The sequence below is a fragment of the Thermoanaerobaculia bacterium genome, assembly GCA_035593605.1.
Lineage (GTDB): Bacteria > Acidobacteriota > Thermoanaerobaculia > UBA2201 > DAOSWS01 > DAOSWS01.
In genome coordinates, this window is record DAOSWS010000014.1 from 1 (window position 1) to 100192 (window position 100192).

A 100192-nucleotide genomic window follows, 5' to 3' on the forward strand; every position below is an offset into this window, starting at 1 on the left:
GGCGGTCAGATATCGTATCCGAATAGGCCCATGATTCGCCACCATTGGGAGTAAGGACATTGACAAAGGGAGATTGACCATCCAGAACTGTCAGATAGAGCGGGGAACAATCTTCACTCCCCTTTTCATCAATAATTTCATGCCATATCGTATAATTTCCCGGTGCATCGACGCCTACTTCCCTAAGATCACTCTCAGTTAGAATGAGATTTTGACCGGACCGATCCAGATTTACTCCGCATACGGTCGATAAACCATGCTGAAAACTCCAATCGTAGCCTGTAATACTATCAAGCTTGTCATGAAATGGTGTACGTGTGGTTGGATTGGATCCATCAGTCGAATCAAAACTGACAAGGGTAAGTTCCTGTGAGGGGGTAAGTCCCAGTGTATAGATTGAATAAAGGTCACCAGTCTCATTAAGGCTGAAAACCAGGTCATCCGTATCCGCGTAAGGATCACCGACGCACGGGTCAGGGGAAGATATGGCCCAACGAAGACTGGCTCGAACAACCTGCAGAGTTCCAGGAAGAAGGACAAACTGCGTTGAAAGCACATTCAAGCCAGGGGCATTGGGCGTTAATGTGTCAATTAAATCCCAATCGTCGGAAGTAACATCACTGTTGTAATAGAGATCCAGCCGGTCATCAGCATATGTTGTGTCTGCCCAGATTGTGATTTCGACCTTTATCGTCTTTCCAGGTGAAAACACTTTTCCATCCAGAGTACGGACTGATATTCTGTCAACTGATTTATCTTGATGGAAAGTACCCATGCTTCCGTCGGCACAGGCATCGATTGTATTCGGTTGATTGAGCTCCGATTGACCTGTAATATTGTCACGACTCTCGAGCAAATTTATCGAATCACACATACCCACCGGGGTCATGCATGCCGGAGCCAATATCGCAGGGTCATAAACAGCGGGATTCAGCAAAGGCAGGGCACTGGGAGTTGTATTCGGGTACAGGATAACACCGGTCTGCGAGAAATCTGATCCATCCCAGATGATCATTTCTTCACCCGTCCAGATCGCGCTGTGGCCTCTCCTACCTTTTGGGGCACCCTGATCAGGTGTAGGTCTCCAGACATCCTGGTTAGAGAAATAGATGCCACCCTCGTCATAAGCCCCGACAGCCAGACCTCCTCCCCAGATGATCATATCCAGGCCTGACCAGATCGCCGTATGGCTCGATCGTTCTGCAGGAGCACCGGTTAGAGAAGTACTGGTCCATAAATTCGCATCAGGATCGTATTTGCCCCCGTCTATTGGATACACTCCCGCACCTGCATTACCTCCCCATACGATCATTTCAGATCCTGTCCATATCGCAGTGTGATCATTCCGGGCTGTCGGTGCATCTACCAGCGCAGTCCCTCCCCAAATGTCCAAAGGAGGAGGGAAGTATTTTGCTCCTGACTGAAAATACCCTGTCGAGTCTCTACCGCCCCAGATGATCATTTCGCTTCCGGTCCAGATCGAAGTGTGAGAACTCCGTGCTGCGGGAACATTACAGAGCAAACTCGTATCATCGCATGTAGAAATCCATGTATCATTGTCAGGATCGTATAAACCTCCCGAATTAACCCGGTCGGAAAGACCGATCCCGCCCCAGACAATCATATGGTCGCCTGTCCAAACTGCTGTATGGTAGAAACGTTTTTCAGGCGCTGTCAGATCATTTGTAAGCTGCCAGCTGTCCATTAGAGGGTCATAGATACCACCCGTATTTGTCCGTGGCTCGTCTGGAAAATTTACTCTCAGGTAGCCGCCCCAGACAATCATACGGTCACCCGTCCAGACCGCTGTATGATGAGTACGTCCGTCTGGTGAACCATCTGTACTGGTGGGTGTCCATAGTCCCATGGCAGGGTTATATTTCCCGCCCGTATTGTAGGAAACGGTTGTGGTTGATCCTCCCCATACAATCATTTCACTACCTGTCCAGATGGCCGTGTGTCCGGTTCGTTTTTGAGGTACTTCTGCTGCGGCATAGGTAGATATCCAGTTATCCAATGCAGGGGAGTATTTTCCTCCGGTGTTGAGATAGGAACCGCTGTATAGTCCACCCCAGACGATCATTTCACTTCCTGTCCAGACAGCAGAATGATTGGATCTTATTTCCGGAGCTCCTGCAGTTGGCACGCTCTCCCATGTATCTTCGAATGGATTATAACGCGCTCCATCGGCAGAGATTACACTGCCCCAGATGATCATTTCCGCACCTGTCCATACCGCACTCTGTCCGCTGCGAGCGGATGGAGCATCCACCACATTGGTGGCACGCCAGCTATCTGAAATTGGGTTATAGCGCCCTCCAGCATTCGTGGAAGTCGTTCCTCCCCAGATCACCATTTCCTGCCCGGACCAGACGGCGGAATGTCCATATCGTTCTAAAGGAGCACCTGAGGTTTGAATTGCCGTCCACTCATCCAGAATTGGATCATAACGGCCACCCGTGCTTAGAGCATTTGATCCCTGCAACCCTCCCCAGACCAACATTTCACGCCCTGACCAGACTCCCGAGTGGTTTCTGCGTGCATCCGGTGCTCCTGTCAGTGTCGTGGGGGACCACTCGTCTGATAAGGGATTGTATTGAGCCCCCGAATCGAGTTGACTTCCGGGAACGCCCCCCCCCCAGATGATCATCCTATCGCCTGTCCAGACCGCAGAATGTTGTATTCTTGGCGATGGCGCGTCCAGGGCTGACAGGTCTCGCCATGTATCCACCTGCGGGTTGTATGCCCCACCAGGTTTTGGGCTTCCATTTCCCCAGACGATCATCTCTGTACCCGTCCAGACAGCGGTGTGGCTGTAGGTTGCGTCGGGCGCATTCGTAAGAGATGTCGGCTCCCATGAATCTGTGGCTGGAGTGTACCTGGCCCCAGTGTTGGTAAATGAATTACTTCCCTTGACACCTCCCCAGATGATCATTTCCGTTCCCGTCCAAACTGCCGTGTGGCTGGAACGAGCAAGCGGTATAAACCATAATTCCTGCCAGGAATCAGGGCTATCAGGCATGGATTGTAAAGAGCGCTGCCCATCAGTTCCCGAAAACTGCGGCAGGGTGTACGTGAAGAATTCATCCTTAATTGCAGGGAGTACGTTTTCTCGAACGTCTTCCTCGAACCAATGATCGAAAGACTGCTTTATAAAGGTTATTGTTGCTCCATGGATTTCCTTGTCACTCTTCTCATAAGTTATATAGCAGACAAAGGAGTCAGGATTTTCATCCAGATTCACAGACTCAGGGCTGTCTGGAAAGAGGGAAGATACGTATCGAAAGATCTCGACATTTACAAGCTGCCATCTGTCTCCTGGATCAGTATCGATGGCATCTTCGGAAGCAACCAGAAGTACTTCACAGTAAATACCTTCTTCGGGCACAACCTTTTCGGCCATATAAGTGTCAGCAATTTGCCGGGCCCGATCTCTTATTGAACCGTGGATCTCACCGTCATATGCGTACCAGTTCCGTATTAATCGGTCCGATAATGCGGGGCGGATCAGACATTCGGCAATTAAATGAGGGTCGTTATTCAGAGCCTGGAACAATTCCTGCAGCACATCTGAAGCTCTTGAGTTTCCAACAATTCTATTTAATTCTGCTTGCAGTTGTTCACCAGAGAGTGGCCGTCGCCAGTAATGGTCAAGCGCAGCCGATTTCAATAGGTAGTCTTCAACCTTGCTACGGAGAAGCTTATCTGATATTGCTACCTCAAAAGGTGGTTTTGGGCCGGGATTCTCCATGGGCCAGATACGGTGGTCATAATAGACCCGCTCGATAGCTCGCTGAGCCTCCACCCGTTCCTTAAACGTCAGCACATGTTGGGCCTGCAGGGGAATCACTACAAGACCACAAAGGGTAAACAGGATAACCAGCTGTCGCATAGGCACCTCAGGGTTCATAGCATAGTCACGCGAACCATCTCTAAGGATATTATCCCACAAGGATTGTCAGGATAGAGTGATCTCCATCACTTACTCCCGTCGATACACTCGCCTATTTTTTTTTAGAGATTCTCTCAGGTAATGAAAGGCGCTACTCCCAGGTTCCCCGGAATTCACATTTGGGATCTCCCCGGTGGACACAGGATATCTTTGAGATTGTCACATTTCTTGCCCCGGCCAGCTCGAGGGCCTTTTCGAAATACCCCTTCATCATGGCGCAGAGTGTAGGAGAAGAGTCTTCCCAGTCTTCAATCACGACACGCATATCTTTTGGTCCATGCTCAATGGCATAGGCCTTTCCATTGTCAAAATATTTCTGATAGAGATGCCCCACCTTCTTGATCACATACGCGGGAGAAACGATCGCCAGAAAGACACGGTAGATCCCTGTGAGTGCATATTGAGCGCTGAACTTTCCCATCTCTTCGATTACCGCAAGGTTCCTGTCTTCAAAATGGGCGGCTACCGCCTGACGGAACCGCTCCAGCGGACCCTGGGGATACCAGTTGGACACGAGGATAATCCCTGCCAGCGCCTTCCGGTCCTCCTCCGTCATTGTAGTCAGGATTTTCTGAAGCACTTCCTCCCCATAACGGTCCCGGACGAACTGCTGTTCAACTTTGTATCCGACGCCCTTGATTTTTCCCATACAGAGAGTGTATCACAACACTGTGCTCAGAAAATGAACAATCCACGATCATGGGCCTTCGAAGGGTCTACCATGCCTGCGGGAGGGAGTGTTGACGCGCCATAAGTGAATTACCGGGCGATAATCGTCTGCGAAGACCTCCATCACGTACAGAAGATTCCGTTCCGCGTCATAAGCGGGAGATCCTAACCGATTCTTCCTCTGGTCGTCAAATCCGTTGTACATTGTCACATCCGCCATGTCCGCGTTCAGGAAGAGCCGATCATCAATGTCCAGGACAGCATAGGGCTGAGGTTCCCATGGTTCCATCGTACCCGCCGCGACACGGGCCAGATCCGCCGGATCGTAAAAGAGGATCTTCGCGTCAAACCGGGAAGACCACCAGCCCCGGCTCTGGGTCTCAACGGCCGCTCCTTCACAGGGGGCAATATCTTCTGCCGTGCAGGTTGTTTGACCATCGGGCTGGGTACACATAAAATCCCCTACCATGTAGACGCAGGGAGCTCCCTCCGGATAGAGGGGCGGCGGGTCTGTACCTGCTGGTGTGTAAAAGCCATACCAGTTATACCCCGATCCTTTTGTCCCGGTAAAGAGAACAGCATCATTCCCCCCCGACTGGATCCAGGCTCCTCCCGTCCATGAATCCGCGTGGCTGTAATGGTTTAGTGTATGCCCCTCTTCATCCCCAACGACAGAATAGTGGAGAAGGGGTACATACGACATTTCGGTATTCGGGGCAGGCGGGCTCCCGACGGGTGCCCCTTCCAGCCACGGGGCAATCGCGTAAAGATTCGGTCCCATGCCCGACCAACCTCCATCGCGGAACCTTCCCGTCGCCAGACTTCTCCCGCCGGTGTTTGAGGAAGCCCAGCCATCGGGAATGGCCATGAGGTAGTCGTTGACTCGGTAAATAAACCCGGAATTATTCTCCGCCTGGGTGCCCACCCACCATGCCCCCTGCGTGTCCGGATGGGAAAGGTCCGTACCGCACCAGGCGTGGGTCGGCGCCACCGTTACGCCGGGTTCCTCGTGATAATGCTGACCCCAGGCCAGGTAGAGCAGACCCTCCGATTGACCCTGTTGGGCAGGGAGGTAAACCATGCCCACCCTGGGGAGTTCGACAAACATGGAGAAGAGACTTTCTCTCACATCGGAGAACGGCTGCAGCGTCACTGCCATGGGAAGGCTCTGCACATTTCGGGTGACGAGAGGAACCGGAATGGAGAATTCCGATACCAGATTTTCACTGTCCAGCCCCGTCGCGAAGAGAGAACCCGGAAACCCATCGGAAGCTCCTGCCGGATCTCCGTGCGGGAAGTACGCCATGGCTTCCCCGCTCCAGTCCCAGGTCTCCGGGTATTCGGTTGTAACCTCGGGAAGACGAAAAGCTCCCAGGTAAACCAGGTCGGAAGGCTGGAGCCTGCCTCCAAAGAGGATTGTCGGGATGGCCATAAAAAGAAAAAGGCTCTTATATAACAAGCCTGAACCGATTAACTTTTCCCCGTTTAACCGAACAGTGGTATTTGCTCTCATTTTTCCTCCCATAAGAAAAATTCATTTCCCTTACTCGAATTATAGGTCTCCCCCCGGATAGGGTCAATGCAAAGGAATGAGATAATCTGGGATAATGAGACCATGAACCACAATCCCAAGGTCGAGAAGATCCCTGGAAGAAAGAGGAGTTCGTACATTCTTATGATCTTTCCCCTCCTTTCTTTCCTGCTCCTTGCAGCCCATCTCCTCCGGAGAGGGTATGGGCTGGCCGGTCTGACCCTGGTGATTATCGGAACCACCCTCCTCTGTATTCCCCGGTGGTGGTCCGGCTGGATTCTCCAGGCTCTGCTCGCCGCGGCCTGCCTGGTCTGGATACGGACCTTTTTTCTCCTGTCGTCGATGCGGATGGCTGCCGGCGAATCGTGGTCTCGCCTTGCAATCATCCTGGGCAGTGTCATTCTCTGGACACTGATCTCTCTTGTTCTATTCTGGACCAGAGGATTCAGACAGAGATTTTCCTGAGTAATAGTGAAAACTGTTTCCCGTTGACGTAACAGATTCCATCTATTTTGATCTGCGGTATCGTCCCACCAGCCGGGTTTCTCCGATAATGTTTTCCTTCATGGCGGCTTCAACCTCTTTCTTATCCGCGCCAGGTTTCAGGTTCAACAGAATATCCAGAGCATACAGCCGAAACACATACCGGTGTGTGCCCCCGGGAGGACAGGGGCCTCCGTAGTCCTGACGACCCCAGGAGTTCTTCCCCCACGTAACGGAAGCCATGATTTCCTTTCCTTCTTTCGTGGCAGCATCGATCGCTCTGATATGATGTGGGATATTAAAGATGACCCAGTGATCCCAGGTACCCACGGGTGCATCGGGATCATCCATGATAAGGGTAAAGCTCCGTGTGCCTTCCGGAGCTCCTTCCCAGGAGAGAGGCGGGGCCAGGTCCTTTCCATCGCACGTATAGAGAACGGGAATCATCTCCCCTTCCCTGAACGCTGTGGAACGGAGGACAAATGGCCTTTCATTTTCCGGTGTTGCGACACTCAGGGCAGCGGGCAGGACAAGGATAAAAAAGATCAAACTTATGGATCCACCCATAGATACCTCCTGATCCTTACGTTACGCCTGCCACTCCAGGTAGTCAAGGAAAAGACTTATCCTTTACGTTAACGATATACTATCAACATATACCATGAATCCTGCAAATCTCTTCCTGGGTGGGTCGTACATCCTGATAAGCTTTGTCCTGATCGGTCTCTCCATCCCTCTCCTGCATAGAAAAATCCCAATGAACCAATGGTATGGCGTTCGGATCCCGCAAAGCTTGGAATCGGAAGAACGCTGGTATGCCATCAATGAGATGGGTGCGAGGGAGATGATCTATTGCGGGGTGGTACTTCTTTTGATGGCTGCCGTTATCTTCCTTCTTCCACTATCGAAAGAGCAGCCCTGGATAATCATCCTTGCGGCCTTTTTTCCCCTCCTTCCGCTTTTTGTCATGACGGTCCGGATTCTAATGAAGGCTCGATCCTTTTGATTGATAGTTTCAGCGGAAGCTGAACGGTCGGCTGTGGCTTCGGTCCCGGTAATCCCTGACCAACCGGACGTAGTTGTAGATCCGTATCACATCCCCCTGGGGTCCATGTCCAAACGGGTAGTCCCCGGGGTCCCCCACTTTGGGATCGCTTCGCTGGGCACCGGCACCGTGGACATCCATATAGGTGTAGATTCCCGACCCCGGCGGAACTTCCATCCACCCTGAGGCCCTTCCAAAGGCGACATAGGCTCCGTACATCCCCGGCATGATTGAACCATTGGCGTGGGTTGTGGAGGACCAGAAGTAAGGATAATCCTTCTCACCGATCTCATTGGTGATGGAGGTGATGGAAAAGATCGGATCCAGGGCTGCGGAATCGGTAACGGAGGGGGCACGGGTGTAATCAACAATGCTCTGCAGTTCCTTCGCATTGGGTAAGCGCCAGTCGGTATACCCCAGATACGCTTCCTGGTTTTTTTGGTCGACCCAGGCGAGAGCCTCTTCCCAGTTCATCCCGACACCGCTGTCCTCCCTGGACCACATGAGACCGCTGGACCGATCGCTGACGGTCCCGTCTCCGTTGTCAAAATAATCATTTGCACCATAATCGGTTCTCCCCCGGACATGAAGAACGTAAAACCGTTTCCCCTCGCTCTGACCGGGAGGCGGGTCGATTCCATAGCCCTTGATCCTGCCATCCGCAAAGTTAACCCCGAACATACCTCGCGATCCCATCATTACAGTTCCCATATAGAGCGTTGATGTCACAAATTGTGCATCGATGATCCGCTCCCCCTCTCCGGTATCCCCATAGGCGAAATCAAAATAGTCTGTATCAATGAAGGGTACCAGTTCCCGGGAGACTTCCTCTCCGCTGGGATCAAGCCCGCTGAAGAGAATCAGAGAGTAGAGCTCCTTGATCGTGGGAATCCGCCAGTCGTCATACCCGGCCAGATCAAAAGCTTCCGCAGCAGCTATAGCTTCGTCCCAGGTCAGCTTATCATCATAATTAATCGAACCGTCCCCATTTAAATCAGGACTTTTCTGCCACATCAGCCCGGTAACATTGTCCGAAATCGTGCCGTCCCCGTTATCGGTATAGGAGGGCGGATTTCCAGCGTACTGAGAATCCTGCCCGTAAAACCGTTCGCCTTGCTGGGGACAGGAGATGGTACTCGATGTATTAAAACAGAGAACCTGAGCCGTATCGACCACGGGATAGGTTCCTGCCGAGAGACATGAAGTGATCAGGAGGCAAAAGCATGCATGAAGCCACAGGATCCTTATTAGAGAGCGCCTGGTAAAGGTATTTTCAGGTGTCATTGGCATCTCCTTCTCATAACGTTCATTTCATAAGACGGGTCCGTGCAGGGTGTGGATGACACATTCCGGGAACTCCAGACTTTCTCCCTCGTATAAAGGAACATAATCACAGGTTCTTTTCCAGAGAGGATAGAGAGGAGGGCATATGGTACTCGGATGGCTGCTGGCAGTGACACTGACGATTACACCTACCGCGCAGGAAATCACCATTGATGGAAGAATCGATGAACCGGCCTGGGAACAGGCCCTTATCATTGAAGATTTTGTTGAAATGAATCCAGGGGACAATGTTCCCCCTCCGGTCCGCACCGTGGGATATGCGACTTACGACAGGGAGCATCTCTACATTGCCTTTCGCTGTTACGACCCTAATCCGAAAGACATCAAGAGCCGATATACCGATCGGGACGGAGCTTCAGGCGACGATTTTGTCGCCCTGCTGATCGATACCTTTAACGACGAACGGCGGGCGTACTTTTTCGAAACCAACGCCCTGGGCGTCCAGATGGACGCGACCTTTCTTGAGCCCGTCGGTTATGACTACTCATGGGATACCGTCTGGGCTTCCGCGGGCCGTTTAACCGATTTTGGATTCGAGGTCGAGATGGCCATTCCCTTTAAATCGATCCGATTCCCTAACGACAAGGAACAGGTCTGGGGATTCACCCTGGAACGTTACTATCCAAGAGAAACAACCCATCGCATTGTCTCCCACACCAATGATCGAAATCGAGTTTGCTGGCTCTGTCTTGATGATGAATTGGTCGGTCTGCGGGATATCCAACCCGGGAAAAACATTGAAGTAATTCCCGCAATCACCGGAATCCGTACGGATGAAAGACCCTCCCCCGTGCAGCCCATGGACTCAGGAGATACAGACATCGAGGGAAGCCTGACCGCGACCTGGGGAATCACTTCCAACCTGACGCTGAACGGAACTCTGAATCCGGACTTTTCTCAGGTGGAAGCCGACGCCTTTCAACTGAACATAAACCAGAGGTTCGCTCTCTATTATGATGAAAAGCGCCCCTTCTTCATGGAAGGTTCCAGCTACTTCAATACGCCGCTCAATGCTGTTTACACCCGCAGCATTGCAGAACCATCCTGGGGACTGAAACTCACGGGAAAGGAAGGGAAGAACGGATACGGCATCCTGGTAGCCCGGGATGACTATGCCACGCTCCTGATTCCTGGAGTGAACGGTTCCTACTCCATTCCCTGGAATGAAGAAGCCCTGACTGCCATTGGCAGGTATCAGAGAGATTTCGGCGAGGATTCCACGATCGGAGGGATCTGGACCTATCGGAGTGCCGGCAGCTACTCGAGCTGGTTGGCGGGAGCTGACGGAAGAATCCGCCTGTCACAACAGGACGAGATCAACTTCCAGGTTCTCCAGAGTGGAACGACCTATCCGGACACGGAAGACCTCGCAGGCTTTCACGGCGAATCGGTGGATGGCGGAGCTTACTATCTTCACTACCAGCATTTCACCCGTGAATGGACCTTCGATGCCGTGTATCAGAAAAAGGATGAAGAGTTCCGGGCTGATCTGGGATACATTCCACGCGTTGGGGATGAACAGCACGTGATCAACGTCGGCCGACGGTGGTATGGAGGGAATGAAAAGCCGTATACGATGATCTTTATTCAAGGCGCGGCCTACCAGACTCTCGATCCGGATCGCGATATGCTGGATCGCGGATTCGGGATTTTCAGCTACACCTCCTTCCCCTGGCTTCAATCTTCCCTCAACATCGGGTACGACCTTTACGACGAGTCTTTTGAAGGCATAGAGTATCCTGATCGTCATACACTTCGGATCATCGGTTATGCAAGACCGGCAAAGTGGCTCAACATTCAGCCATACTGGGTGGAACAGAAAACGATCGACTACGTCCGGAACCGGAGCGGAGACGGGAATACGCTGGGACTTGATGTTTCCCTCCGTCCGGGAAAGAGGCTTCAGCTCGGGATCAGTGCGGAAGAATCGACTCTGGATGTGCAGGGGGGAAGGCTCTATACCGCCCGTCTGCTCTACCTTTCCACTCACTATTTCTTTACCAGCCGTCTGTTTTTCCGAGGGATTCTCCAGAAAATGGAGCTCGAACAGAACCCCGGCCTGTATGCGTCTGAGGTATCGGGCCAAAGTGAACAGATTGGCACCCAGTTCCTTCTTTCCTACCGAGTCAACCCATTCACTCTGGTTTACCTGGGATACTCCGATTTTGGAATGGAGGACGACTGGACCGATCCGACGACCCTGACACGGACCTATTTTGTGAAACTCTCCTATGCGTGGCGTCCCTGATTTTTTCATCCGATCAATCATGAACACGCCTGTATGAAGAGCTTGGTCATCGTTTTTTTGTCGATCTGTATCCTCGCAGCTTTTCTATGGTTTCTGGATCGCTGTCTCCTCTGGATGGAAGCAAGGGGATGGATCTATTACCGAAAGAAAAAAACCAGCCCAGGAACAGCCCGAAACGCATTCCTCCATCTGCAGACGATGGTGGATCCAGGAAAGCAGATCATCATTGAGGAACAGGAGAAGATATGGGAGGACGGTGCAGAAATCGGGAATGGAGATCGTTCAGATCATTCCTGAAAGGGGCCGCACCGTTCAGTTTCTGGCGGTTTCCGGAAAAAGGATAAACGCTCCGTCACAGATTACAATATCCCTTCCCGGAGGCTGATATCCCCCGGCTCGGTTTGCCAGGTTCTGATACTCCTTCCAGGTATGGGCATCCATCTCATGATCTCCTGCTTTCGAGACCAGGAGATAGTGTTCCTGAAAGGCGTCGCTCCAGTACATGAGGTCCTGGTCCCATGCATCCTTCAACGAGAGATTCTCTTTCATACTGACAACGGCGGAAAGATCCTTCACAGGGACCCATACCGCCCCGGAATCAGGGTAGATACCTTCATTCACGGCATATTCATCGATGGAAAGGGCAACGACTTTCATGTCCGCCGTGGTTCGATGCTGTCTGGCCCGGTTCAGAGCCGCAATAAAATTGGGAATGGCAATGGCGGCCACAATGGGGAGGGTCACCATGCTGAAAGCTCCCAGACCCAGTCCAAAGCCGGCAAGGATCTTTCCGCTGTGGGTGTCAGGATGTTTGAACGCCTTCACCAGGGCGATAATGCCAAATAGAATCGCGAGGGGACCCAGGATCACGTTGAGAAGAACACAGCTTCCCAGTAGAGCCAGCACACCGAAAACAAGAGATGTAATTGCCAGACCAATCTTTTTCTTTCTCTCACTCACAGCACCACCTCCGGGGGGATAGGAATATCATACCCTATACCCGCAACCATCCATAGTACCTACCCAATAAAGCAACTGCACCCGGTGATTGTCACCGGGTGCAGAAAGGGTCTTGACAGGAAACTCAGGTTAGACGGTGGCTCCCATACACGTGGATGAGCACTTTCCCATGTGTTCCTGGATTGCCTTTACGGCTTCGTCAGTTTTTCCCTCCACGGTGATCTTTACACCGTTACGGGTTGATTTCACATTCGACTTCGCCTGAGCCAATACGGCAGCGCAGCAATCCTTTTTGCACAGTGTGGCGTCCTTCTCGAAACGGGCCTGTATGGTCTTCACGACTTCCGGATCCTTCGAGGTAATTTCCACCTTGACACCCTTCGTGGTATTGATTACCTCGAAGGCCATCTTCGCGTGGCAGCCTTCCTTTGAAGAAGATTCGGCCATGGCTTTACCGGCACATCCCGCTTTGGCTTCCGCATGGTGGGAGCACTTTTCCCCTTTTGCGGCGGCTTCCTTGCAGCATGGTTTCATGTCACCGCTGTGATCACATTTAGCCTTTGCTTCATGGTGCTTACAGTCAGCTTTAGCTTCCACGTGATGCGCGCACTTTTCACCCTTTGCCGCAGCTTCCTTACAGCAAGGTTTTTCTTCGCCGGTGCATTTATGGTCCTTCGAATCTGAACTCTTGTGTTTGCAGTCGGCTTTCCCATCGGCGTGGTGCGGGCATTTTTCACCTTTTTCCGCAGCTTCCTTACAGCAGGGTTTCGTTTCTCCCTTGTGGGAACATTTGGAATCGGCCTTGGGGGCTGCCGCAGCCTGATCATCGGACATCCCATTCATGGGACAGCCGGTTCCTGCTAATGCAGGACCTGACATCCATAGCATGGCAACACAAAGCACTGCAAAAAGCATGAAGATACGTTTCATGGTGCGTCTCCTTGGAATTAATTTAATACCATATTGAACCCAAATCATAAATGGACTCAAAAGCATAGTACGGATGATACCACGCATTTGTTGAGAACAAGTATCGAATTTGGGGTATTCCAGATTTCGCGCAGGCTCTGGAACGATATTGACACCGACACTGACTGGGATTAGAGTAATTCAGCGTGCCTGAATTCCGGAGAGATCGCTCCAATTCCTCCGTGTATCCCAATCAGGCCAGGAGCCCATTCATGGTGCGTGGCCGTTCATCCTTCGGTTTGCGCGATGTATTCACCTTCCCATTTAGAATCCTTCCCATCATCATTCTCCTCTCCACAGTTGCGTCTGCCCAGGATCGAATGGTGAACGTCAAAGCCGGAGTTCTGCCTGCAGGGTGGTCCAGGACCGATCGATTTGGAGATTCCAGCAGAACCAACAACTGGTTTTGCGGTTTCTACGAATCCTCTCAGCAATCTTCAGGACGATGGATTACCGTTTCGATCTTCGAGGAACGGAGACCCGGATTCAAACTTTCCGATTACATTCCCATGGGTTTTTCTCAGAAAATGACGATCGGAGACCACCCCGCTGTAAGAGGCGGAAGAGGCTGGGATTCGTCCGGTCTTTACATGAGTTATACCGCCATCGATGTCGGACTTGAACAGGAAGGGCGATTCATTATTGTAAATGCAAACAACTATTTTTCTTCAGAAGAGGATTTTTATAAACCTGACTATGCACTGCGGGACTATCAGCACAAACAATTCGAAGCCTTTCTGGAGGGATTGGTTTTTGAATTCGTCCGCCCGCCGGAACCCGCGTGCGAGATCAAAGTGGAGATCTCAGCAAAAAGGGTGGACTTTCAACGGTTCCAGGTTGAAGGAAAGGTATCTCCATCAGGCAGTGTAAAGAGTGGTGTCTTCACCCGGATGGGCGCAGGGACAGGCACTGAGGGGATGGTCACCATAACGGGAGGAACCTTCCGGGCAGAGGGTTCATTGTTGCGCGGAATGGAAAACCAGCTTCCGAAACAGACCTTTCTTCTGACCCTGGAGTGTACGGAAGGAGGAAAGTGGTCCCAGAAATTCGAGATCCCGGATTGCTGTCCCCTGTGTCCTGAAATCTTTTCTTTTGACGGATTTGGGAAAGACAGACTGGGCAGAGCAGGTTTTGAAACCGGGGACGACATCCGGTACAACACAAACATAAAGAAAGATTACAGCGGGATCATGTCAGACATGCAGGATGCCGTAGCCCGCTACAAGAAACTTCATCCCCGGGAGACCTTGTACCGTGATCGAAAGATCGACAACTCGGTCCCGGCACTTTCCTGGCTCTTTGCGGAAGGGGGTGTCGTGGAGACCTACTCCAAAAAAATGGTGTTCAACAAAACGCCCCCATGGGAGGCCGGGAAGATGGCGGAAGGGTCAATCCAGAAGGAGGGCACTGAACCCGGTTTGCTTGCATCAATGAAAACGCTCAGTAAAGAGAAAGGTAAATTGAATCCGGGAGACGTGCTGTTTCTTGCCCTGGAGCACAGGAAGGGCAACCTGAATGAAGCCCTCCTGCTGGCTCACAACACATTACGATCCCTTGCACGGGGAGGCGACTACGGTTTGACGGCGGTGCAGCGGGACGATTCCTTCTTTTCCACCCATCTGGAAACGATTCGGGATGGGGACAATGCCGGCCCCTGGTACCACCTCTATGGAACTGCTTTCTTTGAAGTTGAAAGCCGATCGGGGCTCAGCGGTGTTCGTATTATCACCCTGATGAGTGATATGGGAAGTTCCGGAATTGAATCCCTGAAGAGTATTCTGGGGTACGAAACTTCAGGAAAATCAACAACCGACATTATGTCTATCCTCGCCAACATTGGCGAGCAGTTGTATCGGGAAAAAGCTTCGGGGCGGGTTCCCGATCCAGAGAAATGGTGCTTCAACGTGTGGGGAGCTCAGATTGCCTCCCGCCTGCTGGCGGAAGCAGGAGAGAAACCTCATTCTTCAACACTATCCGTTCCCTACCGTCCACCTATCGCCTCTCCGGTGGCAAAGGAACTTCCCGATGGAACCCTTCAGGATTCCCACGGACACACGATCGTCATGTGCCCACTGAAGGTTCACTGGAAAGGACAGCAGGGAGAAATGTTCTTTAATCTCACCAATGGTTCGATTCAGGGTGACTTTCCCGTTCAACTGATTCCCTTCTTCGAGAGCGATGAGACAATGGGGCTCATCTGGCAGGACCTTGGGGATGAACCCTATGATGTTTCTTACGAAGCTGTCGAGGACGGAACGTTTCGCATGGCTTATGTGGAGAGACAATCTCAAACAATGAGCGTATTTGAAACATCCGTTACCAAAGGGGAAATGATCCAGGTCCATGTTTCCGACACGCAGGGTGCACGGCCTGTCTATCGACCCGATGGCCGTCTGCTGGAACCGAAAACCGTTCACGTTTCGTTGAAAGGACATACACCCAAACCACTTCCAAAGGTGCAGAGTGTAGATCCGTCTCCCGCGGCGGATAGCTCACCGTCTGAAACCTCCATGCTGATCCCGGGTCTTCTTCTGATTTTTCTGGGAGCTGGAGCCCTGATCGTTTTACTCGTTCTGATCGTGCGTTCACGTTCTGCGAAACGTCTGAACCATGCGGCGATATCGGCCCCATCCATTCTGGAAAAACTGACCCGGGAGGGCGGACATGAAGGCTGGTACTTCCTGTCGGGATCTACACAGTCCGGGCCCGTCCATGCCGGATATATCGCGGAACAGGTGAAAACCGGAAGATTCAATCCATCGACACCGGTGTGGACAGCCCGTTTGGAAGAGTGGGTTCCATTGCAGGATTTGCTCCAGAACAATTCTTCCCGGTCCGGCGAGCAAAGTTCACCGGATTGGTATGTGATGATCAACAACCGTCAAACGGGTCCGGTGGACACAGCCACTCTGAAGCACTGGCTGAAATCGGGGCAGATTCGAGCTGATTTCTGGGTATGGCGTGAAGGGCTGTCATCCTGGATCCAGGTTAAGGACCTGGATCGTTACCGGTGATTCTTCCCGGATGGCTGGCCTCCGGGCCAGACTTCATCTTCAGGGCTGTCAAACTGGAGAAACTCAACAGGCGCCCCGTTGTGAATGATAAAAGCTACGCGCACGCCACCCGAGGGACGATTCGGAGGAATCAGGATATCGTGGCCCGCAATGGAGGACTCCAGATCCTCCACCACAAAAGCCACATGGGGCACCTGCTGAACGAGGTCGGGAACCGGGCTCCCCTATTCAAATCGCATCCACTCGATACCGAAGGGACTCTCATCAAAGCCGGATACAAAAACCCTGAAGCTCTCAAGGTAAGTCTCTCCCTTTCGTTTAACTTGTGTGGGGATTCCCAGATGGTGGTATTTCATGGTGTGTCATACGGAATCAGGTAGGTGTTGTTTCTTACGAGAATATAGACAGCCATCATGATTCGATATAATGCCTACACTTGAACAGGGAGGTTTGTCATGACCCAGGATTCAGTCAACCCGATATGGTCACCCGTGGTGAAAGGTGTGCTGTTCTTCACCGGCTGTTATATAGCCCTCGCTCTCCTGGGTGCCTGGTACACACGAAACATCGAATTTCTTTTCTATATCGGAGTCATGTTTGTCATCGGACCCATGGTGGCCTGGCTGCACAGCCGCGTCCGCCTTTCGCCGGGAGCATTGTGGTGCCTGAGCGTCTGGGGTCTTCTGCACATGGCCGGAGGCCTTATGCCCGTTCCTGCCGGCTGGCCGATTAACGGAACGAAGGCAGTTCTATACAGTCTCTGGCTGATCCCGGATTTTCTGAAGTACGACCATGTGGTCCATGCCTTCGGGTTTGGAGTGACCACATGGGTCTGCTGGCAGGGCCTGAAGGCTGCGGTCAGACCCGGGCACACCCTGCGGCCCACTTTCGGGGTCCTCCTGATCTGTGTTGCCGCAGGGATGGGGTTCGGAGCCCTGAATGAAATCATCGAGTTCATTGCAACCCTGCTGGTTCCCAATACCAACGTGGGTGGGTACATCAACACCGGATGGGATCTCGTCTCCAATTTTGCAGGATCAGTGATTACAGCCATCCTGCTTCGTTTTCATGGAAGAACAGGTTCAATGTAGCTGTCCGAGCTATTGACAGAAATTTTCATTGGCCCCATAATAAAAACAGATCGATTGTGAGGAGAGGGTTATGTCAAAAGTAATCCTGACAATATGTGTCGTGGCTCTTTTCTGTGGATGGGCCATAGCCCAGACCAGTACCAGTTATACGCTGGAGGAGCATACACTGAACAACGGGGGGGATCCCCAGAACGGTGTAGTTCTTACATCCACTTCCTACACAATCACTCTGGATGCCATCGGCGATGCCATCGCCGGGTTACAGCTTGCCAGCGCATCCTACACGATTGGAGGCGGTATCGTAGGCGGGAACGTCCCCCCGGGAGAGGTACTCAACCTCATGGTCGCCAGCCCCGGCGGAGTCACCACCCTCACCTGGGATCCTGAGCCCTCCATCGGTGATTACAACGTGTACCGCGGGGAACTTTCCAGTTTACCCTCTTCCTATGGGATACAGATCGAAAGCGCCTGGGACGGAGAATCCTATCCCGACAGCGATCCCTATACCGGACAGTCCTATTTTTACCTTGTGACAGCCAATAACCGATTAACGGAAGAGGGAACAAAGGGTTCCGACTCGGCAGGCCAGACAAGACCGTAACATACTCGTCGTTATTTGCCCCATACAATAGAATCGTACCCTCCATTCCAGGAAAAGGTATATCTTAACCGTTGACAAAAAAACGAATGACAGACAAATATAAGACTTTTAAGATGGGAATCTGCAGAGGTTTTTCTCTGTTATGAAAATGGTGAATTTCCGATACCTTCGGTTGCGGTTTCTTCTTTCCGGATTCATGTTCCTGTCCATTCCGCTCTTGGGACACGAAACCGGCCTGCGCCTGATTCAGCACTACTCCCCGGATGATTTCGACGGAGGTTCCAAATGCTGGGCGGTCACACAGGATTATGCCGGTGTCCTGTACGTTGGAAACCTGGCCGGTGTCCTGGAGTTCGACGGCGAATGGTGGCATACATACCACCTGCCCAATCAATCCGCCGTCCGGGCCCTCACGGCCCTGCCTGACGGTTCTATTGCTGTGGGAGGTTCGAATGAGATCGGGCTTTTAATAGCCGACACCTACGGCCGAAGAATCTATTCCTCTCTCATGGACCACCTGAATCCGGAAGATCTCACCTTTGGAGATATTTATTCCATTCTTCCCTTTAAAGAGGGATTCTGGGCTCTCTCCACGACACGCCTCTTCTATTTTGACGGTTCCACGCTCCAGGTTATCATCACATTCCCATCAAAAGACTCTCCCTCCTCCCTCTTCGTATGGAAGGGTCGACCTCACCTCTTTCTTAAAGGTAAGGTTATGAAACTGGGTGAAGGAGTTGTGGAAACCATCCCGGACCTGAACCTGACTGTTGTGCCAGGAAGCCCGATTCTGGAGGCCTCCCCCGGAGTTCTCTGGTTTAACCACCCTGACAGGGGAATCCTCCGCCTGGAGCGGGGACAAATTTCTTCGATCCATCCGGACTCGGCTGACTATCTCAGGGGTGTCTATATGACGGGAGGCTGTGTTCTGCACGACGGAAGAATCGTAATTACAACCGGCGATCGAGGAGCAATGATTCTGAACGCAAACGGGGAAATCGATGAAGTCCTGTCGTACGAGACTGGCTTGATGAGTGAGAATGTCATGTCCGCTTTTCCTTCCAGGGATGGAGATTTATGGTTAAGCCTTCAGAATGGGCTGGCCCGAATCGACATCCATTCCCCCATGACGATCATCGACAACCGCCTCGGGTTGAATGGCCCTGTTTCCGCTCTCCTCCGCCATAGAGGGAAACTATTTATCGGGACATCCAGCGGCCTCTTTATTCTCCATGATGGCAAGGGAAGCACAATCCATGCTTCGGACTCCCACGTTGTGAAGGCATCCCGGATTGACGGAATTACCGATGAGGTCTGGGGTATCCAGGATGTCGAAGACCAACTGATCATCGCGACCTCCCGGGGTGTGTATCGGTATGATTCCGGAACCGTTCAACGGATACCGGGCACCGAAGCTCTGACGGTTTACGCCCTACACCAGCTGCAAGATCAGCCGGATTCCATCCTTCTCGGACTCAGAGACGGTGTTGCCCTCCTCCACCTTACAGGAACGCGGTGGAAACTTGTTTTTCGAACGCAGACCTTTTCCTCTATGGTCCATACGATTGCGGAAGCCCCGACGGGAATCCTCTGGCTCGGGACCATACTGGACGGAGCCTGCAGAATCTCCTATTCGGAGAATGATCCGATTCGGGAAGATAAATTCGAACCCGATACCCTGAACCATTTTGGAAAGGGAGAGATCGGGTGTTTTCGTTTTGGGAATGACATTCTGATGACGGCAGAAGATGGCATCCTGAAATTTGAGGGAGGCAAGCTTATTCTCCATCCGGGATTGAAAAAGCTGGGAAACTTGAGTGACGTTTTTTATCTTGCGGAAGATGCCAGCGGCACGCTCTGGATGAATACCCACCCTCCCTCCCGGGCCAGGCTCCTCCCGGATCACCAATGGAAATGGGAAAGTCCCTGGATGTCCGCTTTACCTGGGAAGGATATTCAGATCATCTATCCGGACCGGGATGATGTAATCTGGTTTTCCACTGACCGCGCCCTGACCCGATTTGACAGCACGATACAACCCTACCATCAGGAGGAGAATCAACCCCTGATCCGACGCGCGTCGGTGGGACCGACCGCCGTGGAGATCTTTCGAGCCGATGGTTCCGCACCCATCCTGTCCTTTCCGGTTCGCCGTCTTCGGATCGAATACACCTCTGCATGCTACTACCCGGGAGTTCGATATCAATGCAGAATAGACCCCGGAGATGATGACTGGTCCAGCTGGAGCTCCGAGCCGTTCCGTGAATACACCAACCTTTGGGAAGGTGAATATGCCTTTCGTGTAAGAAGTATGGGGTTGGACGGGAATCCCGGGCCCGAAGAGATTTACAGGTTCACCGTTCTGCCGCCATGGTACCGCACGCTTGGAGCTTATATTCTATGGTTTTTCGCAGCCGCTCTCTCTGTATTCGGCATCGTGCGCTGGAGAAATCACCGCCTGCGGAAACGGGCCGAGACACTGGAAAACCAGGTAATGGAACAGACTCGTTCCCTGGCTCAGGCCGTGGATGAATTACGTTCAGCCAAAGAGGAACTGGAAGAAAAAAATACCCAGCTGGAAGAAGCCAACACACGTCTCCACTCCTTATCCTTTCTGGACGGATTGACGGGAATCCCGAACCGGCGCCACCTTGAGGAGACCCTCCATCGTGAATGGAGCCTGGCGTGGCGCAGCCGCTCCAGCCTGGCATTTGTTCTCATGGATATTGACCACTTCAAACTACTTAACGATTCCCAGGGACATCAGAAAGGGGACGACTGTCTCCAGACAGGTAGCTCTTTTTCTCAAGAACAACCTCCGCCGTTCCACGGATGTAGCCGGACGATTCGGCGGGGAGGAATTCGCGCTGATCCTACCCGTCACAACCCTGGAAGGTGCTGAGAGACTTTCGGAGGAACTCAGGCAGGGCATTGAGTCCCTCGCCTGCCCCCACCCGGCTTGCCCATCAGGAATTCTTACAGCAAGTTTTGGCGTATCTGCCGTAATTCCCATGGAAGAAACATCCGTCGATCAATTGATTGAAGCTGCGGATCGCGCACTGTACCGGGCCAAGGTGGAGGGCCGGAATCGGGTCTGTACAGCCGATAAGTGACCCCGGCAAAAAACCTCCCCTACTCTCCCAGCATTCGAAGAAGAATATCAGGCCCCGGACCGACGGTGCCCCATACTTTATCTCCTTTCAGGAGAAGGCTGATCGGTCCAGCCGAGGCGTAGTAGGGATCGGTAAAGGTCACAATCTCACCCTTTGTCGTAATCTTTGATCCGCGTTCTTTCGCAAAGGCAAGGTAGGCTTCCACCATCGATTGTGAGGCCGCTGTGCTTCCCGGTGTCAGGAGAAAGAGCCTGAACTTGGATTCTCCATTTTTAATATCGACCGAAAAGGCCGAATGAAGAAAAGAATGGCCAAGGAAATCCTTTGCAATGTAGGTTTCGGAACGGGGAACTCTTCCTTCCCGGGGAAAGAGGGTCAGCTCCACGGGAGATCCGTTCGACTCTCCCAGCCGTTTCGCGACTTCTGTGGCGGTGGAAAGCAAGAAGTCTCTTTCATTGGTTTGTTCCAGAAAGGAAAAGATCTTCACATAATAAGGACCGGCATAGAAATTAAGAACGCCGGGTTCGTAGTACCCTTCGGCACCCGCCGTTACAAAGTCTCCCTCGCGCGGGGCCTCCTGACGGTACATCCCAAAACCCGCAGCAGGCGTGCTCATGCGATAGATATCGATCGTGAGAGCAAGGTCCTCACCTTTCATGTAGGAAGCGCTCGCAAGACGGTCGAATCCGTATGTCAGAAAAGATTCCGCTGCTCCGTCAATATATTGAAAGAGCGTATCCGGTAAGTAGATATCCACCGGGCTCTGCAGACTTAAACCAGACATTTCCGGGAAGGCCTGGTCCATCGGCGGGGAACCCGTGGAGGGAACCTCCGATCCGGAGGGAGCGAGAAAGAGCAGTGAAAATAGAATGGGCAACAGATTCATATGGTTCTCCTGAGGCTCGTTCAGGCCAGGAATTCGTCAGGGATTGCACCTACGGACTGCATGGCGAGGGCACGCTGGCGCACTTCAATTCCATGAGGGCAGCGTACGGAGCAGTTGGTGCAGGACTCGCATGGAAGTCCGCCATCCAGTACCTTTCTCACAGTGTCCTTTGCGGCCAGAAGGTTTCGGTAGCCCCGCGCATACATGTATCCCCGCATGAGGGTCGGGAGGCTGAGCCCCTTCACGCACTGGGTCTCACAGCGGCCGCACTGCTGGCAGTAGAGAGGTGCAGAGGCAAGCTTTTCCGCTGGAAAGAGTGCGGTTTTTTCTTCCGCTGACATGGAGAGATCGGTCAAAACGGTGATATCCTCTTCCAGCTGATCAAAGGTAGTAAAGCCGGGGATGGCCGTGTGGACATTGGGATTCTGGAGGGCCCATTTCAGTGCGGCCTTCATGGGGATCGGACGGGTTCTCTCCTCATCCCAGTAAACACCGGCTTGGGTTTTCATAGCCACGATTCCCAGCCCCTTCGACACCGCCTCCGCCATGGCCGCCTCGATTTCGGCCCGTTTATCGTGTTTAAAGTTAAAGGCGGTAAGCACCACATCATAGAAGCCCGATTTCACCGCCGCACGGATCACCTCCGGTTCGTTACGGTGCGTGGACACACCGACAAACCGCACCTTACCGCTTTTCTTCAAGGCTCTCATGGCTTCCATGGCGACGGAGTCCATGACATCGGATTCCGATCTCATGCTGTGCAGATAGAGAATATCCAGGTAATCGGTCTTCAGACGTTTCAGGCTGATTTCCACTTTCTCAATAAAGGATTCCTTTGTCTCCCGGGTTTCACCGGATCGGGACGTCTGGACCGAAGCCCGATCCACCGTCGTAGGCCTGGCCTTACTTGCGAGGATAAAGGAGTCACGGGGCCTGGATTTGATTACGGTTCCCACCATCTCCTCATTTTTCCCGCGCTGGTAGTAGTGGGCCGTATCCAGTAAACGGATCCCCCTCTCCAGAGCCGCCGCCACGAGGTGGGGGTTCTCGGCGTTCATGACTCCCATGCTTACGACGGGCACTTCAATCCCGGTCTTTCCCAGCTTCCGGGTGATGATGGAATCTTTGGGCGTTTCAGGTTTGACTGCTTCCGGGCTTTCGTCTGCCTGCAGGCCGGACGGCGTCAGGGCGGCGGCCGCCAGTCCCGTGAGCCCTCCCGCAATGAATTGACGTCGGTCCTGTCCGTCTTTCTTCGGCATCACGTTCACCTCTCGAATTTTTTCTTATTATACAGCCTTCCTTACAGCTCCTCTTCCGACTCCGGCTCTTCCGGCGGCATCAGATCCTCGTCTTCCTCATCGAGAGGTCTCTCTTCGGCTTCCCCCGCGGGCAGTTCCTGGACCTTCTTCAAACGAGATGTGATTCCGCGGGTTTTGCTGGAGAGGCGGTCCAGATGTCCTCCCGCAGCCTTGAGACTCTTCTGTGCCTTCTCCACCATCTCTCCAAACCTTCCAAATTCCGTTTTTACAGATGAAAGCAGATTCCAAACCTCTCCCGACCGCTTTTCAATGGCGAGGGTCTTAAACCCCATCTGGAGACTGTTGAGAAGGGCCACCAGTGTCGTGGGGCCAGAGGGAGACACCCGATACTCCCGCTGAATCGTCTCCACAAGGCCGGGAATCCGTAAAATATCGGCATACAGGCTTTCGATGGGGAGAAACATGATGGCAAAGTGAGTCGTATGGGGTGGGTCGATGTACTTTTCCGAAATATCCTTTGCCGCAATTTTTACAGCCTGGGTCAGTTCCCGCATAGCCGCATCGATGGAGCTCTTTTCCCCGGCTTCATAGGCTTCCAACAGCTGCTGGTAGCGCTCCATGGGGAATTTCGCGTCGATGGGCAGCCAGATCTGACTCTCAGGATCGTGGCCGGGAAGCCGAATGGCGAATTCCACCCGCTGGTTGGAACCGGGTTTCGTTTCGACGTTCGTCGCATACTGCTCCGGAGCCAGCATCTGCTCCAGGAGATGGCTCAGCTGAAACTCCCCCCAGGTTCCGCGGTTTTTTACGTTATCGAGCACCTTTTTCAGATCGCCCACAGAAGAGGCCAGGGCCTTCATCTCTCCGAGGCCCTGCTGAACACGGGTCAGGTTGTCACTGACCATCTTGAATGATTCACCGATCCGCTTTTCCAGCGTCTCCTGAAGGGTCTCATCCACGACCTTCTGCATCCGGTCCAGCCGTTTTTCGCTGGATTCCTGAAGTTCGCGAATTCTCGTCTCCACGGTTTGCCGCATCTCTCCCATCCGCCGTTCGTTGCTTTCCGTCAGCGTCGTGAGTTGGCGCGTGAAGGTGTCCAGCTGGGATTTCTGGGCCGTGGAGCTCTCGGTAAACCGGCCGAAAAGCGACTCCTGGAACCGCGTCAGGTTGCCGGCCTGCTCTTCCCGATTTTCCCGGGCCGTGCGTTCCACGTCCTCGCGGATCCTGGACACCTCGTCCCGGATCACATGGTCCGCAGATCCCGCAGAAGTCCCGCGGCGGAGCAGAACCGCGACCTGAAGAATCAGGACCAGAACCAGGAGGACAACCAGGATGAGTGTAACTGGATCCATGTACTCCCCTTTCCGAAGTCAGCCACCGGGTACGATACGGCGGCACTTCCCATTATGCCATGAGTTCACAATACTCCCGGTACCATCATGGCGTTTCCGGAGAGACAACGTATGTCCGTCTTGCGCAAAAAACCAATTTGATTATGTCTTTGGGGATCATTACGTCGTTATTTGCGATTCCTTTTCAGTCAAAACTTTCAGGTCACTTTTTCCTGTTCTATTGGCTAATTCTTTTCAAGCAGGAGCTGTAACCGATAGATCACCATAGTCCCCATACGCTGATTCTCTTCCTTATGGATAAGCTTCCATGGAGCATCCCTTGACTCCCTTTCAAAATACTCATATTTCCCATAGATCTCAAGGTTAATATCAACACCCTCGATGGGCGGCAGGTATCGTTTTTTTACTTCGTCATCGGGAAACCGGATCCTGGCGCCCAAATTTTTCTCAGATTCCTGCAGAGCCACGTGGACACTCTCACCCCAATTCATGGAAAACCAGGATTGATCGTGACGGTCGCGAGTTTGAAGTTTGTATCGTGTAACCGTCCACCGGCCATATTTATGCGTTCCCAGGTAGTGAGCGCCCGGCCCCTGGTCGGTTTCATCCGTCAGCTTGACGTCCACGTTATCTAACGATATCGAAAGAGAGGCTTCTCCATTAGGACGCACGGCCACCCAGCATCGATCTTCATAACACTGATTTGGATTTTTCGATCGATTTTCCGTGTTGTCTCCCGAGACTGCCAGGGTACCCTGGACCTCAACGGTTGCCATCTTTCTGTTATATATTGTTCTTAAATCCTCCGATAGGCTTGAACGACCCTTGATGGGGCTGTTGATCGTGCCCTGATTCTTGAAACGCCATGATAGAGTTTCGCTCTTAATTTTCTTGTCGGAGCCCTTGCCTGTAACCCTGATGCTGATGGCGTCCTCGGCCAGAAGGATACCCTCCTTGCTGAAAAGGGCCACTCTGGGAGAGAAGGTATCACCAGGTTTCAATCCCCTGTACGTATGCTGAACGACCGATTCTCTTCCCGGAGGTCTTTCTTCACTCTGCATTTCACCATCGTCGAAATCCCACTCAAATCGGTATTTTCCCATGGGAGTGACGGCAGCCGTGAAGGTTTCCGAGCTCTCAGAAACCCCGTCTGCAAGTTCCAGAACCAATATTCTTGGCGGCTGAATGGTGACCTCCGCCTTCCCAACCGTAATTTCAGATGACGCGCTTTGAACGATTTTGCCCCCGGTAACCATATCGACCGCAAGGACGTACTTGATCGGCTCATCCTTCTCCTTCACTCCCGGCGAAGGGTCCCACGAGTGCTTCAGCCGGGCCTCCGCCTCGCCCTGTTCGACCCTGGCTTTCACCTTTCCCTTCGATTCCTTCTTTCCGTCCCCAAAGTCATAGACAAAGGTGACCTCCTCAATGTCCGGCGCGATGCTGGAAGCCGTAATATCAAACTCATATTCCCGGTATCCCTCCGCATCCTCGATCTTCTCCGGTTCGATCTTCAGCGTCCCGCTTGAAATCCTGACGGCCCAGATCCCTGCCGTGGCTTCTTTTTCGATCTTCATGGTGTGATAGGCAACATTGTCCCACTTTTCTTCTTTCCGGGATTGGATCTGGATTCCGATCGTCTCTTCATATGTCGATCCATTGGCGGCGATGAAGTAGAGGGTGTCCCCGTCTTTCGCTTCGATCTCATAGGTTTCAGGGAACGGTTTGTCAATGGTAAGAAGGAGCCTGTCACCTGCATTCAAATTCTCCCGCCCCTCTTCATTCCGGTAGAGTCGCACCCTGTAGGGAGGATCGTGGCCCAGGTCGCTCTGGAAGATTCGAAGTATCTCCCTCTCTGCATCGATCACCAGGGTATCGCACTGGCTTGCGGCGACATCTCGGTTAGAAGGATTGGAGAAATCCGAAAGCCGCAGAGAACAATGTTTCAACAGCCAAACGGAAAAGTCGAGATAGAAGTCGTCGAAATTTTCCCCGGTCCTCCTTTTGAGAAGTTTCCTCAGTGGAACCAGGGGATCGGAACCCCGGTCTCCTGCAACGGTATCGATCAGCTCCTTGACCTTGAATCCCCGTTCGGTAACGAGATATCTGACAAAGACCGGTGCAAGGTATTCGTATTCCAGCCCTCCAGTGAGTGCAGTGGTACCGGGAATTTTCCCTGTAGAATTTATCGGGTAGTGTAAAAATTGATTGCCTATCCTTTTGCTGATGGAGGGAGTGTCCTTATCCCAGTCAGAGCGGTAGGGTATCTTTGCCAGGTCGTTCCCCGCCCACTCCGCTGTCGCCTCCATCCACCACTTGTGGGGTGTCCCTGTCCACGCTGTGAACATTCCGTAGTAGGGCCTCTGGATCACATGAAAGAGCTCGTGGGCAAAAAAGGATTTAAAGGTCTGAAAGTGGTCGCTGAAGGAACCACGGCTTCCCGTGACCGGGTCAAAGAACTCCAACCTGATGATCTCCGTGGGAACATGGATAGTATCCCAGAAGGCATCATGAGCCATTTCTCCCTGCTGGATGTAGTAGTTATAAAGGGAGTCGATCTTGACCTTGACGTACCTGGTGTAAATATGGGCTCCAAGGACGCCCTTTTTCGTCGGATCGGGAAATCCCGCTTCCGTGTATCGCTTTAATGACTCTTCAAAGATGAAGGCGATATCCTGAACGGCCGCGGAATATCTTGAATCGTAGGTATCCACCAGATGGAGATTTGCCGGAGCGATTGCCCTTTTCCACTCGTCGTCCGGAAAAACCGTTCTCAGTGCCTTATCGGAATAGAGAACTCGTATCTTCCAGTTTCTGGAGAGGTACTTATCATTGGCCCATCGTTCCGCGACTTCGGAAATCGTACCCCCGACCACGGCGACGATCGCCGCCGTCTTCCCCAGACCTACAAGAGAAAATCCGGTCCAGAAGGCGGAAAGATGGTCGGTGGCCATACAGAGGGTGTGGTTCGTTTCATCCACCCTGAAGTAAAGATCTTCCCATACCATCCTCTTCTCATCCCATCGGGCTGGAGAGAAGTTCGCCTCAACAGGGATCGATCTGTCTAACAGTTTCGGATCGTATGGGACAACAATCTCGATGTATCCGGGCAATTGTGTCATCCCCTCGATCGATACCTCGTACACCTCGATCTCCTCGAAGGGACTATCCCGATAGAGGGCGGGATCTTTCACTTTCGAAACGGCCAGTGTCCGCTCCCTGTCCAGGATACCTCCCGGGATGGTGACCGATATCCCCTCCTTTGTCTGAACTCTCTGTTCCCTTTCGGAGGGTCGCACCTTTCCGCTGTAGAGAGGAGTGACGGTTGGCGCTTTGACCTGGAAGGAAAGTGAGGCAAAGATCTTTTCATCCAACCGTAGTGCGATTTCATCGCATGATGGGGCCAGCGGGGTGTTTATCCCGATAAAGCGGTCTGCAATTGTAGAGAAGGACAGGTCTTTATTGCCACAGGAAACCCTCAGATCCTTACCCTCGACAGTTGACGAAAGTTCGATGATCACAAAAGAACCAGCAGGACCCTCCCTGGGGTAATAGTCGACCACCGTAAGCTTTCTCTGTTTCACGAAAAGAAGGAGACCTCCGGCAACAACGACAACAAAGAGCACGCCGATAATGGCAAGGAGCAGTCTCCCCCCGACGACCTTTTTCTTTCTGACGATAAGGTTCTTAAGCCCGGGAACCTTTCGGCAGGGAACCCATTTCCCAAGAGATTGCGACCAGATGAGATCGTCGGAAAAGAGATTTCCCTCCTGCCCAAAGAGGCAGATTTCTTCCCAGGAGTAGGGGCCGAACGTCTCCCCTCCTCTCCCGAGGTAACAGGTTTCTCCGCCATGCACGGGCACGGGCGTCATGGGGAAAATATATCATAAGGAGAAGCCTGGAAATTTCTTTGATCTAATAACGGGAATGACAACTCAGACAATCCCTCAGTCCAGACGGGTTTAGATCCGGCCAACACATGGCGTGAATGAATAATCGTTGCAGGAGAAAAAAATTAAAGGATAGATTGCTTCGATTGTCAATAACCTGACTCACAGGTAAAAAAGTACCATGTGCTCATTTCACATCATATATGAACCCGGGAAGTAATTTCCTGCAACCCTGAATCTGTTTCGTACGAAAATAAGCAATTGATAATTAACAGCGACGGTGTGCGTTCTTAATCGCGGCACTGACTTTTCGTTCGTCGCACTTTCATTGCATACGGGGGCCATAGGCTTTTACAGCCAATACTTTATCGCTACTCCCAGGGGATGGGGATTCCCAGGGTCTTCAGTTTTTCCTCAAACTCGCGGCCCTCAAGGGTCACCCGGGTTCCCTGTTTCCCCTCGGCCAGGAAACCTGACGCCAGGGAGAGCTTCTGGATTTCCTCTGCTGAAGATTTTCCGTGAATCGCCGCAAGGACTTCCTGTTCTCCCCTCGAAAGGGCGAGTCCACTCAGGACGTAATCCTCAAAGGCTTCCCAGACGATCGGGCACCAGGTCTTCACGATGTCATACCCGATGACCCGGGCATAGGACCGGATTTCCAATTGGGCTGTGGGGTCCAGGCGAAGCTTCAGAAACCGGAGGAGGTTGTGCAAATCGATCTTCCAGTAGGATTCCGTGTAGGTGGAGAGGGGAAGGTCCTTCCTGGCCTGTTCCCGGGCAATGCCGACTTCCAGCCTTTCCCTGTATACTTCGCGAGCCAGAAGCTGAACCTGGGTTTCGCGATCGGTCAGGCGATTTCCCTGATCCGGTTCGAGAAACCCCTCGCTGGCCTGCTTGTTGCTCTTTGATTGTAAGCGCCACTCCTCCGGAAGGGTTTTTGCCGTGGCATCGATTGCTTCGGAGTACCGGGTGGAATACTCGTTCACATTCGCGGTTCTATGGCGAATCCATTGCCGCCAGCAATCCATGGGAACGCGGAGATGGAGCTTGATTTCACACATTTCAAAGGGAGAGGTGTGCCAGTGACGGATCAGGTAGCGGATGAGCTCGCGATCCTGGCTGGTCTTCTTGGTTCCCTTTCCGTAGGAAACCCGGGCGGCCTGGACGATGGATTGATCGGTTCCCATGTAATCCACGACCCGAACAAAGCCGTCGTCAAGGACCTTGTAGGGAACGCCCAGGATTTCGTCCATGGCCGGGACTCGCGTACGTTCCAGTGCTTCCCACGTCTGTTCAGTCATTCAGGCTCCTAACATTTAGCTTGTTCCGGGCATAGAGCCCTGATGTTCCGTCATAGTAGCGCAAGCCGTGTTAAACGGCAACGATTCGATCTATTCATAGATCAGGAGCTGGAGTGTGACTTCCATGAAAGGGCTCCAGGAGTCGGGGTTGACATTGTTGTACTCTTCGCCGTTATACATCCGGATGTCGAAATCGAGTACGTTGTCCTGGCCCGGAACCAGCTGATCGGTCAGATCGACCCGGTGGTCCAGGACCGCCGCCCCCGGACACCATCCGTTGCGGTCGTACTGCCACGTTCCGTACTGGGGACTGATGGGGTTGATGTCACAATCATTCCGCCATGGGATCACCGAATTCATCGTGCCGTTGGCATAGAGATCCATCCGCATAATACAGAATTCCGCACAGTTATTGGTATTGTTGAAGGAGTGTCCGGTTCCGATGAGACGGGCTTCGACACGGGAAGTATCTTCGGGGATATATACCGTCATCGGGTCAATCTGGGAATCGACATTATTCTCTTCATCGATAAACCCGACGACGATATCCTTGCGGCTCCAGAGGTTTACGACCTGGTCTGGACCATGGGGCGTCCCCGGGTAGAAGACGAAGGTTGCGGATACCCGCCAGCCATCCCCATAAACACTTCCCGGCCCGATCCATGTATCGATCGAAGAAACCAGGGTCTGTTCCCCGGCAAAGTAGGAGGCGAGGGGTGTGATGTCGACAAAGTTGCACATCTCCAGCCGGTAGGGTGTGATGTAACGAAAAACTTCAAGATATTCCCACGAGGAGGGATCATCCTCAGGATTTACTACGAGGCGCAGGGAACCGATACGGTCCCAGTGGTCGCATAAACCGCTTTCCGGGCATTCCAGGTTCAGGATCAGACCCACCTGGTTCCAGTCCTGTGCGGGGGGGAATTCGACCGTGTTGACAATATCCCTCTGGTTGTCATCCCCGAGGAAATAATGAAAGACCTGATCGAAAGCGGTCACCTGCGTGGCCTCCTCCGGTACAGGATCGCCCGTGCACAGATACCAGGGATGCTCGTCCTCAAAGTCAACCCATTCCCCCGTCGGCTCCTCTTCGGGAGCCGGAACGATTGAAGGTGCCAGGTACGTGGGATCGTTGGAGATACGGTCCACGCGGGAAGCGTAGGCCGTGAACATGGGTTCCCATGATTCCCCGGGATTCAGGAAGAGATTGTCCGTCGATTCGAGGCTCACCCGGGCGGCGTAACCCGATCCGGCGATTCCGTGACGATCCAGGAATCCGTCGATCTGCAGATGGGCCCAGGGTTCAAGGGTAAGGGACTCCGTGGCAACAACCGAACCATCCGTGGAGAGCAATTCCACCAGTAGCGTTTCTCTGAGGTTGAGGGAGAAATTGATGAATCCAAGATTCGTTCTGAAATTCTCGCTCGATTCCAGGTCCATGAGAATGACCGGATTGCACTGCGCTTCCAGAGGGACAGGGGGAATACCCTGTCCGAAGGTGCCTTTCCCATCGGGGGAGGGTGTCCAGGTACGTGAACCGAGATCGACTTCCTTCAGGTTGAAAGAGGGATCGACGGCCTTGACCACGAGGGCTCCCAGAGTATAGCCGGGGAATTCCCTGTTCAGGATGTCATCGATCCTGGCAGAAGCCCCGGGAACGATCGGGTCGAGAAGAAAGGTATAGGGGACCGAATCGGCTGATCCTTCCGCTCCCGTGGGAATCAGATCGATTTCGACGTAGTAATCGTCGGTTTCCGAAGGGTTCCGCAATACGAGGTCCGTACTCCAGTAAGAGTTGTTGCCTCCTGCCTTGGAGGCCGCTGCGGGAATGAGCAGGGGGACAGCACCGTACGAACCCGACGATTCCAGGTAAACGGGATCGTTGGTGACTCGATCGACCCTTGACCCATAGACAACAAAATCGGGATCGGGGAGCTCGAAACCAGGGGCTCCCGGCGTCAGGTCGTTCGCCTGCTCCATGGAGATCCGGGCCGAGTAATCCTCACCCTGAATCCCATGATCATTCAGGATCGCATTCAGCTGGAAGTGGGCCTGGGGCCCCAGGTGGAAGGGAATCGATTCTACGACAAGCCCTGAAGGATCATAAAGTTCAATAGTGAACAGGATGGACTGCAATCCCGAAAGATTTACGATACCCAGGTTGGTACGGAAGAAATCGTTCTGAGCGAGACCCGTAACCACCCGGGTTGTTCGGTTGAGATCTCCCTCATCGTCCCAGGCCACGGCAGGAATTCCCTGTCCGAAGGTACCGGGACCTTCCTGGGAGGGTGTCCAGGTTCTCGAAGAAGCTGAGATCGGAACGGGCATGCCGTCCGTATCCTTTGCCTGGATGACGAGCGCTCCGGAAGAATAAGCGGAAAAATAGGCACCAAGGACGTTCGGAAGGGTAATGGAGGCACCGGGAAGGAGGGCAGCGGGAATTTCCACGATGTGAGAATTTCCCGGAAGGGAGTCCAGTCCCGTGGGAAGAAACTCGAGGGTCAGGGAAGCACTTCGATCGGAGGGATTGACGATCGTCAGATCGGTCTGCCAGAAAGATCCGTTCCCTCCCTCGGTCAGTGCCGCGACGGGCACGATCTGCCTCCACGATGCATGAGTATCCGCATAAAGGACCGCAGATGTAAGAATTACAAAACTCATAACAGCCATAAATCGTTTCATGATTTTCTCCTTCGGTGGCCTGAATCCTTAAGTGTACCCGACACAGCGTTCACGGACAAGGATGAATCCCGATCTTCAGACCTGGCGTACAATAGAACCCGGTGAACCTGATTCCTCCGGAGTCGTCCAGACGGTACCGTCCGCGAATTATCGGCCATCGTGGAGCGGCCGGGCTGTCCTATGAGAACAGTCTCTCCGCCGTAAAAACCGCCATTGAACATGGTGTCGATGTTGTCGAGGTCGACATTCAGGTATCCCGGGACGGCTGCCCTATGGTCTTTCATGACCGCTACCTCGATCGCCTGACGTACCGAAGTGGTTATATCCACGAGTGGTCCTTCCGGGGGCTTCGAAGAATCCGCCTCCGGAACGGAGAGGTGATTCCCACGGTCCAGGAAGTCCTGGACCTCTGCCGGTCCCGGATCCCCGTCATCCTGGAAATTAAAAGCGAACGGGCCTTTCCCCCACTGAAGGAACTGCTGCGGGACTACGAGAATGACGATCGTGTCCTGGCTGCATCCTTCGACCACGCCTCTCTTCTCTCTCTGAAGAACAGCCACCCGGGACTCCGGACAATTGCGCTCATGGAGGGGGATCCCGTCCTCAAGCTCGGTTTTCTTCGGGATGCCCGTGCAGACATGGCGGGAATGTCCTTCGATACGCTGGGGGAAGATACGATACGGACCTTTCACGGGGAGGGGATCGACTTCATGGTCTGGACCGTGGACCAGCCGATGGAAATGAAGCGGGCCGTAAGAGCCAGACCCTGGGGGATTGCCACTAATTACCCGGACCGGCTGGCCATGCTGCTTCATCGAAAACGATCTTTCTGAAACGTATGGTTCTCTGATTGCAAGTGCATCGGAGCCGTGTCACAATGGCGGGCATGACCATGATCCGACGACTTTTTCCAGCCCTGAGCCTCATCCTGGCATCCCTCTCCCTCTTTGCCCTGCACCCGCCCCGCCCCGGGGAGATCCAGGCACTGAAGGATAAGGGCACCTTCCAGGAGAGGCTGGCCTTTGCGCATAAGCTTGGAAACCACAGGCTTCGTACTGGAGAGGACCTTCTCCGGGCTGAACCGCTCCGCGGCCTTCCCGCCAAGGGAACGGTCCGCATGGTCATGCTGTGCGTTGACTTTCCCGATTTCAAGCACAAGGTATCCCAGGCTTCCATCGAAGCAACCCTGTTCGGGGAGGGATATGCGGAAAATTATCCGGTGGAGAGCCTTCGAATGTACTACCAGAGATCTTCCTACGGGATCCTGGATATTCAGGGCGATGTTCTGGGGTGGTACACGGCCCAGTTCCCGAGGGATACCTATACCGACAACGCCGAGATGCTGATTGAGGAGATCATGGATCATTACAACGGTCTGGGCCAGGACTTTTCCCCCTACGACAACGACGGGGACGGCCAGATCGATTACTTCGGCGTCTACTGGACCGGCCCCATCGGGGAGTGGGCCTCCTTCTGGTGGGGATGGAACAGCTTCTTCGGGGATCCTTCTTATAAGATCGACGGAAAAAGCCTGGGTAATTTTTCCTGGTTCTGGGAACCGGACCGGGAGAATGCCGACGCCTACGGCATGATTCACGAAACCGGTCATGCCCTGGGACTTCCCGATTATTACGACTATGACGATTCAATCGGTCCAAGGGGCGGTCTGGGAGGCCTGGATGTGATGGACGGGTGGGCCTGCGACCACAACGCGTTCAGCAAGTGGGTGTTAGGATGGCTGACACCTGAGGTATCAACGGAAGGTGCGGGGATCAGTCTTCAGGCAGGTGCCCTCGTTCCCCAGGCTGTCGCCATGGGAGACGACCTCTCCCCAACCGATCCCTTCCATGAATATTTCATCATCCAGAACCGGTCCCGGATCGGAAACGATACGACCTTCCCGGGGGATGGGATCATGATCCTCCATGTGGATGCGCGGCGCGCCTGCGGTGCAAGCACGATCTATGACAACTCCTATACCGAGCATAAGCTCCTGCGGCTGATGGAGGCTGACGGGCGGGAAGAGATTGAATCGGGCGGCTGGGCCGAGTTCGACGATCTTTACGCGGCCCATACCCATGCGTCGTTCACACCCGTTACACAGCCCAACTCCGACCTCTACGACGGAAGGGCCAGCGGCGTCCACGTGGATGGAATTTCCTCCGCCGGAATGATCATGACTGCAGACATACGCAGGGATGGATTACCGATTCTGGCGTCCGTCCGGGTGACCTGGCCCCAGGACGGGGAGACAAATGTCGACAGCTCCTCCACCATCACCTGGGACAGGGTCCCTACGAACTACGGTTATGCCGTTGAAATACATTCAGGGGTCGCAACCCTCTTCCGGGCTTCTCTCCGAAAAGATAGCTCCTCCATGATCTTTCCCGCCTACCTTGCCAACCCGGGAAGTTCACTGCAATTCTGGATCAAGGCAAAGGGGGATGGACTTTCCGCTGGAACGGGCCCCTACACCAAGGTCAACCTTGTAACCCAGTGTCCCGATCGAATGGCGTGGTTTGCCAAAACCTTTTTCGAGCCCCCCTGCAGTGTCTGGTTTCCCGGTATAGCCCACCATCCAACGCTGGGCCTGACAGTTATGGCGGGCGGGCTGGACACTCCCGTGACCCAGGTCTACGACGGATATTCATGGAGCCGGATCGATACCTTGAATCAACCGCCCGCCCGTTCCTTTCCGGCCATGGCCTACGACCCCGTTCAGGATGGCATCGTTCTCTACGGGGGATGGAATTACCAGAACTCTGAATCTCTTGGTGACACATGGGTTCTGGATCCCTTCCGAAAGACGTGGACCCGATATGATGGTGAACCCTCCCCCCCCGCTGACTGGGCCGGGCTCATGGTAACCGATCCGGAACGTAACGTCGTCGTGCTGATCCTTCCCGGTGAGACATGGGTGTGGAACGGGAGTTCATGGGCCCTTGAAGATGCCGGCACGACTCCCGTGATGTTCTACGCCTCCGCCGCGTGGGATCCTGTGGGAAAACGTGTTCTCCTTTTTGGAGGAATGGACGGATACACCGGGGCACTGTCGAAAACGCTCTACGCGTATTCCGAAGGCCAGTGGACACCTCTAACCACGACCCTGAGCCCTTCCGCCCGGTACCTGACCTTCATGGCCACCGATCCATGGTCGGAACGGGTTCTCCTCATGGGAGGAGATAATGGGTACGAAGTTCTCTCGGACCTGTGGGCCTGGAACGGCACGCAGTGGACTCAGCTCGATCCGTGTGCAGGGGAACCTCCAATGGCATGGCCTGCACTCGGAGTCTTCGACGTCGGCCGAAACATGTTATTCATGGCCGGGGATTCCACGGGGATATCCTGGGAACTGGCACCGCGCCACACCGTGTCCGCCGACTTTACCGTCAACCCAGATCCTTCCTCAGTCAATGAACCTGTAACGTTTTCCCCAACGGTCACAGGAACTGTATCCCGTTATTACTGGATCTTCGGGGACGGTGCCACATCGTCGGAGGCCTCTCCCACCCATACCTACCTGGAGCGGGGAACCTACATGGTGCGCCTGCTGGTCATGGACGGGGAGGGATCGCACACTACGACAAGGTGGATCACGGTCTCGGGTCCCGGTCACACCCGGCCCTTTGACAAACCCTGAGAGAATGGGCTACCGGTTCTGACTTAATCCAGGGAGCGGGCCTTTATTCCCAGCTTTCGGAGCCGGGCCGCGAACCGGCCCCGGTCCGCAAAGGTCCAGACTTCCTGTGGAGACACCCGTTCTATGAAGGTAATCAGGTCCCCGGTATCTGCGTGGTCACTCATCGGGATCCTGGCATCCCAGGATCCTCCACGATCCGCGGCCCAGCCTGAAACAAAGGCAAACCGTGCCCCTTCCCGGGACATGGACTGCCTCTGGTAGGTCAGGAGGGAGCGTGTGACCACCATGAAGTCTCCACGGAGAGGCGAGCCGGCCTTCCACGGGATTACGGAAGGCAGGGCGACGCCAGCTTTTCTCATCGATTCTGTCATTCGGAAGAGGCCGGCCGGGAGTGCTCCCACGTACCCACAGGAACCGAGGTGGAGAACCAGATCCTGAGCCTTCCCGACCCGGCTCATGACCACAAAGACAGGATAGGCACCTTCGGCTTTGCAGGATAGGAGAAAGGAGAGGGCTCGGGATTCCGCCTCCTCCAGGGTAAGATGGCGGTACGTTCCCTCACCGTAGGTTCCTTCCATGATCAGCAGATCGGCGCGAGGAGTGGAAGCCGCCGGGCAGGTACGAGATCCCGACAGTCGGACGTCGCCTGAAAAGAGAACGACGGATTCATCCGCTTCAAGCAGGAGCTGGGCCGATCCCGGGATGTGACCAGCCGGCAGAAATGTGAATGCGTATCCTTTCTTTTCAAAGCGCTGATGCATCCTGTAGGTCTGCAGCTTTTTCGGTGCGTCACGGAGATCTTCCAGGAGAACGGCCGTTTCCAGCGTGCAATGTCCGATCAAATGGGGCGCGAAATGGTCCCGATGCGCGTGGGAAATAAAAGCCTCTTCCCTTGGTGTCGGCACATCGAGATACCATCCAAGGCATGGAGCGTAGACATGGCCGTCCCGGACGGTGACAGGGTAGTTTTTCACAGCGGCGTTCACGGTCAGAAATAGGGAAAAACGGTATTCCTACACCTTTCCCGATTGGACAAGACGGGCAAAGTGTTCGAAGGAACGGTCGTAGGTCCTCTCCGCTTCACGGGAAAAGACGCACCCCGGCAGCTGGCGGCTCCGGAGGTGATACTGGATGCAATCACAGCATATCCCCTTGCGGGAGCAGGGATCGTACGTGCATGTGCACAGGCTCAGGCTCTTTTCCTTTTTGCATTCCATGGCAACTCCCGGCTGGCGTTGATTCCAATCAATTGTAACCCAATAATTACACCTGATGATTCATCTTTACCTCAGAAACCACACTGTCCTTTCCCGGGAAATAAGGCTGAGGACTTCGGACAGATCACAGTTCCCATTATCTTACATAGGAAAGTTTTTATAATCTATATCGATGTGCTTATCCCTTGATGATATAATAACGGATTCAATCGCGGAGGAAATATGGGATATAAACCTTCGGTCATCATTGCTGACGATAGTGAAGCTTTTTTAATGTACCTGTCACTTGTATTAAACCGCATGGGATTTGACATAATACCTGTAGAAAATGGATATGAAGCCATCAAACTCGGAAGGATCCTTTCACCTGACATAATCATGATGGACATCATGATGCCCGAAATGGATGGCATCACTGCGCTTCGAAATTTAAAAAGTGACTCACAGCTTCGACATATTCCCGTAATTATGATTACCGTTGTCTCCGATACAGAAAAAGTAGAGGAATGCATGAGAATCGGGGCTTCAGGTTATGTTACGAAACCCATAAAGCTATCCAGGCTTCATGAAACAGTCAATCAAACCATACCGTATACTCATTTTCAGAAACGCAAGTTTATCCGGGCGACTATAAATCAGAAAATTCTTGTCGAATCATCGCTTTTTGGAAGCAAAGAGTATTTTGCCGAAACATTATCGGAAATGGGTATTTACTTCAGAACAAATGAGGCATATAAAGTTGGGGAACCGGTTAAACTTACATTTACCTTGAAAAATCAAACAGAGATCTCATTATCCGGTTCCATCATTTATCGAAAGGGACTTTACGGCGATGTATTTAAACGTTCACCAGGAGTGGCAGTCAAGTTTAAGGAACCTTCTGTTTATGAAAGAATGCTCCTGAAAGAGTATATTGCTGAGAAGTTAATCGGAGATATCCTAGATGAGCAAAAGGAATCTCTTTTTGTAAAAGAAGATGAATCCTGAATGGTCAAAGATTACATGGGCTTTTCGACCCCGGTATTTTATTGACTGGCTCTTAAAGAGCACATAAGGGAAATAACGGTTTTATGGGAGTCTCTCTACATTCAATAAAATGATGTTGCCATCAAATTGGGTGGAGCCAATGTTAATTTCCCGCTCATCGATGACGGAGAAGCTCCCCTCCCGATCTACGGCAACTGTCTTTACGGTGTAAGAGTCCGGGGTGAGGCTTGCAGTATGCACGTTTATATCAAAGTGATGCGGCAGGTCAAAAGGTCGTCGATGACGGGATGGCGGCGGCCATGGCACTTCCGGCTCTTCAAATTCCTTTGCCGCGATGAACTGACTGCCGAATTGCACGTAAACACCCTGAAGCTCGTCATCATCCAAGACCTGTCCGTGGAAGTGAAGGATATTTCCCTCCACGGTCACTTCAATAGACCCGGTCGGGAAGTGGTCATCATGGCGAACGGCACCGAAGAGAAGAACTTCATCTCCTGAAGCGACATAGAGCCTGTTGTTGGATACAAGGGATCCCGTGACTCGAGAGGAGAGTTCGTTGACTCCCGCATTCCATGGATTGTGTATTAGATCAAAATTATACAAATGAAAAATCTCTTCGCCTCCTACTTTCGTCACCTTGGTCACGTATGCATAAGACTCGTGCGCTACTATTGTGTTGACGCTTCCCCCATCTTCAACGAGATCGGTGGCATCCCACCAATTGTAATCATAGATTCTGTCTTTAAGGTAAAAGACCACGATGTGATCCGGGTGGGGATACGCCCTGCTGTTGGTTAAGTAGTAGTTTTTGTACTGGTGTGAAGTACGCTGCAGGCAAGATTCTGAACAATTGGGATTTCCTGTAAGACATGGGGACCAGTAAGCATCGCCAGACCCGATAATGGAGTCCAGATCACTTTTAAGGAAATGGCTGGTACTCCACTCAGCAGGAAAAAAGAATTCACCCCGATAGTAGCGAATCTGGCCACCACTGTACACAATGTCATGTTTACAACCATCCAGATAGTCGTAATGCGGGTAGATCATGATGGATGCGAAATCGGGAAGATGGATGGCATAGGGGACAAAACAGCATGTTGGATACCAATCCATGGGTTCCCCTTCATCCCAGTAAGAGGGACAAAAAAGATAGTCCTTGGCAATCGAACATCCCACAAATTTATCGGATGGGAACCCACCGGATAATGCGTTCAAGTTCCAGACACCCGCCTGGGAAGGGATCAACTCCCAGACCTGCAGGGGGTTGGCCGGTTGCCGTAAATCGTAAAACCGTATCCCATGGTCCTCCAGGGATGCGTACCAGAAACGAATGAGAAGATGTTGCCATCGATAAAGTCGGGCAGAATACTCGCTGTAATTACGGGGACACTATACCCATTTCTCCCATTTCTTCCCGTGAGTATTCTTCCCATGAATCCAGTGTATCGCCAGGTATATTCAATGTCAATTTAATAAAAGTATGTTACGAAGCCAATGCCTCCCACACCGGGTTGACGAATCGGAACTTCAATGTAACGGCAGGGGATTCCATACATCGATTGAGGAATGAATGGGACTGGTTTCCGGTTACTCTATGAGGAATCCATGAATAAGACCCTTTTGAGGTAACCCGTGATGTGCGGCCGATTTGTTCAGATCTCGGTATCCGATTCGTTTATTCCGGGACTTCCGGATAGCTTGGCGTCCAACGGATTGGCCCCGAACTACAATGTCGCGCCCACGCAGGACATTTCCGTCTGGACCATGGAAGACGGCCGGTTAACTCATAGAAGGATGCGCTGGGGCCTCATTCCTTCCTGGGCCGAGGATGCGTCGATCGGAAACCGGATGATCAATGCCCGGGCGGAGACCGCAGCGGATAAACCCGGCTTTCGAAGCGCCATGCGCCATCGAAGGTGCATCATTCCCGCAGACGGATTCTATGAGTGGGTAGATAGACCCGGAGGCCGGGTTCCGATCTTCATTCATCGGATCGACGGGTCGCCGCTCCTCATGGCCGGGCTCTGGGAATCGTGGTCCTCCCCTGAAGGCGATCCAATTCTTTCGTGCACGATTCTCACGGTGGAGGCCAACGCCTTCATGAAACCGTTCCACCACCGCATGCCCGTTCTTCTGCACAGGAACGACGGAGCACGGTGGCTGGACCCCTCCATTACCGAGCCGGGCATGGTCCTGGACCTCCTGAGACCCTTAGCGGAAGAGGCTCTGACGGCCCATGAAGTGTCCCGACGCGTCAATAGCCCCAAAAATAACAGCCACCTCTGTATCCAGCCAGTTCCTGGAGGCCTTACCTTATAACAAAAAAGCCCCGGGAAGTTTCTCCACGGGGCTATCATTATCGATCTTGTAAGGCCTACTCTCAGGGCTTTTCCTCCGGATCAGGGCACCACCGCAGGATGGGATTCCGAGCCGCCGCCACTTCATCCAGACGGCGAACCGGCGTGGTGTAGGGAGCCTGGCGGACAAATTCCGGATCCATTTCGATCTCTTTCGCGATCTGCTTCATGGCCGCAATAAAGGCATCCAGCTCTTCCCTGTCCTCCGTCTCGGTCGGTTCGATCATCAGGGCCCCATGGACGATCAGGGGGAAGGACACCGTCGGAGGATGGATGCCGAAATCAAGCAGCCTCTTCGCGATGTCCATGTTCTTCACGTTCCTGGACGCGTAGCTCGTATCGTCAAAGACCACCTCGTGAAGCGTGGGGGAATCGTACTTCAGGTTAAAGACATCCTTCAGCCGGGCCCGAAGATAGTTGGCATTGAGAACAGCCCGCTCCGATACCCCTTTGATACCTTCTTTTCCCAGGGCGCAGATGTAGGTGTAGGCACGGATCAGCATCCCGACATTCCCAAAAAAGGAGCGGACCCTGCCCACCGACTTTGGAAAATCGCAGGATAGACGGTACTGCTGTTCGCCCGTGCGGACAACCCTGGGGACGGGAAGGTAGTCGACGAGAGGTGTCGATACGCCCACCGGTCCGGCGCCGGGACCTCCCCCCCCGTGGGGTGTGGAGAAGGTCTTGTGTAGATTCAGGTGCATGACGTCCACGCCCATGTCTCCCGGGCGGGCGATTCCCATGAAGGCGTTGAAATTGGCTCCGTCGCAGTAAAGGTACGCACCCTTTTCATGCAGGAGGGCGGCAATCGTCATGATTTCATCTTCGAAGACACCCAGGGTGTTGGGCACGGTGAGCATGAGGGCCGCCACATCCTCGTTGAGGTGCTGGCGAAGCTGATCCATGTCCACCGTTCCCCGCTCGTTGGACTTCAGCTCTTTCACTTCATACCCGGCAAAGACGGCGGACGCTGGATTAGTTCCGTGGGCGGAATCGGGGATCAGAATCGTCTTCCGGGGGTTCCCCCGGTCCTCGTGGGCCTTCCGGATCATCATGACCCCGGTGAGCTCTCCGTGGGCCCCGGCGGCCGGCTGGAGGGTCATGCCGGCGAATCCCGTGATCTCCTTCAGGAGGCTTTCCAGGTTTTCCATGAGTTTCAGGGTTCCCTGGACCGCAATGTCGGGCTGGTGGGGGTGGGCCAAGGCAAATCCGGGAAGACGGGCCGCCCACTCGTTGACCTTCGGGTTGTATTTCATCGTGCAGGAACCCAGGGGATAGAAACCGAGATCCACTGCGTGGTTCAATCGGGAAAGCCGGGTAAAATGGCGGACGACTTCCACCTCGCTTACCTCGGGAAGTTCCCGGATCGGTTTGCTGCGCAGCAGATCCGCGGGCAGGAGATTGGAAATGCCCGGGGATTCCACGCCGGATTCAACCACGTGGATTCCTTCTTTTCCCGACCGGGAACGCTCAAAAATCAGGGGTTCGGGAGTTTTAAAATCGGTCTTCATGAGAGACTCCTGGCGGCGTCCACAAGCTCAGACAGGGATTCAGGTTCGTTCATTTCCGTTACGGCCATCAGGTAGTGATCCTTGAATTCCGGGTAATCGTCTCCCAGTGCGGGACCGATCGTATAGCCTCTCTTTTGCAGTTCTTCATGCTTTCCGTCCGGAAGGCCGATTACACATTCATTGAAGATGGGGCCGGCCAGGGGGAAAGAGATCCCGTCGATCCCTTCCAGCCGGCTGCGCAGGTGGTGAGCCCGGATGGTATTGACTTCGGCAAGCTGACGCAGCCCCTTCCGGCCGTACAATTCCAGGTACACGGTTGCCGCCAGCGCGCAGAGAGCATGGTTCGTGCAGATATTGCTCGTCGCCTTCTCTCTCCGGATATGCTGTTCCCGGGTGGAGAGCGTCAGGACAAATCCCCGCTTCCCTTCTGAATCCCGGGTCTCTCCGCAGATCCTTCCCGGAAGCTGGCGAAGGTATTCCTGGCGGGTCGCGAAAAATCCCAGGTAGGGCCCGCCGTAGGAAAGGGGAATCCCGAAGGACTGGGCCTCTCCGCAGGCCACATCGAAGCCGAAATGGCCGGGCGGTTCAAGAAGTGCAAGAGACAGGGTTTCACTGGTTACCGCGATCTTGAAGATCTTTCGATCTCCCAGCAGGTTCTGAATCTCCTTCAGATTCTCGATCACGCCCAGGTAGTTCGGGGTCTGGACGGCAATGGCAAAGACGTCTTCGTCCACCATGCCTGCCAGGGCCGCCAGGTCGACACTCCCGCTTCCTTGGAAGGGAATTTCTTTGACGACCAGATCCATGTTCTGCAGGTAGGTCGTCAGAACCTGTCGATACTGGGGATGCATCGTCCGGGAGACAAGGACGGTTTTCTTCTTTTTAATCACACGCCCCGCCATCATCACGGCTTCCACGAGGGCTGTGGCTCCATCGTACAGGGAGGCATTGGCCACGTCCATTCCCGTAAGACCCGCGATCATGGTCTGAAACTCGAAGAGAGCCTGCAACCCTCCCTGGGAAATTTCAGGCTGATAGGGCGTGTACGAAGTATAGAATTCAGCGCGAAGAAGGACCGTATCGATGATGGAAGGTATGTAATGGCTGTACGCGCCGCCTCCCAGAAATCTCTTCGACGCTTCCCCCAGGCAGTTGCGCTGGCTGAGGTCATCCAGATGGGCGACAAGACGCTGTTCCGGGAGAGCCCGCGGGACGTTCAGGAGTGATTTCAGCCGGATGGATTCCGGGATCGTCCGGAAGAGATCCTCCAGGGACGAAACCCCGACGATCTCCATCATCTCCCGAAGGTCTTGATCCCCCTGGGGAAAATAGGGGTGGTTCATCTCAGTGCTCCTTTTCTTTTTCCTCCGCAACAAATGTGGCGTAGGATGCCTCGTCCATTAATCCTTCGAGCTCACCCGCATCGGAAGGATCGACAACCACGAGCCATCCCTTTCCATAGGGATCCTGGTTTACCAGCTCCGGGCTGGCCTCAAGTTCACCGTTCGATTCGACCACCGTCCCCGAAACGGGAGCATACAGATCCGACACAGCTTTTACCGATTCGATCGTGCCCATCGTTTCCCCGCGGGAGACCGTTTCCCCGTCGGAAGGAAGCTCGACGAAAACGACATCACCCAGCTGTTCCTGAGCATAGGTTGTGATTCCGAAACGGACCTTACCGTCCTCAAGTTCGACCCACTCGTGTGTTGTGGTGTACTTACGTTCGGCCATTACCATCCTCCTTATCAGGATTTTTGACGTTTATAGAACGGCATGGGGACAACACGGGCCTTCAGCCTGCGTCCCCGGATATCGATCAGGATTTCCGTACCGGGTTCGGTATGTGCGACGGGAACATAGGCCATTCCCATGGCCTTTCCGACAAACGGCAATTGCGTACCCGACGTAACCTCGCCGGTGACCTCATCTCCGATTACAACGGGGTATCCATGCCGGGCGATACCTTTGTCGATCATCTCAAACCCGACAAGTTTCCGTGTGATCCCCGTTTCCTTCTGTTCCTGCAGGGCCGGACGGCCGATAAAGTCTCCCTTATCTATTTTGACGATCCAGTCCAAACCGGCTTCCCACGGCGTGTGGGCATCGTCGATGTCGTTACCGTAGAGCGCCATGCAGGCTTCCAGACGGAGCGTATCCCTGGCGCCAAGGCCGCACGGTTTCAAACCCTGAGATTTCCCGTGGGTGAAGAGTTCCCGGTAAATGGGGGCCGCATCCTCCGGGGAGCAGTAAATCTCGAACCCATCCTCACCGGTGTATCCGGTCCGGGAAACAATCGCTTCCCGTCCGATTACCTTTGCTATGGTAAATCGGTAGTATTTGACGGCAGGAAGATCGGCCTCCACCATGGGCTGCAGAATGGCCTCCGTATTGGGTCCCTGGACGGCAATCTGTGCATACGCCGCGCAGCGGTCCTCAATGACCGCGCCCATCGGATTGTGATCCCGCATCCATTGAATGTCCTTCGGGGCGTTGGCGGCGTTGATCACGAGAAAAAAGTGGTCCTCCGCCAGCATGTAGACCAGAAGATCATCGACAAATGTTCCCCGTTCGGTCAGCATGGACGTGTAGTGCGCCCGTCCCACGGATAATTTGGACACATCGTTGGTGGTGATGGATTGGACAAATTCAAACGCTTCGGGTCCCTTCACTTCCACTTCCCCCATATGCGACACATCGAAGACCCCCGCAGCCGTCCGCACCGCCATGTGCTCATCGACTAGACCGGAAAATTGGACCGGCATCATAAAGCCCGCAAATTCCACCATCCGGCCGCCGAGTCGTACCTGTTCTTCAAACAACGGCGTATGGTTCACGCGTACCCCCCTTCGGTTCTCCTGGACATTCTTGTGAAAGTTACCACAACCTTTCATGACCCCTGTGACGGGTCTTCCATTTTACCACTTCAGAGCAAGTTCCTCCATCTGTTGTTGATCAGGAAAATTTGATTCAAAAAACGTTGCGAACGAAGTCGATATAGAGAACAACCACCATGAGCGTAATCAGCAGGTAAAAGCCGGTTGTCAGGACTCTTTCCTTCAGCTTGAGCGGCAGTTCCCTTCTTCGGACACCTTCAATCAGAAGGATCAGAAGATAGCCGCCGTCCAATACAGGGATGGGCAGAAGGTTAAAGATTCCCAGCTGGAGGGAGATCCGGCCGAGCAGATTTATAAAATCGTTGAATCCGCTGCGGAGGGCCTCTCCGGAGTAGCGGGCGATATCGATGGGACCACTCATCTGTCTAAGCGAACCGCGTCCACGCAGAAGACGCTGAACAATCTTTAGCGCCAAGGTCGCGTCACGAATGTTCTCCTTGATAGAGATCTTAAGAGCGGAGATGAGGGCGTAGCGCCGGATCGTGAAGGCTCCTTCGTCCAGCCGATACATGATCCCCATGAGTCCGCGGCCATCCTGCTCACCCAGGGTCACATCCAGAGTCTGCGTATTTGAACCTCTCTGGATTTCGAGAGAAATCGTTTCATTGGGGAGGGAGGACACCATATCGGAAAAGCGGCTGTAGGTAACCCGCTCACCGTTCAGGGCCAGAATCCGGTCTCCCGGCTTCACACCGGCCATGTCCGCGGGCCCGCCGGCCGTGACCTGATCGATCACGGGATAGATGGCCGGACTGACGCCTACCCATCCGAGATCATAGTTCCCTACCTTTTCAATCGTCAGGGGCAGGGTCAGAGGCTCTCCATTCCGCTCCACCGTAACCGGAATCGTGTCTCCTCCCAGAATAACCGACTGCATCTGAAATTCTTCCCAGGTTTGAATCCGTTTGTTTCCCAGGGCCTCGATCCGGTCTCCGATCTGAAACCCGGCCTGAACAGCAGGCGAATCGGGAAAGATGTACTCGATGACCGGCGGTTCATTGAGATAGGCGGGGGCTTCGACACCCACCATGTAGACCCCTGCGATGAGCAGGAGGGCCAGAAGAATATTCATTCCGGGGCCTGCCAGAAGAATCAGGGCCCGCTGCCATCGTTTTCCCCGGAGCTGGGGTTCGTCCCCCGAGACGATGGAGGATTCATCGTATCCCATTCCAAGGATCTTTACATAGCCTCCCAGGGGAATGGCAGAAAGACGAAATTCCACATCCCTCCACTGTTTGTAAAGCAATTTTTTTCCAAAACCGATGGAAAATACCGGCGTGGGGAACTTAAACAAACGGGCCATGAGAAAATGGCCCAGCTCGTGGATTGTGATCAGGATTCCAATGGCAACCAGAAAGGCAAGCAGGCTAGTGATGTAAGTCATTGTAATGATATCAACCTTTAGAATTTCTGTTCTATTTCCTCTCGTGCTGTCCGGCGGGCCCAGGCAGCAGCCCGGGTCACATCATCCAGAGTCGAGAGTCCGAAGGGCTCATGGCGCGAGAGAACGCCTTCCAGAACCCTGGAAATCGCGGGGAACGAGATTCGACGATGCAGGAAGGCGTCCACAGCCTCTTCGTTTGCTGCGGAAAGAACGGCGGGGGCGCTTTCTCCCATCTTGAGAGCGGCGTATCCCAATGCCAGTGCCGGATAGCGTCCCGGTTCGGGTGGGAGAAATTCCAGGCTGCCGAGCGTGGAGAGATCGAGGTAACCCGGCGGCGTGGGAAGGCGCTCCGGATAGGTCAGAGCATACTGGATGGGGTAGACCATATCGTTGGGGGAAAGCTGGGCGAGAAGGGTCCCGTCGCTGAATTCAACCATGGCGTGAACCAGGCTCCTGGGCTGAATGAGTACGTTGATATATTCAGGTTCGACACCAAAGAGAAAGTGGGCTTCAATCACTTCCAGGGCCTTGTTGACCATCGTTGCGCTATCAATGGTAATCTTCGGCCCCATCGCCCACGTGGGGTGGGCCAGCGCTTCGTCGACGGTAATGGAATCAAAGGTGTCCAGGGCACGGGTCCGGAATGGACCTCCGGATGCGGTCAGAACCAGCCGCCGCACCTCGCTGGATTTTCCACTCCGCAGGGCCTGATGAAGGGCCGCGTGTTCCGAATCGACGGGAAGGAGGGGAACACCCAGCCGGGTAAAGAGAGGGCCTGCCATCACGAGAGATTCCTTGTTGGCCAGAGCGATGGGTCGTCCAGCCTTTGCCGCGGCATAGGTGGATCGGAGCCCGGCCTCCCCTACGATGGCGGCCACGACAAGGTCAACGTCATTATGAAGGGCCGCGTTTTCCACGGCACGGGGGCCGGATTCGACCGTTACTTCCGGACAGGACGATTTCACCCGTTCCGCAGTTTCCGGATCCCCCATGGCGACATAGGAAGGATGAAACTCCTGAATGATAGAGATTGCCAGTTCGGCATTTCTTCCTGCGGCGATCGAGGTGATGGAGAAACGGTAGGGGTGGGCCCGGACCACCTTGAGTGTGCTTTGCCCGATACTTCCCGTGGCACCAAGCAGCGCAAGCCGTTTCATGAGAGCGTCAGAAGGTAAAAGAGAGGAATGGCAGACCAGAAGAGGCTGTCCGTTCGATCCCAGAAACCCCCATGTCCCGGAAAGAAGGTTCCGCTGTCCTTGACTTGAAAAACCCGCTTCCAGAGCGACTGAGAAAGATCACCAAAGAAAGCAGTCAATCCGACAGTGATCCCACCCAGGCCGGCCCAGTATGGGAAGAAACGGGGTTCGAACATCCTCGCCCAGGCCATGGTCACTATGAGACAGGTAAGGACGAGGGCCAGCGTTCCCGCAACTGTTTTATTGGGACTTACGCGGGGAGAAATCTTTCGTTTCCCGAAATGTTTCCCCACATAGTAGGCTGCGCTGTCCCCCACCCAGACCAGGACCAGCAGGAGGAGTATGGTCTTAATCCCCTCCGAGGATCCGAACTCCGATCGCAATCGCATCAAGTAAGATGCGGGAATCCCGATCAAAAGGGGCAGAACCGTCATCATCAAATGGCTCTGGTACCTGTGTTCGAGGTCTCCTGAAACCAGGAGAACTGCAATGGCTGGAAGTAATGTCTGAACGAGGAGCAGGGGAAGAAGGGGCCAGTTCAGCACCATGCCCCCCATCCACATCCACGCAAGGGGAAGGGCGAGCCACACCAGATAGCTTTTCTGGCGCAGCTGAAAGATCCTGCAGACTTCAGCCAGGGCGATGCTGGCGGCTGCCGCTGCCAACCCCATGAAGGCCCAGGGCGGGGCAAGGATAAGGATGGCGAGAATGACGGGGATTCCAACTAGAGCTGTCAGCTCACGCTTCATTGTCGATCCCGCCAAACCTTCGTTCCCGCGTGGAGAATGCTTCCAGTGCCTGCTGGAGGTGCCGGCGGCGAAAATCGGGCCACAGGACCTTGGTGACATAAATTTCCGTATAGGCAAGCTGCCAGAGAAGGAAGTTACTGATCCGAAGCTCGCCGGATGTCCGGATCATAAGATCGGGATCCGGTACATGAGGTGCGTAAAGAAACGATCTGAATTCATCTTCCGTCAGAGCGTGCGACTGGTTTGTGCTTATAGCAGCGTTGACTGCATCGATGATTTCGGCCCTGCCGGAATAGTTTAGCGCCAGAAAAAATTGCAATCCCGTATTCTTCGAAGTCTTTTCGACCACACTCTCCAGCCGGGCCTGGACTTCGGGGGATAGATCTCCAAGACGTCCGATGGCACCGAACCGAATATTGTTTTTCATAAGGGTTGGGAGTTCTTTGTCCAGATATTCCTGGAGGAGATTCATGAGTGTCTCCACCTCGGATTTGGGCCTCTTCCAGTTTTCTACGCTGAAGGCGAAGAGGGTTAGATAGCCGATGGAGAGCTCCGCGCAGGCTTCAACAGTGTCACGGACTGCTTTGATTCCGGCCCGATGCCCTACCACTCTGGGAAGTCCCCGCTTTTTGGCCCACCTGCCGTTTCCGTCCATGATAATGACAATATGACGGGGCAGGGTTCCATTGGAAAAATGATGCGCCATAGGCGTCCATCTTACACCAAAGGCCGGGGATTGCCTAGCAGTCCTCACTTCCTGTTCAAAGCGGGAATCACAGTCTCTACACCTCCCCTCCGACACATGGAAACAGCAAAATATGAAAGTTTCAGAGAGTCCGAGCCCTGTAAGGGATGGGCCGCTGGCGGACTCTTCATGGGAAGGGTACAATAGACCCATGATTCGCCTGGCCCTTGCCCAGATCAATCCGACCCTCGGAGATATTGAAGGCAACAAAATCAGGATTCTAGATTCGATATCCCGGGCCCGGGATGCCGGTTCTGATATCGTCGCTTTCCCCGAGCTCTGCATTACCGGGTACCCACCCGAAGATCTTCTCCTCCGCCGCGATTTTATTCGGCGGCAGGAGGAAGCGGTCGAGGAAATCGCCTTACGGATTGAATCTTTTGCCGTCATCCTTGGATTTGCGCACTTGAAAGATGGAAAGTTGTTCAACGGAGCCGCCATCTTAAACAGAGGAGCAGTAGCAGGCGTTTACCACAAAATATTTCTCCCCAATTACGGCGTCTTCGATGAAAAGCGATACTTTGAAGCCGGCGACAGAATCGTCGTCATGGACTGGCAGGGAATCACGATTGGCATCAATATCTGCGAGGATATCTGGATACCCGGAGGCGTGACGGAGGAACAGGGGTTCCTTGGAGATGCTGAAATCGTTGTCAACATCTCATCTTCGCCCTTCCATCACACCAAGTGGCTGGAGAGACTCTCCATGCTATCCAGCCGTGCTTCGACGATCCGGGGCGCCGTGGGATACGTGAACCTGGTCGGCGGACAGGATGAACTGGTCTTCGACGGAAACAGCCTGGTTGTAAACCATGAAGGCAACCCCCTGACAAAGGGCCTGCAATTCAGGGAGGATCTCCTGCTTGCCGATATCGACATCGAGGCCATCCGGTCTTCGAGGAGCGATCCGGCCTTTCGAAGGGACCGAGAGGCGTGGACCGGACGATGGCCTCTTCAGGTCGTCAAGATCGATCTCGAACATTCTTCCACTCTGCCGGAAATCCCCTCTCGCACGGAAGAAACACAATCACCGAATCCTGCCGAAGAAGTGTACGAGGCCCTGGTTCTGGGCACCCGGGATTACATTGAGAAGAACCGGTTCAAGGATGTCATCATTGGAATCTCAGGAGGCATTGATTCCGCTCTCACCGCGGCCATTGCCGTGGATGCCCTGGGCTGCCATCGCGTTCATGGTGTCTCGATGCCCTCACCGTTCACCTCGAGCCACAGCATCGAAGACGCGGAAGTTCTGGCCCGTAATCTCGACTTTGATCTGAGCACAATTCCCATTACCGAACCGTACCAGTCGATTCTCCAGACGATGAAGCCCGAATTTGGAGAAAAACCGGAGGACATCACCGAGGAAAACCTGCAGGCCCGTATTCGCGGCATGATTCTCATGGCCCTTTCCAACAAACACGGATATCTCGTCCTGACCACGGGTAACAAGAGTGAAGTCAGTGTCGGCTACAGCACGCTATATGGAGATACGGCAGGCGGATTTGCCGTCATCAAGGATCTTTACAAAACGATGGTCTATCGCGTGGCCCGCTGGAGGAACGAGGCTGCCGAGAGGGCCTTTATTCCACCCCGGATCCTGACAAAGGCTCCTTCGGCTGAATTAAAGCCCGACCAGACGGACCAGGACACGCTCCCCCCCTATGACGTTCTGGATGCCATTCTTATTGCTTACATTGAGCAGCAGCTTCCGATAGAGGAAATCGTCCAGAAAGGATTGGATCGGGAGCTTGTACAGCGGGTGATTCGTATGGTGGATCGGGCGGAATACAAGAGACGCCAGAGCCCGCCCGGAATCAAAATCACACCGCTGGCATTCGGGAAAGATCGTCGTATGCCGATCACGAACCGGTGGGATCCGACCAGGGGGTAATCAGGGAGTCGACGTAGGAGCCTCGAACCAGTCGGAAAAGGTTGTCGTCATGTGGAATTTCTTCTTAATGAAGAGCATTCCACCGACACCTTCGACAACCATTTCTCTCAATCCCCATCGATTATTCTGAACTTCGTATTTCAGAGTGGTTTTCATGGACTTTACATGTTTGGGCAATGGATCGGGAGTAGACTGGACTTCCATGGGAATCCCGGTTCCTTCTTCCAGCCAGGCAGTACCGCTAAGAACAGTTCCATCCTTCTCCTTGAAGGAAAAGGTATATCCAATGCAGGAATGTCCATCAACGAACGCTTTTTGCCCGGTAGACCGAGTAGTAAGACGGTCCTGGCTGGCGGGATCAAAAATCCCGGCAGTTTGAAATTCCATGGTCACTTCTCCGGAATTCTCATCCTTCTTTCCCTGATCCCTTTTTTCCATATCGGCCCGTGTTTTTTCCGTAATATCCTCTCCATTCGCTACGATTCTTACCAGTTCACTCTCTACCTCCCCCGTCTCCCCCAGAAAGAGCCTCGTCTTGATTTCCTGAAGATCCTCAACCTTCCCCTTCTTATCCATGACCTTCGATGTCATATCCAGGAGGCCGGGGACGCGGTCCCGATTCAGCGCAGCCAGATCCACGGCCTTTTGCCAGAGTGGATCGGACGCAACCATCGGTGAATGGATCAAGGCAAGAAAGATGAAAGAAAAAAAGAATCGGCCCATAAAAGTCTCCCCCTCAGGATGATCAGGACATGTATTTTATACGTCTTCCCATCCTGTGAAGTTTGGAATAGTCGAGCCTCCCTCCTCGTTACGATTACGATGACCCGCGCAACGCTTATTGCTATTCTTTTCCTGGAAACCCTGGCCTGCAGCCCCACCCTGGCCCGGCAATCCCCGACTGTGGATGACCCGGGAGGCACCTCCATGACGGAAACCATCAACCTTACTGAAGATGAATGGAAAGAACGGTTAACTCCGGAACAGTACCGGATTACACGTCAATGCGGTACCGAGCCTCCCTTCAGCGGCGCCCTTTACTATTTGAAGGACGAGGGGATTTACCACTGTATCGCCTGCGGAGCCCCTCTCTTTACCTCTGATGACAAGTACGAAAGTGGAAGCGGCTGGCCGAGCTACATGCGTCCGATCAGGCCCGACGCCGTCACTTCAAGGGTTGATCGAAGCCACGGCATGGTTCGTACCGAAGTCCGATGTGCAAGGTGCGGGGCTCACCTGGGCCATGTCTTCGAAGATGGGCCCGAGCCCACGGGTCTTCGGTACTGCATCAACTCCGTGGCGCTTTCCTTCTCTCCGGCCGAACAGGAGAAATCTTCTTTACAGAACCAATCTGCGGATTCATTAAAAGAGGACAAGTAGCCATCTTCGCAGGCCACATACCTGCAACTAATTGCGACATACGGCATGATTTGGTAGAGTGAGGATGTCGGAGATTTTTCTTCGGCATCATCCGCACAGGAGGGCTGGCTATCTTCTGCAGAAATAACCCCTTGAAACCGTTACGGCTGGGTCGAGGACATCCTCTCGGGCCAAAAGGGGGAAATGATAGCCGGAAAAGATCTTCAGACTCCACGAGAATGAAGCTCTCCCTTCGTATCCACCTTCCCTTTTCCAACTCCCTGCTCTTCCTGTGTATTCTCATCCTGTCCATTCCGGTACTCTCCCCGGGAAAGGATTTCGGCTATTACGCCGTTTACCGGGCCAGTGAACAGCGCTGTCTACTTATCGCAAACATATCCCACATGAAGTCCGGGGATCATGTCTATGGGGGCCCCTATTCCATCCAGGAAGGCCTCGAAATTCTCCGAAAATCCTGCCCCATTCCTCTCCAGGAAGCTGGAGACTGGTTTGCCGTGAAACGAAAAGAAGATTGCTGGCTTATCGAGGGCGTGGCAGGACTGAATCCCGGCGACACAATCCTTGAAGGAAACCTCTCCCGGGTCATGGCCGAAATCCTTCTCTATGAGGAGTGTGGATCTTTCCAGGTTCTGGAAGCAGGAGAGACCTTCTCTCCCCCCTCTCCCCCTCCTGAAAAGGAAAAACCTCCTCCACTCCTGCCTCCTGCTCCTGCCATGGAGTGGCAAAAAACCGAAGTTGATTGGGTGGATGTCTACGCAACGGGAGATGGAACGGTCACGGCGAAAATAGTCTCCGGCACGGATTTACCGGAGAGTCCCGTTCAACCCCTCTCCCCCTTCGTATCCATTCAGCCTGTGGATGAAGTGTCCGCTCCCGGGGCTGTCCGTGTCAGAATGCCGGAGAATGTAGTGATCCCCCCGGAAGACCGCGGACGTGTAGCCCTAGCTTTCTACGAAGAGAGCTACAGCCTCACTAAGGACAAAACCTACCAAACCTGGCATCTGCACGCCGCAGACTACGACCCGTCAACCGGTACCTTTGAAGCAACACTGAACCACAACTCCTTTATCGTCTGGGGACTCATCACCCTGGCAGGCGGCGTCACCATTCTTGTCTGGGACGACGCCACCCGGATGATGCTGTCCAAGAAGGAGAATGATCACTTTGTCCTCCACTACAAGAAGGGCCTGATTCCCGACGATACCGTCACCTACACCCTGGCCCAGCTTGAAAAGGCAAGGTCGTTTCTTATCGGGAGCTATTCCCTGCGCTACCCACCATCTCCGGCGAAGCTGGATGTTTACTACGTGGGGATCAAGTCCGATGAGGTGACCTACGGACTCTTCCAGGAGGGAAAGGGTGGAGGGAAGTGGATCGACCTGAACATCCCTTCCAGCATTGCAAACTACAGCCGTAACGAACTCACGGCCACGATCGTCCATGAGCTCTTTCACTTTATTCAGCCTCTTTACGAAGGTGAAAAGTCTTTCTGGACCCGGGTAACCGGCGGAGAGGTCCCCTATGGGTGGATCAACGAAGCCCTATCCTCGGCAACGGAGCACGCCTATGTGACAGCTCCCACCTTTGTTCCGGACCAGAACAGCCCCATCCTGAACAAGGAGGTCTACTCCATCGGGCTTCAAAACGTGGTCAAGGCGAAAGACGGTTACAGCGCGGGGGTTTTCTTCGATTTCCTCCGCCGCCGTTACGGAAACGAGCTATTCTACGAAATCCTCCAGGAATGCCTTCGCCAGGTGCAGAACAAGACGAAGTTCTCCGCCTACCTGGCCCTCCGCCGGGCCATCGAGCGGAGGGGACGGCAGATGCAGAGTGAAAGTGTCGATTATTCTTCTCTCACAGAGGCATGGAAGGCTTTTGTCGTTGCCTTTCTCGTGGACGGATCGAAGGAAATCGACCCGCGGCTGAACCGTAAGCTACCCTTTACAATTTCCAATCCCGGGATGGTGTCGGTGACGACGGACGGGATCATGCAAACGTGGAGCGTGGACGCCCCGTCCATGTCCTTTCCCCCTCGCCAGGCTCGATCTTTCAAGATTCAACCGGCGGAACGAAACAAGGAAGCAGAAGCAACGGTGGACTGCACGGTCTCCTTCACGAAGGAAAACGGCTCAACTCTTCCCTTCTACGCGCCGGTCTTTTCTTTCGAAAAGCAGGGATCCCACGGGTATATCAGCGCGGACAGCACCTTTCACGGTGCCCTCTCCGATACCACGGCTTCCGTGACTGCGACGCTCTCCTTCAAGAAGGAGACCCGGTTCCGTATCCTCACTGTCGTGCCGGTCGGCCTGGGGGATGAACCCTCCCTCGCCGACGCCCGGGCGAAAGGAACGATGGAGGTGAACTGCAAACTCAGAAAGGAGACGGAGGTTCCAGAGTATGAAACGTCAGCCGTCTCCACGGGTGCCATCGAAAGCTATTACCGCACGCTGGTCCAGAGCTTCCCGGTCTGGGTTCAGCGCAAGAGCACCCAGTATTGCCACTTCGTGGAGGTATGCACCGGTTGTGAGGATCAGTTCAAGGCTGCAGCGGCGGAGTACGCACCGAAGCGGGATGCCATGTATGAGCTGATGAAGCAGGTGGACAGAATTGAAGAGGATGCACAACCGCTCCAGCGGATTGTGAGCACCTATTCGAGAAACCGGTTTACTGAGGGGAACACAATCCAGGCCGCAGACAGACCGAAACTTTCCAGGATCATGGACGCCAACGAGCACTTCCATCCCCTCAACACCTACTGCATGTTCTCCCCCGGGGAATACATGAGCGCTATGGGTCCCCTCTTCATCAAGGGCGAGTTTCCCGCCAGTCCTTACAAGCTGGAGAGCCTGGGAAAACATTGCAGGCCGCCCAAATGTCCCATGCCGAAGGCCGAGAAGCTCACGAGTGAGATAAAATGGATGCAGGATCAGTTTGCGAATATTTCCCCGTGCCGGAAGGCGATCAAGGATGTCAACGCCTTCTGGAATTCCGAAAAGGGCGAACTGCTCAGGATCATCGAAGAACTGAAAGCAAAGTACCAGTGGCTTCAGTGACGGATTTGCGACGGTAGAACAGAGGGGGGACATGATGAAGAAATCGAAAGTCGACCTCTTTCGATTGATACTTTTCGCTCTTATCCTTCAGGCTGGAGCAGGAATCAGGGGAGAAGAAATCTACAAAGGCCCCATCCAACTTACACCTTCGTGCCCCTACAGCCTGAAGGACTGGTGTGAAGAGCAGGGGGCCACCTACATATCAGGGGCCTGTTATCCCAAGGGTGCAGAGGGCAGTATTCAGAATATCCTTCTGGCGACGATCCCGTCGGGCAGTCCCATCCCGAACGTCGGGGAAAGTGGTGGGAGGGAGGTAACGCACCTTTCCATAAAGGGAGTCCGCTGGTGGCAGGAAACGGCCAGAGAGTCGATCGCATGGTTTGCCATGGAGAGACTGAAAGCTCACAGCCTGGCACCCATCACTGAATATATCGACAAAAAGATCGATCTGGACAACAGTTCCGAATGCCGCATTCGGTTTGAGTATTCCCATTCCTGTGGGAACTCCACCTCCACCTGCTCACCGGCGATTGAATCAATGGTGTTTCCCTCCAACACCAAGCAGGAAGATCGGTTACGGATCCAGACTCTCCTGTGCGGAATTCTTTACTGGTCGGAAAAGAGTCCAGAGCTCGTTCGTGCCCTGGATCTGAATCGGGAAAACATAAAGATCCGGACTCTTTCCAACGGGCTGTCATATATGGAAATCAATCCTCCCCGGACCATGAATTATGAAGAGACGCTGCAACGATTCCGGAATGCAAGACTGTGCCCGGAGGAACCCGGGTTTTACGCCCCCGATCCCCGAGGGGAAGACTGGCGGGTCCATGGCAAATGTAGTATCGGTAACTTTGAGGGCTGCGTTCGCGATGTCCAGGTTCTCCACGGGCGAAAAGGTAAGAGCTGGTTCATTCAACAGGTCATTATCCGGGAGGGCCGATCTGTAGACGGAGGCGGACAGGACCTATGGAGTTCAGCCCGAAGTTTACGAATTTCCGCCGATTTCGTAATCGACGGTCTGGTTTCCGGGACCGTGACTATCAACCTTCACGGGGCGATCGACAGAGAGGCCATTGACAGTCTTGGTCACACCTTGCTCTATGACCTGGAGGAGGAACAGCGTGCTCTGGATCTGGTTCCCCTCCTCGCCCGGGGTCTTCACAACCTTCTCTATCCGGGAGACTGGAATCCGGACGGTATGCCTGCAGAGCATGGGCAGAGGACCCGCGTTACGATTCGCGTTACCGCAGATGGGTATGAGAGTACAGAAGTAAGTATGGATATCGAAAATACCGATCCGTTGACTCTGGCTGTTGCAGGCACGGTGACAGACTCCACGGGGGCTCCCATTTCCGGAGCTCACATCAGTCTTACCAATCTCGACCTTTCCACTGTGACCGATTTCAAAGGATCTTACCGGGTGGCCGCTTCTTCGGGTGCATCTTCCAGGACACAAACCTGGAATCCTGTCCTCAAACAGAAATCTAAGACTGGAACCCTTACGATCACATGCAGCGAAACCGGGTACATTCCCGTTCCAGGCAATGCGGTGATCACCATAAAAGCCACCGACTCCCAGGGACAGCCCCAGACAGGTGTTTCCGGCACTCTGTCCATCCGGGATCACCACCGGGCTTCCTTCATCTCGCTGGAAAATCCCTCGTTCCAACTGGATTCTTCCGGAACCTGCTCCACAACCCTTACGACGCGGAAGCCAGGGGAAACGGATGTTACTTTTCTGGACACCATCCCTCTTTCCATCATTGTGGAAGCCGCCCTGGATGGGGAAGAAGGGTCTTTAAAAACCGCCGAATCAGATCCTCTCCCTCTGGGACTGGTCCGAATCCATGGTGTGACCACAGGACCGGACATGGAGCCTCGTTACAATCCTTCTCCTCCCGTACTCATGCCCCGTTTCGCCCACCTGCTCTCTTCCACCCAGGTTCATAGTCAGCGACAGGAATATCCTGAGGGAGAATTTTTCATCCTCGCCCGAATCCCAACGACGGAGGAACTCGCGCGCGTCAAGGATATCTACCACATTTTCTGGAACGACGGGGCTCGAAGCAAGCTGGACATCCCCCTGAAGGGGAACCTGCAGGCCGGGGAAGTTCTTGAGATCGGAAAGGTGGATCTTCTGAGCCCCCTGGAACATGAAGCCCGGGTAAAAGGATATGTCCGTGAATTCATCGAGGCCATGCCCCTTACGTCAGGAGCACGGGGACACCTCCTTGGGGATCTGAGCACCCTCTCCTTCCGGGAAGGTAGCACGGGAATGGTTCCCAATTACACAATGCTGGAATTCGATCCTCCCGGTCAGATTCATATTCCAGGTTCTGCGGGAGAATACTGGGATGGAAACCCCTATCGGGTTGCCTCTCCCATCCACGACATCGACCCGGCCTACGCGATTGTCTTTCACGAGATGGGGCATTTTATCCACCAGCGCCTGGTGGAGACGGCAAAATTAAAACTCTTTTACAACCTCCTGAAGGGGATGGGGTCAAGACATACCACGTGGTCCGCCCCCGACACTTCCTCCGGCCTCTCCCAGAGGGTTACCTCTTTCAACGAAGCTACGGCCGATTTCTTTGCCTTTCTGATGTTTCATTTTCTGAAGGACCGCCATCCTGAATTCTCACAATCGGTCTATTTTAATCGCGGATATCTTGCCGAATTCGACACCGAAGAGAAAGCCAGGAATCTGGCCTTTTCCGGGGGATGCCGGATTGAAGGGATTCAAACCACCTTTTTAAAAACCCTTTACGGATCGACCCTGACAGGCAGTCCCCCTCTCGTTTTCGGAGATTACCTGCGGGTCATGCTCATGAAAAAGGACGATGCGTGGTTCACGAAATGGATCCCGGCACGAACGATGCGGGAGTGGGTTGTACTCAAGGAAAAATATGGAGGGATTCCCACAACGGATCTGCGACAGACTGCAACCCGTCTCAACATTCTCCCCTGCACCGACCAGCCGGAAATTACGATCATGCCCCGTACTTCCGCCGGGGGCATGTTCACTGTGAACGGGCACACACTCACAGCAAAAGACAGCACAACCCTCCACGGAATTCTGATCGGTGAAGAAATTCTCATTACTCGAAACCCATTCGCTGTCATGATGGCGGATACGACAAGGGGAGAGATGATCCAGCTTTCCGTACCCCAGGGAACCAGATTCCGATTCAATTCCGCAACCGAGGTACAGGTTCTGGACGGCATCATGGGGGTACGTGGTGCCATCACAGTCACAACTCCCAATGGGACCTACACCCCCGAAGGCACGGTCTGGACCGTAGAAGTCAAAGAAGGCGGCACGGTGAAGGTCCATGTTCTGGAAGGAGATGTCCGTGCCCGGACTCCCCGTGGGGAAACGGTCCTCCCTGCCGGAAAGGCCGCGACGGTTACGTCCTCCGGCGTCATCGAAACCTCGTTCGATCCCACGACTTCACCGAGACGTTCCCTCTTTGAAACACCGGAACCGGACATTCTCTTTGTCGACAACCCTTCCCCTCCCTCACCAGACCGGGTGCAGACATCCCTCGTTTCAGAGCCCGTCCCATCCTCCCAGGTCTCTCCTGCCCCTCCGTCTGTATCGGTTTCTGATACAGCCCCAGTTCCGAAACAGTTCCTCGCCCTGAAACGGAAGGAATCAGGACAGTGTGTCGTAGTAGTGGGAGTCGAGGGAATCCTTCCGGGGGATCGGGTCTATGGAACTTATTCCACCTATGAAGAGGCCCGAAAAGCGCTCGACAAACATTGCAACATTTCCGGGACTCCGGAGGAAGCCAGAATCGAGATCACACCACAATCAATAGAAACGTCACCGTCCGAAGAAGAGATCGACACATGGGAGGCAGAACCTCAAGCTCAAGATGGATCTCAATCCTCTGCCACCTTCACGATCCCCGGAAAGGCCATGGTCACAAAGGAGATGTGCCGGAAAGACGGTATACCTCCTGTCCGAACCGTATTCCTGAAATCCGGGCAGACGGTAACACTTTCCGCAACGGGAACCGTTAAGGCTGGCGGATCCTTTCCCGCTGTCAATTGCTCAGGTCTCGCGAGCACAATCATGAACAAACCCTGCCTTCCCATCCAGGGATTACCGCTGATGCGGCTCCTCGGAAACTTTGAAGGCAACATTTTCGACGCCGGTCGAAGTGGAACAACATTCACCGCACCTGGAGATGGCTGGCTTTCCTTCGGGTTTAATGACGATATATTTTCAGACAATCTTGGAGAAATCACTCTCACCCTTTCGGGTGAAATCTCTGAACAGGGAAAAGACTTCGACCTGCCGGCAGATTCGGTTTCGGACGATAAACAGGAGCTCGTCTCTCCCCTTCTGGCCGTACCCAAGTATGATAACGATGACTCCACCAAGGGAATTTTCTTTATCAACCTGGACACGGGAAACGCCTTCTTCATCGATCGGGTCAAACTGTCTCCTCTTTCGGTTCGAACGAGGAAGCTGAATCAGAACGTCTTCCGGGCCCTGGGACGGACACCGGGCACACCGGCAGGCCCGGGACAGATCCTGGTCGGCGAAATCCGGGAAGGCGGAGGAAATGTCACGGCTCTGCTCCTGGTTGACACCACAACGGGATCCATGGCTTATATCACCGATTTGGAAACCCAGTCTTTCTACGGAAAGATCCGGAAGATCCTGGATCGTCCAGCTTCAGTCCTGGCCAGTTCAGATGGAAATTACGCTCTCCTGATGCGTCGGGGATCTTCCGGAAAGACCAAGGGTGCCTACATCTATCACGCAACCACTGGCAGGGGCCTCTACTTTGCACGAATGGAGGAGATGAAATCGACGCCTCCATCCCGGCCCACAACGGAACTTCCTACAATGGAGGGATCGGTCTCAGCCCTGGAGCTTCAGGCGGGAAATGAAGCCACTGAGGCCTTCCTCCTGGCAGATAATGCGTCGGGTACCCTGTATTATGTGGGCGATGTGGAACGTGATTCGGATATACTCTCTGTCCGGAAATACAGGATCAGCCTCTTCGACTTCTTTCCCCGGGACACCGCTGTTGCAAGTCCCCGCCGTTTTGTCCTGATCCCGGTCTTCGGTAGTGGAGGGGCTACCGATCACGTCTTTGTCGTGGATGTGGGATCCGGAAAGATGGCGCTGATCAACGATGTACGAAAGCCGAACCGGACAAGGGTTCAGATCACCCCCCGCAACATCTATGACTGGTTTCCGGCACAGGTGGGGGGACCCAGGGTCATGACAGCCGTCCCCAAAGTGAAGGGAAATGGTGAAACCGAGGGAGCATGGCTCTTTGATTCGGCGACAGGCCAGATCCTCTACCTGGAGGAGATCCGCAATCTTTCCAGGCTGGTCCCCTATCGGGTGAATCAAAAAGCCCGCTGATCAAGAGCCTCATTCCATAAAAAAAACCGGGAGGCGCATGCCTCCCGGTATCTAGTTAGTAGCGTAGTGAATCTTAGAACCAGAATTTCAGGCCGGTCCAGACCCAGGAATAGGTTCCGCCTGTATCCTGCAGGTATGGATCGTCATCTTTATAGTCGCTGAGAAGGAATCCAAAGACAACCCCCACTTTTTTTGAAAGCTGAAGGGTCATGTCTCCATTCAGTTCAAGACGGGAGATGTCCAGATCGGAGTAGGTGTGGACGGCTGAAAAGTCGTAGTCCTCATGTCCCAGTGCATCGGCAGCTTCCTGGGAAATGGGAGTAAATTGAATCATATTCATTCCCGCTGTTGAGGTTACGTAAGAAAGACCGAGGGAAAGGGACATCTTCTCCGTGGGCATGACCCGCGTGGACAGGTAGAGGATATTGGATTCGGTGTCGTAGCTCACATCATCGGCAGTGTGGCCTAACTGGCCACTTGTGACACCGCCTGCTCACCCATCAAAGACGGGGATGCAGATGTGCGTATCCGTCGTCTCTTTCATATAGGTGTATCCCGTGAACCAGCTCCACTTCTGGGATGGTATCCAGTTGATGTAGGCACTGGCAAGGGTAATATCCCGATCCCATGTCGACATGTCGAGTTCATCGTTCTTATCGTCCGTGTAACTGGTACTCAACATGAGAAAGGTTTTCTGTCCCAGGGGACGGGAGGCTGTCGCGCGAAACTGCATCCTCTCCGAAGGCTGATTGGACAGGTCCGCCTGTCTGGCGTCCTGCCACTCCCAGTACTGGATAGAACCGGGGGCCATGGGACTGGACACAGGTTCGGTGTCCATATCGGGAGTGCAGCCGCCGTTGACGTTGGCGAAGGGGTGGGAAATATCGCTGTAGGCCAGAGAAGCCATCAGCTTCCAGGACTTTGGAATCACGTGGCGCCAGTCCATGTAGAGACGGCCCGTAATGGTCTCCGTTTCCCCTTCCTGGACTTCGTAGGTGTCCCGATCCTCCGAAAGGTATCGATATCCGAACCGGAACGATCCCATCCGCGCATACTGGTAACGGATTTCGGCAATCCCATCGGTGACCGAGCGATTCATCCCGCTCGTTCGCAGAAAATCAGGATTGTACCCGTAGTGTTCCTGGTAAGTCTGACCGGCATAGGGTCCGGCAACAGCCACGGGCTCGACAATATCGACAAAGTAGTCGTCATTATCGATCTCGTAGGTACGAACCCTCAGTTTCAGCCAGGTCTTCTCTCCCAGACGCTGGGCGCCGCTGGCCAGCCAGGCATTGTAATCAAAGCTCAGATCTGCGGTCTGGTTGGTCACTTCGGCCATCGTATACGCGGTGGTGAAGGTACCGCTATCCCAGCCGTAGTCCAGTCGGACCTGGTTCTGGCTTTTTTCCACGTCGGGTACACGCTCCACCATCTGAGGACCATCCGAAATGTCAAAAGAGATTCGATCATTAAACGCAGGCGTGTGTTGAACCGGGTGTTCGGCCAGATCATAAAGAACGGTCGGCGTGGCACCGTTTTCCCAGTATGATCGTGTCAGGTGGGAGGCCATCAGGCGAAGGCGCCCGATCGTCCAGGAAGCACCGGCTTCGATATCCTCCGTCGCTTCGTTGACCTCCCGGTCCATGGCATTCACGTGACAGCCGGCGCAGTGGGACATGGCTCGAACCTGCTTCATTCCTTCACGTTCCAGCTTGCTGTAGGACGCGAAGAATTTCAGATTTTCATAACCATGGACGGCATAATCCATTCGAGCCTTGAGATCCCTGACCGAATAGCCGTACTGACTCATCGGGTTCATATCCGTATGGAAATTGGCCTTGGGCGCAAACGCGGCGTCCATGTTGACGAGCGGATCATGGATCAGGTTGTGGACAAATTCATTGTAGGATACATCGATTTTTCCGTGACGTCCGGTCCAGAACCTGATGTTGTACTGCTGCTCGTCGGGAGATGTATGGTGTCCGGAAATCAAAAATAGACCCTGTTCTCCAAACTGACCGTACATGTCCAGGCTAAATCCAAACCCCGCATCGGTATCGCGGTATTCCGCGGCCTTGGTGGGGCTTTCGTCGTTCTCGAAGGAGGTAACCAGTACCGAGGCGGTTCCTCCTCCATCTTCCGCGAAAGCCGGGATCACAACCAAAGCCACCAACAGGAGAAATAGAAATGTTTGTTTCATGGCTTCCCTCCTATCTCAGGAGACCCTTGCCCTGGCCGGGCACGGTCTGTGAGGGCAGGTCGGATCCGTGAATCTGCTGGTGACACTGCGTGCATTTGGTTCCATACGCCATCTTGAATCCCGCTTCCGCGTTGGGATTGGAAAACTCGACTCCGCCAACAATTACATCCGTATCGTGATTGGCGGCCAGTCCAGCATGGAAGTGGAATTCATGGCACTGGAGACAGAGAAAGGGTTCGGTCTGAACCAGCAGGTTGTCCGCCACTGTACCATGGGCATCATGGCAGATCCTGCAGTCTTCGATTACGGGCTGATGCTCAAAGATAAAGGGGCCCTGGTATCTGGAATGGCACTTCCAGCAGAGGTTGTTCACATCGGCAGCCGTGGCTTCCGACGCTCGGGAATCCCGATGGGGAGAGTGACAGGAGATACAGGTCATCTTTCCTTCGGGAACGGGATGGTGGTTGGGCAGATCCATTCTGGCCGCGACATCCTTATGACACTTACTGCAAACCTTTGTCGCATCTCCCTTCAACATGGAGGGACCGCTTCCGTGGTGGACACAATGGCAGTTGTCGCACGTAAACGATTCCCGGTCACAATGTTCCCCGTCACACGTGAGATCGGTATGACAGGAAAAACACTGCTGTTGAGGATTATCAACGATAAGGCCTGCGGTATCTCCCGTTTCCACATGGGAGGGTGCCGCAGGATGGCAGGTCTGGCAGTCCAGCCCGGCAACCCGTGTATGGATGGTCGTGGCAATGGACGTTACAACGCCTTCGTGACAGTCAAGGCACGGGCCGGCGTCGCCAGCAAAACAGAGGCCAGTCAATATCAGGAGAGCCCATACCAGCTTGAAAGCTGCATGTCTCATTCGATCCTCCTGGTCTTTACACTACGCTTGGTAAGGTTTATAAGAGAATGGAAGGGGTATCAGAGAGGAGGGCTTGTACCGCAATAGAGCCAGCATCGGGATCCGGACCCCCCGGGCCCGGACTGATGCATTCACGTTCGCTGGCTTCTGAATACCATATGTATAAACCATAAATGAAAATCTTCACAAATGTCAAGTATGTATGGATAATTTTTAAATAGAGAAAGATTCTCATCCCCATTATAAGGAAAAACATACAATTCACAACAGCCTTTATTCCTGCAAATATTTTCACATAAGCAGGAAAGTCTGGTTTTCCACTCTGTCGTGCTATACTTCTACCATGGTCTGGACGCGGTTTCGATCCCTAACGGGGCTATTACATGAAATTATTCCTCTTCAAAACATCGACGATCTTCTCCGAAAGATTGTAGAGACATCAAAATCGGTGGCAGACGCAGATTATTGTGCCATCATCCACTCTCCCGATGGAAAGAGCTTTCAACTTCTCTGTGACACACTTCCTGATAACGGAGAAAGAAAGTATTCGCTCTCTGCTGTTAAACATGCGTTCAAGGGAAGGAAGACAGCCCAGTTTTCCCGCTCTCCAGCGGAGGAAACTACGGGAAACGACAGCTTCTCTGTATTAACGATTGAAAAATGCCTCGTGGTTCCCCTGACCCTTCCCCGCAACGGGGTTCACTACGGTGTGCTTTACCTGGATCGCCGAAAGCATACCGAAGATTTCAGCGAGGTGGATATTTCCACGATCGTTGCTTTTGCCAATCTCGCATCCATTGCCATCGAGAATTCCGAACTCTTTACCCGCGTCACCGTGGACGAATTGACCCGTGCTTCTTCACGAAACTTTTTTCTCACGAGACTGGGAGAAGAATTTGAGCGGGCCAGACGTCTGAATGGGGGGCTGGGCCTTCTCATGCTCGATATTGACAACTTCAAACAGATCAATGATATTCACGGACACCTGGTCGGGGATGACATCCTCAGGCAGTTCTGTATCGCCATCCGGTCCAACGTAAGAGCCTATGACGTAGTCGGAAGATTGGGCGGCGACGAATTCGCCGTTCTCCTTCCCTCCACATCTCTGGATCAGGTTTACAAAGTCGCAGAGAAGCTGCAGAGCTGTATGTCCCAGTCGGAATGGCCGGAAGACCTGAAAGTAACCACAAGTATTGGAGGAACCGCTTTCCCTTTCAACTCAGCGGAAAACGCAACCGATCTTCTCAATCAGGCAGATACGGCACTCTACCAGGCCAAGTACGGAGGGAGAAAACAGGCGGTAATTGCGGGACGCCAGACCCCAATTTTCAGCTCGCGCTATGATACTTCTCTTAAACCGGGAGAAGATCTCCTCCCTGTTCTCCAGGCATTTCGCAAGAAAGTTGAAAGTGCGTGCAACCGTATGGAGCTTTCGAAGAAAGAGAAGGAGACCCTCCTCAAGGAACTTGACTCCGTTTCTCACCTGATCCAGGGCGAGACACAATATTCAGACGTAACCTGACGTTTCACCGTTTGTAACACTTTCTACCCGCACTATGTATAGGCTTTATTAGGTTGAGAGGTTTTGGTGCGATTACCCTCTCGATCCTACCCCTGAGCACAAATCCTCTAAAATGCAAACTTCCAGCAACCTATGCCGAACTCCTGACAACATTCTAATTACGGGAGTAAGTCGGGGTGAGAGGATTTGGTGCGATTACCCTTTCGATCCTACCCGGGAGCACAAATCCTCCAAAATGCAAACTTCCAGCACACTATGCGGAACTTTTGCCAACATTCTAATTACGGGAGTAAGTCGGGTAACGGGGTGAGAGGTTTTGGTGCGATTACCCTTTCGATCCTACCCCTGAGCACAAATCCTCCAAAATGCAAACTTCCAGCAAACTATGCGGAACTCCTGATAACATTCTAATTACGGGAGTAAGTCGGGTGATGGGGTGAGAGGTTTTGGTGCGATTACCCTTTCGATCCTACCCGGGAGCACAAATCCTCCAAAATGCAAACTTCCAGCAAACTATGCGGAACTCCTGATAACATTCTAATTACGGGAGTAAGTCGGGGTGAGAGGATTTGAACCTCCGACATCCTGCTCCCAAAGCAGGTGCGCTACCGGGCTGCGCCACACCCCGTTGAGAAGGCTAAGTATATTCCGATGCGATGGGAAAAATCAATCTGCGATCCACGAAAGACCCGTTACTCCTCCGTCGTCTCCTCCCTCTCCTCGGCTCCGGAATGTTCTTCGTCCTTGTAGATATACTTGATTCCATCTTTAAATAGCATAAGATTCGGTCCCTCATGCCGGTTCAGCTTGATGACATCCCTGTCGTACCACTCAATCCAGCCCTTTAATTCCTCTCCATCCTTCATCACGATAACAACAGGGCTTTTTGAATGCATCTGTTTGAGATAGTAATAAACCTCTGCGAATGTCTGCTCTGGAGGTGTGGGTTTGCGGCTCATCTGCTGCTGCGAGGGCGGAGTTCGTCCCGGGCCAGATGGGCGTTTTCTTTTTGTACGCACCTCGGATAACTTGGGGCGAATCAATTTTCTCTGACTCATGATGTATATCCCCCGGGAAAGTATGATTACCCTTAGTTTACATCATCATATTCAATTATGCAACTGGCTTTCTTTTTTTCACCCGGGTGATATTCGTATGCAAGACAGCACTTCAGGCGTCCACAGACGCCTGAGACCTTGGAAGGATTGAGAACCAGATTCTGGTGCTTGGCCATCTTCATCGAAACAGGGGCAAAATCCTGCAGGAATGTCGAGCAGCAGAGGGTGATTCCGCATGTCCCGCATCCAGGGAGCATCTTCGCTTCATCACGAACCCCGATCTGTCGCATCTCCACGCGAATCCTGAGGGTTCTGGCCAGCTCCTTGACCAGAAGGCGAAAATCGATACGCCCTGTTGCGGTGTAGAAAAAGATCGCCTTTTTCAGATCATAGGAATAGACCACCCGGACCAGCTTCATCGGGATGCGGAGATCTTCGTTCTTCTTCAGGCAAAGATCGTAAGCCTGTCTCTCCAGAACGATCTTCTGTTCGAAAACCTGGAGATCTTTTTCTTCCGCAACACGGACAATTTTTCCCGCAGACGAGAAGCGTTCCGCCCACTCCTGGGGCAGCGCATCGACAATAACCTCTCCGAAATCGAGACCATGTTCCTGCTCGACCAGGCAGGCCGTACCTATTTCAATAGAAGGCCCCTCAAACTTATAGTATTCGAGGCGAGGCCAACCAAATCTTCGAACGCCAACTATTGTCAATCCGAGACCTCGGTGGTAAGAATTTTTTGTCTCATCTTTTCTCTGTAAGAAGAAAGCTTTTCTGTTAGAGACTCATCCTGAAGGGCCAGAATGGAAAGTGCAAAGAGTGCCGCATTCGTTGCACCCCAGGATCCGACAGCCATCGTGGCCACCGGGATTCCCGGAGGCATCTGGACGGTGGACATCAGTGCATCCAACCCCCCAATCGGAGACGAGTCCAGAGGAATTCCCAGCACAGGAAGCGTGGTATGGGCGGCGGCTACGCCGGCGAGGTGGGCGGCGCCTCCTGCGGCACAGATAATAACCTTAATTCCCCGTTTTCGGGCCGAAGAAAAGTAATCTCCTGCCTCATGGGGAGTTCGATGGGCGGACAGGACCCTGACCTCACAGGGTTCATCAAAGGACCGGAGGGTATCTACGGCTCCCTGGACCCGTGGAAGGTCATTGGCCGAACCCATGATGATCGCAACTCGTGGCTCAGGCATAGTGCATCTTCCTCAGGACCCGCTGACCGATATCTTTTCGGTAGTACTTATTTTCAAACCGGATACGGTCACAGGCAAGATAACATCGGGAAATTGCCTGGGCCAGGGTCTGGCCCCGGGCACAGACATTAAAGACCCGGCCTCCCGACGTTAGGTACCGGTCTCCATCCATCTTCGTCCCGGCATGGAATACAATCACACCCTCAAGCTGCTCCACGTCATCCAGATTCTCGACCGGAAAACCCTTTTCATAGGCACCGGGATAACCATCGCTTGCAAGAACGACACATGCCGCAGCTTCCTTGAGCCATTCTGCGCGCATTGTATTGAATTGTCCCCGGGCTCCAGCCAGACAGATCTGGAACAGATCACTGGCCAGACGGAGCATGATGGGCTGGGTTTCGGGATCGCCAAACCGACAATTGTATTCCAGAACCTTGGGTCCATCGGTTGTAATCATCAGGCCCGCGTAGAGCACGCCCCTGTATTCACGCCCCTCGTCCTTCATTCCGCGGATTGTGGGCAGAATAATATCCTTCAGAATTACCGAACTGGTTTCCTTGTCCAGGACTCCAGCCGGGGTATGGGCTCCCATGCCTCCCGTATTCGGACCGGTGTCATTGTCTCCAATCCGCTTGTAATCCTTAGCAGAGGCCATGGGAATGATCCGCTCTCCGTCAGAGAGTACAAGAAAAGATGCCTCTTCACCTTCCAGGCATTCTTCGATCAGGATTCGATTGGCAGCTCCGCCGAAACGCTTTTCTTCAAAGAAAGCATCAAGCGTTTCATCGATCTGTTTCTGCTCCGTGCAGACCACGACTCCCTTTCCCGCCGCAAGACCATCGGCCTTCAAAACTACTGGAATCTCGAATCCCTTGAGAACTTCCAGTGCTTCTTCCCTGCTTTCAGCAATCCCGGCCCGGGCGGTGGGAATGTTATGTCGCTGCATGAAAAGCTTTGAAAAGATTTTACTGCCTTCCAGTTCAGCCGCCCGCATGGTGGGGCCGAAAATGGTCAGGCCCCGTTTCTGGAATTCATCCACAATTCCGAGAACCAGGGAAAGTTCCGGTCCCACAACCGTCAGGTCAATCTTCAGTTTCTGGGCAAAATCGGCAAGTTCCTGGATGTCATCCGGGGGGATCGCTACGCAATGCGCATAGCGGTCGATTCCCGCATTTCCTGGAGCACAATAGACCTCTTCAACAAGTTCCGACTGGGCGAGCTTCCACACGATTGCGTGTTCACGCCCACCGGAACCGATTACCAGTAGTCGCACGGACAGATTGTACCATATTCTGCGTATTTTCCGGAAATCCCTCTGAAAATAAAAGGGTTACTGTAAGGTTTCCAGAACGCCGCACCGATGACGTGCCGGGGGTGGCTGTGGTAGGATAAATCCATGCTGGACATCCTTCAATCCCGGTATGCAAGCCCTGAAATGGCGGCCATCTTTGATGACCGTAATCGTTATGCCACCTGGCGAGCCCTCTGGATTGCCCTGGCCCGTGCCGAATCAGCGGTGGGGATCCCCATTCCCGAACAGGCCTTTACAGAAATGGAAGCTCACCGGTATTCGATCGATTTCGAGCGCGTTCGGGAAATCGAGCGCGAGACCCGTCATGACGTCATGGCTCACCTTCATCACTTTGGGGAACAATGCCCCTCTGCCAAACCCTTCCTCCATCTGGGCGCCACTTCCTGCTTCATTACCGACAATACGGACCTGATTCTCGTAAAACAGGCTCTCCAGCTTATCTCTGCGAGGCTGGCCCGCCTGATCCTTCTCATGAGGGACTTCTGTGCTGCTTACCGAGCCCTGCCGGTCCTTGGCTATACCCACTTTCAGCCGGCTCAGCCTACAACCCTGGGAAAACGTGCTTCCCTGTGGCTGCAGGACTACCTTAACGACTTCCAATCGATTCGCGACTTCACGGAAAAGATCCCGTTACGGGGAACAAAAGGTACCACAGGCACCCAGGCTTCCTTCCTTGAGCTGATGAACGGTGATCCCGTTCGTGTTGAGGAGATGGAATCCCATTTTCTTTCAGGTCTCGGATTTCGGAAGGCCTTTCCCGTCACCGGACAGACCTATCCCCGAAAATTCGACTGGTCGATCTCCACACTCCTGGAGGGAATTGCCATTTCTTCCGGAAAGATGAGCCGGGATCTAAGATTAATCCAGCATATGAAAGAACTTTCCGAACCCCGGGGAGATAAACAGGTCGGCTCTTCGGCGATGCCATATAAGAGAAATCCAATGCGCTCCGAGCGGTTGACATCTCTATCCCGTTACCTTTTGAACCTCACCCGAAATGCGGTGGACACAGCCGTGGATCAATGGCTGGAGCGGACCCTGGATGATTCCGCAGGCCGCCGTCTTTACCTCCCCCAGGCTTTTCTCACCACGGATGCAATTCTGATCCTGGGACAGGATATCTTTTCGGGCCTCACCGTTCATAATGAAATCATCGATGCCCGCCTCAGGGCAGAGCTCCCCTTCCTTCTCGTGGAAACGATCCTCATGGAAGGCGTCAAGCGCGGGGGAGATCGTCAGACTCTTCACGAACGCCTGAGGGAGCACGCTATGGCTGCTTCGGACGAACAGCGCCGGGGACTCTCCAACTCCTTTTTTCAGCGAGTCGCCAATGATCCGGACATCCCCTTCTCCGAAAAGGAACTCGAAAACGTTTCAGATCCGGCCAGGCTGGTGGGTCTCGCCCCCCGCCAGGTGGATACGTTCCTGGCAGAGCACGCGGACACCTTCGAGGAAGCCACCCGCGTGGCTTCCCCGATAACAAAGGTGGAGGTCTAGTCGAAGCCGCATGATCTCTTTAGCCCGCGTGGCCTCGATGGAGATATTCTCCCAGTAGAAAGAGGAGAGCAAGAAAACCGACAGATATCATCAGGCCCATGACAACTTTTTTCAGGGCGTTTATCCGGCTCTCTGCACGAACCAGGTAGACACACAGGGACCACAGGAGAAGAACGGCACCATAAAGAGCGATGACCGTCGGACTTCCCGGAAGATCAAAGAAATAGGAGAGAAGAAGCCCGGCCATCGTGACAAGCGTGCCTGCGGTCCAGCCGATGAGAAGCTGTATCGATAGCCTGTCTGTGACACTGATTGCCATCATGGCGGGAGTCACCAGAAAGACAAAGACGAGTAGGATTCCCGCGACCTGGACCGAGGTTGTAATCACGACAGCAAAGGTCGCATAGAAAAGAAGGTCCCAGAAAAACAGGTTGTATCCCTTACCCCTGGCACGTTCCGGATCGGAGGAAATCATCTGAAAGATCGGCTGGAACCGATAATGGATGATACCGATCACGGCATAGATGATCGAAGCCTTGATAATGTCAGGCCACCCGACCCAGAGCAGGGCGCCGGTGAGAAGCTCCTTGAGATGCTCACTCCCCAGAGGAGAACGGTCCATCACCAGGATTGAAAGGGCGGCCGCCAGGGCATAGACAAGGCCAATCACCGCTTCCTGGGGCACTCCATGCCTGCGAAACCGGGTCACGCTGAAAATGGTCCCTCCGGCGAGGGCAAAGAGGAGCGAAAAGATGTAGCTCCCTGGATCTCCCGGATGGATCCCGAATGTCATGGCAACAGCAATGCCCAGCGCCGCAATCTGGGCGATCGCAAGATCCACAAAAATCACCTGCCGTTTAATGACGTGGATACCGAGATAGGAGTGGATCCCGACGAGAACCAGGCATTCCAGAAAGGGCAGGGCCATTAAGGTGAGTACATCCATAGTCACTCCGAAAAGGCGGCAAGGAGGCGATCCAGCCAGCCGTCCATGAGGGCTTCAAAGGTCGGGTATGTTTCATCGGGCTGGGTGGGGACGATAACGGCCCGGCATCCCGTTGCCTGGGCGATCCGCTGGACCTTATCGAGATCATAGTAATCCGCGGTCAGGATGACTCGGATTCCTTCCTGTCGAATCCTCTTCGTCAGGTTGGAGATATGCTTAACGGAGGGAGGAATCCCCACCTTTTCCTCCACGTGTCCGACGACCTCAATGCCAAAGGGCTTGCAGAAATAGATCCATGCCTTGTGGTACGTGATGATCTTCTTCCCATGCAACGGGTATCCCTTTTTCGACCACCCCTCCATGAAATCGATCAGGTTGTGTTCCTTGAGGTAAGAATAGAGTTCACCCTGTTCTGTCAGAGTGATCAATTCCTTTTCAGGCACTTTCGAGAGCAGTGTCCTGCCAAACATCCGCTCCAGGATTCTGGTCCGGTAGTGCTGATAGCTGGTTTCATACTCCGCCGCGTGGTCCGGATCAATACGAGAGAGCCCGTGCATGATATTTTCCGCGGCGATAAGGATGTTGAAGGGTGATATATAGACGTGGGGGTTGCCATAGACATGGATGCAGCCTTCCGACCTGGAAAAGGAAGAGGGAATTTCCAGCAGGTTCATCCCGGCAGACGCGGAGACATACCCCTTCCCCCCTTCGAGGACTTCCGGATTGCCGGCGCGATCCAGGAGAGCAGGCACCCAGAGTTCCAGATCCAGTCCCGTAGTGACAAAGAGATCGGCTTTTCTGACCTTCAACGCATAACTTGGTTTCGGGCGGACAAAGTGAGGATCCTGACCGGGCAGCCCGATGGATTCCGCACGGACATGGTTTCCTCCCACCATAGCAGCCAGCTGAGCGTAAACGGGAAGAGTCGTCACGACCCTTACCTCAGCATAAAGACCCGGAAGAAGAGAAAAGGAGATAAGAAAAAGAAGGAATCGTTTCATGGTCTTTCCTCCCTCAATAGGTTTCGTGTTTGTGAGGCCCGGCTGCAAAGAGAACCTCAAACACGACCTGGTTGGTCTGCTCGTCGTTGGGAGCGTCGATCCAGTCATATTCGGCCCTGAGCTTGACAAAGGGACTCTGCCAGAACGTCAGAACCCCGGAAAGCATTGTCGTGGAAAGCGCGTTGTCCGTCGGCTCCTCCGCGTATTGCCCCGCAGCTCCAACAATCCACCTGCGGGAAAGCCTCGACTCAAGGATCAGCGATCCTCCAAGGCTGTCATTGCCATCCAGACCCTCACGTTCCATGATCTCAAACCGAACCGAGGCGTTCCGGTACTTTTCTCTTCCGGGTGGCTCCCACAGGCAGGTAAAATCCATCCCGTAATAATTCATCCACTGATCGTCCGGATTCGCACCGCGCAGGGCCGACAGACCCCACTCCAGATAGGCGGCATCGGACAGGTCCCAGTAATTTTTCAGATGAACCAGAAAGGACGGCTTATCAAAGCTTGCTCCGGTAAAGGCAATATCATTTTCACCATTGGTTACCTGCAGCGACAATTCATTGGCATGGGCCAGGGGAGTGGAAAACGATGAAGTCAGGGAAATCCCGGTTTGCGTCAGTCCGTGATGCCCGAAAAATTTCTGAAGAGGCAGGAGTTCATGGATCAAAGGCAGGGCATGAACATGCCAGCGGTTTAATGATCCGAACGGCTGCCGGAACTTTCCCGCATCGAGCGTGATGTGTCCCGGAAGACCCACATAGGTGATATAGGCTTCCCCGATATCGAAGCCGTATTCATTGGTGGGTTCACCATCTTCCTCTTCCTTGTGAATATGGCAGAAGAGCTTGAAGCGCGTCTGCGGATCGAGCGGAGCCTGAAAACCAAGCTCCATAACCCTCAGGTTAAACTCTTCCCGCCCATCATCCGTGGCCAGATAGAGCATATCCCCCAGAACGGAAATCTCAGGATTCAGCTGGGGTTGGAATCGTTCCCCACCGGATTCCTGCGCCGAAAGGGAAAATGGAATCAATAGATAAAGAAAGAAAAAATACAACAGATATCTGCGTTTCATGGTCACCTCCAGAAACGGTCAAACAGTGAAAAACAATTTTTTCAGAATGTGAAGAAAAGGATCAGAGGGGAGGTGACCGTCCACGGGAAGGAAGGATCTGTTCAAAAGACACCCTGAAAATTGAAGCCGGTTCGGCCCTTTGAATTCGGGGAATGATCCTGATCAGTGCTTTTGTAATAATGGCCGGGATCGTGTGTGCCGACAGACAGAGTAGACAGGTATCCTTAACATGGGCGACATGACCCGAAAAATGGGTTCCTGGAGATCTTTCCGCTGAGTGGTGGTGGTGGAAATAGGGCACCAGAAGGAGAGCGACAAGGGGAAATACCAGCCCGAAAACTGCAAGACGGCCCGGCTGCCTGCTGGTCCTTCCGGTGAAATTGATCATATTTTGTGGTAGTATACCATTTCTTCCCCGCTTTCCGGATGTGCCGCGGGCATTCCGGAGAGGTTTTGGTGTATAATGGGGGTTCATCTTCAGGAGGTTGCAGCATGAAGAAAGGTCTTCACCCAGAGTATCACGACGTCGTGGCCCGCTGTGCCTGCGGTGCCGAATTTAAGACGCGCTCGACAAAAAAGGAACTCAAGCTCGAAATCTGTTCCTCATGCCATCCCTTTTTCACAGGGAAACAGAAACTGCTTGACTCTGCCGGAATGGTAGAGCGGTTCCGCCGTCGGTACGGGACGAAAGAAACCAAAGGATGAGCGAACAGCCTACCCTCGGCGTCATCGTCGGAGGGCAGGCGGTCCTGGAGGGCGTCATGATGCGCGCCCCCTGGGCGTATTGTGTTTCCGTACGGCGAAGTGACGGGGAACTCGTCTGGAAAGAGGAACCCCTCAAAGAGTATTCCGTTAAGATCCCCATTATTCGTGGATTTATCGTCCTGCTCCAGGCCCTGATCCTCGGGATCCGGACCCTGAACTTCTCCGCTGAAGTCGTGGAGGAGAAGGAAAAACCGATCTCCCCGTGGGCTCTCGGGGCCACCATGGTTCTGGCCTTTCTCTTTGCCGCCGTTCTCTTTCTGCTTCTTCCCCTGGTTCTTACACAGATGCTCCACCTGGAAAACGGAGTTCTTTTCAACATTGTGGATGGCATTATTCGCGTCATTATCTTTTTTCTCTATCTCCTGGCCATCTCCATGATGAAGGATATCCGCCGGGTCTTTCAATATCACGGAGCGGAGCACAAAGTTGTTCACGTTTTCGAGGCGGGTGAGCCCCTTACCGTCGAAAATGCAAAAGTTAAAACGACTCTTCACCCCCGTTGCGGTACCTCTTTCCTTCTCTTCGTCGTCCTGGTGGCCATTGCCGTCTTTGCCCTCATTCCCCACAGCTCCCCTTTCTGGGTCAAGCTGACGGGCCGTGTCGTCCTCCTTCCCATAATTTCCGGAATCGCCTACGAGCTGATCCGCCTCTCCCACCGGTGCAGACAGACCTGGTGGGCCCGAGTCCTCATGGCTCCGGGGCTCATGCTGCAGAAAATCACGACAAAGGAGCCCGACGATTCCATGCTGGAAGTTGCGATCTTCAGCATGGAGAGAGTCCTCAAACTGAAGAATTCCCCTCCTGAAACCATTCTGTAGAAGGTATCCATGGAAGAGCGATTACACTCCCTTATAAAAGAGTATGAAGAGGTCCAGTCCCGGCTGGCCGACCCTGCCGTTCTCAGCCAGCGTGAAACAGCCAAGCCTCTCTTTCGGCGCTCCAAGGAACTCGAGCCCATCATTACTAAAGCCCGATTGTACCTCTCCCTCAGGGACCAGCTGGATCAGGCCCGGACCATGCTGCAGGATGCCGAAGAGGATCTGCGTGAGATGGCCGAAGAGGAAATTGCCAACCTGGAACCCCGGCTTGAAACCCTGGAGCAAGAAATCAGCTTTCTCCTTCTTCCAAAGGACCCCAATGACGAGCGGAACATCATCCTTGAAATCCGTGCGGGGACCGGCGGAGAAGAAGCTGCCCTCTTTGCCGCTGAAATTTTCCGGATGTATGCACGATATGCGGAAACCCGCGGATGGGCTGTTTCGATTACCGACGTGCACTATACGGATCTGGGAGGGGTCAAGGAACTGGTGGCGGTCATGGAAGGCGATGAGGTCTACGCAAGATTAAAGTACGAGAGCGGCGTTCACCGCGTGCAGCGGGTACCGGAGACCGAAGCCCAGGGCCGTATTCACACTTCAGCCATCACAGTGGCGATTCTTCCCGAAGCCGAGGAAGTGGAAGTTGAGATTGATCCCAAGGATTTACGAATCGACCGCTTTGCCGCTTCCGGTCCCGGGGGCCAGCACGTCAACCGCACATTGTCCGCCATCCGGATTACACACCAGCCTTCCGGACTTGTCGTGTCCTGCCAGGATGAAAAATCTCAGCACAAGAACCTGGCCAAGGCCATGCGCGTTCTCAAGAGTCGCCTCTATGACCTGGAACAGCGGAAAAAGGACGCGGAAGTCGCCTCCTCCCGGAGAAAGCAGGTGGGATCGGGAGATCGATCAGAAAAGATCCGAACCTATAATTTCCCCCAGAGTCGTGTGACAGATCACCGAATCGGCCTTACGCTCTATCGGCTCGAGTCGATCATGAATGGAGATCTCGACCCCCTGATTGATCCCCTCATCGAAGAGGACCGGGCGGAGCAGTTGAAATCTATTGATTCTGAATGAGCTGCTGGAGCGTTCCTCTCACCGTCTGAAAGACCGCACCCTGCTGGTCACCCTGGCTTCTGCCTGTTTTCAGCGATCGACAGCCTGGATCCTGGCCCATGGAGACCATGCGGTATCCGAAGACGATGTTCAAACCTATTCGACCTGGGTCGAGCGAATCGAACGGGAAGAGCCGCTGGCCTACGTCACCGGTACGATTCCCTTTCGTGATCTTGAAATCAAAGTGGATTCCCGGGTTCTGATTCCCAGGCCGGAAACCGAACTATTAGTGGAAACCGCACTGAGACTGAACCTTCCGGATCGTGCCACGGTCTTTGACCTGGGAACCGGGTCCGGATGTATCGCGGCATCGCTAACATCATCCAGACCGCATTGGAGAATCTTTGCGGGCGATCGTTCCCTGGAGGCACTGGCCCTGGCACGAAAAAACGCAGCCGGTGTATCCCTTGTGGCGATGGATGCTCTTACCGGCCTGAACCGGGGATCGACCTTTGATCTCGTCATCTCCAACCCTCCCTATGTGGTTTCGGCGGAACTGCCCACCCTCCCCCGCTCCGTCCGGGAGTATGAACCGATGATTGCGCTGGATGGAGGCAGGGACGGATTGGATTTTTACCGCCTGCTGTGCCATAGTATTCCTCCACACCTGAAACCGGGAGGATGGATCGTTATGGAAATCGGGTACAACCAGTCGGAACAGGTCGCGTCACTCTTTTGCAATGCGGGCTGGACGATTATCGAAATTCTGAAGGACGGCGCATCGATCCCCCGCGTCGTTACCGCGACATGGTTACCTTAGAAGCCTTTCAGATTAACGGCCCTGCAAGACCGCGGGGAAACGTGGCGATTTCGGGAGCGAAAAATGCCGCTCTCCCGGCCCTCGCCGCTTCACTCCTGACCGCTGAAACCATTTCCCTGGGCAACGTTCCCGATGTCTACGATATTCGAACCTTTGCCCGGCTTCTGCGGGGAATGGGTGCGGAAGTCCAGCTTGAAGCACCCCGATGTTCATTGACTGCCTCTAACCTCAACAACCCGGAGGCTCCTTACGATCTTGTCCGAACCATGCGGGCATCCATCCTTGTTCTCTGTCCCCTCGTGGCCCGATGCGGTCGGGCACGCGTTTCTCTGCCGGGGGGATGCGCCATCGGGGTCCGCCCGGTGGACATGCACCTTGAAGGACTCGAACTCATGGGAGCCAGAATCAAGGTGGAGCACGGCTATATCCTTGCCGAAACGGATGGGCTGAAACCCATTGACTATACCTTTCGCCTGAAAACGGTCACGGGAACCGAGAACCTCATGATGGCCGCGGCCCTCATTGACGGGGAAACCCGCCTGGCCAACTGTGCGGAAGAGCCCGAAGTCATCTTTATGGCGGAAATGCTGCGCACCATGGGGGCGGAGGTCCAAGGGGACGGAACGGACAACATCATGATTCACGGAAAATCCCGGCTGTCGGGAGGATCCTTTTCGATCATCCCTGACCGAATCGAAGCAGGGACCTACCTCTTCCTAGCTGCGGCCCTCCCCGACAGCGAGGTCACCCTCACGGGAATCGAAACCGACCACCTCGGAGCCGTAATCCAGAAGCTTTCCCGAATTGGCGCCGATATTGAAACAAAGGATGAAGGGGTCAGAATTAACGGCCATCGGAACCTGGCAGCACAACACATGGACACGGCTCCCTATCCCGGGTTTCCCACTGATCTGCAGGCCCAGTACATGGCCCTCATGACCCAGGCATCCGGCACCTCCGTCATCCATGAGAGTATCTTCGAGAACCGGTTCCAGCATGTTGCCGAGCTGAGCCGCATGGGGGCGGATATCAAGCTGTCCGGCGCCCAGGCCACAGTAATTGGACCCTCCCGTCTTTCCGGGGCCAACGTCACGGCATCGGACCTCCGCGCTTCTGCGAGCCTGGTCATTGCCGGCCTGGCCGCAGAAGGGACAACGGTCGTGCGCCGAATTTACCATCTCGACCGGGGCTACTCCTCCATGGAGCAGAAACTCCAGGCCCTGGGATGCGATGTGACCCGGATCAAAGTCGACCACGCGTAAGAGAAAGCTGCAGCTATTTGGTATTGGTAAAATAGTCCCTCTTTACCTGGAGAGGTGTCCGAGAGGTCATCCATGAACCATGGATATCCCGTCGCGTACCGGTGAAGCCGTGCGGGAGTGCCAGGAAGGTGAGCGAGGAAATCCGCAGGCGTATCCGGAGGATACATCGAGGAATTTCGAGCGAACCTGACGCAGCAATCACGGGCGGATCCGACGGTTAAGCAGGGATAGGAATGGGCTCAGGGATAGGGAGCCGGTCTTGAAAATCGGTGTGCCGAAAGGTACCGTGGGTTTCCTCGAACCCTCCCTCCACCCTCTCGGAGTGTTTTCGGCCAATCATCCTGGCCTCAAACGGGCGAATCCCACCTTTCTTTTCTCATCAATCATGACAGAGCAAACCCGACTTAACACAAAGCGTTATCGCAAAGGTTATCTCCCACTCAGTAATGGTAAAATAGTCCTTCCTTACCTGGAGAGGTGTCCGAGAGGTCATCCATGAACCATGGATATCCCGTCGCGTACCGGTGAAGCCGTGCGGGAGTGCCAGGAAGGTGAGCGAGGAAATCCGCAGGCGTATCCGGAGGATACATCGAGGAATTTCGAGCGAACCTGACGCAGCAATCACGGGCGGATCCGACGGTTAAGCAGGGATAGGAATGGGCTCAGGGATAGGGAGCCGGTCTTGAAAATCGGTGTGCCGAAAGGTACCGTGGGTTTCCTCGAACCCTCCCTCCACCCTCTCAGAGTGTTTTCAGCCCATCATCCTGGCCTTAAACGGGCAAATCCCACCCCTCTTTTCTTATCAAACTAATACAAAACAAACCCAATGGCACGCATAGCCTTATCGCAAAGGTTATCTCCCACTCAGTAATGGTAAAATAGTCCCTCTTTACCTGGAGAGGTGTCCGAGAGGTTGAAGGAGCCGGTCTTGAAAATCGGTGTGCCGAAAGGTACCGTGGGTTCGAATCCCACCCTCTCCGCCAGTCTCCTGTTTTGTTCCCTTTTACAAGGATGTCAAAAGGTTTTTTGTATGTAATATCGAGGTTTTCTTGATAGTAGGTGCAGTTCGAAACAACAGAATTCAGCAGCTTGCGTTTTTCTGAATAATCTGCATTAATGTACTGTATATGTGCGGTTTGCGTGAGTTCGAAAATATCACGCGTACTCCTCAATAGCTGTTCTGGTTTTTTGTTTTTTGACATGCTTAGGGTAAGGTTGACCAACTCAGCCTGCCATGTCTGGCTCATCTCGTTCCAGAACTCCTCAGTAATCTTTCCGTCGAGCTTATCGACATATGCCTTGTTCAAGTGCTCTTTCAGCACCTCAATACGTTTCAGTGTTGCTTGATGCTGAGATTGACGATGTTTATCCATCTCCTTCAGTTCACTCTCAAGCATTGTGTACATCCATTTTGCGATATCGTCCGGAATCTTGATGTCCTTAATTACTCCTCCAAGCAAGGTGTCCAGCTTTTCCTGGCGGATGTAATCGTTACCGCACTTCCCCTTGTAAAATGAACAGCGGTAATAGACGTACTTTCCCTTTTTTAGTTCTGCACTGATTGAACCACCGCAAGCCTGGCACTTCAACAACCCAACAAAAGGAAAATTCCTTTTTGATTCTGAGCCGTGATTTTTCTTGTTCAAGGTACGCTGTACTTCGTCGAAGAGTTGTTTGCTAATGATAGGTTGATGCGTCCCGTGAATGGTCTTGTCTGCCCATGTGAACATCCCGTAGTAGAACGTGGTGGACAAAATTCTGTGGATGCTGGATTTTGTGAAGGGCTGTTTGGTTTGGGGATGGGTGAATCCTGATTCCTTGGCTTTTCTTACGAGAGACTTAAGGGAATAGTCTCCAGTGGCGAACCACTCAAAAAGCTGCCTGACATAAGCGTTGTACGGTGGGTTCAGTTCAATGCCTTTCTTTACATTGACATAGCCTGGAGGGGCGAATGTTGGGAGCACCCCGGTCTCTGCTTTTTTTGACTGGCCTTTTTTGACTTCTTCTGAAAGGTTTTCGATGTAATTTTTTGCGATGACTAGTTTCAGGTCGTGCATTAGGTTTTGGTGGCTTCGGCTTTCCTTGTTTAATACCTCGCCTTCTTTCACCAGGTGGATGTTCAGCCAGTCCATTTCAGATACAGTCACTCGATCTTTCAAGTTGCGATAAAGCCTGTCAGTTTTCTCAACAAGCAAATGCTGAACATTATTGTTTCGTTTAAGAAATTTCACCATCTCCCTAAAGGATTTTCTGCCAGCCTGTTTGGCTGTCTCTGTGTCTTTGTATTCTTGCAGGATTTCGATCTCATGTTTAATTGCGTACTCTTGCAATGCGCTCAGTTGAGCTTCAAGAGAAAACCCTTCTGCCTGTTCTTTAGAAGAAACACGGATATAGAGGACACCTTTTTTCATGAGCGTTCTCCTTTCTCGATGAGACCAATCTCCATTTTGTCTAATTCATTCTCCAATATTTTCATGACCCATTGCTGGATAGAGAGATCATCATAAGCAGCCCGTAACCGTATTCTCTGGTGAAACTCCTGGGACATCTTGATATGGATTTGTTTTGCGTCATCAGTGCCCATAGCCCTCTCCACTAGCGGGATATCTACGGTAGTAATATACCAATACTATTATAAATTGTCAAGCAACTCACTTTACCAGCGCAAGTGTTTTTTCCTCCACATTCTCTTTTTCCTTACTCACTTCTTCTGGATGATTCTGTTGTATTTCCATTAGCGAAAAAACAAACTCCTTGACATTATGTATGATTTCCTCGCACTCTTCATCTGAAAGAGTACGTCCGTACTTGGGTTCCCAGACCCGACGGGTATACTCAATCAGTTCCAGATTCTCCATCTGAAAAGCCTCTTAATGCATCCAGCAGTATCAGTGCATCCATCACAGCGACCCTTGGCTTGATTTCCTCGGGAACTTTACACATGAGGTGTTGAACAGCTTTATCCACATGGGACGGCATGACTGCCTCGATGATGAAGCATGCGCCTGCATCATGGTCCTTTTCAACATTACAAAGGGCGTTGTTGGACGAGCTCACTTCAATTTCAATGCAACAGTACCCATCATCTTCAGGAAACTTCAGTGGGGTTTTTGTCAAGGGGTGGGAATTCAGGATAAGGTTTTTGAACAGGGTTCGATGAAGCGTGTCCTTGTAAAGAAAGAATAGATCCATGCTTTTGTCGCCGAGCTTGAAATCCACTTTCGCCCCCGGGATAAGAGCAGCGTATTCCTGGCAGAGATACTGGTGCTGAAGAGAATCCCCGCCACGGGTAAGCTTGGGTCTCTTGAGGCCAAAAGTCTGGATGGCTTTCTGGGTCGGTTGCAGTGCAGTGAACCACCCGCCTCTTCCTGCTCGTCCAATGATTCGCTGTTCCTTAAGCAATCCTTTTGCGACCATACTCTGCTTGAGCCTGTGCCCGACTTGGTTATGTTCAATCCCAGCATCGCGATAGGATGAAGTAGAAGGCTGGATTTTCATGACAACCGCTTCAAGCAGTTTCCTCTCTTTTTCGGTGATTGATGTTTTCGGTGATGGGTCTGCATGTTCCCCTCGGGCTGATTCTTGAGTTCTAGGGAGAATATTGGGTGCGGGTTTGTCCGCGGGTATGAGTTGGTTGATACGCTGTTCAAACGATTCCCTGTCAGAGAAGGAGACTCGTTTATCGAACTGTTTACGGTGCGGGAACTTGAAAAGTACTGCATCATTCCATCCACCATCCTTGACATTCAACAACCCCATGCCCAACTGTAAACGACTCACTGCAGGCAACTGGTGCTTCTCAAGGTTCAGAGTCTGCTGCACCATCCTGACCTCTTCCCCGCTGGTTGCACCGAGCACCACAAAAATGTTTGTCGTTGAGAGACTGATCGGGTCAAGGTGGGACAGATTCACGGAAGACAGGCAAACTCCGCAAGAGAATTCTCTCAAGAGACTCTGCAGTTCAGAAAAATGAGAAGTTTCATAGATGTTTTTCTTCTGGAGCTTTGACCAGAGTTGGTAGCCTTCGTCCGTGTAAATCAGGTAGCTTAGATTATCGCGGTCGGCATGTGCCCGCTGCCGGGTAAAGAGAAGATTAATGAATAGCAGGAACAGAAAGGAGATGGAGGATGTAAGCTGTTGCGCATTCATGACGAGAGAGTTCGAGAAAAGCGTCTCCCATGAAACACCTCTTCTGCAGTGGAAGGGTTCGGGGAACTGGGTTTCCAGTTGCCTGAGACGGTTCAGCAGCCCATAGATTCCGTCGGTGACTCCCATCGTTCTCCCCTTCCAGTTCAGGAAAGAGTCTAGCTGGGTTTTTACGTCATTCCAGCAAGGATACCGCTGCTCCTTAAACACCATGTCCAAGGCCCTGGTTAACAAACCTGCTTGAATTTCTCCTGAATACATTGTCTTTTTCCAGTTCTCTGCAAGGAGCGAGATAAAATCATTTATGGAGAGCCATTCAGGTTTCTGCAGCATCGGGAGCTTGGATTTTCCTGACAACAGTAGCATCTTGGGCCAGCGTTTCAGTTGGTATAACATGTCATCCTTGATATCCAGTGCCAGGATTTTCACGCCACTGGTCAGAAGCTGGTCCTGGACGTTATGCAGGATTGTGGTTTTGCCTGTTCCCACAGGTCCGGTGAAAGTCATGTTTCGGACGCACTGAAGCGGTTCAACAAACAACGGCATATTGTTCCCGACCTGGTTGCCGATATGGATGCGCCCCTTGAACGTGCCAGGCGGCGCGACAATAACCGGATATCCTGTAGGGCTTTCGAAATAATCATAGAAAGGCTTAAGCTGCTGGATGAGCCACTGCAGAGTCTTGAAATCTACTTCTTGAGGGTTTTCCTTGTCTATCGAGAGCAGCGTCCTGCATAACCGAGGATTTGAAAGATCAATCCTCCATTTTTGAAGAAATGATTCTGCCCAGGTATAGTATTGGTCAAACTGGAAACGTGTCATCTTTCCAGACTGAACAAATATCCAAGTCGTCGCATCCATGCTTGACGACGGGCATGATGAAGGCAAAAATACGTGACAGTTCCGTCAGGATTGGGCATCTCCTGGGCATGATGAAGACAAAAGTTAAGATGGCAGATCCTGCATGTACGGATGGTATGGTGCGTGCTCAAAGTACCTTCCGGACATGTTGCGCATTGGTAGAGCCTGGCTTTTTCAGGGTTCATCACCAATCTTCCGTCGCCGGTCATGATGACGGATTTCTGCTTAATGAATCTGCGGTTGCCCTGCTCGTCGAGGACAACCATGTTCTGAGTCAGGCCAATCAGTTCCTGGCTGCCGTCGGGACGGATGACAATAATGCGTTCTTCTTCCTGGTTCGAAACTGGAACAGGCAAATCTGGCATGGATTCCTCCTTGATTACAGTGGCTGTTGCGGGACTGACTCTTGAAACAGGAAAAGAAGCACAGCACCCAGACCCCAGCCAGAAAGCACAGAAAGAAAAATCTGCTGGATTTCTAACATGTCTCGGTGGATCACGCACAACAGCAGCGTGAGTGTGAAGATAAGAAGATGGTTCCATAACCTGTGCAGGACCAACGTGGCGGTCAGGGCAAGCCATATATTGTGGGAGTAAGAGAAAAATTCAATCAAATCTTTCACCACCGGGATGTCATGGTGCGAGAAGACGATGGTGATGATGGTCACGAAGATGAAAATCATGACAAAGTGCAGCACCAAGCGAAGATAAAAAAGTCTCATACATCCTCCTCATGCGGGATCATGCAAAAACTTCTTCTGACTAGATTCTCAGTTTCTGCCAGTGAAAACGGGACTCTGCACTGTTGGTTGAATTGCTGTCGTAACACGGGGTTCTGGGATAGCAGGCCGAACGGCAGGTTGGAAAGAGAAATATCAGCCCCGTTTGCGTGTAACGTTGCGATGAGCTTGCCCGGTTTGGGTTCGTGTTTCCATATCGCAGGAAGCCGGAAAAAGGACGGGCTGATTTTTTCGGTGCAGTACCGGATGGGTTCAGTCATGTCATGGTCGTTGATAATGGTGACAATGGACTGGCAGGCATATTTCCTGTGTCTGATTTTCTTTGCGGAACTACTCCACTCAATAAGTGCCCTTGAGGCAATGTAGGGATTGAGACGGGCATTGATGCCGATGGTGTTCTGTAATTTTCGGGAAAGTTCTTTTTGTTGACGGTGCGGATGCTGGGTCCACCACAACACCTGCTCATACAGTCCAGGATCGCGTGTGAGCAACATTCCCCCTTCACCCACATCCAAGGTCTTGCCAGAGGTAAAACTCACCACAAGGGCATCAGATTTGCCGCTGGCGGGTATCTCGTGAATCCTGGCCCGGAAACTCTGGGCAGCGTCTGCGAGATAGAGAACTTCATGCCTGTCCGCGATGTTTTTCAGTACATGGGTCTGGTGCGGGATTCCGAACATGTCCGCTGCCAGGATGGCCTTTGTTTTAGTAGTGATGGCTTTTTCGACAAGGCCAGACTCCATCTCAAATGTATATGGGTCAATGGGAAGCAGAACCATGGTGCATCCGGCAAAAAGAAAAGGGCTGACACTGTATCCGATATTGAGGCTGGAGGTGATAATCTCATCCCCTGGCCCTGCGTCCATTGCCATGACCAGGGATAAAAGGCCGAGGGTCGCTGAAGGCACTGCCACGGCATACGGGAATTTGTAATAGTTTTTGAACTTCTGCTCCAGTAGTTTTATTGAGCCTTCTCCTGACCAATGGGCGTTGCCGGTTGCTAACGATAACAGTTCAGATGCTGACATGGCTCAGCTCCGAAAGACGCTGGTTCAATAAGGAGTAGTTGATTTCCTTGGTTTTCTGGTCAATGACTGCACCCAGATGGGACGGAAGCGTTAATTGATGAGCGTGTGTCCAGGGGTAGTATTCAGGAGAAGTCGAAGCGTTCAATGCGAGAAGATCGCACTTTTCAATCGCTTCCCTGTGCGTGGGGTTCTGGAACATTTCTGCTGCCCTAAGAATCTGATTTTTATCGAGGCGGTTGTACAGGAACTGAATCCTGGTCATCGTCATGTTGATGTCCCTGGGTGTTGCACCTTTCAGAAAAAACGTCTCTGCTGCTTGGGTGACCCATCTCCCCCCTTGCTCTGAAAGTTCGGGATTGATTCTCCGGATTTGCTCCTTGAGAATTGCAGGGTAGTCTTCCTTGAACGGGAAAAAGTCAGGGATAACTTCAGCTCGTGAGCGCATGGCAGCAGCAATATTGTCAATGGTGTTGCTGGTGGCGATGAAGATCACCCGCCCTCGAAGAGAAGCATCTGATAAAAAGGTCAGAAGTGCGGCATGGATGGCATCGCTTGCTCCAGAGTCATGGTTGTCGTTCCTCGTCGTCGGAAAAGAATCCGCGAACTCATCCAGAAGCACCATGACCGGAGTCTGGCTGACAAGAAGATCCAGCAATTTTGTCATGGTCGCTTCAGATTCTCCGACCCATTTGCTTTTGGGACTGTCCATCCTGATGGCAGAGATGTTGGCTGTCACGGCAGCGGTAGTGATGGCATCGGTCTTTCCTGTGCCTGGGGCACCGGGGATAATGACAAAACCCGGTGTGGAGGGATTTCCCATGCTGAGACCTGTGGTGATACGGGTCAGAATCCTTGTCAGGGTTGTGATGGACGACCCCACGAGGTAGACATTCTTGACTCTGCTCGTGTCCATGAGGTAAAGTTTCCCGTCAGAGCATGCAAGAAGGTCAGCTTCTTTTTGCTTCCGTAAATCAGAAGCCGTGACGAAGGTCCCGGTTGAATGGGATGCCCTGAAAATAGTTTCAGAAGAGAGGTTCGGTGTTCCGGATGAAATGTGCGATGCCTGGTCAGGGGAAAGTCCCGACTCATATTCAGCGTTAGGGTATCTGGCCTGAAGCACGTCAAAGAATTCATGCTTTTTCTCTTTGTCAGGGTACGGCACATGGACCGCATAATAGACATTCGAGATTTCTTCATGAAGCTGTTCAGGGCTGGCTTGCAGGATGATGACATGTCCTTGCTTTCGCAGAGAGATTCCTGTGCCAAGATTTTTGTAGGTTTCCAGGACTTTCAGCGAATCTTCCATCAGGCACGAATTGTCTTGCGTCCTTGGAATCCAGTGTCCGGCATCCTTGATTAAGATGCAGAGTTTTATGGGTTGCTTTTCAGGTTGCCCGTTGTGAGAAGTGCGGAGGAGCTTATCGATTTTCGGTGTAAGGCTATGGATGACCGATGGTTCATTCTGGCTGGAGGGCAGGCCATACTGTCGGAAAGTGTACTGGACACTCTCTGCTGTTTGTCCATCATGGCCAGTAAGGTCGCACTGGAAACTAAGTTGCAAATCGCAGGTGCAGAGAATGAAACCCTGGTGAATGAGCTCTTCTCGCAAGACGGCCTCCAGGGTAAAGATCCGGTTGTTGTACGGGTGTAAATCATACAGCGGTCGCCCGCTGAGAATGATTGCATGGTGGCCCCGGGTGATCGCATGCAGGAGAGGTCCAAGGGGCATGTTCATCGGTTGCTCCGGATCTTTCCTCTTGCCCTGCGTCGGGATCTCTTATTTTTCTGTGCGATATACTCTTTTGATTCCTGGAGAACAGGAACGCTGCCCTTCGATTTTCTGTTGTCAGGACGATGGAGATTGACTCCCTGCCTGTTCAGTTCCTCATTGAACTGGTTGAGAATTTCCGTGCAGGAGTTGTCATGCACGCCAAGGACTTCGCTCTCAATTCTCGGCTGTTCGGTTTTTCCTGTGATGACATTATGAATCATGGTCTGGCCTGAAGCGTTCTCTGCAGCGATCACCACCCTCCCTTTGTTTTGCTGGATGATATGGACGGATGGGAAGCCAACAGCTTTACTTGCCTGCTCAATGGATTCCACCATTCTCTCTCTAACCAGCGACGTGTGAGACTCTGCCATGGTGGAGACTAAGGTTTCTCTGCTGTTAATCAAGTCATCCAACGTTCCTGACCGGAGAACTTGATGGATTTGATTGTTGACTTGTGAAAGGTCCCTTTCCTGGACACAGAAAGAAGAAAGATGATCCAAAATAGTTGCTTTGGATAAGGTTAAATCGTCTTCTTTTCTGATTTCTCCGAACGCGCTTTTTAGAAGTTCGTTCGTGGGTTTAAGTTGGGTGGATGCTGCGCAGTTCTTAAAAAAACATGAATTGAAGGCATCGATTTTTTTCCGCTGCCTATTCAGTGCCTTCATTGCCTTGAGGGTTCCTGTACCGATGCAGTACACAGCTTTCCCGGCAATATCAGCGCAACCGGAAATCACATCGATAGAGATGACTTTGTTATGACTTAATTCGCTCATGGTCTCTCCTTTCTACAGCTCGTAATCGTCCCGAGAATTGGGGACGGGTTGCATATCATCCGTGGAAGGCAAAGGGGTTTCATTGATAGGTGTATTTGCTTCTTGCGTGGGAGGCCAGGTATCGTTGAATTGCTTAAACGGACTGGGAGGAGGTGATCCTGCAGGGTGTGTCAACTCATGCGGGGCTTGAATTTCTTTAGGTGCTGGAAGGGGGTTGGTTGTGGGATTCACTGACGGTGAAGGCTGGGAGGTAGATAGTACATCCAGCTCTGCGCGAACAATCGAGTCGAATTCAAGGTCGTAGGGTTCATACGCTTTGTCGTATTCCGTTTTAACGGTCAAGAAACTGGAGTGGTGATGAGATAACAGGTGGGTTAACCGGTAGAGTAAGTCTTTGGCTCTTTGCTGTTTTCGACGCTGCCAAAAGGATTGGATGGTGTTGAAGAGCAGGGTCAAGTGGGAAGAGGCAAAGAGGATGAGGAAATGGGTTACGATCGTGAATAAAACTAAGAAAATCAGCAGGTACTGATTGATGGCATGCATTGAGGTATGCTCTGCCTCCATCGCAGCGAACAGGGTCAGCCCTGCAACCATATGGGAGCTCAAGGGAAGAATCGAGAAAAGCTTCCATCCGATTCTCCTGGGAAGAGCCATGCGAGAAAAACTGAATGGCCGTGGCTCGATATCGTCGAGGGGGTCAAGCTCTGTACCTTCCGAGATATTCTCATGAGAAATATCAGCATCAGAAACGGTTTTGTTGATTTTAAATCCGATAATCAGCTCGTTGATAAGAGGTATGAAAGGAATGATTATGGTGGCGTACAGAGCTAACTTTGGATTGCCGGATAGGCCCACGATCCAGGAGATGATCCCAGAGAAGAGAAACAGGTCCTGGGCATACGCGATAGGGATTACGCACAGAAAAAGGATACTGAGCATCACAAGAGTAAGAGGCGGGGTAGGAAGCGACGTTTCCGGATGATGCTGATTGTTTATTTTAATCTTGAGTGCCTGGAGCTTATAGGCTATGCTTTTTATGCGGTCATGGTGGAACCGTAACTTTCTACGGTACTTCCACTTGGTTTTCTGGCTCATGGTTTTCTCCTTTCCATTTTTGAGTAATCGCGGTGATGGCAGAATCGATTGATTCAAAGACAAGGATTCGGTCCCGGTATGGCTCAAGAATTCCAAGGGAGCCGTTGGCGCTTACGACGTAAATAATTACATTCCCTGGAAATTTCATTGTGTAAGTTTTCTTCGAATTATCCTGGAAATCAGAGATAAGAAGGAGGAAAATTTTTGCTTGAGGCTGTTCAGCAAAATAAATTTCTGCTCGTCGGAGGGTATCGGTGACATAGCTGTGCTTGGCTTGGATTTTTAGAAGGCCGTTCACTTCTTCTTTGAATTTTTGAATCCGAGGTTTCATTTGAGTTCCGTAGTTGGCGTATTCCTTGTTGTATTCGTCGAGCTGGTGTTTTCGTTGGGAAGTTTCTTCTAACCGTGCGAATACATTTCCAGTGATGGCTTGGTTCGGAACATTACTCACAGGCGGGGAACATACCAGGCGGAGAAATGTGGGCGGGACTTGTTCGGTGATGATGCCAAACCCGAGTTCTCCACCATTCGCAAGCATCATGTCAATCAAAGGCTGGATTTGGGTGAGTTGTACTCGGCTTATACCCTGTCCCTTGATGCTGCCAGAAACATCCTGCACCAGAAGCACCCTCACCTTATTCTTATGGCCCTGAAGTGATGAGGTTGGCTCAGAAGGTGGTATGTCTGGAGGATGACAAGAAATCGAAATGAATAAAAGAAGTAAGATGAGAATTGCTCGTTTCATAAGTGACTCCTTTATTGAGGTTTGTAAGTGAACCGACCAGCGTTGGGAATAACCGGATGCAATGGGTGTACAGAGCTCCTGAAATTGAATTTTTTTGGATTGGCATCTAGGGCTGCCGGGGAAAATGCTCGGCGATCCTGGGCGCGCAACGGAGGTTGCGCAGCGTTACCGTAAATTGCGACCAAGAGAATGAGCCAGATGAGCAACATTGTCTTCAAGATAGATACTGGTTGGAATGATTTGCACCAAATTCCCTGAATGATGTTCTTGGCTCCACTACGAAATTTCCTCGATAGAATAAGCATGTACGCTCCAAAATGATTATTTTCATTTTCAGCGTAACCTATGGAAACGTTCAGTAAAATAGAATTTTATTCTGAATAAAAAGGAAGATTGAGGAACTCAGATTCATCGGAACCTAAATGTCGCTTTTACGTCTTTGAATTCATTGAATGCACCATCCTGAATGAGAGATTCAACTAATTCAACAAGAGGCTTCTGGTATGTTTTACCTTTATCTAAGTGCAGAATCGTGGTAACAGTAATATCATAAATATTCTGACTCGGAATGTACTCCCATGGTCCCCATGGTTGAAAAGAAGGGAGATAATTTTCAGGTGCCAACCCCCAATACGTCCATGGCTCATTCTCTGGATTTTGAAGAATAGAATTTCCTATGTGAGCTGAAAGTCCACTCGCTAAATAGGGGGCGAGTTTATACTTAACAATTCCATAATAGAGATAAATTGGTTCCCGATTTGCTGGGCTTAACTTATTAAATAAATCCTCATCTATCATAGGCTTTATCTGAATTATAAAATCGATACTTTTCGGAGAATCTTGTACTTGGTATAAACAGTCAGCCTCGCCAAAGCGCCCATTATCTTCATTAGGAAGGACGCCAATAGTAAGTGAGTTGATTTGCACAGAACCATGTCTTTTGTGCCCCCTGATTTGGCATTCCTTCAGGGTGCGTTCCTTGTATTGCCTGGGAACTGTAAATTCATTTGTGACCGACTTGGCCCTCTTGATTTTTGTTTCATATATCGCTACCATGCCACTTAGGAGTTGTGACATGATTTACATGTGTTTCGGGTGTTTTTATAAATGGATGTAATGGAGCTTGATGATTTTTGGACGTATATTCTCAGATACTGGTTCGTCGCAATTTCTCCAGAGGTTAGGGCTGATATTAGCAAAGAATTAGGAAAACCATGCAAAAATAAGCCGTATGCAGCTACCGTGCATCTGCTGAACTATAAGTCTGATGCAGATATTCACATAGATGAATACCCGGGGGCGGGCAAACATGCAGGATATCTTTGCGATCATAGAGCCGTATGGTTCAATACACGCAATATGTTTGACGTATTCCCTCTCTTAAGCCCGCACAGCAGAGATATTCTGCGCGTCTTTTTTCATACTTCCAGACCATTTTACAAAATGACTGTTTCGTTTCCAGTCATTAAGAAATTTACAAGTTGGGTAAAGGGAAAACACGAATGGGATGTTTTAAGTGCAATTAGCGCATTTCTAAAAGCATACCGAAGTACGAAAAATTATGATCATAAAATTGACAGCAAGATACGAGACCTTAAATTGCACAATGGTGCTCCCTTCCAATACATGGGCTGTGTGATTATCGGCTACACACCGGGGGAGGGAGTTAGATGGATAGGAATACGACCGCTGGAAAAAATACAAAAATTACGAGATGGAGACACTACAAGCAGAAGAGAATTATTGCTGCAGGATAATTATTGTACATGTGAGCATGATTCTTTCGGACCCAATATCTCGAAAGTGAAGCAACCGACAACAACCGTAATTTTAGACCCTGATATAGGCATGAATGTATCTGACGAATATATAATCGAGCAGTTTCCTGAAACCCAATTGAATACATGGTGGAATCTTCTGAGCAATAAAGATAAAGCCCAGTTTAAGGCTATGTACCATAAGAAATCAATTCAAGACTTCTATCAGGAATTTATTTATTCAGCCTGTCGGGCAACAGGAATGGTGAAAATCGCTCCCACTCCTGGACCAAGCGCAGAAAAATGGCTTACAGATGAGAGTATTAAAGCAGCAGGGTACTTTGGAAGAATTGAATCATATGCTGGTCGCTTAGCATTCACTATTGTACCTGACTCTAACAGTGAAATTGAGGCAATCGATAACGTCAGCAAGTCCCTAACGGTTTTTATTGAGAAAGGGCAAATATTCAATCCTGAATGGCTAATTATTTGTTCGAATCTTGAATACAAAACAATGAATAGTTTATTAGTCGATGGTAGACAACATCTCCTTCCATTTTCCCAAAAGGGTATTCTCATATTGTGCAAGGACTCTATAGATATTCTGCTTTCCATCCAGTAAGTTGATATTTCTTCATTTTCGATCTCTATAAGTGCTCTCAACTCCCATTTTCGTTTGATGGTTCGAATATCCGTTTCAGAGCATCATCGCCTGTAACCAGGATTAATATTAGAGAGAATGCGAGAAGAACTTAACCACTTAATGCGGTATTCACTCATTTCGTTTACAATGGGGCTATGAAACATCAAAAAAGGTTAAGGCCAGAACCATCTCAACAAGAATGGAATAAGCTTTTTTCTGCAGCAAAACTCTTCTATGAACAGCGTCCTTGGGAAAGAATGAATGATGTTGACATGTTCGCAGTGTGTTGCCCTGAATCTGGCGAGATAGGATATTGCAGTGTATTGGGTAAAGCTGTTGGTGAAATCGGGTTTCATGTCTATCCAGGTGAAGATGGATTGCGCAGTTGTATAAAATTATTAGAAGCTCCTGAAGATTTTGACGGGTTTCAAATGTATCTTTCAATGAACACTATTTCTTTGTTTTATGATGATTTGGAAGAATGCCCATCTTCTTATCGAAAATTTATGAAAAGCATCCCTGTAAAGTTCGAGAACCATATCGTGCCCTTTTTTGTTAGGTATTTTCCAAAATATGCATCTTGGTCCTTATCTTCAGAAGAAGCACGGTTTATGACTGTCTGTTTAGAGCAAGCATTAGAAGTTGACAAGCTGGTGCAGGAAGCTGGAAGCAAAATATTGTTGGAGAAGGAAGATGCGTTTCTTATTCGATATTCAATTGAAGATAACAAAACCCAAATTTGGAAAACTGGATACGTGATTGGCCCTGAGCCAAAACCTGTTTTACCTCAATGGATTCTCCCAAGTGATGAAAGGATCAAGGAGGTCAAAAAGAGAGTTAAGTTAAACAGAAATGCCGCATGGGAATTGGATGTGATCTATTTGGATTATGTTGAAGCTCCGGCTAATGAAAGACCATACTTTCCAGTAGTAGTGTTGCTAGTAGATGCAAAGGGCAAGATAATTGAAGCTTGTTTGGTTCATCCTGATGATGTAAAGATTCTTTTCCTTGAGATTCTTCTTTCGGCGATGGAAAAAGAAAAAATTAGACCTGGGAAAATCCTCATTCGCAATGATGAACTTATGCTTGCCTTGGTGCAAGTATACAAAGGGCTTGGGATTAAGCTTGGTATCGAGGATGAGTTGAATCAAGTACCCCGTGCGATGCGAATGCTTAAGGAAAGGATAGCTGAACGAGAGGAAGATGGAGACTTGATTTTGCATTAGATCTTATACTTGACAGCCATTAATTTCTGTGGCAGATTATATTTACTGGCAGATTTGTGAATTTATGTAAGTACAACTTACATGGCCGAAGGCTTTGAAACATTTAAAAATATTCTGCCTTTGTTATTTAATATATCTATTGGGCCATTAAGCTATATGCAAAAATATTTTTATTGTTCCTCTTGACAAGAAACATATTTATATGTATTCTCAAACAAAGTAGCCCAAATTAGGGGGTAGATATGAATAAATTCTTTATTGCTTGCTTGTATATGATTTTTTCATTCACTGTATTTTCCTTTGCTGGAAATTATGTAAAAATAGATATTTCTGCTAGTGTAGTAGATAAAACAACAGTGCAGGTAAATTATGATGTGACAATAAATGGTAATTTAAACTCTGATAATGTAAATCTGAGACTGAAAAGTGTTGATATAGAAGGCAACACCTATGAAGTAGATCTTCCTACTCTGACTGATAGTGTGATGGTACCTATAACATATATAGGACCCAGAGTGATTAATATTATTGCTAATGAGGTGAAAGATGATACTTCCTTAGGGAGCAGTGGGGATGTTTATGTGAAAAGCGATAGTGAGGGATTGATAATATTATCATATGAAGAATTTAGATCTTACACTAAAGTATTTGTAGAAAATGAGTATAAAACGAGTGTAAATGCAAGAGCATTACAATATTTAGATAATGCTGATAAGTATAATGAAATAATCACTGTTTCGGATTGGGAAGGTGATGAATTAAAAATTCCTATTATAGATTCTCGTGGGAACAAGATGATGTTTACGCATGGGTCTAGATTCAATAAAGCGTTATTGGAAATTGCAAAGAGCAATCCTAAGTATGCCGATAACGTGCAATATTATTCTGTCCCTGCAGATATATCAAATATATATTATACGATTTTGGAGTCAGATGAAGAAGATGATATTGGTTATAGTTTACGAGATCTTCCAGTATTTAAGGTCAATTATTTGGCTCTTGTTCATTTCTCTGCGCAAACAGTTCCATTGCCTTATATAACGGGATATGGTAACTGCGCCAACATGCAGATGGAAATAAAGTCGGAATGTTGGGTCGCTGGAAATATGCTTGGTACATGTTCTCAATATACGACAGTTAATGAAAATGGAGTTTCACCAAATTTCGAGATGTGGTATGCAAAGGAAGGTGTTCATGCTTTTACTCCTTTTCGCACAGTCATAGCCTTTGCAAACAACTCATTGCTAAATATAAAAATGGGCCAATGTACAGACCAGCATCTGCAAATAGGCTGCCCAAATGCTTACCCAGTTTTTCAGGATAATCCTGGTGATAATGAAGCCGCTCTTATAGAAGGGGGATGTCCTTGGGGATTCTTCAAAGGGGAAATATGGAATCACTACGACGGTCCTCTAGATCCACCAGGACCTACTCGTGAGTGGACTGTACAAGCTAATTATTGGTATGATAATTTCGACACATATGCAAATCCTTCGTTCTGCACAGTCTTTCCGACTTTAGTAAATACTCGCAGCCATTGGTATAATCAGGAGTATTTTACCTATAATGAATACAGGGCCTGTAATTTTTCACAAGGCCTATTATTTTGGCCGGATTGTGGAACTGACACAAAAAAAATCACCTTCCACTCTGCTAATAATTCACAATATTCTATAAGCTTTAAACCTTGGATGATAGCACATGAGGCTGGCCATTTTTTTCATTATAATTTGCAAAACTATTGGCAATCGCCTGATTTGCTTCACACCGAAGAGGATTTGTGCGTTGATACATTTAGCTTATGGATGGATTATAGCGAAGGATTTGCAGAGTATTTTGCAACAGAAACCGTTGGTTATACTGATCCGATTCTCGAAGAATTCCACATGGATGGTAATGAATTTTACTCGGATTGTACGCCTTCTTATAACCAAACGGAGGGAATCATTGCAACATTTCTTGCAGATTTGTTTGATAATGTGAATCATCCTTCTTATGATTTAGGTGTTGATACCTTTGGTATAGTTCATCCTCCATCTGCTATTTATGACTGGGCTAACATGTCGTGTCAAAATATTTCTTGTTTTATAAATATCGGGAAGCAGACTGGAAAACCTTTTGATGAGCATGAAAATGAAATCTGTGCAATTCAATGTATTCATGGATTGGACGATGCTGCAGGGCTAAGTCCAGCTTGTTCATGCAATGTCAACTGCGAATGTACATCGCAATAAAGTTGAAAATATTAATACTCACGATGTTTTTATCCATTCCTTCCTATGGAATGTTAACGGATACTGTTGCACGTGGCGGTTATTTGTATGTTGTTTATACAGATCACCTAGACACATACGATTTAACAGATACCTACCGTAAATTAATAGGAAGCATACAATATGAAGAGAGTATACTCCCTATTAATGCAGATATAGATAATAATAGAATATTTGTATACTATTATTATGATGAGGATAATAATGGTATACGAATATATGACATGCAATATCCGCATACCCCTAGTCTAATAAAGGAAATAAGTATTCCCAATAGCTTAATACAGGGTGGATATTTATCGAGTTGGGAGAATGTGATTGGACAACGAGGTCAATTTCTTGCATTTGGGAATTATTTATTATTTGTTTCTTCTACATCATTAGATACAGATAGTGATTCTTATGCCTATAAGCCGTACCGTTATAATATATCGACAGACGAATTATATCAATACACTTTTAATCATACGCTCTCAGTAACTACTGATTGTGATCCTATGGCAGAAGATGACATTTTATATTACGATACATTTTTTGTCACTGATGGCGATTATTTTACGATCTCACGTGAAAGTTCAATATTTACCACGAATAGAACTGAGATGTTATACAATAATCCATGCTTTATGTACCAGGGATACTCTCATGTTAAATATGGTTTCGCTACTGGACCTTACGCAACGATAGAACATAAAATTCTTGCACATTGGACTGGGATTGAGGAACCGGGAAATTTTCTCGGAAGTGGAGTAGTTATTGTAGACACATGGCATTATCCAGGATTATGGTCTTTCTTTTTTAGTGACTTTTTATGTACTTACGCGGATAAACACTCTGGAAATATAGGCGAGATAAACAACAGTAATAGTCAGTATGATGTCCAGGGTATTATCGTTCATAACGGAGAAATTTACCTGTCATCCTACTACACACGCTCCATTGCACACACATACTATTATCAGGATTGGGGAACTAGCATGAGCTGTCAGGACTACTGGAATTTCTATGATCTCCCAGAGACGGGCAGACCCTATGGGATTGCTGCAGCCAATGCGACACTCTATGTGGCGGGTAAGGATAAGCTGTATGAATTTCCTTTGGCGAAACCGGATGAAGAGTTACCTGTCGGGGATGTTTACTCTGCTAATAAAGACGACACGACCTTCACTGTAAGTGGCTGGGCTGGAGATTCCGAGGGGATTAAACAGATAACCGTACGCTTGGATAACGTTTATCAGTTTGTCGTAGACCGGATTTCGAATTGCAGGTTTGAACCGCCATGCCAAGGTCACTGCCTTCCTATTGATCGATGTACAGACTGGATTCTGCAAATTCCATTACAGAATATCCTACCGGGTTCTTACACCATGAAAGTGATTGCCGAGGATATGGATGGAGATTTTTCTGTGATTCATGAGCAGGTGATTGATATTCACGGTGGTCAGCTATTAAATATGAATGAGGGTGTGGGTATAAAACCTGGCTATGGGCTAAAGAAGTGACATATTGTAAAGAATGATTTGATTATTCTTACTTATTAGCCTTTTCGAGAGGAGAGAAGTCCAGAACCATAAACAATATGATCGCCCAAGCCTATGTCATAGCAGATAAATTGGATTTTAACTTATATACATAAAACAGCGAGGAGCCATTATGTATGTGTACCTTCCGTGATGTAATCGACACAACTTTAGAAGCTATTTTTCCATGGAGATGGAATAAATACGCTTCCATGGAAACCGCATCTTGGAAATGTAATCTTGGGTACCGTACTGCACTTGAGCTCATTGGGAGCAAAGTTAATAACAATGGGCAAAGCGAATTAAAACGGGGAATAAAAAAGATAGTTGACAAGTGTAATAACATGCCCAATAAATCGTTTTCAAATATATCCATAACAGAAGTGAAGCGCATAATAGAGTCTGAAAATAGGGGAAAGAGAATCTACATAAGAATGCCTTTTAGGGCACCCATTATTTTGGCCTGTATATTAAGCGAAGTAGACCCCTTGATCCATGAAAGATTTTCAGTAGAAAAAGAATTATTATTACGTTATGACTCCATGAGTGAGGATACTCTTAGGAAAGTAGAAGTACTTATATGGAAGTATCTTTATTATTTTCATTATATTTCCAATAAATTTGATGACCCAAGATTCAGAGTCCTCATGAATGAATTGGAGGATTTGGAATGATTCCCCTAGAAGAAAATCACCTAGATGCTTATAAGATTACGTGGCTAAGCTATATAATATCAGATAATTTAAGAAAACATGAAGAGCACAAAATAAATAGAGATAAATCAGAGCCTCTAAACAAGTCTTCATCAGCTATATTTTCTGCTGGCATAGCGATAATAATAGCATTATACAGGGATTTGGGTATATTAGCACTATCCTGGACTCTGCTAATATATGTTGTATGTTTCTTCGCCATGTATAAAATAACTCCAATAATTATTTCTATTTTATCCGAGAGAATAAAGAAATATTTCCCACTAACATATCGCAGGAAAAAGGATCTCGCAGAAGCCATACAAGTAAAGGATGATATGACAATACATACAACAAACAGATTGTATCTTGCCAAGAGCCTATTATTGAATATTAATAAATGTAATATAGTAAAGTATGATCTTATAAAATTTTACGATGTTATTGACATTATGGAAGAAGTTTTAGATATAATACGCAATTATATAAATAACTATATATCGTATGGAGATGAACATGGTTTCAGGAAGGGAAGAATTATCGCAGTAATTAATGTGTGTAAGGATATTATTAACGATATTAACGATATTAACGATATAGTCAATAAGAACAATAATTATTCAAAAGGTGATGTTGAGAATTTAAAGAAATTATTGTTAAGCATTGAAGTGGAAATCGATCATATTCCTAGACCAGTAAAATTCATGAAATAAATGAATTGGGTGAGTTTAAAGAAATTTTTCAGTGGCGAGGTAATGGTTTCTCACCTCCTTAATATATTTCGGGTTTCGCAAACGTGCACATAAGTTTTTCCCTGCTTCGCTGGTCCGGTTTACACCTCAAAAACATATTGGCAAGTTTGCTCGCTTCCCGGGACTATTAACCAGGAGGTGAAACAAACAATGAAATCAAAAGAAAAACTAATATTGAGTTACCTTCGCAGAAATGCAAGGGAAACTTTGACATCGTTAAGCAAATTGACTGGTTTTCCAGTCAGCACATTGCATGACAAAGTGAAAAAGTACAAAAGCAATACAATTTGCAGGTACACAGTATTGTTCAACGAGAAAATACTGGGCTATGAGATTAAGGTGCATGTACTCATTAAATCCCTATCGCCCCGAAGAGAAGAACTGATTGATTACTTGAAGTGCCATCCCAATGTCAACCGGCTTGCCAGGATAAATAACGGTTTCAACTTATTCATGGAACTGATATTTGCTTCTATTCAGGAAGTCGAGGATTTTCTGGAAGAGATGTCTGGCAGGTTTCACATTTCAGAGAAAAAAGTCTACTGGCTAGTGGACGAAATCCTGAGAGAAAACTTTTTCAGCGACCCTGAAATTGCAAAGGCATGCATACTTCAGCAGGAAATGAGAGAGGCGATGTGAGATGATTAAGAAAACCTCTCAATCGCTTATCAATAGGACGCAACATTACTGTAAGCATTGCTGCAAGAGACTGCCAGATTATCACGATGTTGAGCTTTGCTTGAAATGTGAAGAGTTGATTCTGGATGTGATTCTGGAATCAGTTGATGAATAATTCTTGTTTTTTTCTTTTTTTAATGGGCGAGCGTAAATTCATGGCATGAATTCACACCACGCCTTAATATTCAAAGAGTGCCAGCTATATTGCAGAACGTATAAGAGCAAGCCAACAGTACCCATTGTCTTTTCCAGCGGTACTTTAATGTTGTATGATGTCTTGATGATGAAGGGATTTACTCTTGAAACCGAAACTCTTCAATCAGCTTTAGAGGGTAATACCAAGGCTCAACTGGATTTGTATTCGAGAATCCGTTCTTTTTCTATTCATATATGCATGAAACATTATCGTTTGACCTTGCACGACTCGGAGGAGGTCTGCCAGAAAGTCGCCTCTTCTTTCTTCCGAAACCTCGGATACATCGAGCGTCCAGATTCCTGGCTCTACGCCGCTATCAAACGACAATCCCTGAAGATCAAGGCTGAAAAAGCAGCTTCAGCAAAGGAAGAGACCAACCAGGAGGTAGCTGAGTCAAGGGAAGAGGAGTCCGGGCAAGAATTGCGCATCCTCCTCTGGGACATGGTCCTTCAGCTCGGGAAACGATGCCTGGACCTTATCATTAGTGTCTTCATCCTTGGATGCACGGAAAAAGAAACCTCGGCTGTCATGGGTGTCCCGACAGGGTCCGTATTCTCTTTAAAGAGGGATTGCCTGGCACAGTTGTTTGATTTGTATACTGGAGGAAAGCATGAAGCAAGGATGCTACACCATCGACGAACTCATGGACCTGACCGGAAACGAGAAACACCTGAAGGATTGCGAGACATGTAACGAACTCTATCAGGACTGGTGTGGCTTCAAGGAAACCATGAGGGCAGAAGGCGCCATGGCAGGCGATTTCCTCAGACTATTCCGACAGCGACGAGAAGCCGCCGCCCTGGTGAAGGAAATCCAACAGAACAAGAACGAAAACAATGCACTTGCCGATGCCTTACTGGAGCGAAGCTTGTTCCCTGAGATGGTGATCGAGCTCTGCAAGCAAGCCCACCATGCCATCTACGTCAATCCCAATGAGGCGGCAGAATGGCTGCACATGGCCAACACAGTCCTGGAAAAAATCAAAAGAGAAACATATTCAACGGAAGAATTATCCTGGGCCGAAGCCCGTTACTATGTGAATCTCGCGGGCCTGAATATCGTACGAGGGTATCCTGCACAGGCAGAGGCCGCCTATCG

At 51.5% G+C, this 100192-nt stretch carries 80 protein-coding genes, 2 tRNA genes and 1 pseudogene; 34 read left to right on the forward strand and 49 right to left on the reverse strand.

The annotated features are described in order from the left end of the window. From PLD04_08285 to PLD04_08295, 3 genes are all read right to left on the reverse strand, one after another. Nucleotides 1-3892: hypothetical protein (locus PLD04_08285; protein HXK68332.1), on the reverse strand; the 3892-nt coding region annotated here is incomplete at its 3' end. Between the two features lie 151 nt (nt 3893-4043). Further along, complete coding sequence (locus tag PLD04_08290) at nt 4044-4601, reverse strand: 4-vinyl reductase (GenBank protein ID HXK68333.1); 558 nt, start codon at nt 4599-4601, stop codon at nt 4044-4046. A 48-nt stretch (nt 4602-4649) separates the two neighbouring features. Further along, nucleotides 4650-6134 (reverse strand): hypothetical protein, encoded by a 1485-nt coding sequence (locus PLD04_08295; GenBank protein ID HXK68334.1) that lies wholly within the window; start codon nt 6132-6134, stop codon nt 4650-4652. 102 nt (nt 6135-6236) lie between these two features. On the opposite strand from PLD04_08295, the gene PLD04_08300 reads away from it, so the two are divergent. After that, entirely contained in the window at nt 6237-6617 is a 381-nt protein-coding gene (locus PLD04_08300; GenBank protein HXK68335.1) for a hypothetical protein, read from the forward strand. A gap of 42 nt (nt 6618-6659) precedes the next feature. Here the strand turns inward: PLD04_08300 and PLD04_08305 are convergent, their stop codons facing one another. Beyond that, nucleotides 6660-7202, reverse strand: a complete 543-nt coding sequence (locus PLD04_08305) for a YbhB/YbcL family Raf kinase inhibitor-like protein (protein ID HXK68336.1) — start codon at nt 7200-7202, stop codon at nt 6660-6662. Nucleotides 7203-7296: 94 nt separating this feature from the next. Between PLD04_08305 and PLD04_08310 the strand changes: the two genes are divergently transcribed. Continuing rightward, complete coding sequence (locus PLD04_08310; protein HXK68337.1) at nt 7297-7641, forward strand: SdpI family protein; 345 nt, start codon at nt 7297-7299, stop codon at nt 7639-7641. A 9-nt stretch (nt 7642-7650) separates the two neighbouring features. Here PLD04_08310 and PLD04_08315 read toward each other — a convergent pair whose 3' ends face one another. Further along, nucleotides 7651-8964: a DUF1566 domain-containing protein gene (locus PLD04_08315; protein HXK68338.1), complete on the reverse strand. Its 1314-nt coding sequence runs from the start codon at nt 8962-8964 to the stop codon at nt 7651-7653. 145 nt (nt 8965-9109) lie between these two features. On the opposite strand from PLD04_08315, the gene PLD04_08320 reads away from it, so the two are divergent. Both PLD04_08320 and PLD04_08325 read left to right on the forward strand, forming a co-directional pair. After that, nucleotides 9110-11272, forward strand: coding sequence for a DUF5916 domain-containing protein (locus tag PLD04_08320; protein ID HXK68339.1), 2163 nt, complete (start codon nt 9110-9112; stop codon nt 11270-11272). Nucleotides 11273-11305: 33 nt separating this feature from the next. After that, nucleotides 11306-11569, forward strand: coding sequence for a hypothetical protein (locus PLD04_08325; GenBank protein HXK68340.1), 264 nt, complete (start codon nt 11306-11308; stop codon nt 11567-11569). Between the two features lie 15 nt (nt 11570-11584). On the opposite strand, the gene PLD04_08330 is transcribed toward PLD04_08325, so the two are convergent. Both PLD04_08330 and PLD04_08335 read right to left on the reverse strand, forming a co-directional pair. Further along, nucleotides 11585-12232 carry a DUF4190 domain-containing protein gene (locus PLD04_08330; protein HXK68341.1) on the reverse strand — a complete coding sequence of 216 codons (648 nt, stop codon included), beginning with the start codon at nt 12230-12232 and terminating at the stop codon, nt 11585-11587. A 129-nt stretch (nt 12233-12361) separates the two neighbouring features. After that, nucleotides 12362-13162 (reverse strand): hypothetical protein, encoded by an 801-nt coding sequence (locus tag PLD04_08335; GenBank protein HXK68342.1) that lies wholly within the window; start codon nt 13160-13162, stop codon nt 12362-12364. A 251-nt stretch (nt 13163-13413) separates the two neighbouring features. Here PLD04_08335 and PLD04_08340 point away from each other — a divergent pair, with 251 nt between their 5' ends. Beyond that, nucleotides 13414-16215, forward strand: a complete 2802-nt coding sequence (locus PLD04_08340) for a DUF4339 domain-containing protein (protein ID HXK68343.1) — start codon at nt 13414-13416, stop codon at nt 16213-16215. On the opposite strand, the gene PLD04_08345 is transcribed toward PLD04_08340, so the two are convergent. Next, a complete protein-coding gene (locus tag PLD04_08345; GenBank protein ID HXK68344.1) occupies nt 16206-16400 on the reverse strand; it encodes a hypothetical protein in 195 nt (64 codons plus the stop codon). The genes PLD04_08340 and PLD04_08345 overlap by 10 nt on opposite strands. Nucleotides 16401-16670: 270 nt before the next feature. Between PLD04_08345 and PLD04_08350 the strand changes: the two genes are divergently transcribed. From PLD04_08350 to PLD04_08365, 4 genes and pseudogenes are all read left to right on the forward strand, one after another. After that, entirely contained in the window at nt 16671-17306 is a 636-nt protein-coding gene (locus PLD04_08350; protein HXK68345.1) for a DUF2238 domain-containing protein, read from the forward strand. A 70-nt stretch (nt 17307-17376) separates the two neighbouring features. Then, nucleotides 17377-17907 (forward strand): hypothetical protein, encoded by a 531-nt coding sequence (locus PLD04_08355; GenBank protein HXK68346.1) that lies wholly within the window; start codon nt 17377-17379, stop codon nt 17905-17907. Nucleotides 17908-20401: 2494 nt separating this feature from the next. Beyond that, nucleotides 20402-20680, forward strand: a pseudogene (locus PLD04_08360) (GGDEF domain-containing protein). Beyond that, nucleotides 20577-21020: a GGDEF domain-containing protein gene (locus tag PLD04_08365; protein HXK68347.1), complete on the forward strand. Its 444-nt coding sequence runs from the start codon at nt 20577-20579 to the stop codon at nt 21018-21020. Before PLD04_08360 ends, PLD04_08365 begins: the two are co-directional and overlap by 104 nt. 19 nt (nt 21021-21039) lie before the next feature. Here PLD04_08365 and PLD04_08370 read toward each other — a convergent pair whose 3' ends face one another. The 6 genes from PLD04_08370 to PLD04_08395 form a co-directional block, all read right to left on the reverse strand. Beyond that, entirely contained in the window at nt 21040-21906 is an 867-nt protein-coding gene (locus PLD04_08370; GenBank protein ID HXK68348.1) for a hypothetical protein, read from the reverse strand. A gap of 20 nt (nt 21907-21926) precedes the next feature. After that, the gene (locus PLD04_08375; protein ID HXK68349.1) at nt 21927-23165 is read right to left on the reverse strand and encodes an aldo/keto reductase; all 1239 of its coding nucleotides are present in this window, start codon (nt 23163-23165) and stop codon (nt 21927-21929) included. A gap of 41 nt (nt 23166-23206) precedes the next feature. After that, nucleotides 23207-24517 carry a DNA recombination protein RmuC gene (gene rmuC / locus PLD04_08380; GenBank protein ID HXK68350.1) on the reverse strand — a complete coding sequence of 437 codons (1311 nt, stop codon included), beginning with the start codon at nt 24515-24517 and terminating at the stop codon, nt 23207-23209. Between the two features lie 224 nt (nt 24518-24741). After that, nucleotides 24742-28389: a GYF domain-containing protein gene (locus PLD04_08385; protein HXK68351.1), complete on the reverse strand. Its 3648-nt coding sequence runs from the start codon at nt 28387-28389 to the stop codon at nt 24742-24744. Between the two features lie 389 nt (nt 28390-28778). Beyond that, nucleotides 28779-29708 carry an FAD-dependent thymidylate synthase gene (gene thyX / locus PLD04_08390; GenBank protein ID HXK68352.1) on the reverse strand — a complete coding sequence of 310 codons (930 nt, stop codon included), beginning with the start codon at nt 29706-29708 and terminating at the stop codon, nt 28779-28781. 90 nt (nt 29709-29798) lie between these two features. Next, on the reverse strand, nt 29799-32390 hold the full coding sequence (locus PLD04_08395; GenBank protein ID HXK68353.1) for a peptide-N-glycosidase F-related protein: 2592 nt from the start codon (nt 32388-32390) through the stop codon (nt 29799-29801). 101 nt (nt 32391-32491) lie between these two features. On the opposite strand from PLD04_08395, the gene PLD04_08400 reads away from it, so the two are divergent. Continuing rightward, the gene (locus PLD04_08400; GenBank protein ID HXK68354.1) at nt 32492-33223 is read left to right on the forward strand and encodes a glycerophosphodiester phosphodiesterase; all 732 of its coding nucleotides are present in this window, start codon (nt 32492-32494) and stop codon (nt 33221-33223) included. A gap of 59 nt (nt 33224-33282) precedes the next feature. Beyond that, a complete protein-coding gene (locus tag PLD04_08405) occupies nt 33283-36030 on the forward strand; it encodes a M6 family metalloprotease domain-containing protein (GenBank protein ID HXK68355.1) in 2748 nt (915 codons plus the stop codon). 23 nt (nt 36031-36053) lie between these two features. Here the strand turns inward: PLD04_08405 and PLD04_08410 are convergent, their stop codons facing one another. Continuing rightward, complete coding sequence (locus tag PLD04_08410) at nt 36054-37016, reverse strand: MBL fold metallo-hydrolase (GenBank protein HXK68356.1); 963 nt, start codon at nt 37014-37016, stop codon at nt 36054-36056. A gap of 27 nt (nt 37017-37043) precedes the next feature. Then, complete coding sequence (locus PLD04_08415; GenBank protein ID HXK68357.1) at nt 37044-37247, reverse strand: DUF6485 family protein; 204 nt, start codon at nt 37245-37247, stop codon at nt 37044-37046. 222 nt (nt 37248-37469) lie between these two features. Here PLD04_08415 and PLD04_08420 point away from each other — a divergent pair, with 222 nt between their 5' ends. After that, nucleotides 37470-38234 carry a response regulator gene (locus tag PLD04_08420; protein ID HXK68358.1) on the forward strand — a complete coding sequence of 255 codons (765 nt, stop codon included), beginning with the start codon at nt 37470-37472 and terminating at the stop codon, nt 38232-38234. A gap of 81 nt (nt 38235-38315) precedes the next feature. On the opposite strand, the gene PLD04_08425 is transcribed toward PLD04_08420, so the two are convergent. Continuing rightward, nucleotides 38316-39410, reverse strand: coding sequence for a hypothetical protein (locus PLD04_08425; protein HXK68359.1), 1095 nt, complete (start codon nt 39408-39410; stop codon nt 38316-38318). A gap of 459 nt (nt 39411-39869) precedes the next feature. On the opposite strand from PLD04_08425, the gene PLD04_08430 reads away from it, so the two are divergent. After that, nucleotides 39870-40553: an SOS response-associated peptidase gene (locus PLD04_08430; protein ID HXK68360.1), complete on the forward strand. Its 684-nt coding sequence runs from the start codon at nt 39870-39872 to the stop codon at nt 40551-40553. 61 nt (nt 40554-40614) lie between these two features. Here the strand turns inward: PLD04_08430 and gcvPB are convergent, their stop codons facing one another. The 8 genes from gcvPB to PLD04_08470 all read right to left on the reverse strand — a co-directional run bounded on the left by gcvPB (nt 40615) and on the right by PLD04_08470 (nt 49034). Beyond that, nucleotides 40615-42102 carry an aminomethyl-transferring glycine dehydrogenase subunit GcvPB gene (gcvPB, locus tag PLD04_08435; GenBank protein ID HXK68361.1) on the reverse strand — a complete coding sequence of 496 codons (1488 nt, stop codon included), beginning with the start codon at nt 42100-42102 and terminating at the stop codon, nt 40615-40617. After that, nucleotides 42099-43445, reverse strand: a complete 1347-nt coding sequence (gcvPA, locus tag PLD04_08440) for an aminomethyl-transferring glycine dehydrogenase subunit GcvPA (GenBank protein HXK68362.1) — start codon at nt 43443-43445, stop codon at nt 42099-42101. Before gcvPA ends, gcvPB begins: the two co-directional genes overlap by 4 nt. Before the next feature lies 1 nt (nt 43446). Next, the gene (gene gcvH, locus PLD04_08445; GenBank protein ID HXK68363.1) at nt 43447-43836 is read right to left on the reverse strand and encodes a glycine cleavage system protein GcvH; all 390 of its coding nucleotides are present in this window, start codon (nt 43834-43836) and stop codon (nt 43447-43449) included. A 14-nt stretch (nt 43837-43850) separates the two neighbouring features. Next, on the reverse strand, nt 43851-44939 hold the full coding sequence (gene gcvT, locus PLD04_08450; GenBank protein ID HXK68364.1) for a glycine cleavage system aminomethyltransferase GcvT: 1089 nt from the start codon (nt 44937-44939) through the stop codon (nt 43851-43853). A 133-nt stretch (nt 44940-45072) separates the two neighbouring features. Then, nucleotides 45073-46383 (reverse strand): RIP metalloprotease RseP, encoded by a 1311-nt coding sequence (rseP, locus tag PLD04_08455; GenBank protein ID HXK68365.1) that lies wholly within the window; start codon nt 46381-46383, stop codon nt 45073-45075. A gap of 17 nt (nt 46384-46400) precedes the next feature. Beyond that, entirely contained in the window at nt 46401-47540 is a 1140-nt protein-coding gene (dxr, locus tag PLD04_08460; GenBank protein HXK68366.1) for a 1-deoxy-D-xylulose-5-phosphate reductoisomerase, read from the reverse strand. Then, entirely contained in the window at nt 47537-48328 is a 792-nt protein-coding gene (locus PLD04_08465) for a phosphatidate cytidylyltransferase (GenBank protein HXK68367.1), read from the reverse strand. Before PLD04_08465 ends, dxr begins: the two co-directional genes overlap by 4 nt. Continuing rightward, entirely contained in the window at nt 48318-49034 is a 717-nt protein-coding gene (locus PLD04_08470; protein ID HXK68368.1) for an isoprenyl transferase, read from the reverse strand. Before PLD04_08470 ends, PLD04_08465 begins: the two co-directional genes overlap by 11 nt. Before the next feature lie 190 nt (nt 49035-49224). Here PLD04_08470 and PLD04_08475 point away from each other — a divergent pair, with 190 nt between their 5' ends. Further along, nucleotides 49225-50964, forward strand: coding sequence for an NAD+ synthase (locus PLD04_08475; protein HXK68369.1), 1740 nt, complete (start codon nt 49225-49227; stop codon nt 50962-50964). Here the strand turns inward: PLD04_08475 and PLD04_08480 are convergent, their stop codons facing one another. Then, a complete protein-coding gene (locus PLD04_08480; protein HXK68370.1) occupies nt 50965-51687 on the reverse strand; it encodes a hypothetical protein in 723 nt (240 codons plus the stop codon). Between the two features lie 204 nt (nt 51688-51891). Here PLD04_08480 and msrB point away from each other — a divergent pair, with 204 nt between their 5' ends. From msrB to PLD04_08495, 3 genes are all read left to right on the forward strand, one after another. After that, nucleotides 51892-52344, forward strand: coding sequence for a peptide-methionine (R)-S-oxide reductase MsrB (gene msrB, locus PLD04_08485; protein ID HXK68371.1), 453 nt, complete (start codon nt 51892-51894; stop codon nt 52342-52344). Nucleotides 52345-52562: 218 nt separating this feature from the next. Next, a complete protein-coding gene (locus PLD04_08490; GenBank protein ID HXK68372.1) occupies nt 52563-55397 on the forward strand; it encodes a hypothetical protein in 2835 nt (944 codons plus the stop codon). A 34-nt stretch (nt 55398-55431) separates the two neighbouring features. Beyond that, on the forward strand, nt 55432-60786 hold the full coding sequence (locus PLD04_08495) for a hypothetical protein (protein ID HXK68373.1): 5355 nt from the start codon (nt 55432-55434) through the stop codon (nt 60784-60786). 73 nt (nt 60787-60859) lie between these two features. Here the strand turns inward: PLD04_08495 and PLD04_08500 are convergent, their stop codons facing one another. From PLD04_08500 to PLD04_08510, 3 genes are read right to left on the reverse strand one after another with little or no spacing between them, the layout of a single operon-like run. Next, the gene (locus PLD04_08500) at nt 60860-61234 is read right to left on the reverse strand and encodes a hypothetical protein (protein ID HXK68374.1); all 375 of its coding nucleotides are present in this window, start codon (nt 61232-61234) and stop codon (nt 60860-60862) included. Nucleotides 61235-61279: 45 nt separating this feature from the next. After that, complete coding sequence (locus PLD04_08505; protein ID HXK68375.1) at nt 61280-62986, reverse strand: GSU2204 family CXXCH-containing (seleno)protein; 1707 nt, start codon at nt 62984-62986, stop codon at nt 61280-61282. 10 nt (nt 62987-62996) lie between these two features. Beyond that, nucleotides 62997-63863, reverse strand: coding sequence for a cytochrome c3 family protein (locus PLD04_08510; GenBank protein HXK68376.1), 867 nt, complete (start codon nt 63861-63863; stop codon nt 62997-62999). Between the two features lie 343 nt (nt 63864-64206). Between PLD04_08510 and PLD04_08515 the strand changes: the two genes are divergently transcribed. Continuing rightward, nucleotides 64207-65385: a sensor domain-containing diguanylate cyclase gene (locus tag PLD04_08515; GenBank protein ID HXK68377.1), complete on the forward strand. Its 1179-nt coding sequence runs from the start codon at nt 64207-64209 to the stop codon at nt 65383-65385. A 554-nt stretch (nt 65386-65939) separates the two neighbouring features. Here the strand turns inward: PLD04_08515 and PLD04_08520 are convergent. The 5 genes from PLD04_08520 to purD all read right to left on the reverse strand — a co-directional run bounded on the left by PLD04_08520 (nt 65940) and on the right by purD (nt 68917). Next, nucleotides 65940-66013 (reverse strand) — tRNA-Pro (locus PLD04_08520). Nucleotides 66014-66077: 64 nt separating this feature from the next. Next, complete coding sequence (locus PLD04_08525; protein ID HXK68378.1) at nt 66078-66344, reverse strand: RNA chaperone Hfq; 267 nt, start codon at nt 66342-66344, stop codon at nt 66078-66080. A 131-nt stretch (nt 66345-66475) separates the two neighbouring features. After that, nucleotides 66476-67156, reverse strand: a complete 681-nt coding sequence (gene ricT / locus PLD04_08530) for a regulatory iron-sulfur-containing complex subunit RicT (protein HXK68379.1) — start codon at nt 67154-67156, stop codon at nt 66476-66478. Further along, complete coding sequence (purE, locus tag PLD04_08535; GenBank protein HXK68380.1) at nt 67153-67641, reverse strand: 5-(carboxyamino)imidazole ribonucleotide mutase; 489 nt, start codon at nt 67639-67641, stop codon at nt 67153-67155. Before purE ends, ricT begins: the two co-directional genes overlap by 4 nt. Beyond that, nucleotides 67634-68917: a phosphoribosylamine--glycine ligase gene (purD, locus tag PLD04_08540; GenBank protein ID HXK68381.1), complete on the reverse strand. Its 1284-nt coding sequence runs from the start codon at nt 68915-68917 to the stop codon at nt 67634-67636. Before purD ends, purE begins: the two co-directional genes overlap by 8 nt. Nucleotides 68918-69040: 123 nt before the next feature. On the opposite strand from purD, the gene purB reads away from it, so the two are divergent. Further along, the gene (gene purB, locus PLD04_08545) at nt 69041-70453 is read left to right on the forward strand and encodes an adenylosuccinate lyase (protein ID HXK68382.1); all 1413 of its coding nucleotides are present in this window, start codon (nt 69041-69043) and stop codon (nt 70451-70453) included. A gap of 19 nt (nt 70454-70472) precedes the next feature. On the opposite strand, the gene PLD04_08550 is transcribed toward purB, so the two are convergent. The 4 genes from PLD04_08550 to PLD04_08565 all read right to left on the reverse strand — a co-directional run bounded on the left by PLD04_08550 (nt 70473) and on the right by PLD04_08565 (nt 73863). Next, on the reverse strand, nt 70473-71399 hold the full coding sequence (locus PLD04_08550) for a metal ABC transporter permease (protein ID HXK68383.1): 927 nt from the start codon (nt 71397-71399) through the stop codon (nt 70473-70475). A 2-nt stretch (nt 71400-71401) separates the two neighbouring features. Then, the gene (locus PLD04_08555) at nt 71402-72400 is read right to left on the reverse strand and encodes a metal ABC transporter substrate-binding protein (GenBank protein ID HXK68384.1); all 999 of its coding nucleotides are present in this window, start codon (nt 72398-72400) and stop codon (nt 71402-71404) included. Nucleotides 72401-72413: 13 nt separating this feature from the next. Further along, nucleotides 72414-73475, reverse strand: coding sequence for a hypothetical protein (locus PLD04_08560; GenBank protein ID HXK68385.1), 1062 nt, complete (start codon nt 73473-73475; stop codon nt 72414-72416). A gap of 61 nt (nt 73476-73536) precedes the next feature. After that, complete coding sequence (locus PLD04_08565; protein ID HXK68386.1) at nt 73537-73863, reverse strand: hypothetical protein; 327 nt, start codon at nt 73861-73863, stop codon at nt 73537-73539. A gap of 104 nt (nt 73864-73967) precedes the next feature. On the opposite strand from PLD04_08565, the gene rpmE reads away from it, so the two are divergent. From rpmE to PLD04_08595, 6 genes are all read left to right on the forward strand, one after another. Continuing rightward, nucleotides 73968-74180 (forward strand): 50S ribosomal protein L31, encoded by a 213-nt coding sequence (rpmE, locus tag PLD04_08570; GenBank protein HXK68387.1) that lies wholly within the window; start codon nt 73968-73970, stop codon nt 74178-74180. After that, nucleotides 74177-75058 carry a DUF1385 domain-containing protein gene (locus tag PLD04_08575; protein HXK68388.1) on the forward strand — a complete coding sequence of 294 codons (882 nt, stop codon included), beginning with the start codon at nt 74177-74179 and terminating at the stop codon, nt 75056-75058. The genes rpmE and PLD04_08575 overlap by 4 nt, the downstream gene beginning before the upstream one ends. 9 nt (nt 75059-75067) lie before the next feature. Then, nucleotides 75068-76138: a peptide chain release factor 1 gene (prfA, locus tag PLD04_08580; protein HXK68389.1), complete on the forward strand. Its 1071-nt coding sequence runs from the start codon at nt 75068-75070 to the stop codon at nt 76136-76138. Then, entirely contained in the window at nt 76125-76937 is an 813-nt protein-coding gene (gene prmC / locus PLD04_08585; protein HXK68390.1) for a peptide chain release factor N(5)-glutamine methyltransferase, read from the forward strand. Before prfA ends, prmC begins: the two co-directional genes overlap by 14 nt. Continuing rightward, nucleotides 76925-78199 carry a UDP-N-acetylglucosamine 1-carboxyvinyltransferase gene (gene murA, locus PLD04_08590; GenBank protein ID HXK68391.1) on the forward strand — a complete coding sequence of 425 codons (1275 nt, stop codon included), beginning with the start codon at nt 76925-76927 and terminating at the stop codon, nt 78197-78199. The genes prmC and murA overlap by 13 nt, the downstream gene beginning before the upstream one ends. 895 nt (nt 78200-79094) lie before the next feature. Continuing rightward, nucleotides 79095-79182: transfer RNA gene (locus PLD04_08595), tRNA-Ser, on the forward strand. A 1424-nt stretch (nt 79183-80606) separates the two neighbouring features. On the opposite strand, the gene PLD04_08600 is transcribed toward PLD04_08595, so the two are convergent. From PLD04_08600 to PLD04_08650, 11 genes are all read right to left on the reverse strand, one after another. Further along, on the reverse strand, nt 80607-80783 hold the full coding sequence (locus PLD04_08600) for a hypothetical protein (GenBank protein ID HXK68392.1): 177 nt from the start codon (nt 80781-80783) through the stop codon (nt 80607-80609). A gap of 67 nt (nt 80784-80850) precedes the next feature. Continuing rightward, the gene (locus tag PLD04_08605; GenBank protein ID HXK68393.1) at nt 80851-81057 is read right to left on the reverse strand and encodes a hypothetical protein; all 207 of its coding nucleotides are present in this window, start codon (nt 81055-81057) and stop codon (nt 80851-80853) included. Next, nucleotides 81035-83167 (reverse strand): hypothetical protein, encoded by a 2133-nt coding sequence (locus PLD04_08610; GenBank protein HXK68394.1) that lies wholly within the window; start codon nt 83165-83167, stop codon nt 81035-81037. Before PLD04_08610 ends, PLD04_08605 begins: the two co-directional genes overlap by 23 nt. Beyond that, nucleotides 83164-83571: a hypothetical protein gene (locus tag PLD04_08615; protein ID HXK68395.1), complete on the reverse strand. Its 408-nt coding sequence runs from the start codon at nt 83569-83571 to the stop codon at nt 83164-83166. The genes PLD04_08610 and PLD04_08615 overlap by 4 nt, the downstream gene beginning before the upstream one ends. 14 nt (nt 83572-83585) lie before the next feature. After that, nucleotides 83586-83927, reverse strand: coding sequence for a hypothetical protein (locus PLD04_08620; protein HXK68396.1), 342 nt, complete (start codon nt 83925-83927; stop codon nt 83586-83588). After that, nucleotides 83924-84973: a DegT/DnrJ/EryC1/StrS family aminotransferase gene (locus PLD04_08625; protein HXK68397.1), complete on the reverse strand. Its 1050-nt coding sequence runs from the start codon at nt 84971-84973 to the stop codon at nt 83924-83926. Before PLD04_08625 ends, PLD04_08620 begins: the two co-directional genes overlap by 4 nt. Beyond that, nucleotides 84960-86708: an ATP-binding protein gene (locus PLD04_08630; GenBank protein HXK68398.1), complete on the reverse strand. Its 1749-nt coding sequence runs from the start codon at nt 86706-86708 to the stop codon at nt 84960-84962. The genes PLD04_08625 and PLD04_08630 overlap by 14 nt, the downstream gene beginning before the upstream one ends. Continuing rightward, on the reverse strand, nt 86705-87517 hold the full coding sequence (locus PLD04_08635) for a hypothetical protein (protein ID HXK68399.1): 813 nt from the start codon (nt 87515-87517) through the stop codon (nt 86705-86707). Before PLD04_08635 ends, PLD04_08630 begins: the two co-directional genes overlap by 4 nt. Before the next feature lie 12 nt (nt 87518-87529). Beyond that, nucleotides 87530-88612 carry a hypothetical protein gene (locus PLD04_08640; protein ID HXK68400.1) on the reverse strand — a complete coding sequence of 361 codons (1083 nt, stop codon included), beginning with the start codon at nt 88610-88612 and terminating at the stop codon, nt 87530-87532. Next, nucleotides 88581-89357: a hypothetical protein gene (locus PLD04_08645; protein HXK68401.1), complete on the reverse strand. Its 777-nt coding sequence runs from the start codon at nt 89355-89357 to the stop codon at nt 88581-88583. The genes PLD04_08640 and PLD04_08645 overlap by 32 nt, the downstream gene beginning before the upstream one ends. Before the next feature lie 408 nt (nt 89358-89765). Next, the gene (locus PLD04_08650; protein ID HXK68402.1) at nt 89766-90434 is read right to left on the reverse strand and encodes a hypothetical protein; all 669 of its coding nucleotides are present in this window, start codon (nt 90432-90434) and stop codon (nt 89766-89768) included. Between the two features lie 39 nt (nt 90435-90473). Here PLD04_08650 and PLD04_08655 point away from each other — a divergent pair, with 39 nt between their 5' ends. The 9 genes from PLD04_08655 to PLD04_08695 all read left to right on the forward strand — a co-directional run. Continuing rightward, nucleotides 90474-91736 carry a hypothetical protein gene (locus PLD04_08655; protein HXK68403.1) on the forward strand — a complete coding sequence of 421 codons (1263 nt, stop codon included), beginning with the start codon at nt 90474-90476 and terminating at the stop codon, nt 91734-91736. A 176-nt stretch (nt 91737-91912) separates the two neighbouring features. Next, nucleotides 91913-92983 (forward strand): hypothetical protein, encoded by a 1071-nt coding sequence (locus tag PLD04_08660; protein ID HXK68404.1) that lies wholly within the window; start codon nt 91913-91915, stop codon nt 92981-92983. A 242-nt stretch (nt 92984-93225) separates the two neighbouring features. After that, nucleotides 93226-95217: a hypothetical protein gene (locus tag PLD04_08665; GenBank protein ID HXK68405.1), complete on the forward strand. Its 1992-nt coding sequence runs from the start codon at nt 93226-93228 to the stop codon at nt 95215-95217. Nucleotides 95218-95240: 23 nt separating this feature from the next. Further along, nucleotides 95241-96758: a hypothetical protein gene (locus tag PLD04_08670; protein ID HXK68406.1), complete on the forward strand. Its 1518-nt coding sequence runs from the start codon at nt 95241-95243 to the stop codon at nt 96756-96758. A gap of 155 nt (nt 96759-96913) precedes the next feature. Beyond that, nucleotides 96914-97450, forward strand: a complete 537-nt coding sequence (locus PLD04_08675) for a hypothetical protein (GenBank protein ID HXK68407.1) — start codon at nt 96914-96916, stop codon at nt 97448-97450. Beyond that, the gene (locus PLD04_08680) at nt 97447-98181 is read left to right on the forward strand and encodes a hypothetical protein (protein HXK68408.1); all 735 of its coding nucleotides are present in this window, start codon (nt 97447-97449) and stop codon (nt 98179-98181) included. The genes PLD04_08675 and PLD04_08680 overlap by 4 nt, the downstream gene beginning before the upstream one ends. Nucleotides 98182-98370: 189 nt before the next feature. After that, nucleotides 98371-98859 carry an Lrp/AsnC family transcriptional regulator gene (locus tag PLD04_08685; GenBank protein HXK68409.1) on the forward strand — a complete coding sequence of 163 codons (489 nt, stop codon included), beginning with the start codon at nt 98371-98373 and terminating at the stop codon, nt 98857-98859. A 454-nt stretch (nt 98860-99313) separates the two neighbouring features. Continuing rightward, entirely contained in the window at nt 99314-99787 is a 474-nt protein-coding gene (locus tag PLD04_08690) for a hypothetical protein (GenBank protein ID HXK68410.1), read from the forward strand. Beyond that, the coding region (locus tag PLD04_08695) for a hypothetical protein (GenBank protein ID HXK68411.1) at nt 99705-100192 on the forward strand (488 nt) is incomplete at its 3' end. The genes PLD04_08690 and PLD04_08695, both read left to right, overlap by 83 nt.

What these genes read in the sequence shown, in the direction of transcription:
- PLD04_08470 (HXK68368.1), bottom strand. Translation starts at nt 49,034, where the DNA reads ATGGCGCATCATTTTTCCAATGGAACCCTGCCCCGTCATATTGTCATT.
- PLD04_08650 (HXK68402.1), bottom strand. Translation starts at nt 90,434, where the DNA reads ATGTCACAACTCCTAAGTGGCATGGTAGCGATATATGAAACAAAAATC.
- PLD04_08560 (HXK68385.1), bottom strand. Translation starts at nt 73,475, where the DNA reads ATGAAACGCAGATATCTGTTGTATTTTTTCTTTCTTTATCTATTGATT.
- PLD04_08640 (HXK68400.1), bottom strand. Translation starts at nt 88,612, where the DNA reads ATGAGCCAGAAAACCAAGTGGAAGTACCGTAGAAAGTTACGGTTCCAC.
- gcvH (HXK68363.1), bottom strand. Translation starts at nt 43,836, where the DNA reads ATGGCCGAACGTAAGTACACCACAACACACGAGTGGGTCGAACTTGAG.
- PLD04_08510 (HXK68376.1), bottom strand. Translation starts at nt 63,863, where the DNA reads ATGAGACATGCAGCTTTCAAGCTGGTATGGGCTCTCCTGATATTGACT.
- PLD04_08335 (HXK68342.1), bottom strand. Translation starts at nt 13,162, where the DNA reads ATGAAACGTATCTTCATGCTTTTTGCAGTGCTTTGTGTTGCCATGCTA.
- PLD04_08575 (HXK68388.1), top strand. Translation starts at nt 74,177, where the DNA reads ATGAGCGAACAGCCTACCCTCGGCGTCATCGTCGGAGGGCAGGCGGTC.
- PLD04_08430 (HXK68360.1), top strand. Translation starts at nt 39,870, where the DNA reads ATGTGCGGCCGATTTGTTCAGATCTCGGTATCCGATTCGTTTATTCCG.
- PLD04_08505 (HXK68375.1), bottom strand. Translation starts at nt 62,986, where the DNA reads ATGAAACAAACATTTCTATTTCTCCTGTTGGTGGCTTTGGTTGTGATC.
- PLD04_08600 (HXK68392.1), bottom strand. Translation starts at nt 80,783, where the DNA reads ATGGGCACTGATGACGCAAAACAAATCCATATCAAGATGTCCCAGGAG.
- PLD04_08340 (HXK68343.1), top strand. Translation starts at nt 13,414, where the DNA reads ATGGTGCGTGGCCGTTCATCCTTCGGTTTGCGCGATGTATTCACCTTC.
- PLD04_08625 (HXK68397.1), bottom strand. Translation starts at nt 84,973, where the DNA reads ATGTCAGCATCTGAACTGTTATCGTTAGCAACCGGCAACGCCCATTGG.
- PLD04_08610 (HXK68394.1), bottom strand. Translation starts at nt 83,167, where the DNA reads ATGACACGTTTCCAGTTTGACCAATACTATACCTGGGCAGAATCATTT.
- PLD04_08495 (HXK68373.1), top strand. Translation starts at nt 55,432, where the DNA reads ATGAAGAAATCGAAAGTCGACCTCTTTCGATTGATACTTTTCGCTCTT.
- PLD04_08685 (HXK68409.1), top strand. Translation starts at nt 98,371, where the DNA reads ATGAAATCAAAAGAAAAACTAATATTGAGTTACCTTCGCAGAAATGCA.
- PLD04_08305 (HXK68336.1), bottom strand. Translation starts at nt 7,202, where the DNA reads ATGGGTGGATCCATAAGTTTGATCTTTTTTATCCTTGTCCTGCCCGCT.
- PLD04_08660 (HXK68404.1), top strand. Translation starts at nt 91,913, where the DNA reads ATGAAACATCAAAAAAGGTTAAGGCCAGAACCATCTCAACAAGAATGG.
- thyX (HXK68352.1), bottom strand. Translation starts at nt 29,708, where the DNA reads ATGACTGAACAGACGTGGGAAGCACTGGAACGTACGCGAGTCCCGGCC.
- rmuC (HXK68350.1), bottom strand. Translation starts at nt 24,517, where the DNA reads ATGGATCCAGTTACACTCATCCTGGTTGTCCTCCTGGTTCTGGTCCTG.
- PLD04_08395 (HXK68353.1), bottom strand. Translation starts at nt 32,390, where the DNA reads ATGAAACGATTTATGGCTGTTATGAGTTTTGTAATTCTTACATCTGCG.
- purB (HXK68382.1), top strand. Translation starts at nt 69,041, where the DNA reads ATGCTGGACATCCTTCAATCCCGGTATGCAAGCCCTGAAATGGCGGCC.
- rpmE (HXK68387.1), top strand. Translation starts at nt 73,968, where the DNA reads ATGAAGAAAGGTCTTCACCCAGAGTATCACGACGTCGTGGCCCGCTGT.
- PLD04_08670 (HXK68406.1), top strand. Translation starts at nt 95,241, where the DNA reads ATGTTTTTATCCATTCCTTCCTATGGAATGTTAACGGATACTGTTGCA.
- PLD04_08565 (HXK68386.1), bottom strand. Translation starts at nt 73,863, where the DNA reads ATGATCAATTTCACCGGAAGGACCAGCAGGCAGCCGGGCCGTCTTGCA.
- PLD04_08420 (HXK68358.1), top strand. Translation starts at nt 37,470, where the DNA reads ATGGGATATAAACCTTCGGTCATCATTGCTGACGATAGTGAAGCTTTT.
- PLD04_08295 (HXK68334.1), bottom strand. Translation starts at nt 6,134, where the DNA reads ATGAGAGCAAATACCACTGTTCGGTTAAACGGGGAAAAGTTAATCGGT.
- PLD04_08320 (HXK68339.1), top strand. Translation starts at nt 9,110, where the DNA reads ATGGTACTCGGATGGCTGCTGGCAGTGACACTGACGATTACACCTACC.
- PLD04_08350 (HXK68345.1), top strand. Translation starts at nt 16,671, where the DNA reads ATGACCCAGGATTCAGTCAACCCGATATGGTCACCCGTGGTGAAAGGT.
- PLD04_08375 (HXK68349.1), bottom strand. Translation starts at nt 23,165, where the DNA reads ATGCCGAAGAAAGACGGACAGGACCGACGTCAATTCATTGCGGGAGGG.
- dxr (HXK68366.1), bottom strand. Translation starts at nt 47,540, where the DNA reads ATGAAACGGCTTGCGCTGCTTGGTGCCACGGGAAGTATCGGGCAAAGC.
- PLD04_08605 (HXK68393.1), bottom strand. Translation starts at nt 81,057, where the DNA reads ATGGAGAATCTGGAACTGATTGAGTATACCCGTCGGGTCTGGGAACCC.
- PLD04_08370 (HXK68348.1), bottom strand. Translation starts at nt 21,906, where the DNA reads ATGAATCTGTTGCCCATTCTATTTTCACTGCTCTTTCTCGCTCCCTCC.
- PLD04_08415 (HXK68357.1), bottom strand. Translation starts at nt 37,247, where the DNA reads ATGGAATGCAAAAAGGAAAAGAGCCTGAGCCTGTGCACATGCACGTAC.
- PLD04_08675 (HXK68407.1), top strand. Translation starts at nt 96,914, where the DNA reads ATGTGTACCTTCCGTGATGTAATCGACACAACTTTAGAAGCTATTTTT.
- msrB (HXK68371.1), top strand. Translation starts at nt 51,892, where the DNA reads ATGACGGAAACCATCAACCTTACTGAAGATGAATGGAAAGAACGGTTA.
- PLD04_08635 (HXK68399.1), bottom strand. Translation starts at nt 87,517, where the DNA reads ATGAGCGAATTAAGTCATAACAAAGTCATCTCTATCGATGTGATTTCC.
- PLD04_08525 (HXK68378.1), bottom strand. Translation starts at nt 66,344, where the DNA reads ATGAGCCGCAAACCCACACCTCCAGAGCAGACATTCGCAGAGGTTTAT.
- PLD04_08620 (HXK68396.1), bottom strand. Translation starts at nt 83,927, where the DNA reads ATGAGACTTTTTTATCTTCGCTTGGTGCTGCACTTTGTCATGATTTTC.
- purE (HXK68380.1), bottom strand. Translation starts at nt 67,641, where the DNA reads ATGCCTGAGCCACGAGTTGCGATCATCATGGGTTCGGCCAATGACCTT.
- gcvPB (HXK68361.1), bottom strand. Translation starts at nt 42,102, where the DNA reads ATGAAGACCGATTTTAAAACTCCCGAACCCCTGATTTTTGAGCGTTCC.
- PLD04_08475 (HXK68369.1), top strand. Translation starts at nt 49,225, where the DNA reads ATGATTCGCCTGGCCCTTGCCCAGATCAATCCGACCCTCGGAGATATT.
- PLD04_08665 (HXK68405.1), top strand. Translation starts at nt 93,226, where the DNA reads ATGAATAAATTCTTTATTGCTTGCTTGTATATGATTTTTTCATTCACT.
- rseP (HXK68365.1), bottom strand. Translation starts at nt 46,383, where the DNA reads ATGACTTACATCACTAGCCTGCTTGCCTTTCTGGTTGCCATTGGAATC.
- gcvPA (HXK68362.1), bottom strand. Translation starts at nt 43,445, where the DNA reads ATGAACCACCCCTATTTTCCCCAGGGGGATCAAGACCTTCGGGAGATG.
- PLD04_08385 (HXK68351.1), bottom strand. Translation starts at nt 28,389, where the DNA reads ATGACGCCCGTGCCCGTGCATGGCGGAGAAACCTGTTACCTCGGGAGA.
- PLD04_08480 (HXK68370.1), bottom strand. Translation starts at nt 51,687, where the DNA reads ATGGGCCGATTCTTTTTTTCTTTCATCTTTCTTGCCTTGATCCATTCA.
- PLD04_08630 (HXK68398.1), bottom strand. Translation starts at nt 86,708, where the DNA reads ATGAACATGCCCCTTGGACCTCTCCTGCATGCGATCACCCGGGGCCAC.
- PLD04_08300 (HXK68335.1), top strand. Translation starts at nt 6,237, where the DNA reads ATGAACCACAATCCCAAGGTCGAGAAGATCCCTGGAAGAAAGAGGAGT.
- PLD04_08355 (HXK68346.1), top strand. Translation starts at nt 17,377, where the DNA reads ATGTCAAAAGTAATCCTGACAATATGTGTCGTGGCTCTTTTCTGTGGA.
- prfA (HXK68389.1), top strand. Translation starts at nt 75,068, where the DNA reads ATGGAAGAGCGATTACACTCCCTTATAAAAGAGTATGAAGAGGTCCAG.
- PLD04_08465 (HXK68367.1), bottom strand. Translation starts at nt 48,328, where the DNA reads ATGAAGCGTGAGCTGACAGCTCTAGTTGGAATCCCCGTCATTCTCGCC.
- PLD04_08550 (HXK68383.1), bottom strand. Translation starts at nt 71,399, where the DNA reads ATGGATGTACTCACCTTAATGGCCCTGCCCTTTCTGGAATGCCTGGTT.
- PLD04_08555 (HXK68384.1), bottom strand. Translation starts at nt 72,400, where the DNA reads ATGAAACGATTCCTTCTTTTTCTTATCTCCTTTTCTCTTCTTCCGGGT.
- PLD04_08515 (HXK68377.1), top strand. Translation starts at nt 64,207, where the DNA reads ATGGTCTGGACGCGGTTTCGATCCCTAACGGGGCTATTACATGAAATT.
- murA (HXK68391.1), top strand. Translation starts at nt 76,925, where the DNA reads ATGGTTACCTTAGAAGCCTTTCAGATTAACGGCCCTGCAAGACCGCGG.
- PLD04_08615 (HXK68395.1), bottom strand. Translation starts at nt 83,571, where the DNA reads ATGCCAGATTTGCCTGTTCCAGTTTCGAACCAGGAAGAAGAACGCATT.
- PLD04_08680 (HXK68408.1), top strand. Translation starts at nt 97,447, where the DNA reads ATGATTCCCCTAGAAGAAAATCACCTAGATGCTTATAAGATTACGTGG.
- PLD04_08290 (HXK68333.1), bottom strand. Translation starts at nt 4,601, where the DNA reads ATGGGAAAAATCAAGGGCGTCGGATACAAAGTTGAACAGCAGTTCGTC.
- PLD04_08645 (HXK68401.1), bottom strand. Translation starts at nt 89,357, where the DNA reads ATGAAACGAGCAATTCTCATCTTACTTCTTTTATTCATTTCGATTTCT.
- PLD04_08405 (HXK68355.1), top strand. Translation starts at nt 33,283, where the DNA reads ATGATCCGACGACTTTTTCCAGCCCTGAGCCTCATCCTGGCATCCCTC.
- PLD04_08315 (HXK68338.1), bottom strand. Translation starts at nt 8,964, where the DNA reads ATGACACCTGAAAATACCTTTACCAGGCGCTCTCTAATAAGGATCCTG.
- PLD04_08655 (HXK68403.1), top strand. Translation starts at nt 90,474, where the DNA reads ATGGAGCTTGATGATTTTTGGACGTATATTCTCAGATACTGGTTCGTC.
- PLD04_08490 (HXK68372.1), top strand. Translation starts at nt 52,563, where the DNA reads ATGAAGCTCTCCCTTCGTATCCACCTTCCCTTTTCCAACTCCCTGCTC.
- PLD04_08310 (HXK68337.1), top strand. Translation starts at nt 7,297, where the DNA reads ATGAATCCTGCAAATCTCTTCCTGGGTGGGTCGTACATCCTGATAAGC.
- PLD04_08325 (HXK68340.1), top strand. Translation starts at nt 11,306, where the DNA reads ATGAAGAGCTTGGTCATCGTTTTTTTGTCGATCTGTATCCTCGCAGCT.